Annotated in this window: 86 protein-coding genes and 2 tRNA genes (1 of these 88 cut by a window edge); 48 read left to right on the plus strand and 40 right to left on the minus strand. The window is 33.5% G+C overall.

All coding sequences use genetic code 11. The features are described 5' to 3' along the window. Nucleotides 1–128 precede the first annotated feature (128 nt). A complete protein-coding gene (locus CDH49_RS01760; protein ID WP_100613587.1) occupies nt 129–737 on the minus strand; it encodes a superoxide dismutase in 609 nt (202 codons plus the stop codon). A 122-nt stretch (nt 738–859) separates the two neighbouring features. On the opposite strand from CDH49_RS01760, the gene CDH49_RS01765 reads away from it, so the two are divergent. From CDH49_RS01765 to CDH49_RS01775, 3 genes are all read left to right on the plus strand, one after another. Further along, a complete protein-coding gene (locus tag CDH49_RS01765; protein WP_100613588.1) occupies nt 860–4,012 on the plus strand; it encodes a UvrD-helicase domain-containing protein in 3,153 nt (1,050 codons plus the stop codon). 183 nt (nt 4,013–4,195) lie between these two features. Further along, nucleotides 4,196–5,572, plus strand: a complete 1,377-nt coding sequence (locus CDH49_RS01770; protein WP_100613589.1) for an OmpA family protein — start codon at nt 4,196–4,198, stop codon at nt 5,570–5,572. Between the two features lie 70 nt (nt 5,573–5,642). After that, nucleotides 5,643–8,408 carry a PD-(D/E)XK nuclease family protein gene (locus CDH49_RS01775; protein WP_100613590.1) on the plus strand — a complete coding sequence of 922 codons (2,766 nt, stop codon included), beginning with the start codon at nt 5,643–5,645 and terminating at the stop codon, nt 8,406–8,408. On the opposite strand, the gene CDH49_RS01780 is transcribed toward CDH49_RS01775, so the two are convergent. From CDH49_RS01780 to CDH49_RS01795, 4 genes are all read right to left on the minus strand, one after another. Continuing rightward, nucleotides 8,405–10,774 (minus strand): hybrid sensor histidine kinase/response regulator, encoded by a 2,370-nt coding sequence (locus tag CDH49_RS01780; protein WP_100613591.1) that lies wholly within the window; start codon nt 10,772–10,774, stop codon nt 8,405–8,407. The genes CDH49_RS01775 and CDH49_RS01780 overlap by 4 nt on opposite strands. A 256-nt stretch (nt 10,775–11,030) precedes the next feature. Beyond that, nucleotides 11,031–12,590 carry an alpha-N-arabinofuranosidase gene (locus tag CDH49_RS01785; protein ID WP_100614446.1) on the minus strand — a complete coding sequence of 520 codons (1,560 nt, stop codon included), beginning with the start codon at nt 12,588–12,590 and terminating at the stop codon, nt 11,031–11,033. Nucleotides 12,591–12,765: 175 nt separating this feature from the next. Beyond that, a tRNA-Ala gene (locus CDH49_RS01790) sits at nt 12,766–12,839 on the minus strand. Nucleotides 12,840–12,844: 5 nt separating this feature from the next. Beyond that, complete coding sequence (locus CDH49_RS01795) at nt 12,845–13,639, minus strand: universal stress protein (RefSeq protein WP_100613592.1); 795 nt, start codon at nt 13,637–13,639, stop codon at nt 12,845–12,847. Between the two features lie 248 nt (nt 13,640–13,887). Here CDH49_RS01795 and CDH49_RS01800 point away from each other — a divergent pair, with 248 nt between their 5' ends. From CDH49_RS01800 to CDH49_RS01890, 19 genes are all read left to right on the plus strand, one after another. Continuing rightward, nucleotides 13,888–16,308, plus strand: a complete 2,421-nt coding sequence (locus CDH49_RS01800) for a protein-disulfide reductase DsbD family protein (RefSeq protein WP_100613593.1) — start codon at nt 13,888–13,890, stop codon at nt 16,306–16,308. Between the two features lie 67 nt (nt 16,309–16,375). Next, nucleotides 16,376–17,233, plus strand: a complete 858-nt coding sequence (locus CDH49_RS01805; protein ID WP_100613594.1) for a YicC/YloC family endoribonuclease — start codon at nt 16,376–16,378, stop codon at nt 17,231–17,233. Nucleotides 17,234–17,311: 78 nt separating this feature from the next. Next, on the plus strand, nt 17,312–17,908 hold the full coding sequence (gene gmk / locus CDH49_RS01810) for a guanylate kinase (RefSeq protein ID WP_100613595.1): 597 nt from the start codon (nt 17,312–17,314) through the stop codon (nt 17,906–17,908). A gap of 3 nt (nt 17,909–17,911) precedes the next feature. After that, nucleotides 17,912–18,490 carry a nicotinate (nicotinamide) nucleotide adenylyltransferase gene (gene nadD / locus CDH49_RS01815; protein WP_100613596.1) on the plus strand — a complete coding sequence of 193 codons (579 nt, stop codon included), beginning with the start codon at nt 17,912–17,914 and terminating at the stop codon, nt 18,488–18,490. 239 nt (nt 18,491–18,729) lie between these two features. Further along, nucleotides 18,730–19,638: a sialate O-acetylesterase gene (locus tag CDH49_RS01820; protein ID WP_100613597.1), complete on the plus strand. Its 909-nt coding sequence runs from the start codon at nt 18,730–18,732 to the stop codon at nt 19,636–19,638. A 69-nt stretch (nt 19,639–19,707) separates the two neighbouring features. Continuing rightward, nucleotides 19,708–20,616 (plus strand): cysteine synthase A, encoded by a 909-nt coding sequence (cysK, locus tag CDH49_RS01825; protein WP_100613598.1) that lies wholly within the window; start codon nt 19,708–19,710, stop codon nt 20,614–20,616. Nucleotides 20,617–20,769: 153 nt separating this feature from the next. Further along, entirely contained in the window at nt 20,770–22,842 is a 2,073-nt protein-coding gene (locus tag CDH49_RS01830) for a DEAD/DEAH box helicase (protein ID WP_100613599.1), read from the plus strand. After that, nucleotides 22,839–23,549, plus strand: coding sequence for a DUF2290 domain-containing protein (locus CDH49_RS01835; RefSeq protein ID WP_100613600.1), 711 nt, complete (start codon nt 22,839–22,841; stop codon nt 23,547–23,549). The genes CDH49_RS01830 and CDH49_RS01835 overlap by 4 nt, the downstream gene beginning before the upstream one ends. A gap of 410 nt (nt 23,550–23,959) precedes the next feature. Then, nucleotides 23,960–24,847 carry a UDP-2,3-diacylglucosamine diphosphatase gene (locus tag CDH49_RS01840; RefSeq protein ID WP_100613601.1) on the plus strand — a complete coding sequence of 296 codons (888 nt, stop codon included), beginning with the start codon at nt 23,960–23,962 and terminating at the stop codon, nt 24,845–24,847. Between the two features lie 10 nt (nt 24,848–24,857). After that, nucleotides 24,858–25,847, plus strand: a complete 990-nt coding sequence (locus CDH49_RS01845) for a glycosyltransferase family protein (protein ID WP_100613602.1) — start codon at nt 24,858–24,860, stop codon at nt 25,845–25,847. A 70-nt stretch (nt 25,848–25,917) separates the two neighbouring features. Further along, a complete protein-coding gene (locus tag CDH49_RS01850) occupies nt 25,918–27,294 on the plus strand; it encodes a GH1 family beta-glucosidase (protein ID WP_100613603.1) in 1,377 nt (458 codons plus the stop codon). Nucleotides 27,295–27,582: 288 nt separating this feature from the next. Then, nucleotides 27,583–32,931, plus strand: coding sequence for a Kelch repeat-containing protein (locus CDH49_RS01855; RefSeq protein ID WP_157805259.1), 5,349 nt, complete (start codon nt 27,583–27,585; stop codon nt 32,929–32,931). A 265-nt stretch (nt 32,932–33,196) separates the two neighbouring features. Continuing rightward, nucleotides 33,197–34,495, plus strand: coding sequence for a phage integrase SAM-like domain-containing protein (locus tag CDH49_RS01860; protein WP_100613604.1), 1,299 nt, complete (start codon nt 33,197–33,199; stop codon nt 34,493–34,495). A gap of 10 nt (nt 34,496–34,505) precedes the next feature. Further along, nucleotides 34,506–35,273 (plus strand): hypothetical protein, encoded by a 768-nt coding sequence (locus CDH49_RS01865; RefSeq protein WP_157805260.1) that lies wholly within the window; start codon nt 34,506–34,508, stop codon nt 35,271–35,273. A gap of 99 nt (nt 35,274–35,372) precedes the next feature. Further along, nucleotides 35,373–35,660, plus strand: coding sequence for a helix-turn-helix domain-containing protein (locus CDH49_RS01870; RefSeq protein ID WP_100613606.1), 288 nt, complete (start codon nt 35,373–35,375; stop codon nt 35,658–35,660). A 3-nt stretch (nt 35,661–35,663) separates the two neighbouring features. After that, nucleotides 35,664–36,323 (plus strand): helix-turn-helix domain-containing protein, encoded by a 660-nt coding sequence (locus CDH49_RS01875; RefSeq protein WP_100613607.1) that lies wholly within the window; start codon nt 35,664–35,666, stop codon nt 36,321–36,323. Further along, nucleotides 36,316–36,990: a P-loop NTPase family protein gene (locus CDH49_RS01880; RefSeq protein ID WP_100613608.1), complete on the plus strand. Its 675-nt coding sequence runs from the start codon at nt 36,316–36,318 to the stop codon at nt 36,988–36,990. Before CDH49_RS01875 ends, CDH49_RS01880 begins: the two co-directional genes overlap by 8 nt. A gap of 123 nt (nt 36,991–37,113) precedes the next feature. Then, nucleotides 37,114–37,458 (plus strand): hypothetical protein, encoded by a 345-nt coding sequence (locus CDH49_RS01885; RefSeq protein WP_100613609.1) that lies wholly within the window; start codon nt 37,114–37,116, stop codon nt 37,456–37,458. A gap of 40 nt (nt 37,459–37,498) precedes the next feature. Next, nucleotides 37,499–37,783, plus strand: a complete 285-nt coding sequence (locus CDH49_RS01890; protein WP_100613610.1) for a helix-turn-helix domain-containing protein — start codon at nt 37,499–37,501, stop codon at nt 37,781–37,783. Nucleotides 37,784–37,788: 5 nt separating this feature from the next. Here CDH49_RS01890 and CDH49_RS01895 read toward each other — a convergent pair whose 3' ends face one another. The 16 genes from CDH49_RS01895 to CDH49_RS01970 all read right to left on the minus strand — a co-directional run bounded on the left by CDH49_RS01895 (nt 37,789) and on the right by CDH49_RS01970 (nt 59,407). Continuing rightward, the gene (locus CDH49_RS01895) at nt 37,789–38,181 is read right to left on the minus strand and encodes a hypothetical protein (RefSeq protein WP_157805261.1); all 393 of its coding nucleotides are present in this window, start codon (nt 38,179–38,181) and stop codon (nt 37,789–37,791) included. Nucleotides 38,182–38,186: 5 nt separating this feature from the next. Further along, nucleotides 38,187–38,663, minus strand: a complete 477-nt coding sequence (locus CDH49_RS01900; protein WP_100613612.1) for a hypothetical protein — start codon at nt 38,661–38,663, stop codon at nt 38,187–38,189. A 36-nt stretch (nt 38,664–38,699) separates the two neighbouring features. After that, complete coding sequence (locus tag CDH49_RS01905; RefSeq protein ID WP_100613613.1) at nt 38,700–40,466, minus strand: hypothetical protein; 1,767 nt, start codon at nt 40,464–40,466, stop codon at nt 38,700–38,702. Nucleotides 40,467–40,553: 87 nt separating this feature from the next. After that, nucleotides 40,554–43,994 (minus strand): DEAD/DEAH box helicase family protein, encoded by a 3,441-nt coding sequence (locus CDH49_RS01910; protein ID WP_100614447.1) that lies wholly within the window; start codon nt 43,992–43,994, stop codon nt 40,554–40,556. 5 nt (nt 43,995–43,999) lie between these two features. After that, complete coding sequence (locus CDH49_RS01915) at nt 44,000–46,879, minus strand: hypothetical protein (protein ID WP_100613614.1); 2,880 nt, start codon at nt 46,877–46,879, stop codon at nt 44,000–44,002. Nucleotides 46,880–47,007: 128 nt separating this feature from the next. Beyond that, nucleotides 47,008–47,334: a hypothetical protein gene (locus CDH49_RS01920; RefSeq protein ID WP_100613615.1), complete on the minus strand. Its 327-nt coding sequence runs from the start codon at nt 47,332–47,334 to the stop codon at nt 47,008–47,010. Between the two features lie 218 nt (nt 47,335–47,552). After that, on the minus strand, nt 47,553–47,903 hold the full coding sequence (locus tag CDH49_RS01925) for a hypothetical protein (RefSeq protein WP_100613616.1): 351 nt from the start codon (nt 47,901–47,903) through the stop codon (nt 47,553–47,555). Nucleotides 47,904–47,984: 81 nt separating this feature from the next. Continuing rightward, nucleotides 47,985–48,830 carry an EcsC family protein gene (locus tag CDH49_RS01930; protein ID WP_100613617.1) on the minus strand — a complete coding sequence of 282 codons (846 nt, stop codon included), beginning with the start codon at nt 48,828–48,830 and terminating at the stop codon, nt 47,985–47,987. A gap of 1 nt (nt 48,831) precedes the next feature. Then, nucleotides 48,832–49,965, minus strand: a complete 1,134-nt coding sequence (locus CDH49_RS01935) for a restriction endonuclease subunit S (RefSeq protein WP_100613618.1) — start codon at nt 49,963–49,965, stop codon at nt 48,832–48,834. After that, complete coding sequence (locus CDH49_RS01940; RefSeq protein WP_100613619.1) at nt 49,958–51,442, minus strand: type I restriction-modification system subunit M; 1,485 nt, start codon at nt 51,440–51,442, stop codon at nt 49,958–49,960. Before CDH49_RS01940 ends, CDH49_RS01935 begins: the two co-directional genes overlap by 8 nt. A 3-nt stretch (nt 51,443–51,445) precedes the next feature. Further along, a complete protein-coding gene (locus CDH49_RS01945; protein ID WP_100613620.1) occupies nt 51,446–52,378 on the minus strand; it encodes a 5'-nucleotidase in 933 nt (310 codons plus the stop codon). A 143-nt stretch (nt 52,379–52,521) separates the two neighbouring features. Beyond that, entirely contained in the window at nt 52,522–53,808 is a 1,287-nt protein-coding gene (locus tag CDH49_RS01950) for a DUF2130 domain-containing protein (protein ID WP_100613621.1), read from the minus strand. Nucleotides 53,809–53,873: 65 nt separating this feature from the next. Continuing rightward, the gene (locus CDH49_RS01955) at nt 53,874–55,040 is read right to left on the minus strand and encodes a hypothetical protein (RefSeq protein WP_100613622.1); all 1,167 of its coding nucleotides are present in this window, start codon (nt 55,038–55,040) and stop codon (nt 53,874–53,876) included. Next, nucleotides 55,033–57,474 carry an N-6 DNA methylase gene (locus tag CDH49_RS01960; protein ID WP_100613623.1) on the minus strand — a complete coding sequence of 814 codons (2,442 nt, stop codon included), beginning with the start codon at nt 57,472–57,474 and terminating at the stop codon, nt 55,033–55,035. The genes CDH49_RS01955 and CDH49_RS01960 overlap by 8 nt, the downstream gene beginning before the upstream one ends. Nucleotides 57,475–57,536: 62 nt before the next feature. After that, on the minus strand, nt 57,537–58,538 hold the full coding sequence (locus CDH49_RS01965; RefSeq protein WP_100613624.1) for a helix-turn-helix transcriptional regulator: 1,002 nt from the start codon (nt 58,536–58,538) through the stop codon (nt 57,537–57,539). An 11-nt stretch (nt 58,539–58,549) separates the two neighbouring features. Further along, nucleotides 58,550–59,407 (minus strand): Swt1 family HEPN domain-containing protein, encoded by an 858-nt coding sequence (locus CDH49_RS01970; protein ID WP_100613625.1) that lies wholly within the window; start codon nt 59,405–59,407, stop codon nt 58,550–58,552. Nucleotides 59,408–59,591: 184 nt separating this feature from the next. Between CDH49_RS01970 and CDH49_RS01975 the strand changes: the two genes are divergently transcribed. Then, nucleotides 59,592–60,740, plus strand: coding sequence for a PDDEXK-like family protein (locus tag CDH49_RS01975; RefSeq protein ID WP_100613626.1), 1,149 nt, complete (start codon nt 59,592–59,594; stop codon nt 60,738–60,740). Between the two features lie 43 nt (nt 60,741–60,783). Next, complete coding sequence (locus CDH49_RS01980) at nt 60,784–61,524, plus strand: hypothetical protein (RefSeq protein ID WP_100613627.1); 741 nt, start codon at nt 60,784–60,786, stop codon at nt 61,522–61,524. A gap of 49 nt (nt 61,525–61,573) precedes the next feature. Here CDH49_RS01980 and CDH49_RS01985 read toward each other — a convergent pair whose 3' ends face one another. Genes CDH49_RS01985 through CDH49_RS02000 form a run of 4 tightly spaced genes read right to left on the minus strand, consistent with a single transcriptional unit; the run spans nt 61,574 to nt 65,330 of the window. Beyond that, entirely contained in the window at nt 61,574–62,137 is a 564-nt protein-coding gene (locus CDH49_RS01985; RefSeq protein ID WP_100613628.1) for a GIY-YIG nuclease family protein, read from the minus strand. Nucleotide 62,138: 1 nt separating this feature from the next. Next, nucleotides 62,139–62,441: a hypothetical protein gene (locus CDH49_RS01990; RefSeq protein WP_100613629.1), complete on the minus strand. Its 303-nt coding sequence runs from the start codon at nt 62,439–62,441 to the stop codon at nt 62,139–62,141. Between the two features lie 4 nt (nt 62,442–62,445). Continuing rightward, complete coding sequence (locus CDH49_RS01995; RefSeq protein ID WP_239970540.1) at nt 62,446–64,422, minus strand: DUF2779 domain-containing protein; 1,977 nt, start codon at nt 64,420–64,422, stop codon at nt 62,446–62,448. Then, nucleotides 64,419–65,330 (minus strand): helix-turn-helix transcriptional regulator, encoded by a 912-nt coding sequence (locus tag CDH49_RS02000; protein WP_100613631.1) that lies wholly within the window; start codon nt 65,328–65,330, stop codon nt 64,419–64,421. Before CDH49_RS02000 ends, CDH49_RS01995 begins: the two co-directional genes overlap by 4 nt. 130 nt (nt 65,331–65,460) lie before the next feature. Here CDH49_RS02000 and CDH49_RS02005 point away from each other — a divergent pair, with 130 nt between their 5' ends. Both CDH49_RS02005 and CDH49_RS02010 read left to right on the plus strand, forming a co-directional pair. Continuing rightward, complete coding sequence (locus CDH49_RS02005) at nt 65,461–67,512, plus strand: hypothetical protein (protein ID WP_100613632.1); 2,052 nt, start codon at nt 65,461–65,463, stop codon at nt 67,510–67,512. Continuing rightward, on the plus strand, nt 67,509–67,877 hold the full coding sequence (locus CDH49_RS02010) for a cyclic-phosphate processing receiver domain-containing protein (protein WP_193434707.1): 369 nt from the start codon (nt 67,509–67,511) through the stop codon (nt 67,875–67,877). Before CDH49_RS02005 ends, CDH49_RS02010 begins: the two co-directional genes overlap by 4 nt. 135 nt (nt 67,878–68,012) lie before the next feature. On the opposite strand, the gene CDH49_RS02015 is transcribed toward CDH49_RS02010, so the two are convergent. Both CDH49_RS02015 and mce read right to left on the minus strand, forming a co-directional pair. Continuing rightward, a tRNA-Ile gene (locus tag CDH49_RS02015) sits at nt 68,013–68,086 on the minus strand. 55 nt (nt 68,087–68,141) lie between these two features. Then, nucleotides 68,142–68,543, minus strand: a complete 402-nt coding sequence (mce, locus tag CDH49_RS02020) for a methylmalonyl-CoA epimerase (RefSeq protein WP_100613633.1) — start codon at nt 68,541–68,543, stop codon at nt 68,142–68,144. 99 nt (nt 68,544–68,642) lie between these two features. Between mce and rbfA the strand changes: the two genes are divergently transcribed. Together rbfA and CDH49_RS02030 are read left to right on the plus strand one after the other, a co-directional pair. After that, nucleotides 68,643–69,047: a 30S ribosome-binding factor RbfA gene (gene rbfA / locus CDH49_RS02025; protein WP_100613634.1), complete on the plus strand. Its 405-nt coding sequence runs from the start codon at nt 68,643–68,645 to the stop codon at nt 69,045–69,047. An 86-nt stretch (nt 69,048–69,133) separates the two neighbouring features. After that, nucleotides 69,134–70,348 (plus strand): ABC transporter permease, encoded by a 1,215-nt coding sequence (locus CDH49_RS02030; RefSeq protein ID WP_100613635.1) that lies wholly within the window; start codon nt 69,134–69,136, stop codon nt 70,346–70,348. A gap of 64 nt (nt 70,349–70,412) precedes the next feature. Here CDH49_RS02030 and dusB read toward each other — a convergent pair whose 3' ends face one another. Beyond that, nucleotides 70,413–71,408 (minus strand): tRNA dihydrouridine synthase DusB, encoded by a 996-nt coding sequence (gene dusB / locus CDH49_RS02035; protein ID WP_100613636.1) that lies wholly within the window; start codon nt 71,406–71,408, stop codon nt 70,413–70,415. A gap of 134 nt (nt 71,409–71,542) precedes the next feature. Between dusB and lepA the strand changes: the two genes are divergently transcribed. Further along, nucleotides 71,543–73,339 (plus strand): translation elongation factor 4, encoded by a 1,797-nt coding sequence (gene lepA / locus CDH49_RS02040; protein WP_100613637.1) that lies wholly within the window; start codon nt 71,543–71,545, stop codon nt 73,337–73,339. Between the two features lie 204 nt (nt 73,340–73,543). Here the strand turns inward: lepA and CDH49_RS02045 are convergent, their stop codons facing one another. Further along, complete coding sequence (locus CDH49_RS02045) at nt 73,544–74,218, minus strand: response regulator (RefSeq protein ID WP_100613638.1); 675 nt, start codon at nt 74,216–74,218, stop codon at nt 73,544–73,546. A gap of 10 nt (nt 74,219–74,228) precedes the next feature. Continuing rightward, nucleotides 74,229–76,274 (minus strand): tetratricopeptide repeat-containing sensor histidine kinase, encoded by a 2,046-nt coding sequence (locus tag CDH49_RS02050; RefSeq protein WP_100613639.1) that lies wholly within the window; start codon nt 76,272–76,274, stop codon nt 74,229–74,231. Nucleotides 76,275–76,583: 309 nt separating this feature from the next. Here CDH49_RS02050 and CDH49_RS02055 point away from each other — a divergent pair, with 309 nt between their 5' ends. The 4 genes from CDH49_RS02055 (at nt 76,584) to CDH49_RS02070 (ending at nt 83,726) form a co-directional block, all read left to right on the plus strand. Beyond that, on the plus strand, nt 76,584–77,990 hold the full coding sequence (locus CDH49_RS02055; RefSeq protein ID WP_100613640.1) for a glycogen synthase: 1,407 nt from the start codon (nt 76,584–76,586) through the stop codon (nt 77,988–77,990). 6 nt (nt 77,991–77,996) lie between these two features. Continuing rightward, complete coding sequence (locus CDH49_RS02060; protein WP_100613641.1) at nt 77,997–79,262, plus strand: glucose-1-phosphate adenylyltransferase; 1,266 nt, start codon at nt 77,997–77,999, stop codon at nt 79,260–79,262. A gap of 3 nt (nt 79,263–79,265) precedes the next feature. Further along, nucleotides 79,266–81,176: a 1,4-alpha-glucan branching protein GlgB gene (gene glgB / locus CDH49_RS02065; RefSeq protein ID WP_100613642.1), complete on the plus strand. Its 1,911-nt coding sequence runs from the start codon at nt 79,266–79,268 to the stop codon at nt 81,174–81,176. Between the two features lie 144 nt (nt 81,177–81,320). Beyond that, a complete protein-coding gene (locus CDH49_RS02070; RefSeq protein WP_100614449.1) occupies nt 81,321–83,726 on the plus strand; it encodes a glycoside hydrolase family 31 protein in 2,406 nt (801 codons plus the stop codon). A gap of 99 nt (nt 83,727–83,825) precedes the next feature. Here the strand turns inward: CDH49_RS02070 and CDH49_RS02075 are convergent, their stop codons facing one another. From CDH49_RS02075 to CDH49_RS02100, 6 genes are all read right to left on the minus strand, one after another. Beyond that, the gene (locus tag CDH49_RS02075) at nt 83,826–86,114 is read right to left on the minus strand and encodes a cation:proton antiporter domain-containing protein (RefSeq protein WP_100613643.1); all 2,289 of its coding nucleotides are present in this window, start codon (nt 86,112–86,114) and stop codon (nt 83,826–83,828) included. A 170-nt stretch (nt 86,115–86,284) separates the two neighbouring features. Beyond that, entirely contained in the window at nt 86,285–87,010 is a 726-nt protein-coding gene (locus CDH49_RS02080; protein ID WP_100613644.1) for a LytR/AlgR family response regulator transcription factor, read from the minus strand. After that, on the minus strand, nt 86,976–87,743 hold the full coding sequence (locus CDH49_RS02085) for a sensor histidine kinase (protein WP_239970586.1): 768 nt from the start codon (nt 87,741–87,743) through the stop codon (nt 86,976–86,978). Before CDH49_RS02085 ends, CDH49_RS02080 begins: the two co-directional genes overlap by 35 nt. A gap of 97 nt (nt 87,744–87,840) precedes the next feature. After that, the gene (locus tag CDH49_RS02090; RefSeq protein ID WP_100613645.1) at nt 87,841–89,994 is read right to left on the minus strand and encodes a cation:proton antiporter; all 2,154 of its coding nucleotides are present in this window, start codon (nt 89,992–89,994) and stop codon (nt 87,841–87,843) included. Nucleotides 89,995–90,298: 304 nt separating this feature from the next. Beyond that, nucleotides 90,299–92,062, minus strand: a complete 1,764-nt coding sequence (locus tag CDH49_RS02095; protein ID WP_100613646.1) for an SLC13 family permease — start codon at nt 92,060–92,062, stop codon at nt 90,299–90,301. A gap of 29 nt (nt 92,063–92,091) precedes the next feature. Next, nucleotides 92,092–92,451, minus strand: coding sequence for a DUF202 domain-containing protein (locus CDH49_RS02100; RefSeq protein WP_239970542.1), 360 nt, complete (start codon nt 92,449–92,451; stop codon nt 92,092–92,094). Between the two features lie 164 nt (nt 92,452–92,615). Here CDH49_RS02100 and CDH49_RS02105 point away from each other — a divergent pair, with 164 nt between their 5' ends. From CDH49_RS02105 to CDH49_RS02155, 11 genes are all read left to right on the plus strand, one after another. Further along, nucleotides 92,616–93,476, plus strand: a complete 861-nt coding sequence (locus CDH49_RS02105; protein WP_100613647.1) for an MBL fold metallo-hydrolase — start codon at nt 92,616–92,618, stop codon at nt 93,474–93,476. Nucleotides 93,477–93,506: 30 nt separating this feature from the next. Next, entirely contained in the window at nt 93,507–95,111 is a 1,605-nt protein-coding gene (locus CDH49_RS02110) for a S8 family peptidase (protein WP_100613648.1), read from the plus strand. A 13-nt stretch (nt 95,112–95,124) separates the two neighbouring features. Continuing rightward, nucleotides 95,125–96,951 (plus strand): M1 family metallopeptidase, encoded by a 1,827-nt coding sequence (locus CDH49_RS02115; RefSeq protein WP_100613649.1) that lies wholly within the window; start codon nt 95,125–95,127, stop codon nt 96,949–96,951. 93 nt (nt 96,952–97,044) lie between these two features. Continuing rightward, the gene (locus CDH49_RS02120) at nt 97,045–97,956 is read left to right on the plus strand and encodes a ThuA domain-containing protein (protein WP_100613650.1); all 912 of its coding nucleotides are present in this window, start codon (nt 97,045–97,047) and stop codon (nt 97,954–97,956) included. A gap of 32 nt (nt 97,957–97,988) precedes the next feature. Continuing rightward, nucleotides 97,989–98,891 carry an NAD-dependent epimerase/dehydratase family protein gene (locus tag CDH49_RS02125; RefSeq protein WP_100613651.1) on the plus strand — a complete coding sequence of 301 codons (903 nt, stop codon included), beginning with the start codon at nt 97,989–97,991 and terminating at the stop codon, nt 98,889–98,891. A 206-nt stretch (nt 98,892–99,097) separates the two neighbouring features. After that, nucleotides 99,098–101,242 carry a glycoside hydrolase family 20 zincin-like fold domain-containing protein gene (locus CDH49_RS02130; RefSeq protein ID WP_100613652.1) on the plus strand — a complete coding sequence of 715 codons (2,145 nt, stop codon included), beginning with the start codon at nt 99,098–99,100 and terminating at the stop codon, nt 101,240–101,242. A 94-nt stretch (nt 101,243–101,336) separates the two neighbouring features. Beyond that, nucleotides 101,337–101,720 carry a ribonuclease P protein component gene (gene rnpA, locus CDH49_RS02135; protein WP_100613653.1) on the plus strand — a complete coding sequence of 128 codons (384 nt, stop codon included), beginning with the start codon at nt 101,337–101,339 and terminating at the stop codon, nt 101,718–101,720. Between the two features lie 4 nt (nt 101,721–101,724). Then, entirely contained in the window at nt 101,725–102,549 is an 825-nt protein-coding gene (locus CDH49_RS02140) for a DUF4349 domain-containing protein (RefSeq protein WP_100613654.1), read from the plus strand. Then, entirely contained in the window at nt 102,546–104,180 is a 1,635-nt protein-coding gene (locus CDH49_RS02145) for a S41 family peptidase (protein ID WP_100613655.1), read from the plus strand. Before CDH49_RS02140 ends, CDH49_RS02145 begins: the two co-directional genes overlap by 4 nt. A 47-nt stretch (nt 104,181–104,227) precedes the next feature. Beyond that, on the plus strand, nt 104,228–105,094 hold the full coding sequence (locus tag CDH49_RS02150; protein WP_100613656.1) for an OmpA family protein: 867 nt from the start codon (nt 104,228–104,230) through the stop codon (nt 105,092–105,094). Nucleotides 105,095–105,109: 15 nt separating this feature from the next. After that, nucleotides 105,110–106,720, plus strand: a complete 1,611-nt coding sequence (locus CDH49_RS02155) for a T9SS type B sorting domain-containing protein (protein WP_100613657.1) — start codon at nt 105,110–105,112, stop codon at nt 106,718–106,720. Between the two features lie 4 nt (nt 106,721–106,724). On the opposite strand, the gene CDH49_RS02160 is transcribed toward CDH49_RS02155, so the two are convergent. From CDH49_RS02160 to rpiB, 4 genes are all read right to left on the minus strand, one after another. After that, complete coding sequence (locus tag CDH49_RS02160) at nt 106,725–107,027, minus strand: DUF1330 domain-containing protein (RefSeq protein WP_100613658.1); 303 nt, start codon at nt 107,025–107,027, stop codon at nt 106,725–106,727. Further along, complete coding sequence (locus CDH49_RS02165; protein WP_100613659.1) at nt 107,027–107,476, minus strand: GNAT family N-acetyltransferase; 450 nt, start codon at nt 107,474–107,476, stop codon at nt 107,027–107,029. Before CDH49_RS02165 ends, CDH49_RS02160 begins: the two co-directional genes overlap by 1 nt. Nucleotides 107,477–107,558: 82 nt before the next feature. Further along, nucleotides 107,559–108,470 carry a cation diffusion facilitator family transporter gene (locus CDH49_RS02170; protein WP_100613660.1) on the minus strand — a complete coding sequence of 304 codons (912 nt, stop codon included), beginning with the start codon at nt 108,468–108,470 and terminating at the stop codon, nt 107,559–107,561. Beyond that, nucleotides 108,471–108,905 (minus strand): ribose 5-phosphate isomerase B, encoded by a 435-nt coding sequence (rpiB, locus tag CDH49_RS02175; RefSeq protein WP_100613661.1) that lies wholly within the window; start codon nt 108,903–108,905, stop codon nt 108,471–108,473. A gap of 681 nt (nt 108,906–109,586) precedes the next feature. On the opposite strand from rpiB, the gene rnr reads away from it, so the two are divergent. From rnr to CDH49_RS02195, 4 genes are all read left to right on the plus strand, one after another. Continuing rightward, on the plus strand, nt 109,587–111,782 hold the full coding sequence (rnr, locus tag CDH49_RS02180; RefSeq protein WP_100613662.1) for a ribonuclease R: 2,196 nt from the start codon (nt 109,587–109,589) through the stop codon (nt 111,780–111,782). Nucleotides 111,783–111,824: 42 nt separating this feature from the next. Beyond that, nucleotides 111,825–112,127 (plus strand): YbjQ family protein, encoded by a 303-nt coding sequence (locus CDH49_RS02185; RefSeq protein ID WP_100613663.1) that lies wholly within the window; start codon nt 111,825–111,827, stop codon nt 112,125–112,127. 42 nt (nt 112,128–112,169) lie between these two features. Continuing rightward, the gene (locus tag CDH49_RS02190) at nt 112,170–112,844 is read left to right on the plus strand and encodes a head GIN domain-containing protein (RefSeq protein WP_100613664.1); all 675 of its coding nucleotides are present in this window, start codon (nt 112,170–112,172) and stop codon (nt 112,842–112,844) included. Between the two features lie 128 nt (nt 112,845–112,972). Continuing rightward, on the plus strand, nt 112,973–115,343 hold the 5' portion of the coding sequence (locus CDH49_RS02195; protein ID WP_239970544.1) for a triple tyrosine motif-containing protein. The gene runs 446 nt beyond the window's last position; the window shows 2,371 of its 2,817 coding nt (coding positions 1–2,371); the start codon lies at nt 112,973–112,975; its stop codon lies beyond the right edge, outside the window.

A 115,343-nucleotide genomic window follows, 5' to 3' on the forward strand; every position in this document is an offset into this window, starting at 1 on the left:
TAAGTTCATGGTAGATTTGGGGCAAAAAAGGTGAACATCTGTTCACCTTTTTTATTTTTTATAAGTTAACTCCAAAAAAAAAGCGTCTATAATTAAATTATAGACGCTTTTTCAATTTTTAAAAAAATTTATTTTGCTTCTGCATAGCGTCTTTCAACTTCGTTCCAGTTAATCACATTAAAAAATGCCGTGATATAATCTGGACGACGGTTTTGATAATTTAAATAGTAAGCGTGTTCCCAAACATCAAGCCCTAAAATAGGTGTTCCTCCACAACCAACGCCTGGCATTAATGGATTATCCTGATTTGGTGATGAACAAACTTCTACTTTCCCTCCTTTATGGACACATAACCATGCCCAACCAGAACCAAAGCGTGTTGCAGCAGCTTTACTAAAAGCATCTTTAAAAGCATCTACCGAGCCGAAAGCTGAGATAATAGCATCTTTTAATTCGCCAGATAAATTTCCTTTATTTTCTGGATTCATGACGTCCCAAAATAAATTGTGATTATAAAATCCACCCCCATTATTTCTCACCGCAGCATTGCTCATGTCTAAATTTATAAGGATATTTTCTATCGTTTTTCCTTTTAAATCTGTTCCTTCAATTGCTGCGTTTAAATTATTCGTATACGCTTGGTGATGCTTTGTATGGTGTATTTCCATAGTACGAGCATCAATATGTGGTTCTAGAGCATCATATGCGTACCCTAATTTCGGTAATTCGAAAGCCATAATTTTTAGTTTTTATATTAATATTTGTTTTCCTTCAAATTTAAGCATAAATCACATCAATTAAAAATAATTAATAGTTATCAAATCATTGATAGTTTTTATATTGTGTCAAAATTCCTTTAATGAGCGCATTAAATTATTTCAATATTTATAATGCATCTGCTGGCAGCGGAAAAACCTTTACGCTCGTTAAGGAGTATTTAAAAATCCTTTTTGTTTCAAATAATCCAAATTATTTTAAAAATATTCTAGCCATTACCTTTACAAATAAGGCGGTTGCTGAAATGAAGGAACGTATTGTAGAAACATTAATGCAATTTTCAGAAAACGCTATTTTAACAAACCCTAACAGTATGTTTGATAGTATTTGTAATGAACTTAGTATGCAACCTATGGATCTTCACAAAAAATCCGAAAAACTACTAAACACCATCATCCATAATTATGCAGCTTTTGATATTTCCACTATTGATGGCTTTACCCATAAACTCATAAGAACATTTGCTTACGATTTAAAATTGCCTTTAAATTTTGAGGTGGAACTCGACCAAGATGCGTTGCTTAACGAAGCCGTTGACAGCTTGATTTCTAAAGCCGGCACCGATAAAGCCTTAACAAAAGTATTAGTTGATTTTGCTATTGAGAAAGCCGACGATGATAAAAGTTGGGATGTGTCTTTTGATTTTAATAAGATTGCCAAATTATTGGTCAATGAAAATGATATCCCCTTTATTGAAACTTTAAAAGATAAAACGTTAGACGATTTTAATACCCTTAAAACTATATTAAGGGAAAAAATAAAACATGCCGAAAACAATATTGTGGAAAATGCCATAAGCGTTTTAACTTTAATTGAAGAAACTGGATTACAGTATTCAGATTTTTCAAGAGGCACACTTCCAAATCATTTTAAAAAAGCATCGGAGCTAAATTTAGACAGTTTATATGGAAATAATCTTGAAAAGAATATTGAAGAACGAACGGGCATATACACAAAAACGTTGAAACCTGATTTAGCAAATAGTATTGATGCTTTATTGCCACAAATTGAAACGTATTATAAAACCATAAAAACGTTTGTTTTTCATCTTAAATTCTTAAAAAACTTTTATAAAAACATTACGCCTTTATCGGTTTTAAATGCGATAAACAAGGAATTAACAACTCTAAAAAGAGACCAAAACAAGATATTGATTTCAGAATTCAATAATATTATAAGTCATGAAATAAAAAACCAACCAACACCTTTTATTTACGAGCGTATTGGCGAAAAATTCAACCATTATTTTATTGATGAGTTTCAAGACACTTCCCAATTACAATGGGAAAATTTAATTCCACTAATAGACAATTCACTTTCTACCGAAAATGGAACCGCCATGTTAGTCGGCGATGCTAAACAAGCTATTTACCGCTGGCGTGGCGGCAAAGCCAAACAGTTTATAGATTTATTCAATAGGAAATCGATGCCTTTTGTAATTGAACAGAAATTAGAAAAATTAGAGACTAATTACAGGAGTTTTAAAGACATTGTAGATTTTAACAACAGTTTCTTTAAATATCTGTCTAATGTGGTTTTTGTTAACACAGAATACCAAAATTTATACGAAAGCGCCCATCAAAACACATTTTCAGAAGAAACTGGGTATGTTGAAATATCGTTTTTAGATATTGAAAAAGATGATGATAGAAACGAGATCTTTTCAGAACATGTCTTAAAAACAATTGATAAATGTCTTGAAAACGGATTTAATCTCGAAGACATTTGCATTTTGGTTCGCAAGAAAAAGGAGGGCGTTGCGATTGCCAATTATTTGAGTCAGCATCATATCCCTATCATTTCTTCAGAAACCTTATTAATTTATAATGCGCCTGAAGTTGTCTTTGTTAACAATGTTTTGTTGCTTTTAATTCAGCCAAAAAACAGCGAAGTTAAATTGGCTGTTTTAAATTATCTGGCTACTTTGTTAGGTGTAGAAAATAAGCACGAGTTTTTTAGTAATCATCTAAATCTATCACTTACATCATTATTCAAAAGTTTTGAGGCTTTCCATATTTATATAAACAATAATTATTTATTACAACTTCCGTTGTTCGATTCGGTAGAAACCATTGTTAGAAGTTTTAATTTAGTGAAAACCAGTAATGCTTACGTGCAATTTTATTTAGACATAGTTTTAGAATTTTCAGGGAAAAAAGGTTCTGATATTGCAGGTTTTTTAGATTATTTCGACAAGAAGAAAGAAACCTTGAGCATTGTATCCCCTAAAGGACAAAATGCGGTTCAAATAATGACCATTCATAAATCTAAAGGTTTAGAGTTTCCTGTTGTTGTTTTTCCTTATGCAGATTTGGATATTTATAGAGAGTTAGATCCGAAAGAATGGTTTCCCATAAACAAAGAAACATATCATGGTTTTTCGCACACCTTACTAAACTTTAATAAAGACTTTGAAAATTTTGATGGCAGCGGACTCCAAATTTATAACAATCATAAATCTGAACAGCAACTTGATAACATCAATCTGCTTTATGTTACCTTAACTCGTGCCATAGAACAGTTATATATTATTTCAACAAAAAACACCTCTTCAAAAAGCGAAGTAAATGATAAAAAGTATTCAGATTTATTTAATAATTATCTACAATATATTGGTGTTTGGAATGACTCACAATCTATGTATTCTTTTGGAAACGCAGAAAAGATAGAAACAAAAAAATTAAATCAACCTATAGCAAATTCAAAAGAAAGTAATGTTCAACAAACTTTTATTTCAACGTCTAAAGAAACCCATAATATAAAAGTAGTGACAAAATCAGGCTTTTTATGGGATACTAGCCAGCAAGAAGCTATTGAAAAAGGAAATCTTATTCACAATATCATGTCTTTTATAAAAACAAAAGACGATATTGATTTTGTTATTAATGATTTTATAGGCTCATCCGTTATAAACAATGAGCAAGCTATGGCTTTAAAAGATAAAACCATAGAAATTGTAAATCACCCATTACTTAAAACATATTTTGACCATGACTTTACTATATATATTGAACGGGATATTATTAGTAAAGAAGGGCTTATTTTAAGACCCGATAGAATTGTTATAAACCCTAATAACGAAGCCGTAATTATTGATTATAAATCTGGGCAAGAGGATATAAAACATTTACAACAATTACAAGCTTACCAAGATGTACTTGAAGACATGGGGCTAAAAATCCAAAAAAAAATACTCATTTATATAAATGACACTCTTTTTGTAAGAATAATTTAGTGTTAAATATTGTTTGCTTGTAAGACTAATTAGCTGTTTTTTTTGTTTCAAAATGGATAAATTCATCTTCAAATTGGCATTAATAACATAAAATAATCATTTTTTTATATATTTGTCTTTGTTAATAACATTTAACAACTTACTTTTGTTTCAATTAACACTTAAAAATTAAACTATTTGAATATGAAAAATCTTAGCCGATTATTATTAGCTATGTTACTGGTATTTTTTATTAGTAACTCTAACGCACAAGACAAAAATAACCCATGGCAAATATCTATTGGGGCGAATGCAGTAGATGCATATCCTTCAGGAGATGGAGGTTTATTTAGTGACACTTTTGGTGATGAATATTTTAATGCTGAAGACCATTGGAATATCTTGCCTGCTTTATCTACAATTACGGTATCTAAATACTTAGGTAATGGTTTCTCATTAGGACTTGGTGGATCTATAAACAAAATAACAAAATGGGGAGATATAAGCACTAACCCAGATACAACAAACGAAGTTTCTGATTTATCTTACTATGCTTTTGATGGTATTATTAAATACAATTTCTTAGAAGGAACCGTTTTAGATCCTTATTTAGGAGTTGGTGGTGGTTACACTTGGATTGATGATATAGGAGCTGGAACAGTAAATGGATCTGTAGGTTTAAATATTTGGTTTAGCGAAAACATTGGTTTAACGCTACAAACTTCTTACAAACATGCATTCGAAGATTATTTACAAACACATTTCCAACATTCTGCTGGTATCTCTATCAAATTTGGTGGAGTTGATACTGATGGTGATGGTATTTTTGACAAAGATGATGCTTGTCCAGATGTTCCTGGTTTAGCTGCATTCAACGGTTGTCCTGATACTGATGGTGATGGTATTGAAGATAGTAAAGATTCTTGTCCAAATGAAGCTGGTTTAGCTGAATTTAATGGTTGTCCTGATACTGACGGTGATGGTGTTCCAGATAAAGATGATAAATGTCCAACTGTTGCTGGTTTAAAAGCTTTGGCTGGTTGTCCAGATGCTGATGGTGATGGTGTAACTGATGCTGAAGATAAATGTCCTAATGTTGCTGGTCCAGCTGCTAACAGTGGTTGTCCTTGGCCAGATACTGATGGTGATGGTGTTTTAGATAAAGATGATAAATGTCCAGACGTTAAAGGTACTGTTGCAAACAATGGTTGTCCTGAAGTTTCTGAAGAAGTTCAAAAAACATTGAATGCTTACGCTAAAACGATTTTATTTGATACTGGTAAATCAACTATCAAATCTCAATCTGAAGCTGTGCTAGGTGATATCATTAAAATACTTAATGAGTATCCAACTGCTAAGTTTACTGTAGAAGGTCACACTGATAGTGTTGGTAGCGATGCATTAAACCAAACTTTATCAGAGTCTAGAGCATTATCTGTGAAAGATTACTTAACTAGCCATGGTGTTGATGAATTTAGACTTTCATCTAAAGGTTACGGTGAAGGAAGTCCTATCGATACTAACAATACTGCTAAAGGTAGAGCTAACAACAGACGTGTTGAAATTAACTTAGTGAAATAATAAGTTATAAACAATAAATAAGTTTTATAAAAACGCTTCGGATATCCGAAGCGTTTTTTATTTTTATAAAATGACAACTTTCATTTTTGATGCATTAATAGATTTAAAAAAACAAAATTTAAATCTTTCTGAACTAACTTTTATTTTGCCTAGTAAACGCGCTGGGCTATTTTTAAAACATCAACTTCATAAAGTAAATGAGCAAACTGCTTTTGCTCCTGTAATCATTAGCATTGAAGAATTTACGGAAGAACTATCACAATTAAAAACCATTTCTAACACAGAGCTTCTTTTTGAGTTTTATAATGTTTATTGTGGGTTGACTGGCAACAAAGAAAAAGATTCGTTCGAAGTATTTTCAAAATGGGCACAAATTTTACTTCAAGACTTTAATGAAATAGACCGTTATCTAATTCCACAACAAAAAATATTTACTTATTTAAGTGCTATTCAAGATTTAAAACATTGGTCTCTTGAAGAAAACAAAACCGATTTCGTTAAAAACTATTTGTTGTTTTGGAACTCAATTTACAATTACTATTTACACTTCACCCAGCAACTCTTAAACAAAAAAGTGGGTTATCAAGGTCTTGTTTATAGAGAAGCCGTTCAAAATTTAGAAGCTTATATTCAAAACAATCCTGAAAAACAGCACATTTTCTTGGGATTTAATGCCCTTAATACTTCCGAAGAAACTATCATACAAGAATTACTTCAAAATAATTTAGCCAAAATTTATTGGGATATAGATACCGTTTTTATTGAGAATACGATGCACGATGCTGCATTATTTACTAGGGAATATAAATTCAAATGGCCTTATTTTAAAAACAATCCTTTTAATTGGATAACGAACAACTATTCTAAAGAAAAAAACGTGTCGGTTTATGGCATTCCAAAGAATATAGGTCAAGCAAAATACATTGGGTTTATATTGGATAATTTAAAAAAAGAAAAGGATAATTTAAATAACACTGCGGTTGTTTTAGGTGATGAACATTTACTAATTCCCGTTTTAAATTCATTACCCGAACATATTGATGCTTTAAATATTACCATGGGTTTTCCATTAAAATCCATTCCTTTGGCATCTTTATTCGAACAACTATTTCATATTCATAAAAAAGCATCAGGTTCGTTTTATTACAAAGATATTGTCAATATTATTTCACACCATTTTATCAGGCCTTTATTTTATGTAAATGACATAGATTATGCGTCTGAAATAATTGACACCATTCATGAAAATAATTTAATTTATATCTCCACAGAACGCTTAAAGAACTTTTCGAATACACATGATCATCTTATAGATTTGTTGTTCTCTAATTGGAGTAACATTGATTCTGCTTTAAAAAACTGCTCTGAATTAATTTTAACTATTAAAAACGAATTAGATAAAAATAAAGCACACAACTTACTTTCTTTAGAGTATTTGTATCGATTTAATGTTCTTTTTAATGAATTGACCCTTTTAAATTCAAAATACAATCATATTAAAACCATACAAACCTTGCATGACGTTTATAAAGAATTGTTAAGTTCTGAAACTTTGGATTTTCAGGGAGAACCTTTACAAGGTCTTCAAATTATGGGCATGTTAGAATCCCGTGCTTTAGATTTTGAAACCGTTATCATTTCATCTGTAAATGAAGGCATCCTTCCGTCAGGAAAAAGCAACAATTCTTTTATCCCTTTTGATGTTAAATTAGAAAATAAGTTACCCACTTATAAAGAAAAAGATGCGGTTTACACCTATCACTTTTATAGACTTTTACAGCGTGCCAAAAACATATATATTTTATACAATACAGAAGCAGATATTTTAACTGGTGGCGAAAAAAGCCGATTTATAACGCAGTTAGAATTAGAAGGCATTCATAAAATAAACCATCAAATTATTACGCCTTATGTGCCTATAATAGAAAACGCTTTGAATACGGTTTCTAAAAACACTGAAGTTATTGAAAAACTGATTAAAGTATCCGAAAAAGGATTTTCACCTTCCTCATTAACCAATTACATAAGAAACCCGATCGACTTTTACAATCAAAAAATATTGGGCATTCAAGAGTATGAAGATGCCGAGGAAACCGTGGCGGCAAATACCTTAGGAACCGTTGTGCATAATACTTTGGAAGATTTTTATAAACCATTAATTGGTTCCTATTTGACTGTTGATTTGGTAACAAAACTTAAATCCCAAATTCAGGAAACGGTCACAAACCATTTTAAAAAAGTTTATAAAGAAGGTGATATAACCAAAGGCAAAAACCTCATCATTTTTGAAATAGCAAAACGCTATGTTTCTAATTTTTTGGATTTGGAAATAGCCGATTTAAAAGCCGGAAACTCTATAAAAATAATAGCTATTGAAGCCAATAATACCGTTTTGATTCATATTCCAGAACTCCATTTTCCAGTAAACCTTACGGGAAAAGTAGATCGCGTTGACGAGTATAATGGCACTACCAGAATCATCGATTACAAAACAGGAAACGTGCAGCAAAACCATGTTGAAATTGTAAATTGGGAAGATATAACTACCAATTTTGATAAATACAGCAAAAGCTTTCAAATACTATCTTACGCGTATATGATGCAGCTTTCTGGCAAGATAAAACTTCCTGTTGAAGCAGGTATAATCTCGTTTAAAAATTTAAATTCTGGATTTTTAAAATTTGCAAAAAAAGATAAATCTGGAAATGGCGCTAAAAAAGATTTTTTGATTACCCAAGACACTTTAAATGCTTTTCAAGAAGAACTTAAAAAGCTAATCATTGAAATTTGTAACCCTAATATTGACTTTGTAGAAAAGGAAATTAAAAATAATTAAGCGGTTCTTAATTTCACGTCTTCCTTCGTGTTATACCCGTTCATTTTATCTAATAACAAATCTTTTTTAACAGGTTTAGTCATATAATCATTCATCCCCAAATCGATGACCCTTTGGCGTGTTTCTTGCATGGCATCTGCTGTTACGGCAATAATAGGTATGACTGCGATACGTTCACCCAACTCACCACTTCTAATAATTTTAGTAGCTTCATAACCATCCATAACAGGCATCTGTAAGTCCATTAAAATTAGATTATAAACATCTTTTTTTAAAGCATCCAATGCTTCTTTTCCATTATCTACAACGGTAAAACTAACATGCGAAAAACTTCCAAGAATTTTGCGCATAACCATTTGGTTAAGCTTGTTATCTTCAACAACCAAAACATGTAAAGGCCGTACGGTACTTTTATTTTTATTTACATTGTAAATAACTTCCTTTTCTACAGCGACATTTTTTAAAGGCAAATCTATAAATATATCGGTGCCTTTATTGGGCTTACTTTCTAGAGCTATAGTGCCCCCAAAAAGTTCTACTAAATGTTTTACTATGGTTAAACCCAATCCAATGCCTCCAAATTCTCGTTGGTGGTTGAGTCTCATTTGATTGAAACTGTCAAAAATGGTTTTTTGGTTTTCAGCGTCTATTCCAATGCCGGTATCGGATATTCTAAAAGAAAAGCGACAAATATCATTAGGTTGTTGAATGCAATTAAGCTTAAAGCTAATATGCCCTTCTTTAGTGAATTTTACAGCATTTGCCAATACATTGTTTACAATTTGAATTAAGCGTTCTGAATCTCCCTGTACTTTGATTGGAATATCTTTATCCATTTCAAATTTAAATTCCAATCCTTTTCTATGAGCTTCTGCGCTCCAATTTTCACTAATTTGATGTAATAAAAGAGAAGGATTAAACACTTCCAAATTTAATTTAAGTTCGTTCTTCTCAATTTTTTCAAAATCAATAATGTCATTCACATTACTCAACAAGCTTAATGATGCGTTTTTAATAATTTCGAATTGCTTCCGAGTTTCATTCTTATCGCTGTTCATTAATTCATTTTCGGCTATTCCCATAATGGCATTAATGGGTGTCCTTAGTTCATGGCTCATGTTAGACATGAAATAGGTTTTTAACTGGCTTATTTCTTCTGATTTTTGAAGCGCCACTGCTTGAGAGTTTTCTTTTTCTATTCTTAAATTTCTTATCAAATTAGTCATCGATAATGATAGAAAAATGACCTCGAGACCTGAACCAAATTTGGCACTGTTCAATGTATAAAAATTGTTGGGAAGCAAACTAAGATTATTCATTACAAACCCTAATAGACCGATTACCAAAAAGAAGATTCCAATAGAGAAATAGGTATCTATGGCAATGCGCTTATAACGTATAGTAAATACTGTGGATAGAATTAAAATTAAACTAAATAATCCATTTAAATTGCTTAAAGGATAGACTATCTCAAACGTTTTTGGGCTTATAAAAAGCATAATGAACAACGCTGACAAAATAACATAAATAGCATTGTAGGCTTTTTTAAAATCTTTTAAAAGTGTATCTACTTTTAAAAAGTGCTCACAGTATTTTAACAAGAAAAAATTAGACAGTAAAGCTGTAATAAGTACCGCCCGACTGTTTAGATAACCGCCTTCTGGAAATATAAATTCAAATATAAAACCATCGAGTGCAGATTGCATAAATCCTATCGAAAACACATAAAATCCATAATACAAAAATGACTTTTCCTTTAAACTTGTGTAGAAAAACAAATATATAATGCCCGCTAAAAATAATACTCCATAAAACAGCCCAAGAAACAATTGTTGCCTATAATTCATCATCAAAAAAGACGTTTCTGTATAAAGGTTAAGAGGAATATTTAAAGTCTCTCCATCACTTTTAAAATGCAAATAAATTTGATGTGTAGAATTTGCTGGCAAGTCTAGTTTAAAAATAGTGGCTCTGTGTTTTACCTGCCTTTCATTATATGGAATGCTATCACCGCTTTTAAAGTGCTTTATGTTATTATTTTCAATTTGGTACAAATTAGCCACATCTGTTACTGGTCTTGCCGTTTCTAGATAATAGGTAGCTGCTTGTTCCGTACTATTGGATATGTGAAACCGCACCCAATAATTATTTGAAGTAAAACCAACACTATGATTCTCAGATTCTAAAACATTATTGTAAAATAGCGAATCTTTTGAAACCTCATCAAGAGTCAAATCAAGGTTGCCTGCATCGAAAAAATTGGCGTATTCGTAAAGATGCCCTTTGCTTTTTAAAGGGTCATAAATGGCATCTTGAGCATATAAGCTTAAACCTATAAAATAGGTTAATAGTAGCAGGTGTTTCATGTTTGGGGCATTAAACTACTGTAAACATAGAAAAAAGACTTTTAAAAAATCCTTTTTTTGTTTAAACTACTAAAAACCCTGCTAAATTTAATCGATAAACGGTAAATATTACAGAAATTCATTTGAAATCGTAAGAAAATAAGAAATAATCTTTAATGTGAATTAGTAACAAGAACTATTCCTTTGCAACAAAAAAAAACCTTCTTCAAACATGAAGAAGGTTTAAAATTATTATTTTAAGTTTAGTTTAGAAATATTACTTTCCTTCTACCACAACAACTGAAAAAGGAGGAATAGTTACAACAAGTTTTCCTTTTTTTACCTCAAACCCTTTATAATCGGCTGGTTGAATTTTTGTTGGATTGTCGAAAGAGTTGTGATCTTGCAATGTTTTTGAAGTCAACACTTTTGCAGTTATACTTTTAACCCCAAGCTCATTCATGTCTATTTCAATTTTATTTGCTTTTTTAGAATCCACATTTACCATAGATACATGAACCAATCCTTTACTGTCTTTTGAGGCAGAAACATTTAAAGCAGGAAGCGATTTGTTATTATAAATGTATAAAGGAGAGACAAAATTAATAGGTATTAATTTAGCGTCTTGATGTACTTTATACATTTCCATAACATGGTAAGTAGGTGTTAAAATCATCTTAGCTTCTTTAGTAAGAATGACGGCTTGTAACACATTGACGCACTGTGCTAAATTCGCCATACGAACTCTGTCTGCATGATTATGGAATATATTAAGCGTTGAACCAGCTAAAACGGCATCTCTCATAGTATTTTGTTGATATAAAAACCCTGGATTTGATCCTTTTTCAACATCGTACCAACCGCCCCATTCATCAACTACTAAATCAATTTTCTTTTCAGGATCATATTTATCCATAATAGCTGAATGTTTGGTAACTAATTCCTCCATTTTTAAGGCCTCGCTCATAGTTCCAAAATACTGATCCTCTGTAAATTCTACAGATGCTCCCTTATTGTTCCAATCTATAACTGAATAATGATGCAAAGCCACACCCTCTAACATTTTAGCTGGTACGTTTTTCATCAATGTTTCGGTCCAGTGGTAATCATCGCTACTAGCTCCCGAAGCAATACGAACAACACTTCCTGTATTTTCCCAATCGGTAACAAACGTTGCATACTTTCTATATTCATTAGCATAGTATTCTGCCGTCATATTACCACCACATCCCCAAGCTTCATTACCCATGCCCCAATACTTCACCTTCCATGGTTCTTCTCTACCATTTTCTTTACGCAAATCACTCATAGGACTCTTCCCCGCAAAATTGGTATATTGAACCCAGTCTGCAAATTCTTGAACGGTTCCACTACCTATATTTCCAGATAAATATGGTTCTGCACCAAGCAATTCACACATATTTAAGAAGTCATGAGTACCAAAACTATTATCTTCAGTAACGCCTCCCCACCAAGTATTCACTATGGTTGGTCGTTGGTCTAACGGACCAATTCCATCTTTCCAATGATATGTGTCTGCAAAGCAACCTCCAGGCCAACGTAAATTAGGTATCTGCAATTTTTTTAAGGCTTCAACAATGTCGTTACGTACGCCGTTTGTGTTTGGTATTTCAGAATTATCTCCAACAAAAAAACCATCATAAATACATCTTCCTAAATGTTCAGCAAAATGTCCATAAATATGTTTGTTTATAACTGGCGCATTATCATCGCTTTTAATTGTTATAACTGTGCCTTCTGTCTGGGAATAAACACTTAGTGTTGAGACAAAAAAGATTGCCAAAAATCTTGAAATGAGTGACTTAAATTTTAACATAACCATCTATTTTTACTATTTATTAATACACTTTTTAAGTGTTGAATTTACATTTATAAATAAATTAAAAAAAAACAACATAACCAAAGGTTATTGCTGTTTTTAAGCCACGCCTATTATAATATTTTTAAAGAAAAACCCAATGAGGTAGAAAACTCATTGGGTTTCGTTATAGTGGAGAAGATGGGGCTCGAACCCACGACCTCTTGGCTGCCAGCCAAGCGCTCTAGCCAACTGAGCTACATCCCCAATAATTATTTTAATTCACTTAATACCAAAACAGGAATAGTGCTACTAAAATCCTTTTTAAGTATTTCGTTTTTTTCCCATAATTTACTAAAGAAACCGCGCTTTCTTCTTACTACACAAAGCATATCTGGATTATGTTCTCTATAATGCTCTAAAACACCTTGATAGGTTGTTGGGTTTTCTGAAAAAATGGTATCGGATATCAATCCTTTTAATTCGTCACTTAAATCAAAATCACCTTCATTGTAATAGTGTGTTTTTACTAGTAACAAATCAACGGTTGCTTTAAAATGGTCTTTAAAATATTTTAAAGGTTCTAAAACGCCCTCTTTTTTGATAATAGCAGACTTTACTGCCATTAAAATAGTATTCACTGGTTTAAAAACGGTGCCTTCAGGAACAATAAGCGCTGGTATTTGGGTTTGTTTAATAATCTTCCCTGATGTTTTTCCTAAAAACACTTCTTCCTTAATGGAATTTGTTCTTGGCTCAACTAAAATCAAATCAATATCGGCCGCTTTGCTAACCAATTCCAAAGTGTCTATTAAATCCCCTTTTAAACCTTTTACTATATAATCAACGCCTTTTGTGTCTACTTTAGATATTAAATCATCTAAATATGCTTTACTTTCTCGCGCTAAAATGGCATCAATATTTACCATCGTTCCTGCTTTTGTATACGCGTTATAGGTTTGTACAACAAATAATTTAGCACCAAAACTCTTGGCAAAATCTATAGCAAATTGCAAATGACTCAACGAATTTGTAGAAGTACCTATTGGAACTAATATGTTTTTCATCTATATAATCAAAAAATTAAAGTTGAACTGAATGCAAAAGTAATCATTTAAATGAATTGTAAATACACTTAAGAAATTCAATTTTAAACAAGCTATTATTTTACCAAAGTAACTTTGGTTGCTTTTAACAAATTTTAGCCTTATATATTAGCTTAATAATTAATTAACGACTATATTTCCTATAATGTTGTTAAATGCGTTGTAGGTTAAAAATACAAGGCTTTACTTTGAAAAAAATTCAATTCTTGATGAAATATTACATATTATTGGCTTTTTTTGTTTTTGGCCTTAACGGATTTTCACAAATATTAGACCCTGTTGAATGGACTACCGCTGTTGAAAAAATATCCGATACTGAATATGATTTAGTTGCAACAGCCACCATAGAAAAGGGGTGGCATTTATATTCCCAAAATGTTCCAGAAGATGGCCCCATTCCAACAACATTTACTTTTGAAAGTTCAGAGTCTTATAAATTAGTTGGAGAAACAATAGAAGACGAAGGGCACGTTATAGACGACCCTGTGTTTATGATGCGCATTAAATACTTTGAAGATAAAGCCGTCTTTAAACAGCGTGTATCGTTTACCAACAAACCAGAAACCATAAAAGGCTCTGTGGAGTTTATGGTTTGCGACGATTCTAGATGTTTGCCGCCCAATGATGATGCTTTGGTTTTTAATTTTCAGAATAACAACTTCAATTCCAATTCACAATTGTTAGATCCTGTGAAATGGACTGCCTCTTTTGAAAAAATATCTAATACCGAATATAATTTAATTGCAACAGCCTATATAGATTCTGGGTGGCATTTATACTCCCAAAATGTTCCAGAAAACGGACCCATTCCAACAGCATTTACTTTTGAAGCATCTGATTCTCATAAGTTAATTGGAAAAACGACTGAAGAAGAAGGCGTTACAGTGGAAGACCCCGTTTTTGAAATGGAAATTAAATATTTCGAGGGTAAAACTATTTTCAAGCAACGAATTTCTATAGCTTCTGAATTACCTGTTATTAAAGCGACTGTTGAGTTTATGGCTTGTAACGACAAACAATGTGTGTTACCGCCCAAGGCAGATTTGGTCTTTAATTTAAGTGGAAAACCGTTAGCCGAAGAAACAACCAATACCCAAGTTGACAATACCTCAGTCAATCAATTTTTATATGGATTAACAGCTATAGACCTTACCAAATCCAACGATACTTATAGTGATGATGCTACGGTCTCTCCTTCAGAAACCAAAGAAGAAAAATCGCTTTGGAGTATTTTTGGTCTTGGTTTTTTAGGCGGCTTATTGGCGCTTTTAACCCCGTGTGTATTCCCAATGATTCCCTTAACCGTTAGTTTCTTCACAAAAAAAAGTGGCAGTAATAAAAGTGCAGGCATTTCAAAAGCGATACTTTACGGGTTCTTTATTTTGGCGGTTTACTTAATATTAAGCATCCCATTTCATTTATTGGATTCCATTAACCCAGATATATTAAACGATATCTCCACCAACGTTACCCTAAACATCATTTTCTTTTTAGTATTTGTGTTTTTCGCCTTCTCATTTTTTGGCTATTACGAATTAACACTTCCTGCCAGTTGGACCAACAATACCAGTAAAGGTGAAAATGTGGGCGGTGTTTTGGGCATCTTTTTTATGGCATTAACCTTGGCATTGGTATCCTTTTCTTGTACAGGTCCTATTCTTGGGTCGCTTTTAGCTGGGTCGCTTACAGCCGATGGCGGCGCATGGCAACTCACTGCAGGGATGGGCGGTTTCGGACTGGCTCTTGGATTACCTTTTGCATTGTTTGCCATGTTCCCAAATATGATGAACGCTTTACCAAAATCGGGTGGATGGCTAAACACCACGAAAGTGGTTTTGGGCTTTTTCGAGCTTGCTCTGGCGTTTAAATTTTTATCGAATGCTGATTTAGTACAACATTGGGGACTCTTAAAAATTGAGGTCTTTTTAGGATTATGGATTATCATTTTTGCTGGATTGGCATTATATGCGTTTAGAAAAATTACATTTCCACACGATGCGCCTTTAAAAAAATTGTCTTTTTCCAGAATCATATCGGGCGTATTAGTGGCCTCATTTGTCATTTACTTGGCATCTGGTTTTAGGCTTAATAAAGAAACCAACACCTTCACACCTTTAACATTATTAAGCGGTTTAGCACCGCCTGTGGGCTATAGTTTTCTGTACCCCAATGATTGTCCGAATAACTTAGATTGTTTTAAAGATTTAAAAGAGGGCATTGCGTATGCACAAAAAGTAAACAAACCCATCATGCTCGATTTTACAGGGTATGCGTGCGTCAATTGCAGAAAAATGGAAGAACATGTGTGGCCTAAAAAGAAAATCGATGATTATTTAAGAAATGATTATGTGCTGATTTCATTGTATGTTGATGATAAAAAAGACCTTCCAGAAGACCAGCAAGTGCTTGTTAATCGAATAAATGGTGGCACCAGAAAACTGGAAAATTATGGTCATAAATGGGCACATTTTCAAACGCAATTTTTTCAAACGAACTCACAACCTTATTATGTGCTTTTAAGTCCGGATGGTAAACAAATATTGAATTCCCCAGTGGGCTATACGCCAAATGAAGACGAATACGCCCAATTTTTACAGTGTGGATTGGATGTTATGGAGCAAAACCCATAGAAGTGTGCGCTGAGTGTTCAATAAACCTAAGGTTTTAATTACCTTTGTGTAACTAAATACCGCATATATGATATATTCAATGACAGGTTACGGAAAATCTGTTTTGCAGTTACCAACAAAAAAAATAACCATCGAGTTAAAATCCTTAAACAGCAAAAGCTTAGATTTAAATACCCGAATGCCCTCCATTTACAGGGAAAAGGAATTGGATATTCGAAAAATTCTTGCCGACACCTTAGAGCGCGGTAAAATAGATTTCTCCATTTTTATTGAAGTAACTGCTGAAGACACCTCAACCCAAATTAATGTTCCTGTTGTAAAACAATATATCAATCAGCTTAAAAAAGTAGTAGATGGTGATGAATTGGAACTATTAAAAATGGCCGTTCGTTTTCCGGATGCTTTAAATACCGTTCGCGAAGAAATCGATGAAGAAGAATGGAAAGCCATTCAAACAGAAATCACCAAAGGAATCAGTGCCTTAAACAATTACCGTCTTAATGAAGGCAAAGTGCTTGAAAAAGATTTTAATAATCGTATTGTCATTATCAGCGATTTATTGGATAAGGTCATAGCCATGGATCCTGCGCGTATTGAAGGTGTTAGAGAACGTTTGTTGAAAGGTGTTGAAGAATTAAAAGACAAGTACGACGAAAACCGCTTTGAACAAGAATTAGTCTACTACATTGAAAAATTTGACATTACCGAAGAGAAAGTCCGCTTAAAAAATCACTTAAACTATTTTATAGAATCCATTGATTCTGTGGATTCCAACGGGAAAAAATTAGGCTTTATAAGTCAGGAAATGGGACGGGAAATCAATACTATTGGCTCAAAAAGTAATTATGCGCCCATGCAACAACTCGTGGTTCAAATGAAGGATGAACTGGAGAAAATAAAAGAACAATTGTTGAATGTTTTATAGAAAATAGAACATAGATAATAGACGATAGATAATAGAATGTCACACTGAGCATTGTCGAAGTGATTAAAAATTAAAGATTTGGCAAAAGAAGAAACTACTCATAATAAACAAGGCAAACTCATCGTGTTTTCAGCGCCATCAGGTTCTGGAAAAACCACCATCGTCAGACACTTATTGGGCATTGATGCCTTAAACTTAGAATTTTCCATTTCTGCAACTTCTAGGGAAAAACGTGGCGAAGAAGTTGATGGAAAAGATTATTATTTTTTATCCACAGAAGCTTTTAAAGCAAAGATAAAAAGCGAATCTTTTTTGGAATGGGAAGAAGTCTATCGCGATAATTTTTACGGCACTTTGAAGACGGAGGTCGAACGCATTTGGGCAAAAGGCAAACATGTTATTTTTGATATTGATGTGTCTGGCGGCTTGCGTATTAAACGAAAATTCCCAGAACAAACCTTGGCCATTTTTGTAAAGCCTCCAAGTATCGACGAGCTTAAAATCCGCTTAAAAAAACGCAGTACTGAAAGTGCCGATAAAATAAACATGCGTGTTGCCAAAGCTTCTGCAGAACTCGCTACCGCGCCTCTGTTTGATGTCATTATTGAAAATGATGTCTTGGAAAATGCTCTAAAAAAAGCTGAAACACTCGTTGGTAATTTTATAAACTCCTAAACCATGAAAGTTGGCTTATATTTCGGTTCTTTCAATCCCATAAATATCGGTCATTTGGTCATTGGTAATTATTTAGCCGAACATAGCGATTTGGATCAAATTTGGTTTGTGGTAACACCCCATAATCCGTTTAAAAAGAAAGATACGTTGTTGGATAATTACCAACGTTTGGAAATGGTTTATTTGGCAACAAAAGAGTATCCAAAACTGAAACCTTCGGATATTGAATTTAACTTACCCCAACCCAATTATACCGTAAACACACTGGCTTATTTACAGGAAAAACACCCGCAACACGATTTTTGCTTGATTATGGGTGAGGACAATTTAAAGGGTTTTCACAAGTGGAAAAACTATCAGGTGATTTTAGAAGACCATGATATTTATGTCTATCCAAGAATTTCAGAAGGCCCGATAGAAACCCAATTCGATAATCACAAAAAAATTCATCGTGTAGATGCGCCTATTATGGAATTATCTTCCACCTACATCCGCAGTGCCATAAAAAAAGGCATCAATGTGCAGCCCATGTTACCACAAGGCGTTTGGAAGTATTTAGATGATATGAATTTCTACAAGTAACCTGTTGGGTCTACAATTAATTATATAAATTTGTCACACTGAGCGCAGTCGAAGTGCTTGTTTACGAGGTCTTCGACTGCGCTCAGACTGACATTTAGTTTCTAATTGTTGTTTGTTGTTAGCCTGTCAGTTCGAGTGAAATTCTTTTTTAAGAATTTTGTATCGAGAACACAAAAATGTTTTAAATTCACTCGTTTAACAATCATTTTAAAACACAACCACCACAAAATTAAATTGAAATGAAAAATCTATTTCTTGCCATTCTATTCGTTTTACCAATCACCTTATCTGCACAAAAAGCAAAGGATACCATTCGGGTATTTTATTTAGGCGGACAGTCCAATATGGAGGGATTCGGTTATAATAAAGACTTACCAAAAGAGCTAAATAAAGAATTTAAGGATGTTTATATTTTTCATGGAAATTCTGCCATAGATGGCGACACCTCTGGAGGTTTGGGTTATTGGAGTGTATTGAAACCGGGTCATGGTATCGGTTTTCAAACGGATGGGAAAACCAACAAATATTCCGATAGATTTGGTATTGAGTTATCGTTTGCCAAACGCATGCAAGAATTGTATCCAAATGATAAAATTGCCTTGATTAAATATTCCAGAAATGGCTCCAGCATCGACAGTTTAGCGGCGAGTTCTTTTGGTTCTTGGGAAGCGGATTTTAATGGTAAAAATGGTATCAACCAATACGATCATTATTTAAAAACCATCAAAAATGCCTTAAATGTAAAAGATATTAATAACGATGGCAAAGAAGATGTGTTGGTGCCTGCGGGGATTTTGTGGATGCAAGGCGAATCGGATGCTGATAAAACCGAAGAAATTGCACTTCGCTATTACTACAATTTAAAACGCTTAATGGATTTGATGCGTGCCAGCTTACTCACTGATGATTTACCTGTGGTGATTGGAAAAATATCCGACTCGTTTAACGATGCCGATGGCCTTGTTTGGGATTATGGCGATTTGGTAACCTATGCCCAAGAAAAATTTGCCAAAACCGATGGCAAAGCTGCCATTGTAAGAACCACAAAATATTACAAATACTCCGATAAATGGCATTACGACAGTGCTGGGTTTATAGATTTTGGAGAGCAATTTGCTAAGGAATTACACAAGTTGATGACTAAATAAATAGTCATCTCATTTTTGTGAAACTTTTTTAAGTACATTAGTTAAAAAACTAAAAACAAGTATAAAACAATGAAAATCAATAATATATTAGAAAGTATAGGCAACACACCCGTGGTGAAATTGTCGAAATTATTCCCAAACGCCCATGTTTGGATGAAGTTGGAAAAAGATAATCCAGGTGGTAGCATCAAGGATAGAATTGCTTTGGCTATGATTGAAGATGCCGAAAAGAAAAACATTCTAAAACCCGGCATGGAAATCATCGAGCCGACTTCTGGGAATACCGGTATCGGTCTAGCCATGGTAGCCGCCGTTAAAACTTACAAATTGACTCTAGTGATGCCAGAATCCATGTCGGTTGAAAGACGTGCACTCATGGCCGCTTATGGTGCCCAACTGGTGCTTACTCCTAAAGAACTGGGTATAAAAGGCACATTAGCCAAAGCCGATGAATTGCTTGCCGAAAATAAAAATGCGTGGATGCCTTCCCAATTTACCAATCCAGCCAATCCAGACATTCACCGTAAAACGACGGCTTTAGAAATAGCCAAGGATTTTCCAGAAGGCATCGATTATTTAATTACAGGCGTTGGTACTGGCGGCCATATTACTGGCATGGCTGAAATTTTAAAACAAAAATTTCCCAACTTAAAAGCAATCGCTGTAGAACCAAATGATTCTCCCGTTATTTCTGGTGGCGAACCCGGACCGCACCCCTTACAAGGCATTGGGCCAGGTTTTATCCCTGCCGTATTAAATACCAAAATAATAGACGGCGTTTTTAAAATTACCAAAGAAGAAGCCTTTACTGAAGTTCAAAATCTCGCCAAAACAGAAGGTATCTTAGTGGGTATTTCTACAGGTGCCTCATTGGCAGCCGTTAGGAAACAGCTAGAAACCGCCGATAAAAAAGCAACCATTCTTACCATGAATTATGATACGGGTGAACGTTACCTTTCTGTGGAAGGGCTTTTTTAGTAAATAAATTAAATGTTTTTGTTGTTAGGCAAATAAATTATTATTTTTGTAAAAAATTTCAACTAAATATTTTTGATATTTAATATAGATTTCATATCACCATAGTTAGCGATCAGGCTAAAACGACACTTAACTTATAATTTTAAAGTAAAAATGAACATAATAGCTGATGAGTTAAAATTAAAACAAGACATAAATGCAAATTTGTTAGTTGAAAAACTAAAACAGAGAAATCTTGCTAAATGTAATTTATATTACAATTTCCCTTTTTACAGAGGGGAAACAAAAGACGACTTGGTTAGTGCTCATCTTCTTTTCATTTCTCAAGAATTTGGAGTAATTTTTTTTCGTTGTTTAAATGCTATCGAAGAATATTCTTCAAATGAACAAAAAAAACTAGACGAATTAGATAGTCACATCTTTGCTAAGATAAATAAAAGAGAAGAATTTCGACTTGACAGAAGAAGTTTGAAAATCAAAGTTAGCCCTTATGTTTTTATTAATAACTCAAATTCTAACAAACCTGATATTGTTTCTTTAAATGACATTGATAAGGTTATTGAGGGCAACAAAACCGTCATTTTATCTAATGAAGAATTTGACATTTTAACTGCAACAATTGAAGGGACATTAAACTTAAAGAAGAAAAGTGACAGAGTAATAGACTTAAAGCAAATAAAATTAACGAAAGGCAAAATACTTACACTTATCCAAAACAAAGAAGCAACATTTGACATTGAACAAAAACGAGCTGCACTAAACATTATTGATTCCCCACAAAGAATAAGAGGCTTAGCTGGTTCTGGTAAGACTGTTATATTGGCAATGAAAGCAGCGTTGTTTCATTTACAAAATCCTGAATCTGAAATCCTTTATACTTACTTCACTAAAGCCTTGTATGGGCAAGTTCGATATTTAATTGAAAAATTCTATCGTGACTTTTCCGATAATCAAGAACCTAATTGGCAAAAAATAAACATTTTACACGGTTGGGGAGGAATAGGTCTACGAGGTGTGTATTCAGACACGTGTTTTGATAATCAAATTCCAACAATACCTTTTAGGGTTGCTAAATCAATGAGACCAAAAGACCCATTTGAATATATTTTTCAAGAGCTTGATAAAAGTGAATTAAAGGAAAAATATGATTTAACCTTAATTGATGAAGGGCAAGACTTCAATAAATATTTCTATCGAGTATGCTTTAAAATAACTAAGAACAAAAGAATAGTTTGGGCATACGATGACTTTCAAAACATTTTTGATGTTGAAATCCAGGACGAAAAAGAAACGTTTGGAAAAAATAATATTGGAGGTTTTAATGTTGATTTTTCAAAATCAAGCAATGTTCTGCAAGATATAATACTTTTCAAATGCTATCGAAATCCAAGATTCGTATTGACTAGTGCTTTTGCTTTGGGGTTAGGTATATATAATGATAAAGTTTTACAGCGTTTAGAAAACAATAAACATTGGGAAGATTTAGGCTTTAAAGTTCTCAAAGGAGAATCAAAAACTGGCGATGATATGGAAATTGAACGTCCCGAAGAAAGTAGCCCAATAGATATAAATGAATATTTTAATACAGACTCTGTAAGTATTCGAGTTTTTAAAGATATCACACAGGAAACAGATTTCATAAGTCAACAAATTCTTAAAGACATTTCTGAAGAGCATCTTAATCCTGACGACATTTGCGTAATTTCATTAGACCAAAAGAATATTGGAAACTATTTTAGTTCTATTGAAAATAAACTTCAAAAACTAGGTATAAGCTCTTTTAACTTACTTAATGCTCCAAACAATAATACCAATTTTAGTGTCAAAGGCAATGTAACACTAGCTACAATTAATAAAGCCAAAGGAAACGAAGTAGGTATGGTTTATGTCGTGGGCGTTGACTCTGTTTTTAATAATAAAGATTATATAATAAATCGTAATCAACTCTTTACTGCAATTACAAGAAGCAAAGGTTGGGTAACATTAACTGGGTACCAACAAGCAGAGTTGTGCGAGAAAGAACTTAGACTCTTAAAACAAAACAGCTATAAATTAATATTCAAACAACCTAGTGAAAAAGAGACCAAAACAATTTATCGCGGAATGGATAAAATACAGTCAGAATTAAATGTATTGTCAAGAACACTTGAAAGATTATCTAAAGAGACTGGAGTACCTCTTGATGAAATATTAAAAACAATAGAAAATCAAAGTCAAAAGAAATGATTAATGAAGCTACTTTTAATATTTCCATTAATGAATCTATTAAACTACTAAAAGAAATTAGTCTTTTTAAAGATATTGGACCCAAAAAAGGAGGCGAGTATTCATCAGCATTTAAAAAAATTTCAAAAAAGAATAAACACATAGAATTATACAACGCAATTCGGGATAATTTGGATTATGAGATTGTATTATTTGATGATTCATTTTTACAGTTTTCATATAATCAAAATTATTTAAGATTTGCTTTTATTCAAAATCCAAGCTTTAGTTACACTAAATATGACTATCTGAAAATTCTATTTTCAGAAACAGACCTTTATGGATTATCGGAAGATGAAATGAGTGCAATGATTAATGAAAATGAATTCGAACAATTCTTAAATGAACAACAAACAAACTCAAACTTAGTTTATATTCGTTATGACTTTGACAGAAACGGTTATAATCCTTTACTTCATTCTTGTTCTCACATTCATATTGGATTGAGTGAAAATTTAAGGATCCCATCTTCAATTGTTTTAACACCTTTAGAATTTGTATTCTTTAGTATAAAACAATGTTATTATGCTGAATGGAAACTATATCACGAAAGTTTTACTTTTACCGATTTGGTAACAAAACGGTATAACTCAAAAAAATTATGCCCGTTAATTACTGACCCAGCAATTTGGGATATTAATGAACAAAACGAAATATGGATAACATAAAAATCCTAACCATTTACAACACCTAATTAAAAGTTCCTGTTCAGTGGTTAAATCAAGTTTTTGTTCGTCTATCAAAGTTTGGTTTTATTGAGAATAAAGTGCTCAGAGATTTCCGTCTTCGCAAAGTCACATTCTAAAAGCAAATTTAGATTCTTTAAAATTAAAAAATGCCTCAATCACCAAACCACAACCTTAACCCCATAATAACAATCAATTAACCTACATTTTAAATATAGGTCGCACCTTTGTGGTTTTATAATACAACTATTTGCGAAATACCTATTTTAAGCAAATGATGATATTTTTAAATCATCAATCTACACTGGTAGAAACCCTAACTACTTGTTTAAGTGGCTACCCATCTTCTCTCCCATTCAAAATACATAACAACCAAATCATCATACCAACACATGAAAAAACGAGCTGTTGATATTGTTGTCATTTCCGATGTGCATTTGGGCACTTACGGATGCCGCGCCAAAGAATTATTGAAATATTTAAAGTCCGTAAAACCAGAACGGGTCATTCTAAACGGCGATATTATAGACATTTGGCAGTTTAGCAAACGCTATTGGCCTAAGTCGCACATGAAAGTCATCAAACACATTACGGCTTTAATATCCAAAGGCGTAGAAGTGAATTACATCACAGGAAACCATGATGAAATGCTTCGTAAATTTGTCGGGTTTCAGTTGGGGACGTTTAGTATTTCCAACAAAGAATTGCTGGAATTGGATGGTAAAAAAACTTGGGTGTTTCACGGCGATGTGTTTGATGTGACCATGCAACATTCCAAATACATCGCAAAATTAGGTGCTGTAGGTTACGATTCCTTGATTTTACTGAATAGCGCCATCAATTTTTTTGCTTCAAAGTTTGGTAGAGGACCTATCTCCATGTCCAAAAAAATAAAGAATAGTGTGAAATCGGCCGTAAAATTCATCAATAACTTTGAAAAAATTGCTGCTGATATTGCCATAGAAAACGCGTATGATTATGTGGTTTGCGGACATATCCATCAACCGGAAATAAAAAAAATAGAAACGCCTGAAGGGTCTGTGATGTATTTGAATTCCGGAGATTGGGTGGAGAATTTAACTGCTTTGGAATATTATGATAACAAATGGCATTTGTTTCATTTTAAAGATCATGAAACGCTTGAAGATGACACACATCTTGATATGGATGACGATGATGAGGATGAAGACGAAGAGCTTCTAGAAACCAAGGATCTATTTCAAAATTTAATGAAAGAGTTTCAAACCGATGTGAAACAATCCAAAACAAACGTGTTATAATTAGCCCCCAATGAAAATACTATATGCCATTCAAGGAACTGGTAACGGCCATTTAAGTAGAGCGCGCGATATTATTCCAATTTTACAAAAAAAAGATGTAGAGTTGGATATTCTTATTAGTGGTACGCAAGCCGATATCAATCTGCCGTATCCCATCACCTATCAGCTAAAAGGATTGAGCTTCATTTTCGGAAAAAAAGGCGGTGTGGATGTTTGGAAAACCTATTTTAAGGCCAAAACCATGCGACTTCATAAGGAGATAACGATGCTTCCCGTGGAGCATTACGATTTAATCATCAACGATTTTGAACCCGTATCGGCTTGGGCTTGTAAATTGAAAAAAATACCTTGTGTTAGTTTAAGTCATCAATCAGCTGTATTAGCGCCTAACGCCCCAAAACCCAAAAAGGAAGACCCATTAGGAAAGCTCATTCTTAAAAAATACGCACCCACAACCAAACAATATGGATTTCATTTTAAAGCGTATGAAGACAGCATTTTTACGCCCGTCATCCGGCAAGATATTCGGTTGGCACATTGCACACCGGGCGACCATTACACGGTGTATTTGCCCTCTTATGATGATGAAAAAATATTGAGCATACTATCAAAAATTAAAGATGTTACTTGGGAGGTGTTCTCAAAACATAATAAAAAAACAATTACAAATAAGAATATCACCGTGCAACCCATTACCAATGAGGCTTTTGTAACGAGCATGGCGACCAGCAAAGGTATTCTTTGTGGGGCGGGTTTTGAAACACCTGCCGAAGCGCTTTTTATGAAAAAGAAATTGTTGGTCATCCCCATGAAAGGCCAATATGAACAACAATGTAATGCTGCGGCTTTAAAAGATATGGGCGTTCCTGTTATAAAATCCTTTAAAAAGAAATACATTAAAAACATTAAAGATTGGATAGAAAATGACACTATTATTGAAGTGGATTATCCAGATATAACAGAACAAATTATAGATAAAATATTAACAGAAAATCTATAACACAACGACTGTCAGTTCGAGTGATTCGCCACAAGCGAATTGTATCGAGAACTTTTTCAAAAAAAACTTTATGGATTTTAACCATCCCCCAACAAACTTCAACTTAAAACCACAAGATTTCGGAAAAGACTTTGTTTTTGGAGTCTCAACCGCTGCCTATCAAATTGAAGGTGCTCACAGTATCCATGATAAAGGTGCATCCATTTGGGATCAGTTCACGGCTAAAAAAGGAAATACGTTTAATAACCACCACGGCCAAATAGCCTGCGATTTCTATAATAAATTTGAGGAGGATATTTTGTTGATGAAATCCATGAATATTAAAAACTTCAGGTTTTCATTAGCATGGTCGCGCATCATTCCGAATGGTATTGGAAACGTGAGTCAAGCAGGTATTGATTACTACAATAAAGTGATTGATTTTTGTTTAGCATGTGGCATCACGCCTTGGGTAACGCTTTATCACTGGGATTTGCCTCAGGCACTTCAAAATAAAGGCGGTTGGACGAACAGGGACATCGTTTCTTGGTTTGAAAATTATGTGCAGGTTTGCGCTACCCATTTTGGTGACCGCGTTAAAAATTGGATGGTGTTGAATGAACCGATGGTGTTTACGGGTGCTGGGTATTTTTTAGGCGTGCACGCGCCAGGTTACAAAGGCTTAAAAAACTTCTTACCCGCCATACACCATGCCGTATTATGCCAAGCTGCTGGCGGTAGAATCTTGCGGAATTTAGTATCTGATGCTTTTATTGGTACTACATTTTCATGTGCACAAACAACGCCTTTTCGAGATACGCCTAGAGATTTTAAAGCTGCAAAAAAGGCAGACGCTTTGTTGAATCGGTTATTTGTTGAACCATCGTTAGGTTTGGGCTATCCAACAGATGATGTTCATATTCTCAAGCGCATTGAAGCTTATATTAAACCAAACGATTTAAAAAACGCTGCATTCGATTTCGATTTTATTGGCGTACAGAATTATACCCGTGAAATGATTACTCACAGCTATTTAGTGCCTTATTTACAGGCTAAAATTGTAAAAGCCTCCAAACGGAACGTCAAAACCACCCTGATGAATTGGGAAGTGTATCCGCCCAGTATTTATAACATGATTAAACAATTTAATCAATACGAAGGCATTAAAAAAATCATCATTACCGAAAATGGTGCTGCTTTTCCTGATACTCTAATGAATGGCAATGTAGAAGATGTTGACAGACTTCATTACTTACAATCCCATCTAGAGCAGGTTTATAAAGCCAAAAATGAAGGGATACCTATTGAAGGCTATTTTGTTTGGACCTTTACCGATAATTTTGAATGGGCAGAAGGCTATCACCCACGATTTGGATTGGTTTACACCGATTTTGAAAGTCAAAAGCGAATTATTAAAGCTTCTGGAAAATGGTATCGGGATTTTTTGAATAAACATAAAAATAGTTGATCCTAGAAACGTTTTTAAAATATTAAAAAGAAATACGCCTTCATATTAAATTGTCAATAAAAATCTTATCTGAGTCGCCATAACCTAGCCCATATTCACTTTTCTGTTCGTTCAAAAAAGTAATTGTTATTATTTCCAGCCGTTCTGTTACAAAAAAAACCGATGTTCTGAAAAAAGCACTTCAAATCAACCCAAAATTTACACAATTAAACGAATAACATACTCAAAAAGAACATAATACGACTAAGGTTTTTAAATTTGGTTATATAATCAACCAACCCATATATCATGTTCTCTCAAATTAAAATTTTCCATAATTTCATATACTTTATTTTCATATTGTTCTCATGTAATGCCTTTGCTCAAAGCTGGAGTCAGTCGGTATTATCTTTTTCTGGAACTGGTAATGTAAATGGAGGTGTTACTTCTTTAATGTTTGGCCCTGATAATCGTTTGTATGTTGCAGAATACACTGGAGCTATAAAAATATTCACAATTCAGAGAAACGGCCCCACAGAGTATGTTGCTACCCATGTAGAGATTCTGGACGGCATACGCACCATGCCCGATCACAACGATGATGGTACCCCTTACTCCAGTTTGAATAGGGAAACTTTAGGCCTCACAGTCGTTGGCACCTCAACAAATCCTGTAATTTATGTAACATCAAGCGATTATCGTATTGGAGCTGGTGAAGGAGGTGGTAATGGAGACATTAATCTTGATACCAATTCTGGTGTTATAACAAGATTTAGCTGGAATGGAAGTGCTTGGGATGTGGTAGATATTGTAAGAGGTCTTCCCCGTTCCGAAGAGAACCATGCAACAAACGGTCTTGAATTTGTAACCATCAATGGAACAGATTACCTAATAGTGGCACAAGGTGGCCATACTAATGGAGGCTCTCCATCAACTAATTTCGTGTATTCCTGCGAGTATGCACTTTCTGCGGCTATCCTTGCCGTGAATCTAACCGCTTTAGAAAGCATGCCTATTTTAGACGACAATGGCAGGGCCTACATATACGATCTTCCTACCTTGGATGACCCCACGCGCCCAAATGTTCACGCGGACGGCTCTCCCGCTTCTGAGGATCCCGATGATCCAAATTATTCTCCTCTTGATATAAATGACCCTTGGGGTGGCAACGATGGGCTTAATCAGGCCATGGTGGTTCTTGGAGGACCAGTTCAAATACTTTCACCGGGATATCGTAATGCTTATGACCTTGTTGTAACAGAGAGCGGTGCACTATATGTTACAGATAACGGCGCCAATGGAGGCTGGGGTGGTTTGCCCATGAACGAAGGGGGGGGCTCTGTAACCAATGATTATGACCCTAATGAACCCGGCAGTAGCGATAGTTTACTATATGGCGAAAGGGTTAATAATTTAGACCATTTGCAATTGGTTACTACTAACTTACAAACGTATGCCTTTGGAAGCCTTCCGCAAACATATTATGGTGGGCATCCAAACCCTACAAGAGCAAATCCCGTAGGAGCGGGTTTATATACCGCCGATGGCATAAACAATATTTTCAGAACATTAACATATGATCCCGACGGAAGCACTCCGGGTTCTACTTCGAATCCAAATGAAGCGTTACCCGCCAATTGGCCTCCACTCCCCGTATCGGAAGCCAACACAGTAGAAGGTGATTGGCGTGGACCAGGCATGATAAATCCAGATGGTCCAGATGACAACCCCGTTGTTACATGGGGCACCAATACCAATGGCATAGACGAGTATACGGCATCCAACTTTGGAGGCGCCTTACAGGGTAATCTTTTAGCTGGCACACATAATGGTTTAGTCAGACGTATTAAACTTAATGAAGACGGCACATTGGCACCAGGAGGACTCACGTCTGATTTCCTTTCAGGTATTGGAGGAAATGCGCTGGGCATAACCTGTAATAGTGATTTTGATATATTTCCCGGAACTGTATGGGTAGGCACCTTGAATAGAAGAATAGTGGTTTTTGAACCAACAGACTTTTTAAATTGCTTAGATCCTAACAATCCTTTATATGATGCAAATGCCGATTATGATAGTGATGGCTATTCCAACCAAGACGAAGAAGACAATGGAACTGAAATATGCAACGGGGGTTCACAACCTGATGATTGGGATAAAGTGATGGGCGGTCAATTAATATCCGATTTGAACGATCCCGACGATGATTTTGATGGAATCCCTGACGCTCTCGATCCTTTTCAATTGGGAGATCCCACAGTAGGAGGAAGTGACGCATTCACTATTCCTATATTAAATGATTTTTTTAATGATCAACAAAACCTTGGTGGGATTTATGGCCTTGGTTTAACAGGGCTTATGAATAACGGAGATACTGGTGCTAATTGGCTTTTATGGCTCGATAGAAGAGAAGATCCAAACGACCCCAATCCCAATGATGTGTTAGGAGGCGCACCAGGACTTATGACATCTCATATGACATCGGGTACTGCCCTCGGGATATCAAACAATCAAGAAAAAGGATATCAGTATGGGGTTCAGGTCCAAAATGATTCTGGCATCATTACAGTTGCAGGAGGAATGGTTGGCTTCAATGGTCCTTTAACTCTTTATGAAAACCTGTCAGCGCCTTTAGGCGAGTTGGGATTCTTTATTGGTGATGGTACACAAAGCAACTACATAAAGTTTGTTGTAACAACAACTGGTTTTGTTGCTCTTCAAGAAATTGATGATGTTCCACAAAGCCCCATAACATATAATTTACTACCGGCTAATAGACCGTCTTCTGGGATTAAATTCTTTTTTGAGATTGATCCGTCGAATGGTCAAGTAATTCTTAAGTTTCAAATAGACGGCGGTTTGCTCACAACCTTAGGAACTATAGAGGCAGAAGGAACCATTTTACAAGCCATACAAAGTTCAAGCACAGATTTGGCCGTCGGATTGATTGGTTCTTCTAATCAAGTCGGTGTTGAGCTAGAGGGAACTTGGGATTTTTTAAACGTAACTTCTGAAAAACCTTATATTGTTCAAAACATTCCTAATCTGCAAAGGGAATCTGGTGCTCCAGATGACATCTTTGATTTAAATGACTATTTTGATGATAATAACGGCACGGCTAATTTAACTTACAATCTGGAACTTAATACAAATCCAAATATATTGGCAAGTATTTCTAATAATATGCTGACTATAGCTTATCCATCTGAATTACAGACAGCAGACATCACCATACGCGCATCTGACTTAAATGGTTATTTTGTGGAAAATACTTTTACGGTAAGCATTATCAGTTCTTCATTAATCCTTGCCAGAGTCAATGCTGGTGGTGTTACGGTTTCTGCTGCGGATGATGGTCCTAATTGGGAACAGAATAATACGGCAGGAGTAACATCAGGCTCCAGTTATTCGGTTAATACGGGAACCATTTACAATGGAGGATTATTAAATATAAACCGTCATATTTCCATTCCTGACTATATAGACGAATCAACTTACAATGCCATTTTTGCCTATGAACGCTATGACGTTGCTGCAAACCCTGAAATGGAATTCACATTCCCTTTAGTAAATGGTGAGTATCAGGTCAATTTGTATATGGGCAACAGTTTTGAAGGAACTTCAGAAATAGGTGATCGTATTTTTGATATTGAAATAGAAGGAGTGATCGTTGAAGACAACATGGATCTTATAGCTCGTTTTGGTCATCAGTCAGGCGGAATGGTCACCTTTCCTGTAGCAGTATCCGATGGTGTACTTAACATCAAGTTTTTACATCAAGTGGAAAACCCATTATTAAATGCCATAGAAATAATGGCTGCCTCTCCACAATATCCTTCTATAACGGTAAATCCCATAACAGACCAAGCAAACCTGATAGGAGATGTTATCAGTACTTTGGGAGTTTCAGCCTCTGGTGGAAACCCAAATAATAATTTCACATATGCCATTTCTGGTCAACCTCTAGGGATAGATATTGAACCAACCAATGGATTAATTTATGGAACCATCGACCCAACAGCCTGCACTGGGGGCGAAAATAATGATGGTGTACATAGTGTGACCGTTACTGTAGAAAAAATTGGGGCGACTTCGGTCATCATAAATTTTAGCTGGATCGTTAATGATCTGGGGTGGTTCGATAAAAATGAAAATGAAAATTATACGGCTCGTCATGAATGCTCCTTTGTACAGGCAGGTGATAAGTTTTATTTGCTTGGAGGTAGGGAAAACTCAAGAACACTAGATGTTTACAATTACACTTCAAATAGCTGGAACTCTCTTGTGGATTCAGCGCCTATGGAGTTTAATCATTTTCAGGCCACCGAATACCAAGGGCTTATATGGGTGATAGGCGCTTTCAAAACCAACGCGTTCCCAAATGAAACTCCTGCTGATTTTATATGGGTCTTCGATCCAGTAGCCCAGCAATGGATTCAGGGTCCGGAAATACCTTCCGGTAGAAGAAGAGGTTCTGCAGGATTGGTTGTCCACAATGATAAGTTCTATATCGTTGGCGGCAATACCATTGGCCATAACGGTGGTTATGTTCCTTGGTTCGACGAATACGATCCTGTTTCGGGCATCTGGACAACGTTAACCGATGCGCCAAGGTCTCGTGACCATTTTCATGCCGCTGTGATTGACAATAAACTTTACGCGGCATCAGGACGTCTCTCTGGTGGACCTGGTGGTACATTTGCACCAGTAATTGCGGAGGTCGATGTATATAACTTTTCTACGAATAGTTGGAGTTCACTTCCTTCTGAACAAAATCTCCCCACGCCTAGGGCTGCTGCAATTGTAGCAAATTTTGAAAACAAACTTGTAATTGCAGGCGGAGAAGTTTCTACAAATGCAAATGCACTTGATATTACTGAAATATACGACCCTTTAAACCAATCTTGGTCCACTGGGGCAAGCCTCATCCATCCAAGGCATGGCACACAGGGAATTGTTTCCGGAAACGGTATATTTGTAGTAGCTGGCTCCCCTGTTATGGGTGGCGGGAAGCAAAAGAACATGGAGTTTTATGGAAGTGATAGCCCATTGGGTCTACCCTTGGAAGCTAGTGAATTAATAGGCCCTAACGCAGTTGACTTTAGTGTACAAAATAACCAAGACATAACATTGGACTTAGAAAACGGAAATACGGGAATCTTTATCCGTTCGATGGAGATAACTGGACCTGATGCTGATGATTTTGTTATCCAATCTGGAAATTTAAACAATGTGCTCTTAAAATCTAATTCCTCCAAAATAATCTCTGTTCAATTTATTGGTTCTGGCGTACAAAAAAATGCCTCACTAACCATTAACTACGGTGCCGCTGCTTCAATAGATATTCCACTAAGTTATGATTCTACATTATCATCGAAAGATAAGGGAGATAAAACCTCTAATGCATTTAATATATATCCCAATCCATCAAGTGAATATGTTTATGTTGAAATAAAATCTTCATCTATTGATGTTACGGATTTCATGCTGTTTGACATCACGGGTAGATTGATTAAAAAAATAAAAAACAACAATCCGGAACAGTCAACATTTAGAACCCAAATAGATGTTAGAGGTTTGCAGTCGGGACTATATAATTTGTATTTACTTTCTAAAGGAAGTGCTATTCATAAAGCAAGATTGGTAATAAACAACTAATACTATTTAATAATTGCTAGTATAAATATTGTTTTTTGAAATAAAAAAGCCTCGCATTTCTGCGAGGCTTTACCTTTTATGACTGTGGTCCCACCTGAACCTTTTTTTACTTTAATGTATGTTATACTATTTTAATATAAATTACATTTAAACCCTTTGTTTATAAGGGTAAATAGATTATTAAAATAATTTGAGTATATTTGAAATCCATACATATAAACAAAATGTTGTCCCCTATGTTGTCTCTTTTTAATGGTTTTATAATATGAATACAATACAATCAACATCCGGCACGGTTACATTTAGACTTAAAGAAACCAATGCTCTAAAGGAAACACCAATACTATTCGATTATAGTTACGGTAGAGGTAATAGATTAAAATATTCAACAGGTTATAAAACTTTAGTTAAAAATTGGGATCCAAAAAACCAAAAGATACGATCTATTTCAACTATTAGCAATAGGGAAGAAATCAATAAACGATTATTAAAGATAAAATCTGATTTTGTAGACGCTGTAACAAAAATGGATGAAGAAGACAAAAGCAACAAAGAGGCTCTTAAATCGATATTTGATCAAATTATGGGGCGTAAGACTGGTGCTCCCACAAATAATATCAAATTCATTAAATATGGGGATGATTTCGTTGAAGCTAATGAGAAGAATTCAATTACCACAGCTAGCATGAAATTAAGCCCAGGCACGGTCAGGTCCTACAAACAAACTATGAAACAAATAAAAAAGTTTAATAAAGAAAATAATTATCAACTAGATTTTGATAAAATTGATATGACATTCTACTACGCTTTTGTAAGTTTTTTGGAAAAAGAAGGCTTTTCTTTAAACACTATTGGAAAACACATAAAAAACGTCATAGCATTACTAAATAGGGCGACCGAAGATGGTATTAATACAAATTTAAAATATAAGCATCGAGATTTTAAACGGGTCTCCGAAAAAACAACATCAATTTACCTAACGGCTAAAGAAATAGATGAATTATACAAACTAGATTTATCCCACAATAAAGAATGGGAAAGAGCTCGAGATATTTTTCTAATTGGATACTACACTGGTCAACGGGTTTCTGATTATAATGGATTAAACAATAATCACATTAAAATATTCGATGGGAAAGAAGTATTTGAAATCTTTCAAAAGAAAACAAAAAAAACAGTATTTATTCCCATTCACCATAGAATAAAAGAAATCATGACGTTGCGATATAATGGGAATCTCCCCAAAAAACTATCCGACCAACATATTAACGAATACATTAAGAAAATTGGCAGAAAAGCAAAAATTAAAGAAAATGTTATGACAAAAATAACTATTGGGGGAGCCATAAAAGAGGAAACCATTCCTAAGCATAAATTAATTGGCACACATACAGCAAGACGTTCATTCTGCACAAATGCTTACCTCTCTAAAATGCCCGTAATAGACATTATGTCTTTAAGTGGTCACACCACAGAAAAAGAATTTTACAACTACATAAAAGTAACACCGCAAGAAAGAGCCATAAAAATTGCTGATTCTACTTTTTTTAATTCTCAAATATAAATTAATTGATATGATGTATAAAGATGCCTTTGCAATAGATACAGTACACTACATCGATAGAAAAGCAGAAAATAATAATAATTCAGAAAAATACAAGTTAAAAAACTTCGATTATTATGCTCCAAAATTAGTTGAAGACTTTTATTTAAAATATTTTATAAGAGAAGCCCTCTTTGAATTACACATCTCAAAACTAAAAGATTTTTTACAATATCACTATGATTATTGTGAATTACCTGATGTTTACTTTTTCACTTTGGAAAATGAAGTTTTAATTAAAATTTCTGAAATTATTGAAACGGCTTGCTTTTCAATTGGCGGAGGCTATTATAAAGAAGTAAAATTAGAAGATGGTTTTATTGAAACCGAAGACACCATACTAAATCCTTTGTATGAATATACAAACATGCTTCATCTTACTGCCATAAAAAATCTTCAATTTACCTTGAAGAAAAAGGCTGACATCATTGAAAGTTTTTTAAGCCAGTTCAAAGATACTCAAGAAAGTGAACCTTTAAAATGGATTGCAGGGCCATCTCAGTTGGCATTTATTATCAGTGAGTTGATAAACAAAGGATATATGACGGCTGATAAAAAAAGTGGAGACATAAATTATTCTAAATTGTCAAAAGATATAGCTAAAGCCTTTTGCATTAAGGAAAGTAATTCTACAAAATCTTTAGAAATTTATCTTAGTCCCAATAATAAAAAACATAAAACCACAAAAGAAAGGTTTGAAAAAAGCAACTTCTATTTACCTGATTCAAAATTTACCTAATCCATACTTTCGTAGTATATAAACTGGCATATACCCAAAAATTCCTATTTCACATATCTAAAAAATATATTTGTTTCCAGAAACTTCAAATAAGTTAACATGGATTCAAAGCCAATATACATATATCCAATAAGCCCAGAAGAGCTTACCAATAATTTCTTAAACGGAGTTGACAAAAGATTAAATATCTTTTATAGTAAATACCAACCAGCTAAAAAAGAGGATGACGAACTTCTCTCCGTTGAGGAAACTCTTCAATTCCTTAAATGTTCCAAACAAGCCTTATGGAATTGGAGAAGGAACGGTGTCCTTCCTTCTTACCGACTTGGAAACCGCGTATATTACAAAAAAAGCGATATCTACGCTAAACTTGTTAAACAAGAATAGTATATGGTTGGTTTTATATTCTTACATAGAGACTTTTTAGAATGGGAATGGTACCAAAATTCTGAGGTCAGTCGTCTGTTTATTCATTTATTGCTTAAAGCAAACTTTACCGATAAAAAATGGCAAGGTATAAATGTAGAACGGGGGCAACTAATTACTTCTTCAAATCACTTAGCAACAGATTTGAATCTATCTGTTCAAAAAATTAGAACTGCTTTAAAAAAACTTGAATCCAGAGGTTACATAACACGTAAAACAACAAACAAATTTACTCTAATAACCATAGTTAATTATAGCATTAGGCAGACCATAAGCTCACTATCTAACAAACAAAATACAACTCAAAGAACAAACCCTCAACTTTCAAATAACAAACAATCAACAACAACTAAAGAAAGTAATAAAGAAAATAAATTTAATAAAGAAAAAATAGAGCTGCGTAGAGAAAATTTCAAAAAACAAGTTTTTGAACACTCACATTACTCTAATAAAATTTTAATTGATTTTTTTAATTACTGGAGCGAATTTAATACTGCAAAAACAAAAATGAAATTTGAAGGCCAAGGCGATTATTTTGAAATCGAGAAGCGATTAAAAAAATGGGCGGCAAATGAAAAGCCTTTGTTGACAAATACAAAATTTAAAAACAATAGGTATGAATAATAAAAACAAACCCAAAGAGCTGTGGGATTATGCTACGGTAAAAAAAATATTGTTAGAAAATCTAAAGAATATCACTCAAAAAGACTTTATAGAAAATGATAATAATTTCCAAAAATTAGATACTATTATTCTCTATCTGATCAAAAATGAACGGTTTTATGAATCCCCAATTCTAAGGCTGAAAAATCAATCAATTCCAGATTTTAATAAGGGGTTGCTTTTTATTGGTGGTGTTGGTACAGGAAAATCCTCTTTTTTAAAGGCCATGTCTAAAACTTTAGAACCTATTCATTTTTTAAGAACAACATACCATTTGTCCTCAGACTTAGTAAAAGAATATGAAGGAATATTGAATCCTTTAAACATGAAAGAGTTTAATAATAAATACTGCAATGGGCGCCGCATTTTTGATGACCTTTTAAAAGAAAAAATAGCATCAAATTTTGGAAAAACAAATTTAATAAAAGAATTAATTGCAAATAGGTCTGAAAATAATAGAGTCACGTTTGCTGCAATGAATTATCACAACCAGTTTCCTGGCAATATTGAAATAGCATTAAACCAAATTGGCGATTATTATGATGATTTTATATATGACCGCTTTTTTGACATGTTTAATATTGTAGAATTTGGCGGTAAAAGCATGCGAGGTAAAAGGTTAAATTAAACTTTATTTAACGGATTAAAACACAAAATAATCATGAATAGCGCAAAAAACTGCAAATATTGTCAAGAAACCTTCACACCAAGAAGGCGTAACCACCTTTACTGCACCACAAGTTGTAAAACTATGGCAAGCTATAAAAGAAACAACTACAAATATATTGCAGGGCATTACCAAAAGCAGAAATTAACCAAGCTCGAAGCAGAAATCATTCCTGTCTCAACAGAGGTAAAGACTTCCGTTCAAACTTTAGAAGACCGAGTTGAAAAAATGAGCAAAGTTAATGTTCCCTCTATAACAAATGCAGCACTTGGTTCATTAGCAGCAAGCACGGCTATTAATGGCGCAAAACGATTATTTGCACCTAATAGCTTGCCTGCTACTAAAGGAGATATTGATAAATTAAAAAATGATATTAATGAGTTAAAACAATTAATAAATAATAATAAAAGTGGGTTTGGTGTTTATTGAATTATTTTTAAATACACATTAATAATTAATATACCATATCATGAAAACAATTTTATTGCATAACATTACACCAGATGAATTGAAAAATATGATAATCGCCGATTTAAAATCTGAAATAGAAACTTTACTCCTAAAAGCTAATGATACTCAAAATTATTCTGTTCAAAAAGCTTCTAAATTATTAGGCTGCTCAGAGCTAACCATCTACAATTACATTAAAAAAGGGTTACTTCCCGCTTTTAAAATAGGTAGACATTATATAATTAAAAAGATAGATATAGATAACGCCTTGAAAGAAGTAAAATCGTTGAAATATAGGAGGTGATTAAATTATGCTAGTTTTATTCTTGGGTCTATTAAACAATTATTTTCTAGCATTGTAATGTCATTGTGAAATACCACCACCACGCGGTTTTGTTCTAAGATATTCATCAATTGATTGGCTAATTTTAAGACAGTAACTTTAAACACCAATTCTGACAATGGAAATTTAGGGTAATTAATAAAGTCAAACTTTAAAGAAGGTTCGACTTGACCACTTAAAACAATATCACACTCTGAAATGGCGGCACTTAAATAAATTTTTTCAAATTCAATAAACTGATTTTGAATTGCCTGAAGTTTATAAACAACATCATTTTTATTCCATTGGTTTTCAGTATAGCGCCTTTGCAAACCAATAGTTACTGTGGCTGTATATTTTTCTGAATTAATTATTTTCATAACCCTTAACACCTCTTTAATTCATCGCACTCTTCCTTTGTTAAAAAAGCATTACACACACCTAAATCTGATAAAACATTATTCTCTATCTGCAATAAAACACCAAATTCACTTTCATAGACCACATCATAATATTCTGTTATCCTCTTGCCATAGGTATGCCGTTTTTTATATTCATATTTAAAAGCTTTAATAGTGCTTCCAAAACTACAACCTATACATTTACTTAATCTTGGTTTGGCTTTTTCTAAGAGTATAATTTCTACTCCCTCTTCTTCTAAAGATTTAAATTGAGATCTTAACTGACCGATAAAATCTTGAGATGATTCTAATTGTATAATGTCATAATCCTTAAAAAGCTTTGTAACAGCTTCTAAATTAACACTTCGTAAAGCATTGTCTAATTCCTTTAAAAATTTCCGAGTGTTAATTTCATTAAAATAGGTCTTTATAGATTTTGGATTTCCAATTTGTGTAATCATCTAGTATAATATTAAGGGTTAAATAAAAACTTCCATTTAATTTACGGAAGGACTACTACTGTACATAGAGCCATTATGGATAATCGTTTGTTGTGAACGCTGTTCTTTTTCACCTGACCGGATAATTTTCACACCGGTTTGTCCAATGGTATTTCGTTCATCATCTAATGGAAAATTGCTAATTAACAACCCATACTCATATTGATTTTTCTTAAAGAATATACTTCCAAAATCATCATTTATGCTACAATTCCAGTTTCGATAAACACGATTACTTTCCTGATTATAATTTGAGGAAATACGCACTGTAACCCCTTTTTGCTTAAATCTGGTGCCTTTGGTAAGTACATCATAAAAAGCAGGTTCAAAATAGTCTAATAATCTGTGGTAGGCATCATTATCAATAAAACTGAGCTTTTCTCTTCCCTCTTCAGTTATCAAATCTTCATAAGATACAAACTCGGTTTCTATAATTGGTGTAAAGACCCCTTCTCTTTGAGAACTTAAAAATCTTGTATGAGTACTAAGACCTCTCACATTATTGTTATATAATTCATTCCTCCAGTCATCATCGGCGAAAATTTCCCAATCTTGCTCAAATTGCGCATAATGACTCAAAAGACTTAAACTAGCTAACAATTTAAAGTCTCTATTATTGTGATAACCGCAAAAACGCCCTGTAATTCCCTGTGCACCATTAGCCAACTGCCTGTCTCTTGGTTCAATACCAAAACGAACTTTTTCTTTTAGAATACCCAAATCTTTACCCGCAGATAGTGCCTGAACAATAATTAAAACAACACGTTTACCTCTTTTTAGTACTAAACTAGAAACTTCTTTAATCCCTTCATTAATACTATAATCACATGCATTATCCGAACCTATCGCAATAACTGTGCACTGATTTTTATATTGATTTTTTAATAATCTCCTTAATTCTAAAGCACGCAAAGTATTTGATTCTCTAATAATGCCTAAACCATTTTCAAATGTGTTCAGATGTTCTATATACTCTTCTACTTTAGGATGAACGTTATAAATAATATCCTCGCCTTCACCTTGTGATTGCAATGGCCTAAAATTACTTGGTATATCTTCTATCAATCCATTTTCTAACATTTCTGATATACCATAATATTCAGGAGGCCTTACACCAACAACAACATCTACATCGGCATCTCCAGTATATTGTGCATCCAAAATATCGTAAGGTGTTGCACTTACTGCCAGTAATTTAATATCAGGAATACGTCTTCTTAATTCTCTAAAAAAAGCCATTTGAAAGCTAGACTCCTCTCCACAGCCATATTGATCCTCATCTCTTACTATTAATTGCACATCAAATTCATTCACTACTTTATGTGGATTTGGGTGATTGAAGAAATCACTCATTTTCATCACTTTTAAGTTTGAGGATTTCATTTCCCCAGTTGCAGCATCATAATACTCTCTGTGTAATACTCTGCAATTTTGGTCATATAAATCAGTGTCACGCATACTTGTTACAAATAATACTGATTCATAATCATTAATTAGTCCAATGGCTGGCAATACGTAATTTGCTAAAAAATAAACTGTTCCAGACTTTCCACTTTGCATGGATGCAACAAATGCCATATTTTGGTTTCCCTCTTTAATTGAAAGACCTAATCTAAGCGCATTTATAATTTGATTAGGAAAAACCCCTGTACGTTTCGCGTTATTAAGCGTATCAATTATATTTTCCTCTAAAGATTGAGGAGCATCTAATTGACGAAGTAATGTTTCAATTTCAGCGTTCCAATGTTTTTGATATGCAGTCATGTGATTCAGTATTAAAGATTAACACTGCAATAATACAACTGAACTATGCAGCATAATTGCATAGTGAGGGATTAGACTAACGTTTAATTAACCAATATTATGATTAATTCGGTCAATAATTGACACTATTTCTCGAACCTTATTATCTTCAAATAATCCAATGATACCATCATCACTCGCTTCATTAAATGGGGGCTGTGTCAATAGTTTTTTATCTAATGTCCCATTATTATTTAGATAATTTATTAAAGTTTGTATGAATGTAATTTGTACGGATTTTAAATTTTTATCTTGAATAAAGTTTGCAAAAAGACCATTCACCACTTCAATATCCAAACCTACCACGCTTCTAATGAATTTACCTAATGGTTGATCGCCATATTCATTCTCATATTCCTCTTTTGTCCCAAGCTCATCATTAAACAAAAAGGATTCTAAAAGCTGTAATTCTTTTGGTGTAATAGGAATGTTTTTGTGAAGTTTATCAATCACCAGATGTGATTTATTTTTTCTTATAAATGCTTCAACACGGTCCTTATAGCTTTTTAACTTGGAATACGTTGGCATTATATCCAATTCCTTTACTCGATGATACTGTATTTCATCAGCAAAATCAGTATAGACTGTTTTGATCTCTTCCTTTTCAATAAATTTCAATAAATCTCTTAATTCTACCCTTATATTTTCAACAATATTCACATTTGTATGTCTCCAAAACTCTTCTTCTTGGACTTGTCTAATCAATACTAGTTTTTCATTAACTTTTGGAATATTACGCTTCTTATATAAATTATGTGCTATGTTATAAATTTGCTTAACATAGGCTTCTTCGCTTTTCCCATTCCCTAAAAGAATGGCCAGTTGAAAGTTAAGAATCAATAAGTCGAATCTTTTTGCTAATTCATCATCATCTTCATTGTAAGGTGCTAATCCAGATAGGTTTGTACTTATATCATGCACATCACCCACACTCAAATTTTCCCAACGTTGTCTGTTCTTAAATTGAGTGACTAGTGACCAATGCTTCCTAACCTCAAATCTTTCTTCATCAAGTTTTTTTATAACTTCAAAAAGTTGATTGGTATAGTTGAGTGCCAATATATCTTCTTCAGGAGTAGATTCTGAATTATTTCTGATTGTTATCAACACATTTAACTTGGCTTCAAATATTTTTTCAGATAAGGTTTTAGCGTTAGTTCCTTTAATACCATCTGGAAACTCCCCAAAAAAAGTGAAGTTATCACAAATGTCAAAAATCATGAAATAGTCCTTATCCACTCCAGGACCAAATAAGTTTGGTCTTAGTCTTGTTCCACGACCAATCATTTGCCAGAATTTAGCATAGGATTTCACTTGTTTAAAAAACACCAAGTTTACTACTCTTGGTGCGTCAACCCCTGTATCCATCATATCCACAGATACAGCAATTTGTGGTTCCAGTTCATTTTTATCCTCACAAAATTTCTCTAATAAATCTTGTGCTTTAGTTTCATAATTATCAATGACCCTTAAAAACAAACCTGAATATTCTGGATAATTCTTGTTAAATCTATCTTCAATAAAACGGGCATGATTATGATTTTTGGCAAAAATGATGGTTTTCCCAAGCTTATCTCCACCTTCTACTTTTACACCATTATTCATTAAATAGTCCAATACCAAATCAACGGTTTGATTATTAAATAAAAACTTGTTTATGGCAGATTTACTTATCTCTATGTCTTCTTCATCGCCTGATGCGCCATCAATAAATGTTTCTTCAAATTTTAGTTTATCTTCCTCTGATAGCTCACTATATTTAATACCTTCATGAACAAACTTTATGGGCACTTCAATGGCTTTAGGTGGCACCAAATACTTGTCTTGAACAGCCTGATTCAATTCATACGCATAAGTTGGATTATCATCCTCAATTTTAAATAATGAATAGGTATTATGGTCAATGTCTTTTTTAGGTGTAGCTGTTAATCCAATCAAAATAGCATCAAAATAATCAAAAATAGCACGGTACTTTTGATATACAGATCTATGAGCTTCATCAATAATGATCATATCAAAATGACCTGCTCCATAAAACCTGCCATCATCATTTTTAAGGCTATCTATACGGTTCATTATAGTCGGATAAGTAGAGAAAACAAGACGTGTTCCATTATCCTCTTTTTCTTTAGTTAAATCGATAGCACTTAAATGCGGTAAATGTTCTTTAAACGCATTTTTAGCTTGGGTTACTAAGGCATTTCTGTCTGCTAGAAATAATACACGTTTTGCCCAATTACTTTTGGTTAGCATATCTACTATGGCTGCTGACACTCTAGTTTTGCCACTTCCAGTTGCCATTACTAGCAAGGCTTCTCTGTTTTTACCCTTTAATGTCCCTTGATTGGTACCTACTAAACCTTCTGCAACACGTTTTATGGCTTCTAATTGATAAGGCCTTCCAACAATGTCTGTATTAACTTGAAATTGTCTTAAATCCTTTCTTGTAGTTCTGCGTTCAATAAGATATTGAAGCTCATCTTTCGTATAAAAACCACTAACTGGACGTTCAGGGTAAAACATATCATCCCATAAATGGGTTTCAAACCCGTTGGAGTAGAATATAATGGGTCGTTGACCTGTCATTTGTTCTAAACAATTGGCATACAAAAAGGCTTGGTGCTTTCCTTTTTTAGCATCATGAAGTGTTTTTTTAGCTTCTACCACAGCTAAAGGCATCCCATTATCATCCCAAAGCACATAATCTATATAGCCAATCCCTGTCGGATTTACCGATACCGGCATGCCAGTAACTTTATATTCTAAATCTCTATGAAGTTTTAGATTATCCCAACCAGCTTCTTTAAGCAATACATCAATAAAGAGTTTACGTGTTTCTGCTTCAGGAGTTAACATTGGGACAACCTCTTCAAAATCTACCTCAATCTGACGTTCTTCTTTACGTTCTTTTAGTAGCTTTTGTTGCTGATCAACTTGTTGTTTTAATAAGTTATTTTCCTTTTGTAGTTCATTCGTTCTTTCCAGTTGAATCCTTTTCTCTGCAAGTAATTTTTCAATAGCATCTGATTTATCCTGAAGTTCTTTTAAAGTTTTTTCATTGACTTCTCCAGTAGGAATTAAAGCTTCATTGAATGCTGGAATGATGGGGCTCTCTTCATTGTAATTAATCCCAATAAAAGATAAGAGCCTAAATACACTTCGAAGGCAAATAAGCGCTTCCCTGTCATTGACTCTTGTACCATGTGCAGCGGCATTTCCAATTTTTCTAACTAGAGTAAGCTCATTAAGTAAGGTTTCTTTAATATCATTTTTAAAATCATCATGATACATGAGCGAAGATAAGGTCGTATCATATGGTCTTTCATAATCTGGATCATTATCATACAACCAATTCACAGTGAGCTCCAAGGCAATTCTGCATTGTAATGCTGCATATTTTGGAGCCTTAAACACATACTTTTCTGCCTCAACAGATTGAGCGTATAATTCTGGAAAGTCTGACTTAATAAAATCGAAATTACTTTGCATAAGCATTAAGGATTTTTAAAAGTAGGAAATAATTGTTTGTGAAATGATTTAATGGAATTCAATCTGTGAAAATCAAAATGCTCCCTATCTTTAAAATTTATAATATGGTCACACTTAGGGCACCCAAAGACTTCTGAACCTGACCCAATTTCATTAAACGATTCTCCAATTAGTTGTAGATCCTGATATTCAATCGAGTAATTAGGTATGTTAAACCCACTCTTTAGCATACTTTTTAATTGATTTCTATATTGTTCATGAGTGAAATTTCCTTGCTTCCACAAAAACCAATACTTCCCATCATTTCTTTGTCCATAGTTAGTAATATTTGGATGAATATTTTTATGTTCTTTAAACCAATTTAGTTGTTTCTCATACAATTCTTTAGATCCTTCTATTTCCTCTGTCTCATTTCCACATTCTGGACAACAAATAATCCCTCTATTTAAATGTCCTTTAGTATGACACTTATATTCCTGACCAGTTCGTTCTAAAATATTTTTTCTGTCTTCTAGTTTTTCTGAATTACAGCATGCGTAACAATTATTGCATATATACCATCCACAGTCATCATCGTGTCCCTCATTCTTACATTTAACTGTATCTCGACTATCAATAATATCTTCACAATTCCCATTTAGACAATGAGATAAATAGATGTCCATATTATTTTCCTCGCACAAATCATTGTTGCAGTAAAACTTAGTTACACCATAAAAAGCATAATTCGATTTTTTTCTTGGTCTTAGTATAGTGTCACATGACCTACATTTTAAATGTTCTAAAAATCGATTGACCCTATTAACAACATTTAAAAGTATTTCATATTGAGTTTTATTATAATCAATCTTTAAAATTCTTAAAACATCTTCAAGGGTATAATTTTTCCAATCTTCAGGGGAATGTTGTTTTCGACAAGCATTATAACATTGATTGTTTTCACACCACCAAAATTCAAATCCTGATTTTTTACATAAACTAGGTTGGTTAGTGGATTTTAACATTGCTTTTCTACCATCGCAAAAATTTGAGAATCTTGGAAAATATTCTGATTTCGTTAACGAATATGTTGTCTCTTTTTCCTCCATATCTAAAATATCGGGCTCATGCACATTTAACACTGTTCTGCCTGTACATTTTTCAAAAAAGCCATCTATAACCAATAGATCATCTGGGTACTTTACTTGATTAGCTATAATATCAAAGATTGTATTCCTTGTGGTTATTGTATTGTTGGATAAATCAGTAATTAATTTTAAAATAACACATAAAGTAAAGTCCAGACCCACACCATCAATTTCTCTAGCATATTCACTTGTTTGATAATCAATAGTTGTAATCTTGTTTAGATCATCAAGAGACAAATCCAATTTTTTGGTTTCAATAAGCATCAGTACTTTTTTAAAATACAGCTTTTGCATTTCCGGAGATAAAATGCCGGTATATATAACCGTATTGTAAAAATCTAACTCATCTATATAATCTAATACAAACCACTTGATTTTAATATAATCTGGCGACTTAATATAAATGGTTTTAAAAAAATGGCGATTTAATTCTTTTGAGCTTGCGTTATCTATAAAAAATCGAATTAAATTAAAATCCTTTTCATTTTTTACAAAGTCTTTATCGTAGTGTGATTTAGAAAATAAATCATTTAATTCTTGCTCTGTGGCATTTTTGAAAATACCTAATATTTGATTTATGGCATTTTTTGAACCTTCGTACCATAGCTCTGCTACTTTGGAATAAATAACATCAATAGGAGAGTAACTTATAACATTATTATTCCAGAATGAAAATAATTGGTTATTATTAAAAACCGTATAATCTATTTCAATATTATATTTAGTGAAAGCCTTGATTATTGTTAAAAGATTATTGCTTTTTGAGTCATCATTACCTCTTAACTTTTTAAGTGACTCATTAAGTACAATCTCAATTTCATCTTTGTCTAATTTATCCAAACAAGTAATGGAATTTGTTGTTGTAATGTGGTTTACTATAGAATCTTTTATATTATTAAAGGGTATAGTTGCTGATGTTTTTAGCCATAAATGAAATTGGTGCTCTATGGCAAAGGTCTTCATTACTTTATTTGTAATTGTTTCTCTTATACTTAGTGAAGCAAGTTCACATAGTTCATATAGAAAAATTGCCTGAGATATATTAGTTAGCTCATTATTAACAAAGGGCTCAATGATGTTTTGTATTTCTTTTTGTTGCTTTTTACTTAATTGCTCTGCTTGAAGTTTAATTTGTTCTAAAGTCTGGATAAAATACTTGTGATTTCCTTTTTCAATGCTTTGATAAAGCAAAAATATTATATCTTCTTCATGCTCTAATTTGTTTACTTTTAAGGCACTTATTTTCGTTCGATTTTCTAATTCCTCTATGGCAATTTCAACCAATACCTCATCATTTTCTCTAAAATGACGAGGATTTATGCCATAGACCACACTACCATTAAAATGAACATCTGGAATCCCGGAGCAAGTTAAAAAACCGTACTCTCCTTCATTAGAATGGTTATAATACCATTTTACTTTCGCCTCTATTTTGTAACAAGTGTCGTTATAATAAAATTTTTTAAGAAAATTAAGCCTTCTTTCCTTAGCTGAAGAAGTGGTATTTAATTCAGTTCTAGTACTATCTTGATTAATAAACTTACCCAAATCAATTTTATCACCACTTATTTTTGGACCTGAAAGTTTTATATATTTTGTGTCTTGTTTGCCTTTTTTAAAGATGTCTTTTATCTTTTCTACAACTTTATCACTTACTATTTGATCTAAAAATAAAAACTCATAATCAAGCTCTTTCTCAAAAGACTTTAAGGTCTCAAGGGATATATCAAGCTCATTTATAAGTTGTGAAATTTTCATCTAATTTATATAATTAAGGCATTTATTAAACCATCCTATAACTGCTTCACCATCTTCACCTACTTTCTTAAAATTATCTATTAACTCTAATTTTTATAACTCGACATCAACTTATAACCATAACGTTTTTACTTCAAATGATACTGAAACTTAAAATAGGTTTCAATAGAGTATGGTCTATTATCTGCTTCTGCTTTGGCTTTAAAATCCTTAATGTTTTCAATAGCTTTATGGCGCATTTTTTTATTATTAATTTCAAGAAAAACATCAAGATACTTGAGGTAATCAGGATCATTTAAACTTAAATTAAAAACTTTACGAACCACTTCAAACTCCGCAAATTTTTTATTGTCTTTTTTAAGCTCTTTTTTGCCAGGTTTATTTTGTTTAAATTTATTGGGCTTCCAGCTTACACCTCCAATAAATTTTGCACTTCTAGAACCTCGTTGACTCATCTTGTAATTATTTAGTTTACCAACTTTCTTTTAAACGCCTTTAGCAACAGGCTGTAAAACAATTCTTGATTCCCTTTTTTGCCTAAAAGAAATCTTTTTGTAGTGTCATTTACTGGTAAACATATAATTGGTTTTTGTTTCATGACATTCTCGTGTAAATTATTGAATTTATGCTCATGCTATTTTATATCAAACTAATTAAATTTTCGCTGTTTTAATCAAAAATTTAAGGCACGTAGTTCTTCTACTATTTCAATTATAGCCTCATGACTTGTGTTTTCCAATTTTAAATCCCAAACAGACCAGACAGTACTATTTGAACCATAAGTTCTGTGCACAAATTGTCTATTTGTGTTGGCCTGCAATAAAGTATTAATAGCAATAATTTTATTAGGCAATAAATTACCAATTGGATACTTCAAACCGATGCTTTCTTCAGTTATAAAAAGCTCGAATTGCATAGGTATAGCTATTCGAGAATATATGTATGTACCACTAGCAGCTAAAGTAAAATTAAAATTTTTGGATAGTTCCTGTTTTAATTTTTCGCTAAGTTTTTTTGAACTCATACCAACTCCCCTTTAAACGCCTTTTGGAAATGGCTATTAATTAATTCTATTCTACTTATAATTTTAACATCACTAATCTGATTAAATTTTCAAATTATTATAGGTACTAATTACTAATTCATTTCCATATTTCCTTTCTAAACTTCGCATTTTAAAATGAGCCTCAGCTACGGTTTGAAAATGGTTTAAAAACACAAAATTTATAGTTCCTCCTCCAACAGCACCAAGTACTGGAATGGCTTGGGCTACAAATTTTTCAGAAACCTGAATAGAAAATCTACCAGCGATAATCCCGATTAGTTTCATTAAAGGGTTAGAGCTTGCTATTAGCATCTTATTTAAACCTTGAACACCATTTTTTGCTACATAAGCACTTGCTCCTTTAGCTGCTGAATTTAGGGCAAGTCTCATGGTGTAATAAGAGGTCTCTAAGCCATCATCATCTTTGGATTTACCACCTAATGCGAATACTTGCATACAAGCCATTTGTGTTTCAAAATCTTGAAGATTTTCTCCATGACTTCTGGCAATATCTAAAATTGAACGCATCATAAATTTGGTTGAAACCGCAAGCTCTGATGCAAATATGGCAGTGCCTATTCCTGTTGTAGAACCCAAAACACCACTTAATGCCCCCGTAGTAGTTACCAATGCCTTGTAAGTTTTATTAGAGGGCTTTTTAAAAGTTTTACCATTTTGCATGGTAACCAAATTGCTTTTTACAACCAGTGTTAAAGATTTATTGACTTGCTTTTGTAGCCATAGTTGCTGTTTGGCTGGGATCTTTTTTATAGTCGAGTCTAAACTATTGCCTAGTTTGTTTAGCCCTTTCATTACAAACCCAATATTTTCCATATGGTGTTTAGCCTGTTTTATAGCTTCTAAATCTTCTGGTGACATACGATTTGTAAGTGGCTGTGAACTCATATTAATTTATTAACTCCCCTTTAAACGCCTTTTGTAATAGGCTGTTAAACAACTCTTCACTTTTTTGTAAACTTTGGTGGGCTTGGGCTTTTTGGGCTTCAATAGCTTGTGCTCTCTCTGCAAATTGGTTTTGAAGGTCAATTGGAGGTAATTGAATTTCTACATTTGACAACAAATCTTGATTTATATTTTGAATGTTAGCTCCTCTACCATTTTTGAAAATATGCTTTTTAAATAATTTATTTCTCATCAATTGAACCAAATATAATTCATTTAAATCAAGATTGTTTTTTCTAAATCTTATACAGAAACCACTAAAAGTAACTTTTTCACCATTTGGATATGTAATTAGACATCTTCCAACTAAATCTTTATTTCCATTTGAACGCACAAAAACTAAATCACCATTTTCTAATAAAAAGCCATCTGAAGGAAAAGATTCAATTTCAATTGTTGAAAGACTATTATAGTCTGATATTTCCCAGTAATCCTTAAAATCTCCAACACCTAATATTTTAACTTTAATTCCATTTTTAGTTTTTGTATAATTCAAACCATTTTTAAAATTGCCTAAATCACCTAATTTTTTCGACTCCCACCCCTTCGGATTACTCACAGGATCTCCAAACATCTCCACAAAGAGGCTTTGGGTAAGGACATCATATTTTTCTATTAATTTTTTGTCAAGTTGGCGTAGTTTTTCTGCCTCATCTAAAATAGCAGCTATCTTTTTTTGGGTGTCTAGTGGTGGAAGTGGGATTTTTAAATTTGAAAGGTAATCTTTAGATATATGTTTTAATCCTGCACCTTTAAATCCTTCTTCAAGTAGATGAATATTTCCAGATAAATAATAAAATACAAACTTTGCAAAAGTATCAGTTTTACTTGTAGGTTGACAAACAAAACAATCCGTTGAAACAGCAAATTTGCCATCACAGTAGTGTACACTTGCCTTTCCACCTGTTCCAAATATTAAACTCTCTTCTTCAAAAAGATAATCATTTAATGATTTAGTCAAAGTATCACTTGAGGTATAAAATGGGTAATTTCCATCTTCTAGAATTAACCCATCTCCTGCTTTAATTTTTGACTTCTTTTGAAAATTAAAAAGGGTAGAAAATAATTTTTTATCCATTCAAAATATTTTCTAAAGTTAATAATGCATTTGTTCTTTTATTGTCTAATTCCTTTATAGCAGCAATGATATCTTTTGGTTTTTCATATTCAATTTCTTCATATACAATTTCCTTGTAACGGTTAATGGATAAATCCCAATCGTTGCTTTTAATGTCCTTAAAAGGCACTAAAAAGCTTTGGTCTGTGCGTTTTCTATTGGCTTCAGCTTCTAAATTTTTATAGCGTTTTAAAATATCAGGTATATCATTGTCATTAATGGCATTGCGTTTATCATCTAAACTATATCCATCGGCTTTCATATCGTAAAACCATACCTTATCTGTGCCTCCAGAATTGGTCTTGGTAAAAAACAACACTGCTGTACTTACTCCTGCATAGGGTTTAAATACCCCGCTAGGCATAGAAATAACAGCTTCCAATTTTTGGTTTTCCACCAACGCTTTACGAATCGCTTTATGTGCGCCACTGCTACCAAACAGCACACCATCTGGCACAATGACAGCGGCACGACCACCTACTTTTAATGTGCGCAACATTAAGGCTAAGAACAATAATTCTGTCTTTTTGGTTTTAGTGGTTTGTAGCAGGCTACTTTCTACTTCATCATAATCCAGACTGCCTTTAAATGGCGGATTTGCCAGAATTAAGGTATAGGCGTTCTCTACCTTGCCATTGGCTTCACTTAAAGCATCTGTCCCGGTCAGTATAGGAGTTTCTATACCGTGTAATTGCAAGTTCATGGCAGCAATTCGCAACATGGATGGGTCAAACTCTGTCCCATGAAACATGTTGGTATTAAAATGTTCTCTAAAGGTTATATCCTGAAACCAATCGTTATGGTTATCAAAAATATATTCTCCAGCACTTACCAAAAACCCGGCTGTACCACAGGCAGGATCGCAAATAATATCGTCTTTTTTGGGTTGTGCCATGGCTACCATCATGTTAATGATATGTCGAGGTGTACGGAATTGTCCGTTAGTACCTGCTTCTGCAATTTTAGATAGCATGTACTCGTACAAATCTCCTTTGGTATCTCTATTGTCTAAAGGTAACTGGTCTATTTGCTGAACCACCTTATCTAACAGTTTTGGAGATTGAATCATGAAGATGGCACCTTTCATGAATTTGGCAAATTCACCACCTTCGGCACCAATGGTTTTCATAAAGTCAAAGGCTGTGAGATTATTTAATTCCCGTTGTGGTCTGGTAAACAGACTGAACATGATTTCTGGGTCTTTATTTTTAAAGTTGCTCCAACGCAAGGGGCTTTGCTCCTTGGTGTAAATAGGTTTGTCGATAGGAACACCTAATAGGCTAGCCTGTTTTTCCATTCGGATTTGTTTATCGTCTAGCTGCTTAATAAAGATTAAATAGGTAAACTGCTCAACTACTGTTAGGGGATTTGAGATCCCTCCTGTCCAGAAATCGTTCCAGATTTTATCTATTTTACTTTTAGTTTCTCCTGTGATCATGTGTTAATTTATAGGTTCTATATTATTTAATTTCGATTTACTTAGGTAGGGTACTTTAGCTGAAGGGACAACTTTAGAACTTTCTATTAAATGATAATCTTGGTCATCAAAAAAAATGTGTGCTTCCATAGCTTTTAATATCTTATCTTTTGCCAATCCCCCTAGAAAATATACTTCATCTACATAAACACCCCATTTTCTTAAAGTTTTAATTACTCTTTTATGAGAAGGAGCATTCCTAGCTGTAACTATAGCTAAACGTAGTGGTGAATATTCTATTCTCATTGGCAGATGTTCTTGGATCTTTGATAGCTTTATCAATAATTTGGCGAAGGGTCCTTCTGCTAAAGCATCATCCTCATGTTCTTTTTCATATTTATGAAAAGAATCCATTCCTTCAGTTTTGAAACGATATTCAGAATCATCAGAAAATAATACAGCATCAGCATCAAATGCAATCTTAACCCTAGGGTCTAATGAAGAAAATGACGTGGGTGGATTATAAATTAAAGCAGCAGCACATTCTCCACTATCAATTACCGTTTGAACATCTTTTTGATCTTTTGACAAAAACAAATCTATATCGTAGGCATTAATATAGGGAGCAAGAGGCTCGCCTCCAGTAAATGCTACTCTTGTAATATCTAGATTGTATTTCTCCATTGTATTTAAAACTCTCATGCCTGTTTCAGGACTGTTTCTTGACATAACTACTACTTCAACTATCTTCTTTTTGGCTACTTTATTTAATTCCAGTAAACTTCGTACTAAATAAAAAGCTGTTCCTGTCAACAATAATTCATTCTCATTGTCTAATTGATGTTTTCTGAACACTTCAATGCCTTGTTCTTCAAAAATTTTATTTTCTTCTTCCAAGTCAAATAAAGCCCTTGTGGAAACACCAACTACTAAAATCTCTGATAAATCTACTGGCATATAGTTAATTGCTATTGTTCTATTAAACTTATTTCTTCACTTTTTTCTAAACCTTCAATACGAGCTATAGCGTAACCCGCTATATCCAGTAGTATTTATTATAAATTATCTATTTTACTTTTAGTTTCTCCTGTGATCATGGGTTAATCTATAGATTTATTTAAGTCATCGAACTTCTGTTGCATAGTTGAGTTATTATAGGTTAACTTTTTGATGGTTAACTCTTCTGTTTTGTTATTTGCCAAACGCAAATTGTTAACTGAAGATAGCAACGCATCTTTAGTTTTTTGAAGGTGCGTCATGGTTTTATCTATCTCCTCTATAGCTGTTTTAAATTGGCGACTAGCCAAATCGTAGTTTCTCGCAAAGCCTGTTTTAAACTCATTGATTTTGTCTTCAAAGTTAGATATGTCTACGTTTTGGTTTCTAACCATATTCAATTCCGTTTTATATTGTAATGATTTCATCCCAGCATTTCTGAGCAAGGTAATTATTGGAATAAAAAATTGTGGTCGAATAATATACATTTTTTCGTATTTATAAGACACATCAACAATTCCGGTATTGTAAAACTCATTGTCGGCTTCTAACGAAGACACTAAAACGGCATATTCACAGCCTTTGTCTCTTCTGTCTTTATCCAGTTTTGCAAAAAAGTCTTCGTTTTTCTTTTTTGTTACAGTCTCGTCGTTTTCGTTTTTCATTTCAAACATAACTGAAATGATTTCATTTCCATCAACATCACTTTCCCTATATATATAATCACCTTTTGTTCCTCCAGAAGTATCATTGTCTTTTTCAAAATAGGCATTTTGAAAAGCTGTAGCCCTTAACTTATTGAACTCAATTTCGCAATGCTGTTCTAAAGTTTCGCCCAACATTTTTGTTGACAGTTTTTGCTTGTAATTCTTTAAACGTTCAATTTCTTCATCTTTTAACCTTATGTCTTTGGCTACGTGATCCAGTTCCCTCCTAAAGTCTTCTCTTAAAGATTTTTCAAGGTTCTCTTTTTCAGCTTCTTTAAGTTTTACATCATTAACAAGTTGGTTCTTTTGCTTTTCAAGCTCATTTACTGCATTCTGAAGTTCTAATTTCTTTTCAGTTTCAGCTCTATCTATTTTAGATTCAAGTTCTTGAATCTGCTTTTCTTTTTTAGAAACCTCCTCAACCAATTCGGATTTACTTTTAAATTTTAAAGCATCTATTTCACGTTGTTTCTCTGCCAATTGTTCCTGAAAAGTATTTTTTAATTCAGATTCCTTTAATTGAAGTGCTGTCTGTTTCTCTTTATTAAAGGTCTCCAAACGATTGTTTAACTCTTCTTGAAACTGCTGGTCTCTAACCTGCTTTACAATATCAGTATATACACTATCATCTACTTTAAAAACCTCTTTACAATTTGGACATTTTACGGTTGTATTCTTATTCATGACTACTTGTTTTTAATTGATTAGGATGTAAATATAATATCCAAGTGTGTAGGGTGATCGCATAGTTATATATCTAATTTAATTTCTCGTACATGCATTTTTGTCCCATCTGGACTTGGTTCTAGAACAATCTTAACGTTATCATTTATGCCCATGCCACTTGAAGACACCATTTTCGGAGGTATACTTATTTGTTGTGATTTACATATTGATTGAAATGTCCCCCAGCCATTATCTGCAATCCTGATAATTTTACCAGAAATCCAAGCATCTGAGATATTTGTTTCAGGCTGTTTATGCTCCCATTTTATTACATTTTTCGCTTTAACTGAATTGTTATCAATAAATGGTTTTAGCCAGTGTAGTGTGTCTAACAAAAGAAGCACTGTACTTTGATATAAAAACGTATTTGAGTTTGAAGCCATATAAGCATCTATACCTAGGTTGCTTCCTTCATTGTGCGATCCATCTTGTGTAATGGTTAAGATTTTATGAATATTAAAAACTATTACCGGGTGCAGTATTTTCTCTTTCAGAATATAATCACGATGCTTATCTGAAAGAAATATGCTTGAGCCATTAATCCAACCTTTGTCTTGAATTATATCATCTGGAATACATCCAATTTCATTTAGTTTAGCAAATATTGCTTCTATAATTTTCCTAATCCCTGTTAAAGAATCTTGAGCAATTTTGATGGTGCTAGGGTTTTCAATTTCTAATATCAAATTGTGCAATCGATCAAAATGCTTTTTACCTAAATAAGCATCAGTACACATTTCAAATTGATTGGGGTATTTGTGTTTTAGCTTTGTTAATGTTCTATTTTGACATGCCTTAACTAGCATGTTAAACAATGTGTCTTCATCTTCATCAACTCCTTTATTGAATACATTTGGGAAAGCATTATGAAATTCTGGAGAAGCATACGTTTTTGCTTGACCTGTAAGTACAAAGTAACTCAAAGTTTTATCCAGATCTCGAATTCTATCTTTCGTTTGGTGTACCCATTTAGTGTCTTCTGTTCCTGGTTCATCGGTTTCGTTTTCAAAAAACTTAGCGTCTAACAATACAGCATCGTACTTTTCCATATTGCTTTTAAGCTCTCCGCAACCACCATTCATTGATTTGTATGGACATAGCTTAATATTAAAATCTATAGCTGTCTTATGGAGCGCAGGTAAAGATTCATGTTGGTCATCAATCCACAAAACGTTGTATTCTTTACTCATTTAAAATAGGTATTATGGGAAAATTAAATTTAAATATAACTGGAAAAGGTGTGTCATTATTTAAATCTAGTTCCCAATCTTCGCTCTTAAAATATTTGGCAATTCTATTGATATCATATCCGCCCATACCAGTTCCTTTTTCAGGATTTGCCGTTGAATATTTTTGGATAAACTTACTTTTGTCATAATTTTTTGGAAATGGTTCTCCGTTATTTCTAATTTCGAGTTGCATTACTTCTTCGGTCACTCTTAACTCAATTACCATTAGATTCAATCCTTTTGCTTCTTTAAAGGCATACTTATTAGTATTTGACAGAACATTATCTAAAAGTATTTGAAATAAAGTAATATTAGCAAGTATAGCTTTACCCTTTATTTCATCATTTGATGCCTTTTCAAAATGCAAAGTAAATTTTTCACGAGAACTCTTTAATCCTTTTAAAAGTTGATTTATGTCCTTTACAGGCGTTGGCTTTAATTCATAATTTTCTAAAAACAAACCTTTTTCACCTTTTTCTAGAATTGCACTGATATGATTTATATCTTCTTTGATTTGCACAAGGTCATCTAGCAAATTGGTTTTATATCTATCTGAATAGCTTTTTTTAACCTCATTAAAACCCGGGGTATCGCTTGATTCAAAAAATCGAATTAAACTTTTAGCATTTGATAATATGTTTTGCCTAGGGGCTCCTAAAGAATGTTTTAATGAAGCAAATTCATCAAAAATTGTTACTTTTTGTCCGTGAGCTAATGCATTTCTTTCGTTTTGAAGTGCTTCAAATTTTTGAGAAAGCTCAAGTATACCTTTGATTTTTCCCTTCTGTTCTTCTATTGATGGAACTTTAATTTTAATCTCTAATAAATCTGATCTTTTAATAAATGGAATTGCCCCTGTATTTTGATAAGCAGCAATTTGATTTATTACGGCTGAAGATCTTAATTCAGTAATTAAGTAATTAGGGTCAATAATAATATTTTCATTTTGTACTTTAAGAGCTAAAATATCAGTACCAATATAAATTGGTATTCCTGAATACTTAAATAAAGTAGGTTTTAGGGATTTCCATCTAATAGAAACTAATATGCAAGAGGTTTCTATTTTTTTTGAATGAGCAGGAAGCTCTCTGTCTTCCACTTCATTAATATTTAATGTATATACCGCATCATCATCTTTTAGGTTACTCGTTCTAATAAACTTACCAAAATTCCTTTCCTTTGTTTGTAATCCGATAACTATTTTTACAACTTGCTTTAAACAAACTCCCTTTATTTCATCAACAAAATATCTTTGCACACTAAGATTATAATCGTTTTCTTCAAGGGTTTTAATATCAACTATTCTAACGAACTCATGATTGTTTGTAGAATTCAAATAGGCTAATAATTTGTCATTATCTAAGCGCTTATCTCTTCTTCCGTTATCAATTACAAAGTTTTTACCATTTACAAACCTAATTACACGGTCATTGTTTATCGTTTTTCTTAAAATTAGAATACAAATTGCTATTCCGGTGTGTTTAAGTAAACCTCCAGGTAGAGAGATTACTGTATCAATTAATCCTTTTTCGATAAGTTGTTGCCTGTATCTGCCCTCAGCACCTCCTTTAAATAAAGTGCCTTGAGAGGCTACGCAAATTACCTTTCCATCATTATTAATTGACTCAAGACCTCTTTTAAGAACGTATTGCTCAGCAGTCATCCGAGATCTATTATAATCATAATCTGCAAACCACCTGTCTATTTTAAAATTAAAAGGTGGATTTGCTATCACTAAATCAAAACTGTTAGATTCAGGCCAATTATGAATCGAATCTTCTATACGGTAATCAATATCAACATTTCTTTGTTGTCTCATCAATCTAAGCTTACCTAAAGCCCAAGTAGATTGAGATATTTCTTGCCCATAATAATGTTCCTTATTTGATAAATGCGTAGCAAAGGATGCCAGACCAGCAAAAGGATTAAAAACCCTAGCACTTTGATGCACTTCTGCAACATCTATAACGAACCTACTGATTTCATTAGGTAATAAAAATTCTCCAGAATATTTACCTTGCGCATCAGCTATCCGAAATAATAGATTATCAAATACTTCATTAAAGTTGTTTTCTTGTATGTTAAAGATGAACATGGAAAAAAAGGTTAATAAACTTCCTAATTTTTCTTCTGGAATATTATCAATTATGGGTAAGTAAACATCTAGTAATTCAGAATATTTAGAATTGGTTTCAAAGGCTCTATGTATGAACTCATGTGAGTCCTTGCCCCAGTGCAAAAAGTCTCTTTTAATTATTCCATCATAATATGCTGATAATAAAAATAGGTAAACGTGATGATGTTCAACTGGCAATACTCCGCGAAGAATAGTTATAGACTTCCATAACTCAGTCGTCAATAATTTTATTTCTATTTTAACACTATCTTCTCTCATAATTTATTAAAATTCAACTTTGCAAATTAATTATTAAACTACGCAAGGTATTTGCATAGTTACTAATTATAATATTCTTTCATTGCTTGTGAATGTACTCTCATTTGTTCTTTTAATGTCTCGGGTTCAAGCACTTCTAAATCAAGACCAAATGATAACAATTGTTGCACTAATTCTTTATTAATTATGGTTTCAAACCAAACCTGATCTTGTTTCTCTTTTTCGAAAAATTCCTCGTAATCAGGTTGAAAAGGTTTTGTTTTAAAATAGTGTTCCCTGCCGTTGTAAAAACGAATTACAACTTTTTCTACAACCGCTGTTAAGGGTCTTACTACGCCAACCATTGTTCTAAAAAAGGCATCCCAATCTGTATCTGATTCTATATATTCAACATCATTCATAATAATGAAATCAACTAGTCTTTCATCTAACGGAATACTCCAATCCTTAATTTCATTGGTATTGTTTATGCCAAAAACAAACCATCTTCTATTATATTGTTTTAATATTTGTGGATGGAACTCAAAACTACTGGGATCTATATCCTTGAATCCTTTAAAGCTTATTTGAAGTACCTGCTTTTTCTTAATAGCTAAGTATAATGGTTTTAAAAACTTAATTCCTTTATATTCTTCATTATGATCATAATATAATACCTGAGATAGATCATTTTCTTCTTGCTCCTCTTCATCTTGAAATTTAATTAATGCCTCTGCAAGTTTATCATATTTTGGATGATTCTCGAAACGTCCTAAAAGTTGTTGTGCCGCATCAATTAAATACTGCTCGTATTCCAACAATGGTCTCTGGGCTATTGAAAAATTAGGATCTGAATATTTTAATATTCTTGTTTTTTCTGGCAAAGGTGCTCCAAAACCCTTCTTCTTGTCACGGAATAATTTCAAATCATCTCGTAAAGTTCTAATTGAAATATTTTCATTTGGATAATAGTTCTCAATTCTAGTGTTTAAAAAATTTAAAAGTGCATCAAAACTGAAGTTTCTATTACGGAAGCAATAATCCAAAATATTATATCTTAAATGTGCGTGTTTACTATTTGCCATTATTTAATCATTTAAAAATCTACTAATAGATCGTGCCAATCATCCATACGTATCTCTAACCTCTTAATTTCTTTTTCTGCAAGAGGGGTACAATGAGCAATAGGAACCCGTAATCTATTTAAATCAATCATTACCTCATTAACCGAGGTTAAATTCCTGTTAAACATAGGTTCGAAAATAATCCAGTTTGAATTTATTATTTTACGTAAATCTCCAAATGTGGTGTAATCAATTTTATGTTCAGATCTCTTGGTGTGTGTTGTGTCTAGCTCATATTTTAGATTCATTTCTACATTTCTTTTTACTACATCATCTAAAGTATCCCACCAGTTATTTCCATATGCACTTTCAAGATTAACACGTATCAAATCTCTTATTGATCGTTCTAAGCAATAAAATTTTTGGTACTGAATGCTCATGAAGTTCGCCTCTTCTATAAGCGAAATATCAAAATACTTCTCTGAATTTATAATTAGGTTTTGTGCCTTTGCTAATGCCGTTAAAGGCTTTCTTATTGTTGACGTGCTTGCAGTATTTGGTTGCGCTTGGACTTTAATGTCTAGATTTTTAAACTCTATCTCAGTAATTATATTATGATCTAATAAATAAATCAAAAATTTCTCTTTATGCTTAATTGTCCACTGACTAGATATTCTAAGTAACTCACCGTTGATTTGATATAAATCTTTCCAGTATCTTTTTGTGTTTAATGCGGCTTTTTCATTAATAGAACAAAATGGATAGTTAATCTCAAAGGTTTTATTGGAATAATCTTTATCTTTTAAACGTTCTATTTCAGTTTGATCAGTATTTTCACAATATTGAAATATTTTTGGAATGTATGCTTTAACCAGTTCTCCTATCTTCATCTCATTAATAAATGTTTTCCTTCAAATATAAGATATGCATAGTTATTTATGAAAGTAATTCGTAGTTTTAAAAACAATAAAAAAACTTAATATTGATTTTAGTACCTTAATAATAATTGGAATCTTTTAAAAAAGAAGAACGCCATGTTTTGGCGAATTACATACATACTTTTGAATTAAAAAAATGAAGTCAAAATTATTAGAAATTGTAAATGATAAAAAATTACGAGATATATTACAACAACAAGCCCTTATTTTTAAAGATAAGGTTCATTATGAATTTAACATCTTTACACTATCCAAATCAGGCACACAACTCGAGAATTTTCATAGTGACATTTTACACCACCTTCTCAATCCAGAAGGACCACATCTTGAAGGTCGTAAATTTTTAGATGCTTTTTTAAGATATTTAAACAACCTTCCCAATAAGTTTAATGTTAATTTAGGAGAGTTTAAAAACGCTAAAGTTCATAAAGAACTTGCTAAGCTAGATATTAGCATTGTAGATTTGGAAAACAAAAAAGTAATAATTATTGAAAACAAAATAAACAATGCTCCAGACCAAGATAACCAATTACTAAGATATTTTAACTGGTGTAAAAGTCAACACTTGGAGGTTGTTGGTATTGTTTATCTCTCTTTAAATAAGTTGAAGTATGCCCCTGTAGCTGGTATCCCAATAATTATTCCTGTTTGTAATATACAAGCATTTTCAAACCTAGAAGGAAATTTGGTAAACAACTGGTTAGTGCCTTGTATAGCATTATGTGAAAATAATGATAGCCGTTCCTTATTAATTCAATATAAAAAACTATTAATCTATTTAGCTTACGAAAGTATGGAAGAAAAAGTAATGCATGATGTTTATGAAATTTTAAACACTAAAGAACTTATTGAACGCATTAATAAAATAAAAACATTAAGTGATGGTATTCCCAGACACCGGACTAATGAGTTTGTTCGTGAAATAGGTGACAATTATACCCCTTTCACAAAATCTAATAGATATCGTGACAACCATATACTTTATGAAGATTTTTTTGAAAGTAATGATAAATTTAAATTAGATGTGGTTTTTGAACCCGATGGCTCTGTAAACATTCACTTCTGGAACCCTGCAAAAGAAGAGAGTCCTGTAGAGGCATCAAAATCAATTAATGATAAAATAATTAAAATTAGTTTTGAATCTCAATTCTCTATGAGTGATTCTACTAGTCAGTGGGTAAGATGCACTAAAAGCTTTTCAGTTTCAGATTACATAAATATGCCAACAATGGATGTTGAAGTAATAAAGTTTGTAAAAACATTCTTAAAATCTTTAAATAACTGAATTACAAAAGAATAAATTCAAAATAAAAATATAAATAAAATTTATGACAAGAGCAGAATTAGAGGTACAACATGACTTTAACAGGTACCAAAATGATGTAGCTATAGATAGCTTTATGAAAGCTATACGCTATCAAGTATTTAAATCTCGTGAATTAATAGAAGGGACAGGGGGATATAATATACGTAGAGGAATGGCGCATGTTATTGCGGGTTATTGTGAAGACTTATTTGCTTTATATGTAGCAAAATATATTGGCAGAACTGATGTGAAGTACTTTGTAGATAAAGTAATTAAAATACAATCTGATAATGATAATTTAAACGGCAAAACATTTAAACCCGATTTAGCTATTATTGATGAAAATAATGTAATAACTCACTATTTCGACTTAAAAACTAATTTAGGATTCATTAGAGATATTAAAGATTTTTTAGAAAAAAAAGAAAAATTCATTACAGACTTAAAACATGAAAAAGCAACCATTACCAGCAAGACAGATTGGTTAAACCAAAAAGACGAACATAATAATATTGATGTTACAAATGTGCTTTATCCTGTTGATAAATCCCTAGATATCAAAGTAAATCCTAAACTAAAGTACCATATTATTGTGATTTTTGGAGGTAATTTAAGTGACAATGCTATGGCAAAAAACATTGCCGAGGCAGATAAACTGAACAACATAAAACTTACCATTCTAAAACCAACAAAAAATAAAATTTATGATATTACAGCTTTTGAAGAAATCCATTCTTCACTTGACGAAGTTTATAAACCATAGGTGTTTAAACAAAAAATTGCAAAAAAATTAATAACAAAATAAAATAAAACTATTGTTTTCCAATCCAAGGTTTCAATTGATTTCTAAGCTTAGTTTCCAATTGAGTCATTAAAAATTGCTTTATTTCTTTTTTTGTATTTACTAATTCATCTGGAAGTTCCCAAAAAGAATATTCAATATTGTGGGCGTTAAAATAATCACGTCCATTTAATTTAAGTCCGTATGTGGGTGTGTTTTCTTTGTGTGTTATATGCTGTTTTAATCGGTCTCCTAGATTTTCTGCCTTACCAATATAAAATGGATACCATTTATCAACATCAATTGGCATAATACTTTTAAACCTTTTTTCCGATATTTTTGGGTACTTATCATATCCAAATTGTTTCCAATCATTTTTCAAAATTTCAAGATCATAGGGTTTAATTGGTTTGATATAAAAAATATAAATACCAAATTTCTTTAAAACCTTATTGTAATTTTCTGAATTGATAGATTTCCTATTATCATCAAAAGAATCTATGATTGATTTTAATCCATTGTTTGTATTGATACTTTCAATTGTTGTTCTCCATTTCGATTCAAAATCCTTTGTAAATTTTATTATCTCCTTCATATTAATCTAATCCAAAAAAATCAACCATATCAAAGCTGTCGTCTTGTCCTTCTGGAAACATCATATCTAGGGTTGAATCATTTATGGGTTGTGGATTTTCCCAACGTTTATTTAAATTACTAAATCGTCTTTCTAAAAGCATATTTTCATTAATATTTTCTGTTGTATATGTCAATTTACGGAACAAGTACTCTACTTCAGATTTCAATTTATTTAAGAAATAAGTGTTTTCTTTATCCAATTCGTTTTTATTAATTATAGTTTCCATTTCTGAAAGCTTCTCTTCAATTCTTTTTATCACCATAGAATTAAATTTCTTTTGTTATTTCCTTAAAGTATTCATATATCATTACCATCGCGAGTGTATCCAATTCACAGTATTTCAAAAGCCCTAGCGATATTTCTTGCCTTTCAATGATGGTCATGTTCTCAAATTGCAATTTACTATAGGCCGTTAATGCAGCTCCACCATCGGCAATCATGCCCATTTCGGAAACCAAATCTTCCAACTCTTCATCTCTCCAATTATCAAACAATGGGGGTAATGTTTTATAGGGACTTATCACAAGTTCATTCTCAAGCTTCAAAAAAACATGTTCATCATTAAAATTCTTGCTTGTCATATTTATTTCTGAAATAGGTTTAGCGTATTTCATTTTCAAAAAACTACTAGAATTTAAAACAGCCGGTAAGACTGCTTTAATTGAAATAGAGCCTTGAGTTTGCGGATCGTAATAAAACTCTTTAACAACTCTATATAAATCAATCATATCTCTTTCGCCGCGCCATGAATGAGGACTACCATTGGTTGCATGTGAAATTTGTTCTATAAAACCTTTTAAATCCTCTTTGTCTGCTTCATTTGATTTATCTAACTGAGAATAAATTTGATTTAAAACTGTATTTTCATGATTATGATACCTGAATATACTGCCACTATTTGATTCTAATGCTGTTTTTAATGCTCTTACAAAATCAAAATTAGGAAACACTCCTACTTCTGCATTTAAATATTCTGTGCTGTGTTCTACCCTTCCATCTTCATAAACAATATGATGTGAAAATTGAAATGCTGTTTGTTCATAAGGACTCCTGCCAGATGTAAAAGGCAAAGCCACCATCGAAGTTTCAAAATCAACAAAATTTAAAGGATAAACCCAAGATTTCATTTCATTCCTCAACCCCACTATTTCAATATGAGGTGTGTTATCTTTTAGTTGCACTTTTTTAACTTGGTTCCATTGGCGTTCAGAATTGGAAATTTTATCAACTTCGGCTTTGGGATTTATATCCTCTTCTACCAGTTCGTCAATAAAAAATTTGCCGTTTTCAATTATAGCTTTGGCGCCTCTAAAATTCCATATATCATAAACTTTAGGTTTACTAATTTCTTTGTTGGAAAGTTTTAATTGTGAAGACCAACACTCATGGAAGCCGCTTTTACGTTCTTGTGTTGGATGTTCTAAATAGAACTCGCAACCCTTGCAATGATGTCCTATTGGTGTATTTATTTTTATATCATTACTGTAATGCTTCTTAAAATACCATATTGTCTCTTCAAATGACATTCCTTCAATAGCAGGGTTATCTTTGAAAATTAATTCTATTTCTTTCTGAATGAGAATATTAGATAATAAAGAACTTCCTAAGTCTTCCAATGTTATCCCTTCCTTTTTTACAATTCCAGTCCTTAAATCGGATGATTTAGTGACTTTAAAACATTGATTAAGCCCATCAACAGTAGCAACAGCATCTTTGTTAACCAAATTTAAATAAGGAGTGATTTTCCAGTAGGGATAAGCTTTATGAATTACATATTGCTGAAAAGCTACGTCGTACAAATACGCTGACCATCCACCATTTAAATTTCCACGGGAACCAATAAATCCATTATGTTCACTTTCCCGAACTGATTTAGCTTTAACTTCTATAAGTTTTATATTATTATCTCTTTTTTCTAATATATCAACACGAATAAATAAGCCTTCGTACAAAAAAGCCGCTTCAAAAATAACAGCCTTCTCTTGTTGTAGTAAATCGGCAGTTTTTCTAGCAAGCAAATCATAGTTCCAATCATCACCTATAATCGCAATACCGTCAGGATAATACATGCGTGACAATTCTTCCACTTGAAAACCACCTTCTGCCAAAGCTTCCAAAAACGGATCGCTTTCACTTTGATTTTCATACTCTTGTTTACGAGTGTAAAATAGCTTTGTAGGACAATCTAATGCCAATTTAAAACGAGATTTTGTTAAATATCTTGGTTTATCAATACTCATCATGCGCCTTGATATTTGTTGTGAATTGCTGTTATCTCTTGTTTTATTCTATCACGAAACCACAATGGTTCAATCACTTCTACCTCAATACTCATTTTCAATATTTCAATAATAAACTCATAATTTGGTATTAGATTATACGATACGTAACTAAAATCTTTATTTATTTCAATTGTTTTTTGAGATAGGTGCAACGGTAAACTTTCTAAATATTTCAAATGATTATTTGTAACCTTTATGATGATGTTTTCGGGTTCTTTTTTTGAATAGTTTAAACCAATGATATTATCAAACTTTGCTATTTGCTTCAAGTATTTCTGCTTATTTATCTTAGTTAATTCACTTAGTTTCATTTCCAGTAATCTATCAATGCCAAATGTTCTAATTTCGCTTTTCCCATCTGGAAGTCCAATAACATACCAGCGGTTTAGATACTCTTTTAAGACTAAAGGCGTAATACTGTAAGCTGTTTTAGTGTTCTTATAATAATTATAATGGGTAAATTCCAGCACTCTATCCTGTTTTATTGCTATAAGAATTGTTTCTAAATTTTCAATTCCTTTAAGTTTACTCGAATCATCGAAAATCACATAATCCAATACTTTATGATTATTTTTAAAACCATCTGAAAATACATCAGCCAAAGTAACCAACTCTAAAAACTTAAAAAACGATTCTACTTTCACGCTTTTATCCCTATCTATAAAATATCCATTGTGCTGTTTACTATAACCTAATTCAATCCCAAAATCTGCCCTTATTTTACTAAAGTCACGTTCCAAAGTACGCTCAGAAATATCAAAATCTTTAGCATTCAAAAATTCAACAAGCTGATCTTTAGAAGCATAATTTCTATCATTAACAAATTGTATAATAAACTGTAATCTTCTGGAAATATGATATTTTGACATTATAAGCAATATTAAAAGGTTAAACCGTCAGATTGTGTCGGTATGATAAATATAGTTGATATTTATTACACCGACATCTTTTGTCGGTCAATTGCAATTGTTTTGCTCAATAATCTTTAAAAATACTATTATGAATACAAAACTAATGCGGTTAAAAGATGAATTTATAACAAAGCAAAAACAGTTAGAATACGCCCGAAACAACTTAAAAAAAGAGTTTTTTGGAATTGATAAGGCTATTGACGAACTGGTTAATAATACTCGTTCCTGGTATGTGCTAAACGAATACCAAACAAGACCATTAGTAGTAAATCTATGGGGTTTAACAGGTGTTGGAAAAACCTCTTTAATCACTCGGCTTGCTGAGTTATTAAACTATAATGATAGACTTTTTAAATTTGATTTAGGAATAAAAACTAGCAGTTCTTCTTTCACACGAGGACTTGACGACCTATGTGAAAAAGATGAATCTAAACCAATAATAATTGCTTTGGATGAGTTTCAACACAGTCGAACATTAAGAGGCCTAATGCGTGAGGAAGTTCAAGCAGATGATAATAGAAGGGTATGGGAATTAATAGATTCTGGAAAAATTGAATATTACGCTTGGCATCACAGATTGTATGACTTAATGGATTACACTAAAAAACTACAGGTTTTACTTAAATCTAAAGTAAAAGTAGAAAAAGGAAAAATTATTAAAGGCATAAGAGCTTATAACGCTGAATTCAAAGATCCAGATGACTGGAATGATAGCAATTCTAAAAACTTATTTGTAAATAGATCTTACTATTTGTCCATTTTAGAATATGCCGGAAAAACATTAAATTTTAATCTAATGCAAGATGTTGAAAAACATTTTCTGAATTTAGATGGAGATGAAACCATAGCATTTTTAAATAATGTTATAAAAATTGCTAAAAAACCAAAAACTAAAAACTTTACAAAGGCTCTCATTTTCATAATTGGAAATCTTGACGAAGCATATACTATGAGTAACAATTTAACAGCAGATGTTGATGCAGATTTATTTCATGAATCATCATTAAAAATTACAATTCCACAAATAAAAAATGCGCTCTCACACCGGTTTAGAAAAGAACAAATAGCTCGGTTGGGCAATATTCATATTATTTATCCTGCGTTAAACAAAGATGCTTACAAAGCAATAATTCTAAATGAATTACAAAAGGTAAAAGTAAAAACTCAAAATCATATTGGTTTAAAAATAAAATTTGATGAATCTGTTTCAGATTTAATTTACAAAGAAGGTGTCTTTCCAACCCAAGGAGTAAGACCTTTGTTAACTTCATTAAATTACTTGATAAAGACAAACTTGTCTATTTTTTTTTCAGAAATTATAATCAAAAATTTTAACAGTTCAGAGCTATCATTTCATTTTTTTGAGAAGGAGCTCATTTGCTCTTATCTTTATAGAAATAAGATTGTTCACGAAAAAAAAGTATCTATACTAACACCTCTTGAAGATATTAGAATATCAAAAAAAGACGATTTACAAGCCATTACTGCGGTTCATGAAAGTGGTCATGCTATTATTTCAGCCATATTACTCAAAGTTGTTCCAGAGCACATTTATTCGGTAACTACTGAAGGTGATAATAATGGTTTTATATATACTAAATTTCCATGGAATTATATTGCCAAAAAAGAAATTGTTAATAGAATAGCAATGTACTTAGGTGGCATAATAGCGGAAGAATTGGTATTTGGAAAAGACAATATTACAGCTGGATCATCAAGTGACATTATTATGGCTACCAAATTTTTAAGCAACATGTATAAATTGCATGGTTTAGGAACGATACCTATGTTTTTTGATTTAGATTCTACAAACAATGATAGCTATCATGATTGCAACGATGTAGAATTGCTCATCAAGGAGACTTTAAAAGATGGTTATCAACTAGCAAAATGCACTCTTATTAAAGAAATGAAGTTGTTGTTAACTTTATCCAATTATTTAAGCGACCATAGTTCGATAGACAAATTAGCTTTGGAAAAAATGATTAAAAAGCATAAAATTTCTGAAGTAGAATTAATTAATAACAGTGAATTATTATATTACAGAAATGAATTAAAATCGAAAATATCTTCAGATTTAAGTAGCATATCTAAAGAGCTCTTTAATACGATTTCTCTAAACCATAAAAATAACAAATGAAAATACTCTGGTTGGATGACCTGCGAAACCCATATATCAATTTAGAGGGAAACGTGCCTAAAGAAGACGGAATAATCGAATGGGTTTTGAATTTTGAACAATTTACTCAATGGATTACAAAGTTCGGTTTACCAGATATAATATCTTTTGACCACGATTTGGCTGATGTTGACAAGAACAATGAAGGGATTGTTGTGCATTATCAAGAAAAAACGGGAATGGATTGTGCAAAATGGCTGGTGAATTATTGTATTGATAATAATAAAAAATTACCAAGATTTTATGTGCATTCGGCTAATCCTGTAGGTTCTAAAAATATAGAAAGTCTTTTAAATAATTTCATTAAGCATGCAAAAAACAGTTGAATACCAAAATCTAATAATATGAATTAAATTGGAATTCAACATGATTTACACCAATTACTGTCCCTTTTGTTGTCCCTCATGTAAAAATAAAAATCCGTAAATCGCTGTTTTTTAGCCATTTACGGATTTTAAAAGTGGTCCCACCTGGGCTCGAACCAGGGACCACCTGATTATGAGTCAGGTGCTCTAACCAACTGAGCTATAGGACCGAAATTGGCTGCGAATTTAATACTAATTTTATAACTCTACAAGAAAATAATTTGTTTAAATAATTTCTTGGCAAAGCTCTATTAATACACCATTGGCACTTTTAGGATGTAAAAAAACAACGAGCTTATTATCAGCCCCTTGTTTGGGCATATCACTCAAAACAACAAAACCTTCGTCTTTTAATCGTTTAATTTCTTCATTAATGTTTTCAACCTCAAAAGCTATATGGTGAATGCCCTCTCCCTTTTTTGCTATAAATTTTGCAATTATGCTATCTTCATCCGTAGCTTCTAATAGCTCTATTTTATTCTTTCCAACCATAAAAAACGATGTTTTAACGCTTTCGCTTTCTACAACTTCAGTTTTATAAGATGGTTTACCAAATAATTTGGTATACAATTCGTTAGCGTCGTTTAAATTTTTAACCGCTATTCCTATGTGTTCTATGTTCTTCATTATAAATGCATTTAAAGTAAGATACAAATTTTATAACTAAAAGTGAGCTTATCTTTAAATATCCTGTATTTTTGCGGTATAAACCTCAATAGGTATTAAATGAGCAACGTAGAGGAAAGTCAAAGACAAAAAAAAATAGGTTCTGTATTACAACGCGATTTGGTTGATGTACTGCAAAATGCTGCCACACAAGGTGGTATGCAAGGCATATTAATTTCGGTATCTAAAGTGAAGGTAACTGTAGATTTATCGGTTGCTAAAGTATTTTTAAGTATTTTTCCGAATGATAAAGCCAAGGAACTGTTGGTCGGCATAAAATCCAATACCCCTTTAATTAGACACGAACTGGCGCAACGTACCAAACACCAATTAAGGCGTATGCCTAATTTGGAGTTTTTTGTGGATGACTCTTTAGAATATATCGACCAGATTGAAAAATCTTTAAAAGGAAACGAAAACCCTATTAAAGACCCAAGTATTTTAGAAAAAAGAAAGAAAACTTAATTGAATTTAATCTGGGAGTTTTTGTTGTTTTTTAAAAGACCGCTTGAACATTCATTTAATAATTATTTTTTCATAATATTATCGTTATGAATGTTTCCCTATACATAGCGAAACGTTATCTGCGTTCTAAAAGCAGTAACAATGCTATTAATTTTATTACCATCATTGCCGCTATAGGGGTTATTCTCGGCGCCGCTTCCCTATTTGTGGTGCTGTCTGGTTTTGCGGGTTTAAAAGATTTTACGCTTCAATTTTCTAGCATTGTTGACCCCGATTTAAAAGCTGAAACAGCAACAGGCAAATCGTTTATTTTAAGCGATGAAGACATTTCAAAATTAAACAATATCGAAGCCATAGCTTCTTACTCTAAAATTATTGAAGAGCGGGTTATTATAGCCGTTGATGAAAAAAATTATTTAGCAACTATTAAGGGTGTAGATGAACATTTTAAACGTGTTAATGCTATAGATTCCGTTATTGTACAAGGTGAATGGTTTGAGCAAGATTCCAACCAAATTGCTGTGGGTTGGGGCATTTCATCTAATTTATCGTTTGGGGTTTTAGATTATGCCAAATCCATAAACATTTATGTGCCCAAGCCTGGGAAGGGACAAATTACTTCCATAAAAAGTGCGTATAGTTCTGTAAATGCTATTAATGTTGGCATTTTTGATATTAATGAAACTTTGAATGATACGTATGTCTATGCGCCGATTAGTTTAGTTGAATATTTGCTTAATTATAAACCCAACCAAATATCTGCCATAGAATTTAAGTTAAAAGACGGTGTTGACAGAACCGATGCCTTAACAAAAATACAAGCGGCTTTAGGAAACAAGGTTGTTTTAAAAACTAGGGAACAGCTTAATGATAAACTCTATAAAATGTTAAATACTGAAAATCTGGCGGTGTATTTAATATTTACATTGGTTTTAGTTATTGCGCTTTTTAATGTGATTGGCTCTATCATCATGATGATTTTAGATAAAAAGAAAACTTTAAGCACGCTTTTCAATATGGGAGCAACGCTTAAGGATATTAGGAAAATTTTCTTTTATCAAGGGAGTTTAATGAGTATTGTAGGTGGTAGTATTGGCATTTTAATGGGTTTATTGCTCGCAGCAAATCAACTTTACGGGCCAGAATTTCTTAAAATTTACATCACCCCAAGCCTACCGTATCCTATTACCATTAAAGCGATAAACGTGTTGATCGTATTTGTTACCATTTCAGTATTAGGTGTTATAGCATCTAAAATAGCTTCGGTTCGAATTACAAAAACGCTTGTGGAAAGTCATTAGTTTAGACTTATAGCCATGAAAATCATTAGTAAGAATTTGTGAAATTAGTATCAAAAATCAGACACTACTCTGTAAACTGATAATCGGAATACTGTTCAAGAACCTCATCAAAAGCGGCAAATACGTTGGCAGCATCATCGCTAGTGACCATTTTGGTTCTGTAATCTTTAAAATGTGGAATGCCTTTAAAATAGTTGGTGTAATGCCTGCGGGTTTCAAATACGCCTAAGGTTTCGCCTTTCCAGTCTATCGCCATTTGCAAGTGCCTGCGCGCTGCGTCCACACGGTCTTCAATAGAAATAGGCGCTAAATGTTCTCCTGTTTTAAAAAAGTGCTTTACTTGCTTAAAAAACCAAGGGTTTCCAATACTGGCCCGACCAATCATGGCACCGTCCAATCCGTAAACATCACGCATTTCCATAGCTTTTTCAGGGGTATCAACATCGCCATTTCCAAATATAGGAATGTGCATTCGCGGATTGTTTTTAACCTCTGCAATGGGTTTCCAATCGGCACTTCCTTTATACATTTGAGCGCGTGTACGACCATGAATGGCAATTGCCTTACAACCAACATCTTGAAGTCTTTCAGCAACCTCAACAATTCTTATGGAATCATGGTCCCAGCCCAATCTGGTTTTTACGGTTATGGGAATGTTGGTGCGTTTTACCATTTCGGCGGTAAGCTGTTCCATCAAACAAACATCTTTTAAAATGCCTGCGCCAGCACCTTTGCTGACCACTTTTTTTACTGGGCAGCCAAAATTAATATCTATAATATCTGGGTTCGATTTTTCAACAATATCAATGGTTTGGAGCATACTTTCTAAATTAGCTCCAAATATTTGAATCCCCACAGGGCGTTCTCTTTCATAAATATCAAGTTTCATAATGCTTTTGGCGGCATTGCGAATCAACCCTTCACTAGACACAAACTCGGTGTAAACAACATCGGCTCCTTGCTCCTTGCATAACGCACGAAACGGTGGGTCGCTAACATCTTCCATAGGCGCTAAAAGCAATGGAAAATCTGGAAGTTCTATGTTGTGTATTTTTACCAAGTCATTAAATTTTGTGCAAAATTAGTGTTTTTATTTTATCTAACTAAAACTAAGGATATCATGTTTTAAAAACCAGATATTTGCAGATAAAAACATCTATATTTGCAAATTAAATCTAGGTGTAGATTACTTTTATGAAGAACATTAGAAACTTTTGCATTATTGCCCATATAGATCACGGAAAAAGTACGCTTGCAGACCGTTTATTGGATTTTACTGGTTCGGTTACAGAGCGGGAGAAACAAGACCAGCTTTTAGATAATATGGATTTGGAGCGCGAACGTGGTATTACCATTAAGTCGCACGCCATCCAAATGGATTATACTTATAAAGGCGAACAATATATTTTAAACCTTATTGACACCCCTGGTCACGTAGATTTTAGTTATGAAGTATCGCGTTCTATTGCCGCTTGTGAAGGTGCTTTATTAATTGTTGATGCTGCCCAAAGCATTCAGGCACAAACCATTTCCAATTTATATTTAGCTCTGGAAAACGATTTAGAAATCATTCCTATTCTTAATAAAGTTGATTTACCTAGTGCCAACCCCGAAGAAGTCACCGATGACATTGTGGATTTATTAGGTTGTAAACCTGAAGACATCATTCATGCGAGTGGAAAAACCGGGTTTGGGGTCGATAATATTCTAGCGGCTGTTATTGAACGTATTCCTGCTCCAAAAGGCGACCCTAATGCACCGTTACAAGCATTGATTTTTGATTCTGTTTACAATACCTTTAGAGGGATTGAAACTTATTTTAGGGTTTTTAACGGCGAAATTAAAAAAGGACAAAAAATTAAATTCGTTGCAACGGATAATGAATATTATGCCGATGAAGTGGGTACCTTGAAACTTTCCCAAGTGCCTAAGCAAAGTGTTAAAACAGGTGATGTTGGTTATTTAATTACGGGTATAAAAACAGCTAAGGAAGTAAAAGTTGGTGATACTATTACCGATTTTGCAAATCCAACTACCAATATCGTTGAGGGTTTTGAAGATGTAAAACCTATGGTTTTTGCTGGTATTTATCCTGTTGATACCGAGGATTATGAAGAACTGCGTAGTTCTATGGAAAAATTGCAATTAAATGATGCTTCTTTAGTGTTTATTCCTGAAAGTTCTGCTGCCCTTGGTTTCGGTTTTCGTTGTGGGTTTTTAGGCATGCTTCACATGGAAATTATCCAAGAACGTTTAGAGCGCGAGTTTGATATGACCGTAATCACTACGGTTCCTAACGTGTCTTATAACGCTTACACAAATAAAAATCCTGACACTCCTTTTGTAGTTAATAATCCTTCCGACTTACCAGATCCTTCTACCGTAAATCGTGTTGAAGAACCTTATATAAAAGCTACCATCATTACAAAGTCAGATTTTGTTGGGAACGTCATGTCGCTTTGTATTGAAAAAAGAGGCATTGTTGCCGGGCAAACGTATTTAACGCCAGAGCGTGTTGAGTTGACTTTTGAAATGCCCTTGGCGGAAATTGTTTTTGATTTTTACGACAGACTTAAAACTGTTTCTAAAGGGTATGCCTCGTTTGATTATCACCCAATAGGAATGAAAACATCCAAATTGGTTAGATTAGATATTTTATTGAATGCACAACCTGTTGATGCGCTTTCTGCATTGATTCACGCAGATAACGCTCAAAATATTGGTAAGAAAATGTGTGAAAAGTTGAAGGAGCTCATTCCAAGACAACAATTTGATATTCCTATTCAAGCCGCTGTTGGTGCGAAAATTATTTCAAGGGAAACCATAAAAGCGTTGCGTAAAGACGTTACCGCAAAATGTTATGGGGGTGATATTTCCCGTAAACGTAAACTTCTTGAAAAACAGAAAAAAGGTAAAAAACGTATGCGTCAAGTAGGAAATGTAGAAATTCCACAACAGGCATTTATGGCCGTTTTAAAATTGAATGATTAAAAAAATGAAGCGGCATGGTAATAAATACCATGCCGCTTTTTGAAATCTCCCTCATTCTTTAGTTGGAAAGCAATGTGTTCGAGAATTTTTATATTCCCGATTATTAATAGCTCTCAAATATAGATTGTGCGTTGTTATAATGTCAAAGGTTTTTCCTCAAAATAAGTAAGGCTATTGCGTAATTATACTAATGGCATTTAATAGTTAAATAAAACCTTTTTCCTCTGCAATTCTAAAAAGATCTCTGTCTTCTTTATCGGCTAAATTAAAAATTTCTTTAAGCACTCGCTTTCTTTTTTCTAATGCAGAAATGGATAGTGGTATGATATCGGGCAATTGACTCATTTTTGTGCCTTTGGATAATTCATATAATAACTTTCTATCAATAGCATCTATTAAAAAATCATTCGCTGTTAACTTACGCATTAATTCAATGACCGATTTACTATAATATGGCCGACCTTCAATTATGGATTCAATAGCCAAAACCAGTTCTTTGGGGTTTAAGTCATTCTTTATTAAAAATCCTTCTGGATTTAAGCTTTTGAAAATAGAGTTAATTCTATAATTATCATTAAATGTTGTTGATACTATTATTTTAGAATTGGGCAAAAGTTCTATTATTTTAAGTCCTAAATCTTCACCAGATAATAGTATTCCTTCTTTAGACGGTGGTAGTTTAATGTCTAGGAGAACAATATCAAATCCTTGATGCTTTGAAGCGTCACTAATCTTTAAGTAAGCTTCATCACAATTATTTGCTGTACTAATTATGAAACTTAATTTGGTGTTTTTTAAGCTAACCTGCGAGAAGGCCTTTTTATAAGCTTCTGTTATTAGTGGATGATCTTCAATGATTAAAACATGATATGCATTCATAACTAAAAAATTAAGCTGGGATAATTATGTGTATTAAGGTTTTTTTATTTGCTATGGATTCTATTTTAAAAGAACCCTTTAGCTTTTCAACTCTCGATGCTATGTTTTTTAAGCCAATCCCTTTTTTGTCACTGGTAACATCAAAACCCACTCCGTCATCTTCAATAACCAAATTTAACCGTTCTGCTTCTAAATAAAAATGAATCAACACATGATGTGCTTTTGCGTGCTTGATAATGTTTTGTATGGCTTCTTGTAGAATTCTGTAGATATTAACTTTTGTAAAATCATTAATGCCATCAAATAAAATACCTTTATTTATAAGTTCATATTTAAAATGACCTACAAGGCTTTGGGTTTTTAAATATTGATCCATTATTGATTCGAAATTTGTTTTTGTTAGGGCCTCATCTCCTTTGAGTTCGTGAGATAATAATCTAATTTCCTTTTCAATCTTTTGGATCTCGTTTAAAAACCTATGGTAATCCTCTATGGTATCATTATCACCTTTTAAATCTAAAAAGCCCATATTCATTCGGGTACCTAGTAGCTGACTTAATATGCCATCATGTAAATCTTCCGCTATTCGATGGCGCTCTTGCGTTCTGCCCTCCTCCAATTTGGCCTGCTGCCTAAGCATTAAACCATAAATTTCTTGATTGGCCTCTTGCTGTTCTTTGTCAAAAAGAAGCCGTTGGTTTTTTCCCTTTTGTAGTCTTATAAAATATAGTAATCCCAAACTTAGTGTAATAATGACCGCTATAATTGATATTAATATGTTTTGAGTGCTTAGGCGCTCGGTCTCTTTTATATATTCATCGGTCTCAAATTGTATTCGGGCAAATTTGTTCCTGTTGGCACGCTCGTTGGCTATTAAGCTATCATTAAGTGCTATGTATTTATATAAATAGACTTTGCCCTCGTCCCCTTCTTTTAGTCTGGAGAACTGTTTTAGGGCACGTAGTTCTTCCTCATAAAACCTGCCTCTTTTACCTATCTCATGGGCTTTTTCGGCATAAAAAAGGGCTTTCTCTTTTATATTAATGGTGTAGTAGAATTCGGACATATCATTACTACTTGCAGACAACTCATATGGTAATTGTAAATCCTCGAAAATGTTGTGTGCCTTGTTAAAAAGGGAGTCTATCGTTGCGATTTTTTTGTCTTTAGACAGGAACATGGTATAGGCTATGTTACTGAGAATAATACCATAAGAACTAGGGTCTTTTTTGAAAAGGTCAGGGTCTTCAAGCAGTTCATCATATATATCGAATACCTTTTTATGGTCGCCCATTTGTTTATAAACTTCAGCTATATTTATTTTTGCGTATAACTTTTTCTCATGTTCATCAGGTGTTTCTTTACTAATATCTATTGATTTTTGAAAGTAGTTCAATGCCCTGTCATATTCCTTGAGCCTTAGTAATGTCAATCCCAGTGAATTATATTCAGTGGATAATATCCCTAGGGTTTCTTTGTTTTCCGGAACCGTTAGCAACAAATTTATCGACTGTATTAGTGTCGTTTGACTACCTATGTAATCTTGATTGTCTTTTTGTAACATAGCTATATTATTGTAAAGCAATGCTTGCGGTATTTTGTGTGTAGCTGCTTTAGAAAAGGATGCGTTTTTAAAATATTTTAATGCATTGTAATAATAGTAATAGGCACTATCCTCTTCGTTTCCTCTGATATGATATAAATGACCCAATTGATAATTAATATATAGGATGCTGAGTGAATCATTCAGTTTATTTGCAAGCTTTAGATTTTCATGAAGTGTTTTTTTTGCTGTACCAAAATACTTAACATCGGCTAAATAAATTATTGTAAGGCTTCTAATAGATCTTAAAAAAACAGAATCCACATCTGTTTTTTTAGATAATGCTATTGCTTGTTTTGCGTACGTTATCCTTGTTTCTAAATCAAATTTTGTGTTTTCAGAAAGTTTCCTCAATTTTTGTATACTATCTAATTGCTTTTGGAATGCATTACTTTGGGCTCCTAAATTGGAAACAAAAAATAAAAGAAATATATAAAGGTATTGTTTGTGCATATTTTAATATAGAACAAAACAAATATAGAAACTAAAACATTTATGTTATCATTTAAATACAAAAGGCATAAAAGTGTTTTTTTAAGTTATAAAGTATTAATGATGAAAGATTGAAATTCCCAAACAGATCCCTTTATTGTAGTTTTAAAATTGAATGATTAAGATTTCTCAATGCTTTTGGCTTTTTATGCTGTATTATTATTGAAAATTTTGATTAAACTTGATTCTGCAATATTTTCTTTAAAAATAAAGTTTCGCTAAAAAAATGCATAATAATTTTGTATGTTTATAAACTAAGCTAAATTAAAAATGAAGATTATTCACGTAAGTGCAGAATGTTACCCTGTTGCAAAAGTTGGAGGACTTGCAGATGTTGTAGGAGCATTACCAAAGTATCAAAATGGGCCTAAAATGTCTTCGCAAGTTATCATGCCTTTTTATGATAATGCGTTTACCAGAGAAAATCTGTTTTCAATCCTATATAAGTCAAATCTAAGCTTAGGCGACGTTTCTTATGAGTTTAGAATTTTAACCTTAAAAGAAAAACCTCTTGACTTTGATGTTTTCTTTGTTGATGTGCCTGAACTCCTTTTTAAAGAGTTTGTCTATTCTTTCAATGATACCGAGCGTTTTTTAGCATTTCAAATTGCAACCTTAGATTGGATGCTCACTTGGGAAATATTTCCGGATATTATCCATTGTCATGATCATCATACCGGACTCATCCCATTCATGCTCCAAGAAAGTTTTAAATATGAGGCTTTTAGAAAAATTCCCAATATTTTAACCATACATAATGCGCAATATCAAGGGTGGTTTTCCCATGAAAAAGTGGGCTTAATCCCTCCTTTTGATTTTAATCATGTTGGTTTATTGGATTGGGGTGGAAATGTAAATCCTTTGGCGGCTGCCATAAAATGTGCTTGGAGAATTACAACGGTCTCACCAAGTTATATGGAAGAATTAAAAATAGCAGCCAATGGGTTAGAGAGTTTATTAAGTGAAGAAAGCTCAAAATGTTCTGGTATATTAAATGGAATTGATTGGGCCGTTTGGAATCCTGAAACCGACCCTTATATTGTCGAAAACTACAATAATACAACTGTTGAATCAGGAGCGTTTGCTAATAAAAAGTATTTGTGTGATGCATTTAATTTGGATTTTGAAAAACCTCTTTTTGCTTTTATTGGAAGATTGGTTGACGAAAAAGGTTCAGATTTGTTTCCTGAAGTATTCAAATGGGTCCTAGAAAAAAATAATGTCACCATCTTATTGTTGGGTTCGGGAAATAAGTTTGTAGAAAATCAATTAGAAGCCCTAAAAAATGATTATATTGGAACATATAACGCTTTTATTGGATATGATGAGAGGTTATCGCATATCATTTATGCAGGAGCCGATTTTTTACTCATGCCGTCCCGAGTTGAACCCTGTGGCTTGAATCAAATGTATGCTTTAAGGTATGGCACCATTCCGGTTGTTCGAAGCATTGGTGGTTTAAAAGATACCGTTATAGATATTTCAGAAAAAAACGGGTTTGGGATATGCCATGAAGAGGTTACCGTTTTAGACATAATAAATGCTATAGATAGAGCTACCGCTCTTTATAACGAACAATCAAAATATAAAAAACTAAGGAGCAAAATTATGGAAATAGATCACTCCTGGAACGTTTCGGCGCAAGAATACATAAATTTATATAACTCTATAAACTAACTAATTATGATTAACAATAAGGTTTTAGCCATCATATTAGGTGGCGGTCAAGGATCTAGATTACACCCTCTAACTGAAAAAAGATCTAAACCTGCCGTGCCAATAGCAGGGAAATATAGATTGGTAGACATTCCTATATCTAATTGTATTAATGCCGACATTAAACGTATGTTTGTGTTAACCCAATTTAATTCGGCGTCTTTAAATCGACATATTAAAGACACCTATCACTTCAGTTTTTTTAGTAGTGCATTCGTTGACGTTCTGGCGGCAGAGCAAACACCAGGAAACAAAGGCTGGTTTCAAGGCACGGCAGATGCTGTTCGCCAAAGCATGCATCACTTTTTAAGACATGACTTTGAATATGCTTTAATCCTCTCTGGTGACCAATTGTACCAAATGGATTATGATAAAATGATAGAGGCCCATGAAAAAAATAACGCAAAAATTTCTATTGCAACTATTCCTGTTAATGCCAAAGACGCTACTTCTTTCGGCATATTAAAATCTAATGAAGAAAGCTTAGTAACCTCTTTTATTGAAAAACCAGACGCTAGTTTATTGCCTGAATGGACTTCAGATGTAAGTGACGAGATGAAACGTGAAGGGCGTCATTATCTTGCCTCTATGGGTATTTACATATTTAATAGAGACCTATTAGTGGAATTGATGAACGATACTTCTACCATAGATTTTGGTAAGGAAATCATCCCCCAATCTATACAAAAACATAAAACATTGAGCTATCAATACGAAGGGTATTGGACAGATATCGGTAATATTGATTCTTTTTTTGAAGCAAATATTGGATTAACGGACAATATTCCTAAGTTTGATTTGTACGATAGAAATAAGCGTATTTATACCCATGCTAGAATGTTACCCACTACTAAAATTGCCGGAACAACTTTAGACAAAGCGGTAATTGCTGAAGGATGTATTATTGGCGCTGGTAAAATTGAACAATCCGTTATTGGTATTCGATCCAGAATTGGTAAAGACTCTACCGTTATAAAAACCTATATGATGGGTAGCGATTATTATGAAACGCTAAAAGAGATTGAAGAAAAACAAATAAGAATCTTAATGGGCATTGGAGAGCGTTGCTACATTAAAAATGCTATTCTCGATAAAAATTGTCGTATTGGTGATGATGTAAGAATAAATGGTGGCGATCACTTGCAAGACACAGAAACAGACACCTATGCCATTAGAGATGGTATTGTAGTAATTAAAAACGGAGCAACTATTCCTCACGGATTTGTAATTTAATATATGGCACAAGTAAAAGTTTATAGTCTATTTACGGACTTCGATATCAACCTTTTTAAAGCAGGTAAACACTATAGGCTTTTCGAAAAATTTGGATCACACCTAGTTACTGTCGAGGGTATTGAAGGTACTTATTTTGCAGTATGGGCCCCTAGCGCTAAGCAAGTTTCTGTTATAGGTGATTTTAACTTTTGGACAGAAGGCGAGCATCAATTAAACGTGCGTTGGGATAGCAGTGGTATCTGGGAAGGATTTATTCCTTTAGTTGGAAAAGGCAACCTATATAAATATAAAATTGAAAGTCATAATAATGGCATAAAAACAGAAAAGGCCGATCCCTATGCCAGACGTAGTGAGCATCCTCCAAAAACAGCCTCTGTTGTTTGGGAAGACTCCTATAAATGGAAAGATAACGATTGGATGAAAAAACGCAAAAAACACAATGCGTTGGATGCTCCATATTCTGTTTATGAAGTGCATTTAGGCTCTTGGAAAAAACAGGTAGAAGAAGACCGTTTCCTGTCTTATTTTGAGTTAGCTGACGATTTGGTTACCTATGTAAAAGACATGAATTTTACGCATGTAGAACTCATGCCCATCATGGAATTTCCTTATGACCCATCATGGGGATACCAAGTAACTGGCTATTTTGCTCCTTCATCACGGTTTGGGTATCCAGAAGAGTTTAAATATTTAGTTGATAAACTACACCAAAACGATATTGGTATTATTTTAGATTGGGTGCCCTCCCACTTTCCGGAAGATGCCCACGGATTAGGCTTTTTTGATGGTTCTTGCTTATATGAGCATCCTGATAAAAGAAAAGGCTATCACCAAGATTGGAAGAGTTTGATTTTTAATTATGGCAGAAACGAGGTAAAATCGTTTTTAATAAGTAATGCCATTTTTTGGCTGGAACAATACCATACAGATGCCTTGCGTGTAGATGCTGTTGCTTCCATGTTGTTTTTGGATTATTCTAGGGAAGAAGGCGAATGGGAACCCAATATTTATGGTGGACGGGAAAATTTAGACGCTATTGCGTTTTTAAAAGAGTTAAATGAAGAAGTCTATAAATCGTTCCCAGATGTACAAACCATTGCCGAAGAATCTACCGCATTTACTGGCGTTTCTAAACCTGTCTTTTTAGGCGGATTGGGTTTCGGAATGAAATGGATGATGGGCTGGATGCACGATACCCTTGATTATTTTTCAAAAGACCCTATTTATAGACAATATCATCAAAACGACATTACCTTTAGTTTGGCCTACGCATTTACCGAAAATTTCATGCTTCCGCTATCCCATGACGAAGTAGTATATGGTAAAAATTCCATTTTAGGAAGAATGCCGGGCGATGAATGGCAACGTTTTGCAAACCTACGCTTGCTTTATGGCTATATGTTTACACATCCTGGAACAAAATTGTTGTTTATGGGAAGCGAATTCGGCCAGTATAACGAGTGGGATTTTCAAGGTAGTTTAGACTGGAACTTGCTGGACTTTAAACCGCATCAAGATCTAAAAAACTATTTTAAAGCTTTAAACACCTTTTATAAATCGCAACCAGGTTTATTTGAAAAACAATTTAGCCACGATGGTTTTGAATGGATTAGTTATGATGACCACCAAAATTGCGTCATCAGCTATATACGGAAAGGAAACAATCCTGAAAATGATGTTGTGGTTTTATGTAATTTAACACCAACTGTCTACAAAAAATATAAAATAGGTATTCCTATAATGGGCAAATTGGTAGAAGTTTTTAATAGTGATGCTGTAGAGTTTGGAGGTAGTGGCGTTTCAAATAAAAGGGCCATAACCATAAAAAATGAACCGTGGAATGGCAAGAAAAATTCTGCACAAATAACATTGGCTCCTTTAAGCATGATTGCTTTTAGTCTAAAAGCATAGAAGCAAGTTGAGATATACATAATTATACCGCTTATAATTTGTGGCTTGCATAAATTATAAGCGGTATTTTTAATGAATATTGACAAGAAAACGCTATTAAATTCATTATTTTCGACAATTAATTTATACATTTTAATTTCTTATATGATATTAAACACCGAATTAGAATATAAAGGGAATTTGTTCCCAACCAAAATAATATCTTACGTAAAAAACAGGGACACTTTAACGTTTACTTCAGAAAACGGAGTGGCATTACAAGTTACCGTGGTTAGAGACAGTGTGTTGAGATTCAGATTTACCACAACATCTGTTTTTGAAAAAGATTTTTCGTATGCCATCACAAAATATGCTAGTAGAGGCTATAATTTTCTTGAAGTAACAGAAGACGATACGTTTTATATTATCACCACATCAAAACTAATTTGTAACATTTCAAAAACCGATTTAAGAAGTTTTATTTATGATGCTAAAGACAAAACGCTTTTATCTGAAGATGAATTAGGTTTCCATTGGGAAGAAAGCTATCACTATGGAGGCAATATTGTTAAAATGTCTAAAACATCGCAAGACAGTGAAAGTTACTATGGTTTGGGTGATAAACCTACAGACAATAATCTGAAAGGCAAACGTTTTGAAAACTGGGTAACAGATTCTTATGCCTTTGGTAAAAATACAGACCCTATATACAAGGCCATTCCTTTTTATACGGCTTTACATCACGGCAAATCGTATGGAATCTTTTTTGACAATACGTTTAAATCTGAATTTGATTTTTGTCAAGAAAGAAGAAATATTACCAGTTTTTGGGCGCATGGTGGTGAAATGAATTATTATTTCATCTATGGCCCTGCGATGTCCGATGTTGTAGCAAATTATACAGATTTAACAGGAAAACCGCATGAAATGCCAGCGCTTTGGACTTTAGGATACCACCAATGCAAATGGAGTTATTACCCAGAGTCTAACGTCAAGGAAATCACCAATAAATTTAGGGAATTACAAATTCCTTGTGATGCCATTTATCTGGACATCGATTATATGGAAGGATTTAGGTGTTTTACTTGGAGTAAGGAATATTTTCCTGACCCAAAAAGAATGGTTAAGGAATTAGCCGACCAAGGTTTTAAAACCATTGTTATTATTGATCCGGGAATTAAAATAGACAAAGATTACTGGGTTTTTAAAGAAGGCCTAGAAAATGATTATTTCTGTAAGCGTGCCGATGGGCCTTATATGAAAGGTAAAGTATGGCCAGGGGAATGTTATTTCCCAGATTTTACAAATCCTGAAGTTCGCGAATGGTGGTCCGATTTGTTTAAAGAACTAGTAGAAGACATCGGCGTAAAAGGTGTTTGGAATGATATGAATGAACCTGCCGTTATGGATGTACCGGGAAAATCGTTCCCAGATGATGTAAGACATGATTATGAAGGCAATCAATGTAGTCACAGAAAAGCGCATAATATTTATGGTATGCAAATGGCTCGTGCTACGTATCAAGGCCTTAAAAAATTCTCTTACCCAAAGAGGCCTTTTGTTATTACAAGAGCTGCTTACTCGGGTACCCAGCGCTATACATCAAGTTGGACGGGTGATAACGTAGCGTCTTGGGAACACCTTACCATTGCCAATGTACAAGCGCAACGTATGTGCATGTCCGGCTTTTCATTTATTGGATCGGATATTGGCGGGTTTGCAGAACAACCAAATGGTGAATTATATGCAAGATGGATACAATTAGGTATTTTCCATCCGTTTTGTAGAACACACTCCTCTGGAGATCATGGCGATCAAGAGCCTTGGGCTTTTGGTAGAAATATTACCGATATTGTTAGGAAGTTTATTGAGTTAAGATACCAGTTACTTCCGTATTTATACACCGCTTTTTGGAGATATGCGAGTGAAGGCGTTCCTATTTTAAAATCATTGGTATTATTTGATCAAGAAGATAAACATACGCACCATAGAAACGATGAGTTTATTTTTGGTGAAAAAATACTGGTTTGTCCTGTAAACGCCCCTAACTCCAGAGGAAGACGCATGTATTTCCCTAGAGGAAATTGGTACAACCTGTGGACAGACGAATTGGTTGAAGGCGGCCAAGAACTTTGGGTGGATGCCGATTTAGATAGCATGCCTATTTTTATTAAAGAAGGTTCCATGATTCCGAAATACCCAGTACAACAATATGTTGGGGAAAAGGTTATTGACGAATTAAAATTTGATGTGTATTATAAACCCGGTAAAGAATCGTCGCAATTATTTGAAGATGCCCACGATGGCTACGATTATATAAAAGGCAGATATAGTTTTAGGGAATTTAATTTAATTGGAAAAGAAAAAGAACTCATCATCCAACAACATAAGTCGGGGAAATTTGATGCTCCGTATCAAACGTTTAAATTAGAACTTCATGGTTTGCCCTTTAAAGTTGGAAAAGTTAAAATTGATAAAGAAGGGTTCTTGTGCGAGGAAATCGTTGTTGATGGAGAAACCACCATCATCGTAGATAAAAACTTTAGAGAAGTTGTTATAACAAGCTTATAGAACATTTTGTTCTGAATTGATAAGTAATGGCATTTGGAAGGATGCCATTGCTTTTTAATATAGTTAATCTGGGAAAGATTGCCTCGGATTTAGTTTGTATTAGATACTTTCTTTCAAGATTAATGTTGACGGTAAATTTGCTAACCATGGGCTATTATTGGAATCAATTAATTTTTGCCAATTTTCAATACTGATAACCATCAGGTTTTGACTATTCAAAAACTTCAAAAATTCTTTATCAACCACATTACCACTTCTTACATTGATATGATTAGGGGCTCTTTGTTCTATACCTCTTATCTTCTCTTTCAATTCAATGTTTCTTTTAATTATGTTAGTTACATCTAATAGTGTTACTTGTGATCCTGAATTGTTGATGAATTTTTGGGCATAATTGATTAAAAAAGTATCTTTCTCTGAAAATATCGGCATAAAAACAGTTTCAGGAATCGAAAAATTATTATTAACAAAAAACCCTACTGGAACTTTACTTTTATTCAAAATATTCAGTGTCCTTTTATCAAAAGAAGAACTGGAAAACAAGCTTTCCTTTCCAGTAACTTGATTGAGTATATTTTCAGGATTGATGATTTTTGTGGTAAATCCTAATATACTCCCAAGTAAACTACCCTCAAAAATGGATTGACCAACACCCACAAGCAACAAATCATAATCGCCATTGTTGGCAACTTCTGATATTTCTGAATCTATGTTATTAGACGCTTTGAACAACGTGGTGATTTTCTGCTGCAAGTTTTCAGATTCTTCAATGATGGGAGCAAAACTTTCTCGTTCGTATTCTTCCACATTGTAATGATGCAATTCATTAGTTAGGCCAAGGTGCATCACTGTAATAGATGCATTTCCATTCAACTTTTTTACTAAACTATGTGCCAATCTCAAAAGAGATTTTCCGCTTTCAGGATTTCCAAAAGAAACTAAAACTTTAAACTTATTAATTCGGCTTATATCTTCTGGGATTTTCTCCTGCTTTGTCTTGAAAATAAAATTTAAAAAATCTAAAGTCGGTCCTGTCATAAATGTTGTAACCAAAGCCATTATTACTGCCATTGCAAAAATCTCTGGGGATAAAACGCCTAGATCGTACCCAATATTTAAAACCACCAATTCCATCAACCCCCTTGTATTCATCAAGGCGCCAATGGTTAAACTGTCTTTCCAATTTTGTCCAACAAATTTAGCGGCTAAAGCACTGCCAACAAATTTTCCAACAACGGCAACCAAAATGATTAATCCAGTGATTTTCCAAAGATAAGGGTCATTTAAAAGTCCTATCTCTGTTCGTAAACCCGTGAAAACAAAAAACAAGGGAAGCAGCAGAACTAAAGCAACATCTTCTACTTTCTCTATAAAGATGTTTCGGAACTTAATGTTTTCAGGCATAATGGCACCTGCCATAAACGCGCCGAAAAGTGCGTGAATGCCAATGACTTCGGTAGCATAAGACGAAATAATTAATGTTAAAAAGAAAATAGCAACAATGGGTTTGCTTAGGCTTTCCTTAGTATGGTATAAGCTTCCTATTCGGGCTAAAAAAGGACGAACCACCTTTATCATTATTAAAACATAGATAACAGCTAAAGCAATAATATAGACAGCACTTACAAAAGAGCCTGCTTTTACAATGGCAATAACAGCAGCCAATAAACACCACGCTGTAATATCATCGGCTGCAGCACAAGTAATCGCAATGGTTCCCAAGCGTGTTTTATTTAACCCTCGTTCCTGAACAATTCTTGCCAAAACAGGAAAAGCCGTTATGCTCATTGCAATGCCCATAAATAACCCAAAAGATAAAAATTGCACTCCTTCTGGAGCAAATGATTCATAAATAAAATAGGCTAAGCCCATTCCTAAGGCAAAAGGAATAATAATACTTGCATGACTAATCACTACCGCATCTTGAGCTTTATTTTTCAAGACTTTTAAGTCTAGCTCCATTCCAATGACAAACATAAAAAGTATCAGTCCTATTTGGCTCAAAAACTGTAAATTCCCCAATGATTCCAAAGGAAAAAGTGCTTCAGAGAATTCTGGAAAATACATTCCCATAAATGAAGGGCCTAATACTATACCCGCTATAATCTCACCAATTACAGTTGGTTGTCCAATTTTTTTGCAAATCCATCCAAAAAATCTTGCCACTAAAATGATGGTAACAATTTGCGCTAAAAGAATAGCCAGCGGATGCTCTAAATTATGTATCATAGAATTTAAAAACTCTTGCCACTGTGTTCTGCCTGTATTGGGAGTAATGATGTTTTTACCTTGTTCTAATTTTGCCCCAAGTAGCACAATCCAATACATTAATACTGTGAAACTTCCCGTTACACCTATATAAAAAAAACTGTTTCTAAACTTTTTCATAGAGTTTACTTTGCCTTGTTCATCTCATTTATTCTCAATGAGATTATTAAAAATATTTTTCCTTTCACCTTAGTGATTTTCAGTAAAATTGAGAACTATTTAGAACCTGATAACGCGAGTGAATTAAAAATTATGACTTATGTAACAAGACAGAAAAAATATGTAATAAATTAAATTTTAACTTTTTGCAGAAATTCGTTTCTGTAATTTTCGCTTAGGATAACTTTGACGTTTTTCCCTTGATCTGTGATTAAATTGGTAGTAATTTCATCAAACGAAAAAATTTGTACTGCCTTAAGGGAGAGGATTTCTTTTTTGTTAACTCTGCAAAAATTAGCAGTTGGGAGTAATTCGGTCAACTTATCAAATGTAATGTTTTTCAAAACAAATTCTTCTCCTTCAAACAATTTGGCAACCTTGTCCCGACTATCATTTTCAGATGTTTTGATGTATGCTATTTTGTCAAAAAATAGAATCGCTTTGCCTTTGTTTGTATTTAATTGGATGAATGTTTTTTTGTTTTGACCTGCCTGGTTAAGAATATGCTTTTTTGCCTTGTCAACGGCTTGTTTTAACCTTTCAATTTTTATGGGCTTTCTAATATAATCCAACGCGTTCAGGTCAAATGCTTCGGCAGCATAATCTTTGTATGCGGTTGCAAAAATAACAGGTTTCCCATTCAATAAATTAGTTATTTGTAATCCATTCATTTCAGGCATTTCAATGTCCAGAATGCAAAAGTCAAAGTCCAAACTTGAAACCTCGTTTATAAAAACAGTTGGGTTGTTAAATGCCTTTACCACTTCCAAGTCAGGAAGTTGTTCGCAGAGCATTTTCAGATAAGTAAGTCCAGGTAGCTCGTCATCTAATAGCAAGCATTTTAGCTTTGTGTTCAAGTAAATTTATTTTTAAATGTGCTATATAAATATCTCCTTCCGTAAAGCGGTCGAGTTTAAAATGGTCTGAATAAATAATTTTCAACCGCTGTTCTAAAGTCTCTACGCCAATCCCGCCTTTTTCTTTTTTCATTGGCTTTTTAATTGACATTTTGTTTGCCACAGTAATGGCAAAAATACTGTCCTTAAATTCAAAAGTGACAGAAATGAACGCATCAGAACTTTGTAAATCGGCATGTTTAAAAGCATTTTCAATTAAATCTATAGAGATTAAAGGAGCTAATAATCGCTGTTCAAGCAAGGGCTCCGATTCCCTAATTTTAGTTTTTACTTTTAATTCAAATAAAGGACTTACCTTTATTTTGTTTATTTCAATAAGGTTTAAAGCAAAATCAATTTCTTCTTTGGGAGTTACAAATTTGTTTCGGCTTTCGTATAATATATAGTCTAGTACATTGGCCAATTTGTCGAGGGCAAAATACGTTTGATAAGCGTGTGATTGTATCGAATTGAGGATGTTCTTAAAAAGGTGGGGGTTGAGTTTCGATTCAAGTGATTGCAGTTCAATTTGATTGATTTTTGCTTCTAATTGCTGAAATTTGAGCTCAGCATCTTTTTTCCTTTTCTCTGATTTTATCAGTTTATAAATTAAATAGATAATGGCTACAAGAAGAATTAGCCCGATACCTATTGAAATCAGGATCAATTTTGTGTTTGGTATTTCAGCTAAAATGGTCACTTAGCTATAAAATTAAGTTGTCTACAAGGTATTTAAAAAAAACGCTCTTTTCATTCTTTAGTCAAATGTACCATTCCATATAGTAAATCCCCTACTCCTCATCTTTCTTAAAGATATTTTCAATGCCCTTACCTATTTTTTGCATGGCCTCAATGCCTTTGCTTAAAGGTTCTGCGGAAATATCATCATAGCGTTCACTACCATAATTATGATTAAATTGCTGCGGATAAATAACAAGACGGCTGTTAGATGGAAAATACTTTTCAAGTTTGGTAGGTATATTTTCCAATGAGCCCATATAAGATGTAGCACCTCTGCGAGCAGATGCTAACACAAATAAATCGTCTTGATGAATGTTTTTTGCCAACACGAGAATATCTTCCCAATCCGTGAATAAGTGCATGGTAATGGATGCCGTTAATTTTGCATTCTTAAAATGCTTTTCAATAGCGTTTTTTGTGTTCTCATTGCTATATAACTGCATAGGTATACTCAGTTCTTGCGCGAGTTTTGCCATTTTGGTAACCCAAAGTTCAAAACCGTTTTCATGCTCCGATAAAGGCGGCGCGGCAATGACAATCCTTTTATGCAACACCAATGGTTTTTCAAGATGGCATATAAACGTGGTTTTATCCGTATTACTTAGAATGCTATCCATTTTTTCCCCAATCAATTTATTGAGCAAACCTACACGTCTTGGCCAGCCTAGAATGATAATATCCGCCATTATTTCTCTTGAAATACGGGCTATACCACTAGCTGTGTTATGATCTATGGTGGTTATAACATTCACATTTGTTTCTGAAGCTGAAGCTTGTCTTACATATTCTTCCAGCTTATTTCTTGCTTTCAGGATATTAATCTCCGCCTCGTTATTATTAGAAACCACCGAAAGAATGGATACGGGATTGGGTGATTTCTTGTCTTTAATAAATATAGAGAATTCGAGTAATTTTTCAATATTTTCTACATTTGCTATTGGTAAAAGCAGATGCTCGCTTTGGGCTCCATTAGAATTTACCAGACTACTGGTATCTTCTTCGGTTTCAATAACGATTTTTTTAGCCGCTTTCTCCGTAGCAAAAGAAGCAATGATGCAAGTAACCAGAATAAGTATGATGGTACCGTTCAAGATATTATCATCCAAAATTTCGGCTTTGTAACCAACTAAAATAACAGCTAATGTAGCGGCTGCATGGGCACTACTCAAACCAAAAATAAGTTGTCGCTGGGCTTTGGTATATTTAAAAACAAGTTGCGTAAACCATGCTGCAATCCATTTCCCGAACAATGCCACAACAGATAGGGTTCCTGCCACAATAAGCGCCATGGGGCCACTAAGAATGACACTGACGTCTACCAACATGCCTACACTTATTAGGAAAAAAGGGATAAATAAGGAATTCCCAATAAACTCTATCCGGTTCATTAAAGCTGATGAGTGCGGTATGAGTTTGTTTAAAGCCAATCCCGCAACGAAAGCTCCAATAATGGGCTCAACGCCTGCTACTTCCGCTAAAAATGCCGCAAAAAATACGACTGAAAGCACAAAAATATAATGCGAATGTTTCTCACTTTCTAACTTTCTAAAAAACCATTTGGCAATTCTTGGGATGATTAAAAACATAATGGCCGAGAAAATCGCAAGCGAAACCCCTAAACGAATCCAAAATTCTTGATTCAAATTTCCTTGGCTATTGCCCATAATAACCGCCAAAATAATAAGCACCGCGGTGTCCGTTAAAATAGTACCTCCAACGGTTATGGCTACCGCCTGGTTTTTTGAAACCCCTAACTTACTTACAATGGGATAGGATACAAGTGTATGGGTGGCAAACATACTAGCAGTAAGAAAGCTGGCATTAAAATCGTAGCCTAGAAGATAAAAACAAACGGGAAAGCCAATACTTAACGGAAGAATGAACGTAAAAAAGCCAAATAGAAGACTTTTGTTTCGATTCGATTTAAAATCGTTCATATCCAATTCCAGTCCTGCTATAAACATAATGTAAAGCAGACCAATGGTTGAAAATAGGTCGATTGCCGAGTTCTTCTCCAGGATGTTAAAACCATAAGGTCCTATAACAACACCGGCGATAATCAATCCAATAATTCCCGGTATATTTAATTTTCTCAACAAAATGGGAGATAACAAAATGATGAATAGAATCAATGAAAATACCAATACGGGATTTCCAAGTGGTAATTCAAATTCATGCATTAGGTGTTTAAAAAAATCCGTCATCCTTATCAGTATGTATTTGGGTTGAATCTATTTGGGGCAAAACAAAATTAAGCGTTCTTTTCTACTTTGGCTCTAGTAAACAAAATTAAAAGGTTTGAGCACTGTAACAATAGGCTCTTTTCACTCTATAGTAAAAAATATGGTGTTAAAATACTAATTTTATTCGATTTTAAAAGACCTAGAACGATACAATGGATATCTTTTTTGGTATTATGATTTAACATACCCAATTAATTGGAAGGCTTTAATCTTTTTCCTTTTGGCTTACATAATTATTAAAAGAACACGCTTCAATCGATTAAATTTAAAAAGGAAAAAAATATGGAATAACAAAGGATGCGGCAATCCAAATAATAAGATTTAAAGGCGTCCCTACCCTTAAAAAATCATTGAATTTATAGTTTCCAGGCGCATATACCATGGTATTTGTTGGATAGCTCATGGGCGTCATAAACGTTAATGAACACGCAAACATAACGGCCACTAAAAAAGGGCGTTCATTAACTTCCATGATGGCCGATAAGCTTATAACAACAGGTGTTAGCAGTGCTGCTGTGGCTTTACTTGAAATGAGGTTTGTTGATATAAAGGTTATTAAATACAATAAACTTAATGTTATGTGCGGGTTGTATTGCCCCAATGTGTTTTGTATAAAACTGGCAATGAGTTGATCTCCTCCTGTTTTTTCTAATGCCGTTCCCATGGATAGTACGCCTGCCATCATAAAAATAACTTTCCATTCTACCGCGTTATAAGCTTCTATGGGTTTTAATATTTTAGTCAAAACCATTAATAAAGCTCCTATCATGGCACTTATTAATATTGAGGTAAGATTAAGGGATGCCGCTAAAACAACACCTATCCCAATTAACACGGCGGGTATGGCCTTTTTTAAATCAATTTTTTTCTTTTGATATTCTGACAGCGTTACCACCAATTTTTTGTCTTCTAAATTTTTGATGTCTTCTTTTTCTCCTAACACCAACAACATATCGCCTTCCATAAGCTTTGCCGATGATAATTTATCGAAAATAATCTCTCCTCGATGACGAATCGCCAACACCGACATGTTATAGCGTCTATTAAATTGCATGGACTTTAATGAGCCTTCCGACAAACTGGATCCAAAGGGAATAATAATCTCATAAACATTATGGTTATCGTTCTTGCTTATTAGTTTGCTGCCTTTAATCTTATAACCTTTAACATCCAATAATTTATGGACCATTTGTGGTGGCAAAACAACTTTTAAAACATCGCCTTTTAGAATGATGGTTTTTGGCCCCAAATCATAGTTTAAAACTCCTTCTCTCATTATGGACAAGATGTTTACGTTGTAATCTAAAACCAGTTTTGAATTTGCAATGGCCTTATTAATGTCTACACATCCTTCTTCTATAACTATTTCAATAACATATTCCTCTACTTGTTTAATAAGTTCACTATCTTCCTCTTTACGTTTTGGGAGTAAAAAAGGCGCAATAAAAAAGATATAAAGAAACCCTATAAAAAGCAAACAAAGTGCCGCCAAGCTAAATTCAAACATTCCAAATTCTTCGAGTCCATATTTTTTAGCATAACTGCTAACCAAAATATTGGTTGAAGTGCCTATTAGCGTGCAGGTGCCTCCAAAAAGTGCGGCAAACGATATGGGCATCAATAACTTTCCCGGGCTAATATTGGTTTCCCTACAAACAGTTAATGCTATGGGCAACATTAAAGCCACTACTGCCGTATCGTTTATAAAGGCTGAAAACACAGCTGTGATAAAACAAAACACCACAAGCGCAACAACATAATGAATTTTAGCTAATTTGATAATATGCCCGCTTAATCCATTTAAAATACCAGAATTAAAAACACCGCCACTTACAACAAATATGCAGCCCAATGTTAACGTGGCCGGATGGTTAAACCCAGAGAAACCCTCTTCTGGATTTAGTACCCCGGCCACAATGAATAGGGCCATAATCAGAATTGACGTTGTATCAATTGAGAAATAATCCTTTACAAAAAGAAAAACACCTATACCAATAATACAAAACGTGATGATTAAATCAATACCCATAACCTATTATTTATAAATTATTGGTAAAATTAATTAGCCTCTTTTTTAGCTTCAAACGTATAATATAATTTCTTCAAACTGTTCTTTAGTAATGTGAATCGATAGATGCCTATAATAAAAAAAAGGGCGCTAAAAAAAAGTGAAACAAACGCTAAATATTTAAAATTTGGCAGAATCTCCAATTGAAAAAAAGCTATACCACCCAACAACAAATAGAGTGAGGACCTAATGTAAGAAAGCAATGTGCGTTCATTTGCCAAACGCGTGCGCTCAATGGCAAGATAATCCCTTAAAATAATTTCTTCATCAGGTTTGAAATCTCGCCCAAATCGTAAGAGATTCATCTTCTTGATTCTCAATGGTGTTTCAATAATCCGTTTTAGCTTCATCTTAAAAATTATTTTTATAAATCTAATCGATTTTTAGAAGGATTCAAAAGAATGTTTTGTTTAATTGAATAACAAAATGTTAAAAAAATCTAATATTCGTAATGATTTTTGACTTATCATGGGCGTTTTTAGTAATTTGCAAACTATTTTATTACAAGCCCTTAATGCAGTTATATCCTATAAACTCTGGAAATTTTAAGTTAGATGGTGGCGCCATGTTTGGCGTCGTTCCAAAATCCATTTGGCAACAAACCAATCCTGCAGACGCCAACAACATGATAGACCTTACCGCTAGATGTTTACTTATTGAAGATGGCAATAGGCTTATATTGGTTGATACCGGAATGGGCAACAAACAATCTGATAAGTTTTTTGGGTATTACTATTTATGGGGTGATGCTACGCTTGAAAAATCCCTTAAAAACAACGGTTTTAGCACCGACGATATTACCGATGTGTTTTTAACCCATCTTCATTTCGACCATTGTGGAGGTGCCATAAACTGGAATAAAAACCATACTGGCTATGAGGCCGCTTTTAAAAACGCCCATTTTTGGAGCAATAAGAACCATTGGGCATGGGCAATCCAACCCAATAAACGGGAAAAGGCATCCTTTTTAGAAGAAAATATAATTCCTATAGAAGCTAGCGGACAATTAAAATTTTTAACGCTTCCGGAAGATGATTTACTTAAAAATTCTGAATTGGGGTTTGATGTCTTTTTTGCCAATGGACATACCGACAAACAAATGATTCCCATCATTCATTACAAAGGCAAAACCATTGCTTTTATGGCCGATTTATTGCCAACCGTGGGGCATTTGCCATTACCGTTTGTTATGGGTTACGACACAAGACCTCTATTAACCTTAAACGAGAAAGAAAAATTTCTTAATATAGCGGCAGATAATAATTATTATCTATTTTTAGAACATGACACTTACAACGAAATAATAACTGTAAAACATACCGAGAAGGGCGTCAGATTGAATGAGGTATTTACGACCCAAGAGGTTTTCAGTTAATAAACAATAGACTAATTCAAATACATAAAAATGAACAGATTTAAATCATTATCAGTAGCGGCTTTGGCAGCCGTATTAATTTATGGCTGTGGTAGTACCGCGCCAATCCTAACAACGCCTATAGAGAATATTGATACGTCACCCATTAAGGTATCGGCATTAACGGAAAAGGAAAAACAAACATGGGGCCACCTCGATTTGGTTAAAGACACCATCCCCGGAATGAGTGTTGATAAAGCTTATGAAGAGATTATTAAAAACAAAAAAGGAGAAACGGTTATCGTTGCCGTTATAGACACCGGTATTGATATAAACCATGAAGATTTAGATGGTGTTATGTGGACCAATACCAAAGAAATTCCAAACAATGGCATTGATGATGACAAAAATGGGTATGTAGATGATATCCATGGTTGGAATTTTTTAGGAGATGCCTATAATGAACAATTGGAATTTGTACGTATTCTAGCCAGTAAAGACACCAACAATCCGGATTACGCGAGGGCAAAAGCCGAATATGATGAAGAATATGAAAAATACACGGGGCTTAAAACCAATTACGAACAGTTTTTACAACAATTAATTGCTGCCGATGAAATGGTTTCAACCCATTTGAACAAAAAAGAATATACGCAAGCAGATGTTAATGGCATTACTGCCGAAAACGAAAAACTGCAACAAGCTGTTGCACTTATAAAATATGTATATAGCTTAGATAATGACAGCGTTGCAGAGTTTAAAAAACAACTAAACGAAGGCATCGAACAATTTAATGACCGCCTAAATTATAATTTAAACCTAACCTTTAAAGGGCGTTTAAATGGAGACAATTCAGACGATATGTCTACAAAATATTATGGCAATGGCAATGTGAAGCCTAGTAAAAAAGACGAAAGCCATGGGACGCACGTTGCTGGTATTATTGCGGCAGAACGTAACAATGGCAAAGGTGCCAATGGGGTTGCCAATAATGTAAAAATCATGTCTGTTCGTGCCGTTCCTAATGGAGACGAATATGATAAAGATATTGCTTTAGCGATTAGATATGCCGTTGATAACGGTGCTAAAGTTATTAATGGAAGTTTTGGTAAATACTACTCGCCACATAGTGATTGGGTAAGGGAAGCCATTGCCTATGCAGGAAAACATGATGTTTTAATTGTAAAAGCAGCGGGAAATGAAGGCGAAGATTTAGATAAAAAAAACGTATACCCTAACGACCAAATTAATAATGGTCCAGAAGTGTCGGATACATTTATCACCGTGGGTGCCTTAGAGCCAAAATATGGCGCCAATATGGTTGCTAACTTCTCAAACTATGGAAAAATTAATGTTGATGTGTTTTCCCCTGGAGCAAAAATATACTCAACAACGCCACAAAACGAGTATGACACCAAAGGAGGCACCTCTATGGCAGCTCCTGCGGTTGCAGGCGTTGCAGCGTTAATCCGTTCGTTTTATCCAAAATTATCGGCTGCTCAGGTTAAAAAGATTCTTATGGACTCTGGATTACCAATTAAAGCAAATGTTGTTGTGGGTGGCGATACCGAAAATGTACAACCGTTTTCAAATTTAACCTCATCGGGAAAAATGGTTAACGCTTATAATGCGTTGATTATGGCTTCTAAGCTATAAAACCAGTTATTTAATGAAGAGATTATTTTTATACCCCTTATGCTTAACCATTTTATTCATTTCATGTAAAGGGACTTCGCAAACCCCATCAAAAGTTTTGGTTTCAGCAAACCCTTACTATTGGCAACAACATGTGGATTATAAAATGGATATTGATGTGGATGTAAACACCTATCAATACAAAGGAAAACAACACTTAGTTTATACCAATAATTCACCCGATGTGTTACATCGGGTGTTTTATCATTTATATTTTAATGCCTTTCAACCGGGTAGCGAAATGGATGTGCGTTCCAGAACCATTCCAGATCCAGACCGCAGGGTTGGCGACCGCATTAGCAAGTTACAACCCAACGAGATTGGCTATATAAAAGTGAATTCCCTAAAACAAAACGGAACGGATATTATGCATAAAACCGTTGGCACCATTTTAGAAGTTACTTTGGCCAAGCCTATACAACCCGGAGAAAAAGTCACGTTCGATATGCTTTTTGATGCCCAAATCCCTGTACAGATACGTCGTTCGGGTAGAAACAATTCCGAAGGCATTGCTTTATCGATGGCGCAATGGTATCCAAAATTAGCGGAGTATGATGTGGATGGTTGGCACACCGACCCGTATATTGCTCGCGAATTTTATGGTGTTTGGGGCGATTTTGATGTGAAAATTACCATCGATAAACATTATACCATAGGTGGTACGGGTTATTTACAAAACCCCAACGAAATCGGTCATGGCTACGAAACGGGGAAACTAAACGTGCCAAAAACCGATAAACTCACTTGGCATTTTAACGCACCCAATGTGCACGATTTTACTTGGGCAGCCGACCCCGATTATACGCACGACACCATGCAAGTTCCAAATGGGCCCTTGCTTCATTTTTTCTATAAAAGCACCCTGCCAAAAGGAAAATTAGAAAATTGGAAAAATCTTCAACCCTTGGCGGTTAAATTAATGCAGTTTTTTAGTGAACATATTGGTAAGTACCCATACGAGCAATACTCTGTGATTCAGGGTGGCGATGGCGGTATGGAATATGCCATGTGTACCCTTGTTTTAGGCGAAGGCGATTTAGAAGGCATCTTTGGCACAACGTCGCATGAAATGGCACATACGTGGTTCCAATTTTTATTGGCAACTAACGAAAGTAGAGATTATTGGATGGACGAAGGTTTTGCCCAATATTTTGGAGAAATGGCAGAAGCTGAAATTTTAAACAAAGATTTTAATAAAGCTTTAGATGGTTTCTATGCCGTGTATGCGTCTTTAGCAATGTCTGGTAAGGAACAACCACTTACCACCCATGCAGACCGCTTTAATTACAACCAAGCGTATAGTATTTCGGCATATTATAAAGGCTTGGTCTTTTTGTCGCAATTAGGCTATGTGATGGGCGAAGACGCCTTAAAAGAAACCGTTAAAACCTATTTTAACACATGGTCCTTTAAACACCCAAAACCCAACGATTTTATTCGTGTGGCAGAAAAAGTGTCTGGTTTGGAGTTGGATTGGTATTTAACCGATTTTGCGCAAACCACCAACACCATCGATTATGGCGTAAAATCCATTGAGGGCAACACCATAACGCTGGAACGTATTGGTTTAATGCCGATGCCCATTGATGTTACCGTAACCTATACCGATGGCAGCACCGAAGATTTTTACATCCCGTTACGTATGATGCATGGCGAAAAACCAACCACCGCAACCAAAAAACCAGACTGGGCTTGGGCATATCCAACCTATAGTTTTGAAACCAGTAAAACGATTAAAAGCGTGGTGATTGACCCAAAAAACCAAATGGCAGATATTAATAAAGAAAATAATAAAAAGTAAATGTCATTATAGTTTCTATGAATTTAAAGCCCTCCTAATAAGAGGGTTTTTAAATTTGCACTATCTTTCGTTTGTCATTAAATTAAATAATCCATGAAGAACCCTATTAAAAATACGATCATAACTTGTTTTGCTTTTATCAATCTGTTTGCTTTTAGTCAATCAAATCCAGATAAAATAGAGGTACTCATCATTGATGGTTTTAGTAACCACGATTGGAAACAAACCACGTTGGTTGTAAAATCCATTCTAGAAAAAACAGGCTTATTTAATGTAAGTGTTTCCACGGCCCCTTCAAAACCAGACGATGCTACTTGGGACACATGGAATCCCGCCTTTGAAAACTATGCGGTGGTTATTCAAAACACCAACAACATTGATATGAAAAACACAACATGGCCAAAAAGGGTTGAGGAACGTCTTGAAAGCTATGTGGCATCGGGTGGCGGGTTGTATATACTCCATTCCGCCAATAATGCGTTTCCGCACTGGGACGCCTATAATGAGATGATTGGCTTGGGTTGGCGGTCTCCCGCAGAAGGTGTGGCACTTCAAGTAGCAGATGATGGAGAGATAAAAGAAATCCCGGTAGGCGAAGGAAAAGGTACGTATCACGGCCCAAGAAATGATGAAGTCATTCATATTCTTAATAATCATCCCATTAATGACGGTTTTCCAAAAGCATGGAAAACCCCCGATATGGAACTTTATAAATATGCCCGAGGCCCTGCCAAAAACCTGACGGTATTATCGTATGCCACCGAAAAAGAAACGACTATTAACTGGCCCGTGGAATGGGTGGTAGCGTATGGAAAAGGCCGGGTTTATAATTCCAGCATGGGGCATTTGTGGCGCGGCGAAACCTATCCTGTTAGTTACAGATGCATAGGCTTTCAAACCACATTGATTAGGGCAACAGAATGGTTGGCAACTGGTAAAACAACCTATAAAGTGCCTGAAGATTTCCCCACGGAGACTGATATTAAATTAGTGGCTGTTGATTAATTAAAATTTAGAGTTTAAAAGATAAAAAACACATGACCAAAAAACGCATACTTTTTACGGGCGGATCTGGAAAAGCAGGAAAGCACGCCATAGCCTATCTTTTAGAGCAAGGACACCGCGTGATGAATGTTGACTTAACGCCTTTGGATTACCCAGGGGTAGATAACTTAATCGCCGATATTACGGATTCTGGGCAGATGTTTAATGCCATGAGTTCGTATGCTGGTTTAGATGAGTTGGAACCGGGCAATGGCATCCCAAAATTTGATGCCGTCGTGCATTTTGCTGCCGTACCCAGAATCTTGATTAAACCTGATAATGAAACATTTCGGGTGAACACCATTGGCACCTATAACGTGATTGAAGCAGCTGTAAAACTAGGTATAAAAAAGATTATCATTGCGTCGTCTGAGACGACATATGGGGTTTGTTTTTCAGATGGCGTTACCAATCCGCATGTGCTGCCCTTGGAAGAAGATTATGATGTAGACCCCATGGATAGCTATGGCTTATCAAAGGTGGTGAATGAAAAAACGGCACGCAGCTTTCAGCGTCGCTCGGGTTTTGATATCTATGCGCTTCGTATCGGCAACGTTATTGAACCTCACGAATATGAAACCTTGTTTCCTCATTTTTTTGAACATCCTGAAGTCCGCCGCAGAAATGCGTTCTGTTACATTGATGGCCGCGACTTGGGACAAATTGTGGATTTATGTTTGCAAAAAGATGGGCTTGGTTTTCAAATTTTCAATGCTGGAAACGATCACAACGGTGTCATCATCCCAAGCAAACAATTGACTGAACAATTTTTTCCGGGTGTGCCAATCACTCGTGAATTGGAGGAACATGAAGCTTTGTTTTCAAATCGTAAAATACGTGAGGTATTAGGTTTTAAAGAACAACACAACTGGAGAAATTACGTGAAAGGATACTGATAGTCTACCCATTTTTCATCTGTGAAATTTGTATCGAGAATCAAATTTTTAATTATAGAATGGTTCTCGATACAATTCGCTTTGGCGAATCACTCGAACTGACATCAAATAACCATAAAAGTTTCAAATCCCACTTGAAGTTTATATTTTAGTATCTTTAGTTACTTTATAAGCATCCTTAACGTGCTTCCTAACTTACCAACAACATGAAAAAAACCGTTTTTTACCTAGTATTGCTGCTTTTAACCGTAAGCTGCGCAGACACCCAATCGGTGCAATTAAACTTTGATACTACGTCATTACAACAACACTATGCTACCAAAAAACTTTCAGAAAGTTTGCTGGAAAATGGGTATAGCATTGCTGAAAATAATGCTGCTGTTACTGTTGAATTTAAGTTAGACACCACTTTAGGTAAAGACGCTTATGCCATAAACAACCAAGGGAAGAACCTAGTGCTTACTGGTGGCAACGAAACGGGTTTGATATATGCCGCACAAAGTATTGTTGAAGATCTAAAAAACGGTATTAAATTACCTGCCGTTGAAAATCGGTCTGAAAGTCCGCAATTACTATTTCGTGCCATTAAATTTGACCTGCCTTGGGACAGCTATCGCCACAGTTATGCATTGAGCCAACATGATGAGATGTGCCGCGATTTGGGGTATTGGGAAGCGTTTCTCGATATGATGAGCGAAAACCGTTTTAATGTGCTTACCGTTTGGAACCTGCATCCATACCCATTTATGATTAAGCCGAAGAATTTCCCAGAGGCATCGGAATGGACCGATGAAGAAATGAAAGAATGGAAACATCTGTTTACGTCCATTTTTAAAATGGCAAAAGAACGAGGTATTGATACCTACGTGATGCCGTTTAATATTTTTGTGCCGCCCTCTTTTGCTAAAAAACATGGCGTGGCCTTGAATAACCTAGAACACCATCATTATGTGGATGCAGATACATCGCAAATTATAAAAACCTATACACGCGAAAGCGTCACGCAATTATTAAATGAATATCCCGATTTATCGGGAATGGGCTTAACCTTAGGGGAAGGTATGGGCGGCATGACGCCTTTTGAACGCGAACAATGGATGCAAGAAACCATTATAGCGGGCATGCAACAGGCGAACCGGACTTCAAAATTGATACATCGTATTCCGTTTTCGGGCAACACCGAATCGTTAGGAGCGACTTCCATGGAAATGGAACAAATAACACGCGACGGCATCGAAAAAGAAGCCGCGATGGAAAACATTGAAAAACCTGTTTGGGCGAGTATGAAGTTTAATTGGTCTCACCCCCACTCTACTACCAAGCTCATTAAGGTTCATGGTGGGAAGTTGTATGGCAAGTATTTCGACCCCGTTCCGCAGGATTTTAAAATTGTATGGACCGTTAGAAACGAGGATTTTTTCTGTTTACGCTGGGGCGTAGAGGAATTTGCGCGTGCACATATTAAAGCCAATACCCCTGATTATGTGGGTGGTTATTTTATAGGCTCTGAAACCTACATTCCCGCCAAAGACTATTTTACAAATTCCGATTACAAGATAAGTTCGAAATACGCTTTTGAACGCCAATGGTTGTTTTACAAACTTTGGGGACGATTGCTTTATAATGCTGATACGCCAAACACCGTTTTTGTCAACGCATTTAAACAGCGCTATGGAGAAGCACATGCAGAAAAACTGTTTAAAGCCTCTAATTTAGCGGGGAAAACACCGCTTCGTTTGGTATCCTTTTTTGATTCTACCTGGGATTTTACCATGTATGCGGAAGGATTTACCTATAGAAATCCTGAGACTGAAAATGTCGAGTTTATTGATATTAAACGTTTTATAAATCAACCGCCACAAGACACCACCTTTGTTTCCATTGCCAATTATGTTAAAAATTATGCGTCGAAACAGAAATCCCTTCCAGAAGGATATACCACACCGGTAATGCTTGCCAACGACCTTGAACGGGACTCCAAAGAAGCGCTTCGCTTGGTTGAAAATATTACTGAAAACAATACTGATTTAATGTATGAAGTGGCGGATATTAAAACGTGGGCTTATATGGGACTTTATATGGCAGAAAAAATGAAGGGGGGTTTGGCCTTGGAAACGTACCGCCAAAGTAATGATTCAAAAAACAAGGAATTGGCCGTTACGCATTTAGAAAATGCTTTGGGGTATTGGGACAAGATTATTGAAATTACACGCCCCATTTACAATGATATGCCATTGGTGCATTACAGTGAAAATAATGGGAAGACTTGGCAAGAAAACGATAGTTTAAGGTTCCATTGGGCTTTATTGCGTAACGATGTGTTAAAAGACATTGATATGGCCAAACAATAATCCGCGGCGTTTAAGCGCGCCCTGTCATTAGAAATTGAACAACTATTCATCGGGTTTTATATTTTAGTACCTTTGGCTACTTAAAATAAAGGTCTTGAAATTCACGTTTAACAAAAAAGATAAGCTTAAAAGCAAAAAATTAATTGAAGTGTTGTTTACCGAAGGTCGGTCGGTTTCAGCATATCCGTTGCGTTTGGTTTATATGAATGCGTCGTTTAATGATGCTGTTTTGGTTAAAGCTGGGGTTTCCGTTAGCAAGCGGCATTTTAAAAAAGCGGTAGACCGAAATAGAATAAAACGCTTATTAAGAGAATCTTACCGTTTAAATAAGCCTGATTATTTTAACAACATTACAACATCTTATGCGTTAATGATTTTGTACATTGGTAAAGACAAACCAACGTACGGGCAAGTTGAAACCAAAATGAACCAATTGTTTGAAAAATTTATAAGCACCATTTCTAAACCGCAATCTTAGGACTATGAAATTAATTTTCTCATTTTTTGTATTAATGCTTCCTTTAATGTGCTCTGAAGGCAAATCTGATGATACCAGTTATGCCGACATGGAAGCTGAACCAAGTGCTTCAAGTTTAAAACAGGCTGTTATACTTAATGATGCTGGGACTGTTGATATGGTTTCAGAAGATGCCGAACAAAAAATAATCAAAGAGTCTTATTTACGTTTTGAAACCCAAGATTTGGATAAAACCTATTCGCAAATCAAACAAATCGTCCTTCAAAATAAGGGCATGATACAAAGCGATAATGCCAACAAATCCTATAACACGATTACTAGGCATTTAACGATCAGGATTCCTACCAATACCTTTCAAAATACCATTGATTCCATAAGTAAACAGGTGGCTTATTTTGATACAAAAAGCATTTCGGCCAGAGATGTTACCGAAGAATTTATTGATTTGGAAGCGCGTCTTAATGCCAAACAAACCTTGGAAAAACGCTATTTAGAGTTGTTGGCAAAAGCCAATAACGTAAAAGATATGTTAGAAATAGAACGTGAACTTTCCAATATTCGGGAGGAAATTGAAGCCAAACAAGGCCGTTTAAAATATCTTGAAAACCAAGTATCCTTAAGTACCATAAATATTGAGTTTTACAAGCAAACCTCCGAAACAGGCATAACCACTTCGTATGGCAAAAAAATGTGGAATGCCCTTGGTTCTGGCTTTGATGGCTTGTCGGTTTTCTTCTTGGGCATATTATATATTTGGCCTTTTATTATCATCGTAATCATTGTCTTTTTTGTGTTGAAAAGATGGTTAAATAAAAAAAGTATAAAATGAAAACATTACTAAAAAAGAGCATTTTAATCCCCGTTTTGGCCGTTGTTGTCTTTTTTTCAACAACATCCTTTAAAAACGATTTTTTTGAAATCGCCAAACAGCTAGAAATTTTTACCACCTTGTTTAAGGAACTCAACATGAATTATGTTGATGAAACCAATCCAGGCGATTTAATGGATAAGGCCATTAAAAGCATGTTGGCCGATTTAGATCCGTACACCAACTTTATGAACGAGCAGGATGTAGAAGCTGCTAGAATCAATAATACAGGCGACTACACAGGTATTGGCGCGAGAGTTAAAACCCTAAAAGACAAATTGGTTATTGTGGAGCCTTACAAAGATTACCCAGCAGACAAAGCGGGCTTAAAAGCCGGGGATGAAATTATTAAGGTTGGCAATGCATTGGTGGCAGATTATAAAGAAGATTCAGGCGATTTGCTTAAAGGTGCTCCAGACTCATCGGTAGAGGTAACGTATGTACGCCAAGGGAAAACATTAACAACTACTATAAAAAGAGCGGAAGTAGAACTGAAAGCAGTACCACATTTTTCTATGGTTGATGGCAAAACAGGTTATATTGTTTTAAGTCAGTTTAACGAAAAGGCAACATCTGAAACCAGTTATGCGCTTAGGGATTTAAAGGCACAAGGAGCTGAACGCATCATACTGGATTTAAGAGGCAACCCTGGCGGATTACTTAATGAAGCCATTGATATTGTGAATTTATTTGTACCGAAAGGTCAATTGGTTGTTACCACAAAATCTAAAGTCGAAAAGTATAACAAAACCTATTATACACAAAAAGACCCGATTGATACTGATATGCCAGTAATTGTCCTTATTGACGGCGGTAGCGCATCTGCAAGTGAAATCGTTGCCGGATCTTTACAAGATTTAGATAGGGCCGTTATTGTAGGTTCTAGGAGTTTTGGAAAGGGTTTGGTACAACGCCCAAAAGAATTAACCTATGGCACCCAGGTGAAAATTACCATTTCCAGATATTACACACCTTCTGGAAGGTGTATTCAGGCGTTGGATTATTGGCATAGGGACGAAAATGGTCAAGCCGTACGTGTAAAACAAGAAAATTACAATGAGTTTAAAACCAAAAATGGCAGAAAAGTGTTTGATGGTGGTGGTGTTTTACCCGATGAAAATTTAAATATTGTTAAAAATTCGACCATAACGAATGCCTTAGTGAACGATGATATGATTTTTGATTTTGCTACCGATTATTACTACAGTCATAACATAACCGACATTAATACATTTAAGTTGACTACGGCAGATTTTTCAAATTTCAAAAATTTTTTAAAAGCCAATAATTTTTCGTTTGAAAGTAATACTGAAAAAGCCCTAATAAAAGCCTTTGATGAAGCCACAAAAGAAGGTTTAAATGATGAGATTAGCACGGATTACAACACCTTAATTTCAAATTTAAAAACATCAAAGAATAAAACCATAGACGACAATAAAGATTATTTGATTGGGTTATTAACAGAGGATATTGTTAAGCGCTATGTGTATAGGGAAGGTTTATATGAGTATTATAAAATACACGACCCAGAGATAAAAAAAGCTACTGAAATTCTCAGTAATTCAACGGCTTACTTAAATTATTTAAGATAAATTTATAAAAAACGCTATCTTTATAAAGATATACTACTCCCAAATAAATGAATAGGCATATTTTTTTTATAATAACGGCTCTTAACTGTTTGTTTGTTTTTTCTCAAAAGGAATTAAAACAAGAAGTTTATTTTGAGACTGATAAATATGATATTCCCATTACGGAAGAAAGCCGTCTGCTCCTTTTTGTTTCAAGATTATCGGATATTGATATAGAATCCATTTCCATTTATGGCTTTTGTGACGATGTTGGAGCGCCTGCTTATAATTTAAAACTATCGCAACAACGCGCTGATGCCATTAAAGCGGTTTTTGCCAATAATGAAATAAGCGAATCATTGATTTCAAATGTGGATGGAAAAGGTCAAATTCTATTGAGGATCGTCGAAGAAAAAGACGTTGTAAAGATTAGGGGACTTAACAGAAAAGTTGAAATCATCGTCAAAGAAAAAGCGCCTATAGTTAAAGAAGTAACCCCAATTGTTGTTGTAGAAGAGAAAAAGAAAGATGCCGCAGAGCTCATTAAAGGGGACATAAAAGTTGGTGATAAAATCATTTTTGAAAACCTTTTGTTTAAAACGGGCTATACTATTTTAATGCCTCAATCTAAAAATGTTTTGGAAAACATTGCCAAATCTTTAGTGGAAAGAGGCGACGTTTACTTTACTATTCAAGGGCATGTGTGCTGCACGCAATACAGCAGGGATGCGGTTGATAGAAAAACCAAAAAACAAAACCTTTCTGAAGCTAGGGCTAAGTTTGTATATGATTTTTTTGTGAAGAAAGGTATCGACAAAAAAAGAATGCGCTATGTGGGCATGCGCCGGAAATTTCCGTTAGGTGGTGACCCAGAACTGGATAGGCGCGTGGAAATACTAATCACCCATGTGGATAAATCGTTAAATGTAAAATAAACAAAGATTTGCTTTTTGAATATAAAAACCCTCTTAACCCTCATATTAATACCGCTAAATTTCTGTATTGGCATATCTCAGAACACCTTTGTGCCAGATGACAATTTTGAACGGGCTTTAATAGAATTAGGTTTAGATACCGCTCCTTTGGATGATTTTGTACTAACTGCAAATATTAGGGGGGTTACCTCTTTAAATCTTCGTGATAAAAATATTTCGGATTTAACTGGTATTGAAGATTTTGCAGCATTATCGGTTCTTAACTGTGATGAAAATAATTTAACCTCTTTAAACATCAGTCAAAACACAAACCTAACCCAATTGTTTTGCAGGGACAACCAATTAACAAGTTTAGATACCTCGCAAAATACTAATCTCAATATTTTATGGGTTGAAAGCAATCAGCTTACAGGATTGGATCTTTCCAGAAATAATAGGCTAATTTCTTTAATTACCAATAATAACCCTTTAAATGTCTTGGACGTAACAAATAATCGAGATTTAAGGGTTCTATACTGTGAGAACAATCAGTTAAGTAACTTAGATATAACAAGGAATGTCTCCTTAAAATTTTTTAATGTAAACAACAATTCCCTAACAAGTTTAAATACCTCTAATAATATTGAATTAACCGAGATGGCTTGTGGTGATAATTTAATAACGGCTTTAGACATTTCCAAAAACATTAATTTAGTTTATTTTTGGTGTCCAAAAAACCAACTTACCAATTTAGATGTCACTAAAAATTTAAACTTGGTTCAGTTAATATTTGGTGATAATCAAATTTCATCCATAGATTTAAGTAGAAACACGAAATTAGAACTCTTGTGGGCTGCCCAAAATCTTTTAATGCAAGTAGATGTTAGCAAAAACATACTTTTACAGAATATTTCATTAAGTATAAATAATATAACCAATTTTGATGTTAGTAAAAATAGTAATATATCTTGGTTAGATATAGATTATAATAACTTGTGTTATTTAAACATTAAAAATGGCAATAATACTAACATAGAGAGTTATAGCAGCATCAATAACCCTTTTCTGTCGTGTATTTTTGTTGATAATATAGCTTACAGCTCAACCAATTGGACCAATATTGATGCTGCTTCAAATTTTGTTACAAACCAAACGGAATGTGATGCTTTTGGTAATAATACACTTCCTGTTGATACTTTAAATGATTTTGTTGGAATCCGCTACATACTTCCCACAATTAGTAATGGTAATTACTTTACGGAACCCGGTGGAAATGGAACAGCTTTATATGCTGGCGATGTTATTACAACCTCACAAACTATTTATATTTTTAATGATATAGATTGTTACAGCAATGAATCTAGTTTTAAGGTGACTATAAGTGATGGAGATTATTACATCCCTAAGTTCTTTACACCTAATAATGATGGTACCCACGATTATTGGCAGGTTTATGATAATGCTAATGTTATAAGTGCTATTAACATTTACAACCGATACGGAAAACTTTTGAAATCGTTAGCGCCTAACTCTGAAGGTTGGAACGGTACTTTTAATGGTCGATTATTGGAAAGCGATGATTATTGGTATGCCATCACCTTAAATACAGGAGAGGTTATAAATGGTCATTTTTCATTAAAACGTTAAATCTTTAAATTTTAATGCCTTTTACCAAAAATGTAGATTTAATAGAATCCTCTCTTAAGTTTAGAAATTCTTTTCTTCTTTCGTCTTTTGAGAAATTTATAAAATCTTGTTCAGATTCAAAAGACAGAAAATGTAATTCGTATGGATGATCATCATTTTTTCCTATAAAATTTTCCTTATTAGGTCTAATTCTATAAATCAACTTACCTTTATAATCATTAAGTATTGGTAAAGCTAACTCTTCAAATTGTTGAAAAACTGCCTCTTTTTCATCTTTAATAAAAATCATCATTGTTAAATAAATCATCACTCTCTTTTTAATATCATGGCAATATGCGGAATATTATCTTCTAAATATGCTTCGCCTATTTGTTTAAACCCTAGATTGTTGTAAAAGTCTTTTAAATACGATTGTGCGGAAATTTTAATGGTGTGCTCTTTAAATTCTTTTTCAATAGCGCTAATGGATGCGTTCATAATATCATAACCATATTTGTGCTGCCTTTCGGGTTTAGCAACCAAGACCCTGCCTATACTGGCTTGTTCAAAATAATCACCTGGTTTAAAAATACGTGTATAAGCCACAAGATTATCGTTTTTAATACCTAAAATATGAATGGCCTTTTGGTCTTTTCCGTCTATATCTTGGTAAACACAATCTTGTTCAACCACAAATACAGCGCTACGTAATTGCAAAATAGCATACAATTCTTGGGTAGATAATTTATTGAAAGGTTTAATAATAATGTTCAGCATAAAAGCTTTTTTAATATATTCTAGATACAAATTTCAAACATTTTCCATGTTTGAAATCCACTGGAATTGACAAAGGATATTGCTAATCTTGAATAATGATTTCTTTTGGGTCTTGCTTATTAAACTCTGGCTGAATGGTCACGTGATTTATTTTAAAATCATCGTGCAACAATATTTCAATGTCATCTAAAATAGCATCAAATTCCGATATCGTTATATCCTCTGTAAAATCTAAATGCGCTTCCAAATGAAATTCATCATCATTCAATCCCCAAATATGAACATGGTGCAGTTTATTAACCTTAGGAATGTTATTAACCGCTTCAACAACATCCTCTATATTGATGTGTTCTGGAGTAAAAAGCATCAATACTCTTGTAGATGTTTTAAGTAAGCTAAATCCAACCCAAATTAAATAGATAGCAATTAAAAAAGTAAGGACACTATCTACCCAATATACTTGATAAAATTTCATTAATAAACCACCAATTAAAACCGCAACACTTGCCAACATATCCGTAAATAAGTGCTCATAAGCAGACTTAATATTGATGTTGTTTTTTGAATCAGCTCTTAAAAGTAAGACGCTGGCGCCATTAGCTATAATGGCTATAAGCGATAACCATATAACCAATCCAGATTCAATTTCATGAGGGTCTTGAAAACGTTTAATAGCTTCAATTATTAATAATACAGCCACAATAACCAATGTAGAAGCATTAACAAAAGCGGCTAAAATCTCTGCGCGTTTGTACCCAAAGGTTTTGTCTGTAGAAGCTTTTTTCTTAGCTAATTTAGAAGCAACATAACTAACTATTAGTGATAAAACATCACTAAAATTATGAAGCGCATCACTCAACAACGCCAAACTCCCAGATAACACGCCACCTATAATTTGTGCTACCGTAATGACTATATTTAATAGTATAGAAATAAAAAGATTTTTATCCTTTTTACTTTTATGGGAGTGGGTATGCGTATGTAAGTGGCCCATTTAGCAAGATAAAGGTATTTTATCTATTCGTGTTTGATGACGACCTCCTTCAAATTCTGTATTTAAAAATGTTTCAACCATTTCTACTGCTTGTTGAATCGCTGTAAAACGAGCAGGAATACACAATACATTGGCGTTGTTATGGCCACGTACCAATTGAACAACTTCCTTGTTCCAAGCCAAACCAGCACGAATTTTTTGATGCTTATTAGCTGTTATAGCAACGCCATTGGCACTTCCACAAATTAAAATGCCGTAGGTTGACTTATTATTTTCAACATCCTCTGCTACAGGATGAACAAAATCGGCATAATCTACACTATTACTAGCATCTGTTCCATGATTAATAACAGTATATCCTTTAGCTTCTAAATAGTCTTTTATTGCGAATTTATAATCCGTTCCTGCGTGATCATTTCCTATTGAAATAGTCATTTCTATAATATTAAAATTTAACAGTATAAAGGTACGAAATAAGGATTATACATTCTTATTTAGTCTTTAAAATGATTATTACACTAAATAAGAATAGTAACAACTGTGTATTATATACTCATTACTTGTTAATAAGTGTTTATAGTTTTCTAAAACTATAATATTGTTTATTCAATTATTTTTCTAATCAAAAACGGGTATATAATTTCCTAAAATTTAACTTACTTTTTTTAGACATTTTATAAGCTTATAAAAAGTACTATATAAACAGTTTTTATAAAAAAGTTATGAGTTAAAACTCATAAAATAGAGTTGTTAACAACTGTTCATATAAAACTAAAAATCATTAAAAATGAACCTTTTAAAACAATTTACTATGTTAATTAACTATCAATAGAATGTAAAATAATTGTAATCAAAATAAAATTTAAAAAAGTTATACTACATATTAACAAACTATAATAATCACCATTTAATTTTAAAATTTTAAAAAAGTTTTTATTGTTATAATATATAATGTGGATAAGTAGATTTTAACTATTCGTAACATTAAAAAAATATCATTTAAAAATTAAAATGTAACTTTGTAAAAATAAATAGCAAATCTTCTCCTTAAATACAGCTATTTTGTAACATAATTTCCAGTATCTTAGGGATATTATATATAGATTAAAAAATTAAATGACAAGAAAGAAAAAAGGAAAATCCAATAAAGGGATTGCTAACCTAGCAAATACGATTTTAAGTATTTTAAAAAAAGACAAAAATCAATCATACAATTATAAACAAATTGCTGCTAAACTTGATGTAAATGATGCCAGTAGCAGAAATCAAATTATAAAAAAACTTCACGAATTACTCGCAAAAAAAGAGATTGAAGAAGTAGAGCGAGGCAAATACAAAGCTGTTTTTACTGCAGAATACCATACAGGAAAATTAGATTTATCTGGTAAAGGAACAGGGTATATTATTTCTGATGATTTTGATGAAGATGTATTTATTGCATCAAATAACATCAATAAAGCATTGCATGGTGATGAAGTAGAATTCTATGTTTACAAACGTCGTAAACAAGGACGTATGGAAGGTGAAATCACCCAAGTGCTTAAACGTGAAAAAAGTGAGTATGTGGGTGTGATTCAGCTTCATACTAATTATGCATTTGTGATTGCAGATAGTAATAAAATGTATAAAGATATTTTTATTCCTATCAATAAAACCTTTAAAGCTGAAGATGGTGATAAAGTATTGGTAAAATTAGAAGATTGGCCAGAGAATGCCGATTCTCCTTATGGAAAAGTGATTCAAGTACTTGGTAAACCAGGAGATCACAATACTGAAATACATTCTATTCTTGCTGAATATGGTTTGCCTTATGAATTTCCACACGAAGTAGAAGATTTTGCAAATAAGATTGATACATCTATAAAACCAGAAGATATTGCAAACAGAAGGGATATGCGCCAAGATTTAACCTTTACTATAGATCCAAAAGATGCAAAAGATTTTGATGATGCTTTGTCTTTTAAAGTATTGGAAAATGGTTTGTATGAAATAGGAATTCATATTGCCGATGTATCTCATTATGTACAAGAAGGTACTATTTTAGATGAAGAAGCATATCAACGTGGTACATCTATTTATTTAGTGGATAGAGTAGTACCTATGTTACCGGAAATTTTATCTAATAATGCCTGTTCATTACGACCACACGAAGAAAAACTAACTTTTTCTGCAGTGTTTCAAATGAATGATAAAACGGAAATAAAAAACGAATGGTTTGGAAGAACAGTTACTTATAGTGACGCACGTTTTGCTTATGAAGAAGCTCAAGCTGTTATAGAATCTAAATCAAATGTAATTCCTCAGGAAGTATCATTAACAGGGAAATCTTATGAGACTTCACCAGAAATTGCTGAAGCTATTTTAAAAATGGATGCATTAGCAAAAATTATGCGACAAAAGCGTATGAGTGCTGGTGCTATTTCTTTTGATAAAGTGGAAGTAAAATTTGATTTAGATGAACATGCTAACCCTGTTGGTGTATTTTTTAAAACCAGTAAAGATGCTAATAAACTTATTGAAGAGTTTATGTTATTGGCTAATAAAAAAGTATCGGAATTTGTTGGTAAACAGTCTGTTAAAAAAACGTTTGTATATCGTATACATGATGAACCAGATGAAAGTAAACTAGCTAATTTACAAAGTATTGTTTCTAAATTTGGATATAAACTTAATTTTAAAGATAAAAAAACCACTACTGCATCTCTTAATTATTTGTTACAGGATGTCGTTGGAAAAAAAGAACAAAATTTAGTGGATACACTTACCATTAGAAGTATGAGTAAAGCTGAATATTCAACGCAAAATATAGGGCATTATGGATTAGCGTTTGAGTATTATAGTCATTTTACATCACCCATTCGCCGGTATCCAGATGTGATGGCACACCGCTTATTACAACATTATTTAGATGGGGGAAAATCCGTTAATGAAGCTGTTTACGAAGAAAAATGTAATCATTCCAGTAGTATGGAAAACCTTGCCACGAAAGCAGAGCGGGATTCCATTAAGTATATGCAGATTAAATTCATGCAAGATCATAAGGATGAAAACTTTATAGGTGTTATTTCAGGTGTAACCGATTGGGGTATTTACGTAGAAATTATAGCTAATAAATGCGAAGGCATGGTAAGTGTACGTGACATGAAAGATGACCAATATGCTTTTGACCAACAACAATATGCTATGGTGGGTAGAAATACAAAAACAATGTATCAACTTGGTGATGAAGTTGTTGTAAAAGTTAAAAATGCCGATTTGGTTAAAAAACACCTCGATTTTATTTTAATAGGAAAGAATAATGAACAGGCGTAACATCTCATTTAATTGTTATACTAATAATTAAAAAATTTAATTATGATTTTAACGACAACAAATTCCGTAGAAGGTTTTAGAATTATTGAATATAAAGGCATTGTTTCTGGCGTAGCAGTAAATGTTCAGAAAATGAAAATGACTTTTAAAATGCAGAAATATTATTCGGCATTGGGAGAAAGTATTTCTGAAATTAAAGAACAGGCACTTCAACAGTTAAAAGAGAATGCTGAAAAACTAAATGCCAATGCTGTTATTGGTATAAAAGTTGATATTGAGTTAACAATGTATGTTACAGTGTCTGTAACAGGCACTGCTGTTACTACAGCTTTTAAAAAGGACTAATAATTGATAACTTACGTTTAATATCAAACTAATAAAAAACACATGAAACGCTTATTTACTATTTTCACTATTTTAATAACTTCAACCGTTATAGCACAAAATCCCATAGAAAAAAACATTGGTGATTTTAAAGAACTTAAAGTGTACGATTTAATAGAAGTAGAATTAATTAAATCGGACGCCAACAAAATTGTTATTACAGGAGAAAACACCGAAAGTGTTTTGGTGAACAATAAAAATGGTACTCTTAAAATAAAAATGGATATATCAAAAATTTTTGATGGTAGTACTACTAAAGTTAAACTATACTACACTACAATTGATGTTATTGATGCTAATGAAGGATCTGAAATTCATTCCAAAGATGAGATCAAACAGTTTGAAATAGATTTAAAAGCGCAAGAAGGCGCTAGTATAGAAGTTCCTGTAGATGTTAATTATGTAAACATAAAAGCGGTTACAGGAGGTATTATAAAAGTTACAGGAGTCACAAAAAAAGAAAATGTATCGTTGTTAACAGGAGGCATTTTTCATGGAGGAGAACTTAAATCTGAACACTCTGATGTATCTATTAATGCAGCTGGAGAAGCTTACGTTAATGTATCTAAAGTATTAGATATTAAAATTAGGGCAGGTGGCGATGTCTTTGTTTATGGAAAACCCGAAACAATCAACGAAAGTAGGGTATTGGGAGGTAGAGTAAAACACATGGAATGATTTTTATAATAATTTACAGAATATGAACCCATGACATTTTTCATGGGTTTTTTGTTTTTAATCCTTTTAGCATCTGCAATACATTAATCCCTTATTTTTATTAAATTAGTGACATAACAAATTTTGTTTTGAGGCCAACTAAACCAATTTTCTATCTTTTTATTTTTTTCTCTTGTTTCTTTTTAGAATCTCAAGAACACCCTCCCATTCAAGTTTATACCCCGGCAGATTATAAAGCTGAAAATCAAAATTGGTCAATATCGCAATCTAAAGAAAAATATATTTATGCAGCCAATAATAAAGGTCTATTAGAATTTAATGGAGCAAAGTGGATGCTCTACACCTCTTTAAATCAAAGCACTGTACGATCGGTAGAGGTAATAGATAATACCATTTATACCGGAAGTTATAGAGAATTTGGTTATTGGAATAGAAATAATTATGGAAAACTGGACTATACTTCACTTTCAAAAAACCTAAATATTTCCTTTTTAGATGATGAAGAAATATGGAAAATCATTTCTATAGATGATTTTATTCTATTTCAATCTTTAAGCAGGATCTATGTTTTCAATAAAAAAGATCAAAACTATTCTATCATTGAGACCAATTCCACTATATATAAAATGTTTAAGGTCAATGAAAGCATTTATTTTCAAAGTGTTAAAGATGGTGTGTATGAAATTGTAAACGGAAAATCTAAATTAATTTCAAATAATCGCATTTTAAACGAAAACTTAATTGTTAATATTTTTTATCATAATGGTCATATTTTATTTCAAACCGAGGATAATGGTTTTTATCTAATAGAAAACAACGGATTTAAAAAATGGGATATTTCTGCAAATAATGTATTGTCTAAAATCAGAATTTATAGTAGCATACAATTAAAGGATAAAAGCTTTTTACTAGGAAGTATTTCAAATGGCATCATTCATTTAACACCGCAAGGAGATATTAACTATCAAATAGACCAGACTAATGGATTAAGCAATAATACGGTACTTTCTGTTTTTGAAGATATTGAAAATAATATATGGTTAGGGCTTGAGAACGGTATAAATTGTATAAATATAAAATCACCATTTAGGATTTATGAAGATCAGCAAGGAAATGTTGGTTCTGTAAACGCCTCCATCAATTTTAATGGCTATTTATATCTCGGAACCAATCAAGGGTTGTTTTATAAGCCAATGGATTCTAATACTGATGAATTTAGACTTATCGAAGGCACACAAGGCGCGGTTTGGTGTTTAACAACTATAGAAAACACGCTTTTTTGTGGTCATAATTCTGGAACTTTTATAGTAGAAGGTCAAGAGGCCAAGTTGGCAATAGACACTCAAGGAACATGGGGGATAAAGAAAATTGATGGCAAAGATGATTTATTATTACAAGGCAATTATAATGGTTTAAATATTATTGAAAAAGTTAATGGAAAATGGCAGCTAAAAAATAGAATTAATGGATTTGATATTTCCAGCAGGTATTTTGAAATGACCAATAAAACAGAAGTTATTGTAAGTCATGAATACAAAGGTGTTTTTAGAATAAAGTTAGAGGACGATTTAAAGAAAGCAATAACGGTGGTTCAAGACACATCTGTTTCAAAAGGGGCTAAATCAAGCCTTATAAAATATCAAGGAATTATATTATATGCTTACGATGAAGGCGTTTTTAAATACGATACAACAGAGCAAAGATTCATTAAAGACACTATTTATAGTAAATTGTTTAATAAAGAGGATTTCACTTCAGGAAAACTGGTTGTAGATGCTGAATCTGATAAATTATGGAGTTTTTCGAATTATAATGTTAGTTATGTATCTCCCAGAAAGTTAAGCAATATTCCTAATATTAATGAAATCTCATTGCCAAGTAGTTTAAGAAACGATGTTTCTGGCTATGAAAACATAACGAATGTAAAGGATAATTTATATCTCTACGGGACCTCTCATGGTTATATATTAATAGACTTAGACAAAATGGTTAGTAAACCATTTGAGGTTAATATCACCTCTATTTCCATAAGCACTTATAAGCATGGCTATAAATTCAATTTAATAGATAAATCTTTAACAGGTGATTTTAAAAGCAATGAAAATAATATTGAATTTGAATTTAGTACACCCGAGTTTGAAAAATATAACATACCAGAATACCAATTTAAATTAAACGGTATTTATGAAGAATGGAGTCAATGGTCAACTAATTCAAATGCCTTATTTGAAAATTTACCCTATGGGAATTATACTTTTTATGTTAAATCTCGCTTAGGAAATCAAATTTCTGAAAACACAGAACGCTATGAATTCACTATAGAGAGGCCTTGGTATATTTCCAACCTAGCCATAGTGGGGTACATACTATTTATATTGCTTTTCTCTTTGTTGATGCATAATATTTATAAGCAATATTATAAAAGGCAAAGGGAAAAATTACTTCACAAAACACAGCGAGAATTAGAATTAAAAGAGCTTGAAAATAAAGAGCAATTAA

It is taken from the genome of Confluentibacter citreus, from assembly GCF_002807055.1.
Classification (GTDB): Bacteria; Bacteroidota; Bacteroidia; order Flavobacteriales; family Flavobacteriaceae; genus Confluentibacter; species Confluentibacter citreus.

What these genes read in the sequence shown, in the direction of transcription:
- CDH49_RS01760 (WP_100613587.1), bottom strand. Translation starts at nt 737, where the DNA reads ATGGCTTTCGAATTACCGAAATTAGGGTACGCATATGATGCTCTAGAA.
- CDH49_RS01765 (WP_100613588.1), top strand. Translation starts at nt 860, where the DNA reads ATGAGCGCATTAAATTATTTCAATATTTATAATGCATCTGCTGGCAGC.
- CDH49_RS01770 (WP_100613589.1), top strand. Translation starts at nt 4,196, where the DNA reads ATGAAAAATCTTAGCCGATTATTATTAGCTATGTTACTGGTATTTTTT.
- CDH49_RS01775 (WP_100613590.1), top strand. Translation starts at nt 5,643, where the DNA reads ATGACAACTTTCATTTTTGATGCATTAATAGATTTAAAAAAACAAAAT.
- CDH49_RS01780 (WP_100613591.1), bottom strand. Translation starts at nt 10,774, where the DNA reads ATGAAACACCTGCTACTATTAACCTATTTTATAGGTTTAAGCTTATAT.
- CDH49_RS01785 (WP_100614446.1), bottom strand. Translation starts at nt 12,590, where the DNA reads ATGTTAAAATTTAAGTCACTCATTTCAAGATTTTTGGCAATCTTTTTT.
- CDH49_RS01795 (WP_100613592.1), bottom strand. Translation starts at nt 13,639, where the DNA reads ATGAAAAACATATTAGTTCCAATAGGTACTTCTACAAATTCGTTGAGT.
- CDH49_RS01800 (WP_100613593.1), top strand. Translation starts at nt 13,888, where the DNA reads ATGAAATATTACATATTATTGGCTTTTTTTGTTTTTGGCCTTAACGGA.
- CDH49_RS01805 (WP_100613594.1), top strand. Translation starts at nt 16,376, where the DNA reads ATGATATATTCAATGACAGGTTACGGAAAATCTGTTTTGCAGTTACCA.
- nadD (WP_100613596.1), top strand. Translation starts at nt 17,912, where the DNA reads ATGAAAGTTGGCTTATATTTCGGTTCTTTCAATCCCATAAATATCGGT.
- CDH49_RS01820 (WP_100613597.1), top strand. Translation starts at nt 18,730, where the DNA reads ATGAAAAATCTATTTCTTGCCATTCTATTCGTTTTACCAATCACCTTA.
- cysK (WP_100613598.1), top strand. Translation starts at nt 19,708, where the DNA reads ATGAAAATCAATAATATATTAGAAAGTATAGGCAACACACCCGTGGTG.
- CDH49_RS01830 (WP_100613599.1), top strand. Translation starts at nt 20,770, where the DNA reads ATGAACATAATAGCTGATGAGTTAAAATTAAAACAAGACATAAATGCA.
- CDH49_RS01835 (WP_100613600.1), top strand. Translation starts at nt 22,839, where the DNA reads ATGATTAATGAAGCTACTTTTAATATTTCCATTAATGAATCTATTAAA.
- CDH49_RS01840 (WP_100613601.1), top strand. Translation starts at nt 23,960, where the DNA reads ATGAAAAAACGAGCTGTTGATATTGTTGTCATTTCCGATGTGCATTTG.
- CDH49_RS01845 (WP_100613602.1), top strand. Translation starts at nt 24,858, where the DNA reads ATGAAAATACTATATGCCATTCAAGGAACTGGTAACGGCCATTTAAGT.
- CDH49_RS01850 (WP_100613603.1), top strand. Translation starts at nt 25,918, where the DNA reads ATGGATTTTAACCATCCCCCAACAAACTTCAACTTAAAACCACAAGAT.
- CDH49_RS01855 (WP_157805259.1), top strand. Translation starts at nt 27,583, where the DNA reads ATGTTCTCTCAAATTAAAATTTTCCATAATTTCATATACTTTATTTTC.
- CDH49_RS01860 (WP_100613604.1), top strand. Translation starts at nt 33,197, where the DNA reads ATGAATACAATACAATCAACATCCGGCACGGTTACATTTAGACTTAAA.
- CDH49_RS01865 (WP_157805260.1), top strand. Translation starts at nt 34,506, where the DNA reads ATGATGTATAAAGATGCCTTTGCAATAGATACAGTACACTACATCGAT.
- CDH49_RS01870 (WP_100613606.1), top strand. Translation starts at nt 35,373, where the DNA reads ATGGATTCAAAGCCAATATACATATATCCAATAAGCCCAGAAGAGCTT.
- CDH49_RS01875 (WP_100613607.1), top strand. Translation starts at nt 35,664, where the DNA reads ATGGTTGGTTTTATATTCTTACATAGAGACTTTTTAGAATGGGAATGG.
- CDH49_RS01880 (WP_100613608.1), top strand. Translation starts at nt 36,316, where the DNA reads ATGAATAATAAAAACAAACCCAAAGAGCTGTGGGATTATGCTACGGTA.
- CDH49_RS01885 (WP_100613609.1), top strand. Translation starts at nt 37,114, where the DNA reads ATGGCAAGCTATAAAAGAAACAACTACAAATATATTGCAGGGCATTAC.
- CDH49_RS01890 (WP_100613610.1), top strand. Translation starts at nt 37,499, where the DNA reads ATGAAAACAATTTTATTGCATAACATTACACCAGATGAATTGAAAAAT.
- CDH49_RS01895 (WP_157805261.1), bottom strand. Translation starts at nt 38,181, where the DNA reads ATGAAAATAATTAATTCAGAAAAATATACAGCCACAGTAACTATTGGT.
- CDH49_RS01900 (WP_100613612.1), bottom strand. Translation starts at nt 38,663, where the DNA reads ATGATTACACAAATTGGAAATCCAAAATCTATAAAGACCTATTTTAAT.
- CDH49_RS01905 (WP_100613613.1), bottom strand. Translation starts at nt 40,466, where the DNA reads ATGACTGCATATCAAAAACATTGGAACGCTGAAATTGAAACATTACTT.
- CDH49_RS01910 (WP_100614447.1), bottom strand. Translation starts at nt 43,994, where the DNA reads ATGCAAAGTAATTTCGATTTTATTAAGTCAGACTTTCCAGAATTATAC.
- CDH49_RS01915 (WP_100613614.1), bottom strand. Translation starts at nt 46,879, where the DNA reads ATGAAAATTTCACAACTTATAAATGAGCTTGATATATCCCTTGAGACC.
- CDH49_RS01920 (WP_100613615.1), bottom strand. Translation starts at nt 47,334, where the DNA reads ATGAGTCAACGAGGTTCTAGAAGTGCAAAATTTATTGGAGGTGTAAGC.
- CDH49_RS01925 (WP_100613616.1), bottom strand. Translation starts at nt 47,903, where the DNA reads ATGAGTTCAAAAAAACTTAGCGAAAAATTAAAACAGGAACTATCCAAA.
- CDH49_RS01930 (WP_100613617.1), bottom strand. Translation starts at nt 48,830, where the DNA reads ATGAGTTCACAGCCACTTACAAATCGTATGTCACCAGAAGATTTAGAA.
- CDH49_RS01935 (WP_100613618.1), bottom strand. Translation starts at nt 49,965, where the DNA reads ATGGATAAAAAATTATTTTCTACCCTTTTTAATTTTCAAAAGAAGTCA.
- CDH49_RS01940 (WP_100613619.1), bottom strand. Translation starts at nt 51,442, where the DNA reads ATGATCACAGGAGAAACTAAAAGTAAAATAGATAAAATCTGGAACGAT.
- CDH49_RS01945 (WP_100613620.1), bottom strand. Translation starts at nt 52,378, where the DNA reads ATGCCAGTAGATTTATCAGAGATTTTAGTAGTTGGTGTTTCCACAAGG.
- CDH49_RS01950 (WP_100613621.1), bottom strand. Translation starts at nt 53,808, where the DNA reads ATGAATAAGAATACAACCGTAAAATGTCCAAATTGTAAAGAGGTTTTT.
- CDH49_RS01955 (WP_100613622.1), bottom strand. Translation starts at nt 55,040, where the DNA reads ATGAGTAAAGAATACAACGTTTTGTGGATTGATGACCAACATGAATCT.
- CDH49_RS01960 (WP_100613623.1), bottom strand. Translation starts at nt 57,474, where the DNA reads ATGAGAGAAGATAGTGTTAAAATAGAAATAAAATTATTGACGACTGAG.
- CDH49_RS01965 (WP_100613624.1), bottom strand. Translation starts at nt 58,538, where the DNA reads ATGGCAAATAGTAAACACGCACATTTAAGATATAATATTTTGGATTAT.
- CDH49_RS01970 (WP_100613625.1), bottom strand. Translation starts at nt 59,407, where the DNA reads ATGAAGATAGGAGAACTGGTTAAAGCATACATTCCAAAAATATTTCAA.
- CDH49_RS01975 (WP_100613626.1), top strand. Translation starts at nt 59,592, where the DNA reads ATGAAGTCAAAATTATTAGAAATTGTAAATGATAAAAAATTACGAGAT.
- CDH49_RS01980 (WP_100613627.1), top strand. Translation starts at nt 60,784, where the DNA reads ATGACAAGAGCAGAATTAGAGGTACAACATGACTTTAACAGGTACCAA.
- CDH49_RS01985 (WP_100613628.1), bottom strand. Translation starts at nt 62,137, where the DNA reads ATGAAGGAGATAATAAAATTTACAAAGGATTTTGAATCGAAATGGAGA.
- CDH49_RS01990 (WP_100613629.1), bottom strand. Translation starts at nt 62,441, where the DNA reads ATGGTGATAAAAAGAATTGAAGAGAAGCTTTCAGAAATGGAAACTATA.
- CDH49_RS01995 (WP_239970540.1), bottom strand. Translation starts at nt 64,422, where the DNA reads ATGATGAGTATTGATAAACCAAGATATTTAACAAAATCTCGTTTTAAA.
- CDH49_RS02000 (WP_100613631.1), bottom strand. Translation starts at nt 65,330, where the DNA reads ATGTCAAAATATCATATTTCCAGAAGATTACAGTTTATTATACAATTT.
- CDH49_RS02005 (WP_100613632.1), top strand. Translation starts at nt 65,461, where the DNA reads ATGAATACAAAACTAATGCGGTTAAAAGATGAATTTATAACAAAGCAA.
- CDH49_RS02010 (WP_193434707.1), top strand. Translation starts at nt 67,509, where the DNA reads ATGAAAATACTCTGGTTGGATGACCTGCGAAACCCATATATCAATTTA.
- mce (WP_100613633.1), bottom strand. Translation starts at nt 68,543, where the DNA reads ATGAAGAACATAGAACACATAGGAATAGCGGTTAAAAATTTAAACGAC.
- rbfA (WP_100613634.1), top strand. Translation starts at nt 68,643, where the DNA reads ATGAGCAACGTAGAGGAAAGTCAAAGACAAAAAAAAATAGGTTCTGTA.
- CDH49_RS02030 (WP_100613635.1), top strand. Translation starts at nt 69,134, where the DNA reads ATGAATGTTTCCCTATACATAGCGAAACGTTATCTGCGTTCTAAAAGC.
- lepA (WP_100613637.1), top strand. Translation starts at nt 71,543, where the DNA reads ATGAAGAACATTAGAAACTTTTGCATTATTGCCCATATAGATCACGGA.
- CDH49_RS02045 (WP_100613638.1), bottom strand. Translation starts at nt 74,218, where the DNA reads ATGAATGCATATCATGTTTTAATCATTGAAGATCATCCACTAATAACA.
- CDH49_RS02050 (WP_100613639.1), bottom strand. Translation starts at nt 76,274, where the DNA reads ATGCACAAACAATACCTTTATATATTTCTTTTATTTTTTGTTTCCAAT.
- CDH49_RS02055 (WP_100613640.1), top strand. Translation starts at nt 76,584, where the DNA reads ATGAAGATTATTCACGTAAGTGCAGAATGTTACCCTGTTGCAAAAGTT.
- CDH49_RS02060 (WP_100613641.1), top strand. Translation starts at nt 77,997, where the DNA reads ATGATTAACAATAAGGTTTTAGCCATCATATTAGGTGGCGGTCAAGGA.
- glgB (WP_100613642.1), top strand. Translation starts at nt 79,266, where the DNA reads ATGGCACAAGTAAAAGTTTATAGTCTATTTACGGACTTCGATATCAAC.
- CDH49_RS02070 (WP_100614449.1), top strand. Translation starts at nt 81,321, where the DNA reads ATGATATTAAACACCGAATTAGAATATAAAGGGAATTTGTTCCCAACC.
- CDH49_RS02075 (WP_100613643.1), bottom strand. Translation starts at nt 86,114, where the DNA reads ATGAAAAAGTTTAGAAACAGTTTTTTTTATATAGGTGTAACGGGAAGT.
- CDH49_RS02090 (WP_100613645.1), bottom strand. Translation starts at nt 89,994, where the DNA reads ATGACGGATTTTTTTAAACACCTAATGCATGAATTTGAATTACCACTT.
- CDH49_RS02095 (WP_100613646.1), bottom strand. Translation starts at nt 92,062, where the DNA reads ATGGGTATTGATTTAATCATCACGTTTTGTATTATTGGTATAGGTGTT.
- CDH49_RS02100 (WP_239970542.1), bottom strand. Translation starts at nt 92,451, where the DNA reads ATGAAGCTAAAACGGATTATTGAAACACCATTGAGAATCAAGAAGATG.
- CDH49_RS02105 (WP_100613647.1), top strand. Translation starts at nt 92,616, where the DNA reads ATGCAGTTATATCCTATAAACTCTGGAAATTTTAAGTTAGATGGTGGC.
- CDH49_RS02110 (WP_100613648.1), top strand. Translation starts at nt 93,507, where the DNA reads ATGAACAGATTTAAATCATTATCAGTAGCGGCTTTGGCAGCCGTATTA.
- CDH49_RS02115 (WP_100613649.1), top strand. Translation starts at nt 95,125, where the DNA reads ATGAAGAGATTATTTTTATACCCCTTATGCTTAACCATTTTATTCATT.
- CDH49_RS02120 (WP_100613650.1), top strand. Translation starts at nt 97,045, where the DNA reads ATGAAGAACCCTATTAAAAATACGATCATAACTTGTTTTGCTTTTATC.
- CDH49_RS02125 (WP_100613651.1), top strand. Translation starts at nt 97,989, where the DNA reads ATGACCAAAAAACGCATACTTTTTACGGGCGGATCTGGAAAAGCAGGA.
- CDH49_RS02130 (WP_100613652.1), top strand. Translation starts at nt 99,098, where the DNA reads ATGAAAAAAACCGTTTTTTACCTAGTATTGCTGCTTTTAACCGTAAGC.
- CDH49_RS02140 (WP_100613654.1), top strand. Translation starts at nt 101,725, where the DNA reads ATGAAATTAATTTTCTCATTTTTTGTATTAATGCTTCCTTTAATGTGC.
- CDH49_RS02145 (WP_100613655.1), top strand. Translation starts at nt 102,546, where the DNA reads ATGAAAACATTACTAAAAAAGAGCATTTTAATCCCCGTTTTGGCCGTT.
- CDH49_RS02150 (WP_100613656.1), top strand. Translation starts at nt 104,228, where the DNA reads ATGAATAGGCATATTTTTTTTATAATAACGGCTCTTAACTGTTTGTTT.
- CDH49_RS02160 (WP_100613658.1), bottom strand. Translation starts at nt 107,027, where the DNA reads ATGATTTATTTAACAATGATGATTTTTATTAAAGATGAAAAAGAGGCA.
- CDH49_RS02165 (WP_100613659.1), bottom strand. Translation starts at nt 107,476, where the DNA reads ATGCTGAACATTATTATTAAACCTTTCAATAAATTATCTACCCAAGAA.
- CDH49_RS02170 (WP_100613660.1), bottom strand. Translation starts at nt 108,470, where the DNA reads ATGGGCCACTTACATACGCATACCCACTCCCATAAAAGTAAAAAGGAT.
- rpiB (WP_100613661.1), bottom strand. Translation starts at nt 108,905, where the DNA reads ATGACTATTTCAATAGGAAATGATCACGCAGGAACGGATTATAAATTC.
- rnr (WP_100613662.1), top strand. Translation starts at nt 109,587, where the DNA reads ATGACAAGAAAGAAAAAAGGAAAATCCAATAAAGGGATTGCTAACCTA.
- CDH49_RS02185 (WP_100613663.1), top strand. Translation starts at nt 111,825, where the DNA reads ATGATTTTAACGACAACAAATTCCGTAGAAGGTTTTAGAATTATTGAA.
- CDH49_RS02190 (WP_100613664.1), top strand. Translation starts at nt 112,170, where the DNA reads ATGAAACGCTTATTTACTATTTTCACTATTTTAATAACTTCAACCGTT.